Raw genomic sequence first — 96,317 nt, 5'->3', positions numbered from 1 at the left:
TGGGCCCCGGTGTGGAGGTGGGCTGCGGCGAAGGCGACTGCGCGGCAGGCGTTTCGGTGGCCGGTCGCGCGGAGGGTGCGGTCCCGGAGTCGCGTTGCGCACAACCGGCGAGGGTGGTGGCGGCGGTCGCGCCGAGCACCACCACCGCAGCCGTCCGATATCCGTATCTGCCGAATCTCACCTCGACTCCTTCCGACCGCACGCATGCGCGCTCAGTTCACCGCTACCTCCAGCACTACCCCCGCCGCCGGCGCGCCCTCCGCATCGGTCCAGCTCACCCGGACCCACCCGGGCGCGGAGACGGCCGACTGCGAGGGAACCCGATTGACGCGCACCGCGTTCGGCGTTTCCGGATCGGCGGCGGACACCTCGACGGTGCGGTGAGCAGTTCTAGTTTGCCGGGCGCGAGGGTGGTGCGGTGAACGACAACCATGTCCCGACCCTAATCCGCAGCCCGGACGGGGGTCTGCGCGCGCGGTCCGAGCAGACCGCGCACCCCCACCTGGTCGCCGCCGCGTTCGGGACGGCGGACGCGGACGGCCATGCGGATCTCCATCGCGCCGAGCAGGATCAGGCAGACGCCGACCAGAACCGACAGGGCCGCGACGGTGTCGATCGGCCACACCAGCACGAGGAGTCCGGCCAGCAGTGTGGCCAGGCCGTAGCCCTCGCGCCGGCCCGGCTTCGGCAGGTCCTCCGACCAGGCCGCGACGATCGCCTGCACGATGCCGCGGATCATCCATCCCATGCCGACCCACATCGCCAGCAACGCCACCCAGTCACCGCTGCGCATGCACCACAGCGCCAGCAGCACCGACAGGGCCCCGGTCCCGAATTCCAGCGCCTTGAGCCCGCCGCGGATGCGCGCGCGGAAGGCGACCGTGAACTGCCAGGCGGCGGTCAGCAGCAGGGTCGTTCCGAGCAATAGTTCCGCTACCGGAACGGACTTATCGGGCCAAACGAGCAGAATCACCCCGACGGTGATCGACGCACAGCCGATCGCGCACGCCAGGTGCCAGGCATCACCAGCGAAGACATCCCTGCGTCCGGCCGCTCGGAAGGTGGGCATGGCCCCGATGATATGGCCCCGGACGGTGCACCCTGCGCAATTTCCCGGGTTCGGCCCGGCCGATCCAGCTATCGGACAGCCGCCCACTGCTCATGGAACATGTGTGGTCCGGTAACGGTTACCGGGCTACCGTGGGGTGGATATCGGATCTCGCACCGCCGCGGACCGTCGGGAGGTAGCCCCATGACCACTGTGTTCCCGCCGGGTCCCCGGCTGCCGCGGGTGGCGCAGACGCTGTTGCACGCGAAGTGGCGGGGCTGGTTCGCCGGGGTGGCCTCGCGCCGCTACGGCGATGTCTACACGATGCGCATGATCGCACCGTATGCCGAGAATCTGGTGGTGTTCTCGCGTCCGGAACACATCCGCGAGATCTTCGCCGGCGCCCCGGCGGATCTGCATGCCGGCGAAGGCAATCGGGTGCTGGAGCCGGTGATGGGACAGCATTCGCTGTTGCTCACCGACGAGGACGAGCACGCGCGAGCCCGCCGGCTGCTGATGCCGGCGTTCACCGGCTCGGCGCTGCGCGGCTACCGCGACCTGGTCGAGGCTATCGCCAAACACCACATCGACCAGTGGCAGCCGGATACCACGCTGGTGACGCTGCCACGGATGAACGAACTGACACTCGATGTGATCATGCAGGTGGTGTTCGGCATCAGCGAGCAGCGCGGACGTGCCGAGCTCGCGCCGCGGCTGCGGTACCTGGTCGATGTCGGCCCGCTGATCTTCCTGGGCTGGAAATGGCATCGGCTGCAGCGTTTCGGCCCGTGGAAGCGTTTCGCCGACAACAAGAATGCGATCGACGCGCTGCTCTACGAGGAGATCGCGCGCCGGCGCGACGAGGCGGATCCCGGTGAGCGCGCCGACGTGCTGGCCCGGTTGCTCGCGGTGGGCGCGGAGGCCGGCGACGAGCCGCTCTCGGATGCCGAACTGCGCGATCAGTTGGTGACCCTGCTGCTGGCCGGGCACGAAACCACCGCGTCGGCGCTGTCGTGGGCGATGTTCGAATTGGCCGCCCATCCCGAGGTGCAGCAGCGGGCGCGCCGCGCGGCCGCCGAGGGCGACGACAAATATCTGGAAGCGGTGCTCAAGGAGGCGATGCGCCGCCATCCGGTCATCGGCGGCACACTGCGCCGGCTCACGCGCGAGACGACGATCGGCGGGTACACCCTGCCCCGCGGCACCGTCGTGCAGACCTCGATCGTGCTGGCGCATGCGAATCCGGACAATCATCCCGAACCCGAAAGTTTCCGTCCCGAGCGCTTTCTCGACGGCAGTGTGGCCGCCAACACCTGGCTGCCGTTCGGTGGTGGTGTGCGTCGCTGTATCGGCGCCGGATTCTCACTCATGGAGGGCGCGGCGGTGCTGTCGGAAGTGCTGGGCCGATTCGCCCTGGCGCCGGTGCGCACCCATGAACGCGGCCGCATCCGCAACATCACCAATGTGCCCGCCCACGGTGCGCCGGTGCTGCTGCGACCGCATCCGGGCACGCTCTGATCCCACAACCGATCCCGCAGCGCCGATTCCGTAGATCCCGCGGCACTCCGGCCCGCTACTGCACTCGTTCCCAGCCGCGCGGCGGCCGGTGCGCCCCGAGCGACACGTCCCGACTGCGATACACCAGATAGGGCCGCGTCAGATAGCCGACTGGCGCCGAGAACACGTGGACGAGCCGGCTGAACGGCCAGAACGCGAACAACGCACAGGCCGAGAGGGCGTGCAGCTGGAAGCCCAGCGGCGCCGCGGCCATCAGTTCGGGGTGCGGATCGAGGTAGAACAGCGACCGGAACCACGGCGAGACGTCGGTGCGGTAGTTGTGCGGATTGCCGGTCGCATTGCCGTAGACGGTGGCGGCGAGCCCGAGCACCAGAGTCACGCCCAGCAGTACGTACATGATCTTGTCGTTGCGGGTGGTCGCGGAGAACACCGAACCGACGGTGCGGCGACGGTAGATCAGGATGGCCAGCCCGGCCACGGTCGCGATGCCGGCGACGGAGCCGAGGCTGAACGACACGATGTGATAGGCGTTTTCGCCGATACCGACCGCCTCGGTCCACGACTGCGGGATCACCAGGCCAAGGACGTGACCGAGAAAGACGAACACGATGCCGTAGTGGAACAGCGGGCTGCCCAGCCGCAGCAGCCGGTTCTCGTACAGCTGTGAGGAGCGGGTGGTCCAGCCGAATTTGTCGTAGCGGTAGCGCCAGATCAGCCCCACCACGCAGATCGCCAGCGCCGCATACGGCACCGCCACCCACAGCAGCACATCGGTCGCGCTCACGGTCATCGGCGGCCTCCGATCGGCGTCGGCATGTAGGTGGGCGGTGCGAACGGTTCGGTGCCGACCTCCTCACCGGGCGGGCCGGCGGCGATGAGCCGGGCGACGACCTCGCTGTCGCTGCCACGCAGCGGCGGCAGGGTGGCCGAGACCGAATCCAGGACCCCGGCCCAGGGGGATCCGTACTCGCGCAGGGCTGCTCGCATCACCTCCACACCGGCGCGATGGTCGGTGAGTACCCGCAGGCCGGCTTCCGGTTCGGTGGCGGCGAATTCGAGTACGACCGCCAGATGGTCGGGAAGTTCCGCGTCGTCGAGTTGCCACCCGGCGCGGCGGTAGAGCTGCTTGAGGCGCAGCAACGCCATCCCCCGTTTACGGGTGTCGCCGTGGGAGAAATAGGTGAGATAGGGACTGAACCGTTTGCGGTGGTCGAAGGTGTCGACGTATTCGCCGCCCAGCAACATCGGCGGAGTACTCGCGAGGTGGGACAGCAGCGGACGCACGGGTGCGCCGACTGCCACCGGCAGCGCCGCCGTGGCCCGGGTGAGCAGCGGCAGCGAATCCAGCAGCGCCGCATCGGGATAGCCGAGCAGCAGCGATTGGATCTGCCACGCCGCGCAGCGTGTCGTCGTGCGGGTCATGTGCGGTGCCTCCCGCCTCGGCGCCGCGGTAACAGGCCTTCCGGCCGCCCGCGTCCGTCCCAGTTGAGCAGGTTGACCCGGGTCGGTTCGGAGGTGGGCGCGTCGGCGGTCTGGCGGTCCTGCAACATGCGGAAGTTCTCCACCGCAACGGGTGTCGGGCCGCCAGAGCTCTCGCCGAAGGGACCCCAGCCGCCCATTCCCGGGCCGCCGTCGCGGTCCAGATCGCATTCGGTGGCCAGTTCCTCGAGGCCGTGCGCCTGTTCGGCATGCGCCGTGGGAATGACGTAGCGCTGCTCGTATTTCGCGAGCGCCAGCAGCCGATACATGTCGTAGAGCTGTTCCTCGGACATGTCGACGGCGGCGGCGATCTCCGGGCGCGGCGGACGGCCGAGGTTGATATCGCGCATATAGCTGCGCATCGCGGCCATGCGCCGCAGGACCGCCTGGACCGGCGCGGTGTCGCCCGCGGTGAACAGCTGCGCCAGATAGTCGACCGGGATGCGCAAGGCCTCGATCGCCGCGAAGAGGTTGCCGTGGTCCTCAGCGTCGTGGCCGGTATCGCGCAGCGCGTCCACCACCGGCGACAGCGGCGGGATGTACCAGACCATCGGCACCGTGCGGTATTCCGGATGCAGCGGCAGCGCGACCCGATAGGCGCGGATCAGCGCATACACCGGGGAACGTTGCGCGGCCTGCACCCAGTCGCGCGGAATTCCGGCGCGTTCACATGCCGCGATCACCTGCGGATCGAACGGATCGAGAAAGGCGTCGCGTTGTGCGGCGTACAGGTCGCGTTCGTCGGGGGTGGCCGCGATATCGGTGACGGTATCGGCGTCGTAGAGCAGCACGCCGATATAGCGCAGCCGCCCCACACAGGTTTCCGCGCACACCGTCGGCAGGCCGACCTCGAGCCGCGGGAAACAGAAGGTGCACTTCTCCGCCTTGCCGGTGCGGTGGTTGAAATACACCTTCTTGTACGGGCATCCCGACACGCACATGCGCCAGCCGCGGCAGCGGTCCTGATCGACCAGCACGATGCCGTCCTCGGCGCGCTTGTAGATCGCCCCCGACGGACAGGCCGCCATACAAGCCGGGTTGAGGCAGTGTTCGCAGATGCGCGGCAGATAGAACATGAAGGTCTGCTCGAACTCGAATCTGACCTTGTCGCCGACCTTTTCCAGCAGCGGGTCGGCCGCCGCGAGTTCGGGGGCGCCGGCCAGATTGTCGTCCCAGTTGGCCGACCAGGTGATGGCGGTATCGCGGCCGGTGATCAGCGAACGCGGCCGCGCCACCGGCGGATGGCGTTGCAACGGAGCGGTGGTCAGCGTGTCGTAGTCGTAGGTCCACGGCTCGTAGTAGTCGGACAGTTCGGGCAGGGTCGGATTGTCGAAGATCGTGAACAGTGTCCGCATGCGGCCGCCGCGCCGCAGCCGCAACCGGCCCTTGCGGTCGAGAACCCAGCCTCCCTTCCAGCGGCTCTGATTCTCGTAGGTGCGCGGATACCCCTGTCCCGGGCGGGTTTCCACGTTGTTGAACCAGACGTATTCGACTCCGGCACGGTTGGTCCAGGTTTGTTTGCAGGTCACCGAGCAGGTGTGGCAGCCGATGCATTTGTCGAGATTCATCACCATCGCCAGTTGCGCCATGGGCCTCATCGGTAGGTCACCTCCTGGCCGCGGCGGCGGATCACGGTCACCTCGTCGCGTTGATTGCCGGTCGGGCCGAGATAGTTGAACGCGAAGGACAATTGCGCATAGCCGCCGATGAGATGGGTGGGCTTGATCAGCAGCCTGGTGAGCGAATTGTGGATGCCGCCACGCTTGCCGGAAGTTTCGGCCAGCGGTACATCGATCAATCGGTCCTGCGCGTGATGCATGTAGACCGTGCCTTCCGGCATGCGATGCGAGACGACGGCGCGGGCCACCACGACGCCGTTGCGGTTGACCGCCTCGATCCACTCGTTGTCGCGCACACCGAGTTTCGCCGCGTCGCGATCGGAGATCCAGATCGTCGGACCGCCGCGCGACAGGCTCAGCATCAACAGGTTGTCCTGATATTCGGAGTGAATGGACCACTTCGAATGGGGAGTCAGATAACGCAGCGACAATCCGCGCTCTCCCTGCTCCCCCAGTCCGGGTTCATCGAACAGGGCCGACATGTCCAGCGGCGGCCGGAAGACCGGCATTTGCTCGCCGACCTCGGCCATCCAGTCGTGATCGAGATAGAAATGCTGGCGTCCGGTGAGGGTGTGCCACGGTTTCGCGCGTTCGACATTGACGGTGAACGGCGAATATCGCCGCCCGCCGCTTTCGGATCCCGACCATTCCGGTGAGGTGATCACCGGCACCGGCGCGACCTGGGTGTCGGCGAAGGTGATGCGCTTGCCCGCGTGTTCGGCGGCCAGATCGGCCAGCGGGGTCCCGGTGCGCTGCTCGAGGGTGCGAAAGCCCTGCACCGCGAGCCGTCCGTTGGTGGTGCCGGACAACGCCAGGATCGCCTCGCAGGCGTCGATATCGCGTTCGAGGCTGGGGTGCCCGGCGGCCGGTCCGCCGCGCACGATGCCGTTGCGCGCCGCCAGGTCCGACACCTCCTGGCCCACGTCGAAGGTGACGCCTTTGGTGGCCGCGCCGAGCCGGTCGACCAGCGGCCCCAGCGCGCCCATTTTCGCGCGCACCGCCCCGTAGTCGCGTTCGACGACGGTCAGTCGCGGCATCGTCAGACCCGGAACGGGTTGGCACGCACCGGTTTTCCAGTCCCGCACCGCACCGTGCGGGGTGGCGAGTTCGTCGGGGGTGTCGTGCAGCAGGGGTGTCGCGACGATATCGGTGCGCACCCCGAGGTGACGCCGCGCCAGGCGGCTGAATTCGGCGCCGATGCTCAGGAAGGCGTCCCAGTCGGTGCGGGTCTGCCACGGCGGTGCGATCGCCGGGCTGAACGAATGCACGAACGGGTGCATATCGGTGGAGGACAGATCGTATTTCTCGTACCAGGTCGCGGCCGGCAGCACCACATCGGAGTACATGGTGGTGCTGGTCATCCGGAAATCCAGGGTCAGCAGCAGATCCAGTTTCCCGGCCGGTGCCTGCTCGTGCCACACCACGTCGCGCGGGCGCGCCTCCGGCGGGGCTTGCGCGGCGCGCAGCGAGGCGTCCGCACCGAGCAGATGACGCAGAAAATATTCGTTGCCCTTGGCGGAGGAGCCGAGCAGATTGGATCGCCAGATCGACAGCACGCGCGGGAAGTTCGCCGGAGCGTCGGGATCCTCGCAGGCGAATCGCAGTTTGCCCGAGGTCAATTGGTCGACGATATGGTCCGCGGGTGCGCGGCCCGCTCGTTCGGCCTCGTCGGCCAGATCGAGGGGGTTGCGGTCGAAGGTCGGATAGGACGGTGTCCAGCCCATGCGGGCCGCCTGCGCGATGAGGTCGGCGGTGCTACGCCCGGACAGATCGCCCGGACCGGTGGTCGTGGTGAGGGTGTCGGCGGCGAACGGGTCGTAGCGGAACTGATCGGTGTGCAGGTACCAGTAGACGGTCTGGTTCATGTGCCGCGGCGGGCGAGTCCAGTCGGTCGCGTTGGCCACGGTCGCCCAGCCCGTGACGGGCCGGCACTTCTCCTGGCCCACGTAGTGCGCCCAGCCGCCCCCGTTGCGCCCCTGGCAGCCGGTCAGTGTGGTGAGCGCCAGGAAGGTGCGATACATGGTGTCGGAGTGGAACCAGTGGTTGGTGCCGGCGCCGAGGATGATCATCGAACGGCCCTGGGTCTGTTCGGCATTCGCGGCGAATTCGCGGCCGATGCGAGCCGCGGCGTCGGCCGGCACCCCGGTGATCGTCTCCTGCCACGCCGGTGTTCCGGGATGGGCGGCGTCGTCGTAGCCGGTGGGCCACTCCCCGGGCAGGCCCTCGCGCCGCACGCCGTAGCGGGCCAGCATCAGATCGAACACCGTGGTGACGAGATGGCCGCCGACCGTGCGCACCGGAACGCCTCGTCGCACGACGGCGGCGGCGCCGTTGGCGGTGTCGAAGCGAGGCAGTTCCACCACCACCGCCCTGTCGCCGGCGGCCGACAGCGCCGGCTCCACACCGCCCAACTCCAGATTCCAGCGTCCGGTGCCTTCGGCGCCGTAGCGGAATCCGAGAGATCCGTTGGGCACCACCGGATTTCCCTGCCGGTCCAGCAGGACGGTCTTGAATTCGGCGTGTTCGGTGCGGGCGAAGTCGTCGAGATCGGCGGCGGTGAGGAATTTGCCGGGGCGGTGCACGCCGTCGCGTTCCTCCAGCCGCACCAGGAACGGCAGATCGGTGAACCGGCGCACGTAGTCCTCGAAATACGGCACCTGCCCGTCGACGAAGAACTCCCGCAGGATCACATGGCCCATCGCCATGGCCAGCGCGGCGTCGGTGCCCGGATGCGGGGCGAGCCATTCGTCGGCGAATTTGACGTTGTCGGCGTAGTCGGGCGCGATCGCGATCACCTTCTGGCCGCGATAGCGCGCCTCGGTCATCCAGTGCGCATCCGGGGTGCGGGTCACCGGGACGTTCGAACCCCACATCATGAGGTAGCCCGCGTCCCACCAGTCTCCGGACTCGGGCACATCGGTCTGGTCGCCGAAGACCTGCGGGGAGGCGACGGGCAGATCGGCGTAGAAGTCGTAGAACGACAGCATCGACCCGCCGATCAGCGAGATGAACCGCGAACCGGCCGCGAACGACACCATCGACATCGCGGGAATCGGCGAAAATCCCGCGACCCGGTCGGGTCCGAAGGTTTTGATGGTGTGCACATGGGCGGCGGCCACCAACTCGACCGCCTCCTCCCAGCCGGCGCGGACCAGTCCGCCGCGGCCGCGGGCGCTCTTGTAGCGCCGCGCCGCCTCCGGGTCGGAGACGATCGATTCCCAGGCGGTGACCGGATCGCCGGTGCGCGCCTTGGCTTCTCGATACATTTCGAGCAGCACACCGCGGATGTACGGGTAGCGGATGCGGGTGGGTGAATAGGTGTACCAGGAGAACGCCGCACCGCGCGGGCAGCCGCGGGGCTCGTACTCGGGGCGGTCGGGACCGACGGACGGATAGTCGGTGGCCTGCGTTTCCCAGGTGATGATGCCGTCCTTGACATACACCTTCCACGAACAGGATCCGGTGCAGTTGACGCCGTGCGTGGAGCGCACCACCTTGTCGTGGGCCCAGCGTTCGCGATAGAACTCGTCGGCCTGGCGGCCGCCGCGCACGTATTCGGTACGCAGATCCGCGGAGACGGTGGCGCGGGTGAAGAACCGCCTACTGCGAATCAGCGCCGCCGTCACTTCGGAATCCAGGGCCGCGCCGTCCCCGCGTGCGGTACGTGCCATCTGCCCGCCTCTCGCCCGGATCGCGGCGTCCCGCGCGATCGCCTCACCCCGTCACACGAACACTGGCACCGTAATCGCTAATCATTGGCAATCGTCGTATTTCGGCGACAACGGATACGGAGTCGAAATCGGTGACGAGCAGCGATCACCCAGCATGCCGCGCCATCGCGCACCCGGGCGCGGGACGTTTCGGCGCGGAGTCCACAATCGGCAGTGGACCGCACTCGCCGACAGAGAGGTGATCGCTCGTGAAGGTATTCCAGATCGGCGCGGCGGGCGGCGTGGGCCGCCGCCTCGCGCAACGGCTCGCGGACCGCGGTGACCAGGTCACCGGTATGCATCGCAATCCCGAACAGGCCGAGACCGTCGCGGCGACCGGGGCGACGCCGGTGACCGGCGATCTGATCCACGACACGGTGGAGGAATTGGCGGCCGAGATCGCCGGGCACGACGCGGTGGTGTTCTCCGCGGGCGCGCACGGCACCGGCCCCGACAAGACCACCGCCATCGACGGCGCCGGACTGGAGAAGGCCGCCGCGGCCGCCGCGCAGGCGGGCGTATCGCGCTTCGTGCTGGTGTCGGTATTCCCCGATGCCGGGCGCGACCGCGAAACCTCGGAAGGGTTCGAGCACTACATGCGGGTGAAGAAGTCCGCGGACGTCCATCTGACCCACACCGCGCTGGACTGGCTCATCGTGCGTCCGGGAACGCTGCTCGACGATCCGGGGTCCGGCACCGTCACCGCCGGCCTGGCCATCGAATACGGTTCGGTCTCCCGCGACGACGTCGCCGCGTTCATCGACGCGGCTCTGCACGAGCCGGCACTGAACCGGGTCATCGTCGAGCTCACCGGCGGCAGCACTCCTGTCGCCGACGCGGTGGCCGAATTGGTGGCCGCGACCACCCCGCGCAAAACCATGTGACAGCCGACGCCGCCCGGCCTAGCGTTCTCGGGCATGTCGAGGATCGCGCCCGAGGTCACCGCCGGGGACCGGCTGGGTTCGGGCACGGGGTGCGCGGTGGTGTCGGCGGTGTCGTTCGCACTCTCGGGCCCCTTGGCGCGCGGCCTGATGAACGCCGGCTGGAGTTCCGCGGCGGTGGTGATCGTGCGCGTCCTGGTCGGCGCCGTGGCGCTCGTACCGATCGCGGCCGTCGAACTGCGCAACAACTGGAAGTCGGTGCGCGGCAACGCGGCTCTGATCCTCGGCTACGGGCTGGTGGCGATCGCCGGAGTGCAGCTGGCGTATTTCACCGCCGTATCGCGTCTGGCGGTGGGGATGGCGTTGCTGATCCAGTACACCTCGCCGATCGCAGTGGTCGGTTGGTTGTGGCTGCGTCGCCGGCAACGTCCGGCCGGGCCGACGGTGGCCGGGGCTTTCCTCGGCCTCACCGGCTTGTTCTTCGTGATCGATCTGCGGTCGGGCGCGGCCACCGACTGGATCGGCATCTGCTGGGCGCTGCTGGCCATGGCCTGCGGGGTGGTGTACTTCCTGCTCTCGGCGCACGGCCACGGCACCTTGCCGGGAACCGTCCTGGCCACCGGTGGGCTGCTCGTCGGCGGACTCGGACTGCTCGCCGCCGGAGCAACGGGCGTCCTTCCGCTGCGAGCCACCGCGAATCCCGTTGTGTACCAGGGTGTCACGATGCCGTGGTGGCTGCCGATCGCGATCCTCGGCACCGTGACCGCTGCCCTCGCCTACGTCGCCGGCATCGCCGCCACCCGCCTGCTCGGCTCCCGGGCGGCGGCGTTCACGGGGCTGCTCGAAGTGGTGGCGGCCCTGATCGTCGCGTGGGCACTGCTCGGTGAGGCCCCGCACCCCGCCCAGTTGCTCGGCGGCGTGCTGGTCCTCACCGGCGTGCTCATCGTGCGCCGCGGCGAGGCGGCCGTATCTACGCCGATCAGTCGGTGAGCCGCTGCTCGGCGTAGACGGCCATGGCGTCGCGCTGGTATTCGGCCAATCCGGCCGCGATCCGCTCGTAGTTCGCCTTGAACCGTTCGTCGGCGACATACATCTGGCCGAGGCAGGTGTACGCGCTCCGGTTCGGGGTCCAGAAACGGCGGATCCCCTCGTACTGAGCGTGGATTTCGGCCTGTACCGCCGCATCCTCGACCGGTGTTCCGGCGGCCATGAATTCGGCCATCCGGATCATCGCGGCGGTCAGTTCCCGCTGCATGCGCTCGACGTCCTCGGCGGTCATATCGGCGGTCGCCTGCCGCGACTGCTCGAACTGTTCGGGCCAGCGCTCCCTGGCCTCGTCGTCGTACTGCGTGTGATCGAAGCCCGCGAACAGATTTTCCGGGCGGTTGATCTGCACTGACATCTCCTTGTTCCCTTCGAGTTCGGCGATGGTGCGCGCCACGGTCTCGGCCATCCGTCCCAGCCGGTCGCGTTCGGCGAGCAGCCGGGCGTACTGGCGTTTGAGCGCCGCCAGCGTGTCCGGTTCGGAGTCGACCGCCTCGGCGATCTCGGCGAGACCGAGCCCCAGCTCGCGCAGCACGAGGATTTGCTGCAGCCGCAACAGACTCTGCTCGTCGTAGTAGCGATAGCCGTTGCTGCCCACATGAGCCGGGGTGAGCAGACCGATGTCGTCGTAGTGGCGCAAGGTGCGGGCGGTGACTCCCGACATCTTCGCCACCTCCGCGATCGACCAGCTCATGGTGCTTCCCATCTGTCCTGAGGCCGGTCGCTCCGGCCTCGTCTTCGACGGTAGAAGTTGCCGTAACGTGAAGGTCAAGCCGAAAATTCGGCGGCCGGGCGCAGCCCGAGCAGGGTTTCGGCGATCTGCCGCATCTCGGCGAGATACCGGGCGCGCTCGGGCGCCGGATCGGCCCGGCGGGCGAGCATGCCGCTGGTCAGCGCATAGCCGACTGTTTCGGCGACCACGCGAACCGGCGCCGCGGGGGTGACGGTCCCGGCACGGTGTTCCCGGTCCAGGTAGCGGGCGAAGCGGCGGATCGGACGTTCGGAGATTTCGGCGGCCAGCTCGCCGATCTCGGGGTCGACGGCGCCGCGCTCTTCGATCAACCGCAGCAGCGGGCCGGCGTGCAGGACCGCCTCGGCGAACGATTCTATGGTGGCGCGCAACATCTCTCGCGGATCGGAATCGGCCAGTTCGGGTTCCTGGGCGGCGAGGAATTCGTCGCGAACCCGGGTGGCGAGCGCGTGGAAGATCTCGTCCTTCGAGGCGAAGTAGACATACAGCGTCGCGCGGGAGACACCGGCCCGGGCGGTGATCGCGGCCACCGTCGTCGCCGCGTAGCCGCGTTCGATGAAAACGTCGGCCGCGGCATCGAGCAGGGCCCGATGCCGGTCGGTATCCGAGCGCTCCCGGGCCGCTCGCACACTCCACGACGAGGTCATACCGTCCAGCATATTGACGTTGACGTCAATGTCAATCAGACTGGCGGCATGCAGGTGGTGGTGGCGAACCGAGGTGAAGTGGCGGTCCGTGTGTTGCGTACAGCGCGAGAGCGCGGCTACGGCACGTGGGCGTTGTCGACGGCGGACGAGCCGGACGCGATGCCGGTGCGGCTGGCCGACGAGGCGGTCCGGTTGCCGGGCTCGGGCGCCGCGGCCTACCTCGACATCGACGCCGTCGTCGCGGCCGCCGGCAGTGCGGGGCCGGGCGCGCTGGTACATCCGGGCTACGGATTCCTCAGCGAGAGCGCCGATTTCGCCGCCGCATGCGCGGCAGCGGGACTGGTATTCGCCGGGCCGGCTCCGGAGGTACTGCGGACCTTCGGCGACAAGGTGGCGGCCCGGCGTGCCGCGGAACAGGCCGGTGTCGCAGTGCTGCCCGCGACCGCCGGCGCCGCCGGACCCGAGCAGATCGAGGCCCTGCTCCTCGCCCACCCCGAGGGTGTGATGATCAAGGCGACGGCCGGTGGCGGCGGACGCGGGATGCGCGTGGTGCGCCGTCGCGAAGAACTGGCGCAGGCCTACGCACACTGCCGCGCCGAGGCTCGCGCGGGTTTCGGTGACGACACCGTCTACGCCGAGGCGTTGGTCGAACACGCCCGCCACATCGAGGTGCAGATCGTCGCCGACGGTTCGCGCGCGGTCGCGGTCGGCGATCGCGATTGCAGCGTGCAGCGGCGCCGCCAGAAGTTGATCGAGATCGCGCCCGCGCCCTCACTCGCGCCGGATATGCGCGAGCACCTGCATGCCGAGGCGGTACGGCTGGCCGAAACGGTCGGTTGTCGTGGCGTGATCACGGTCGAATTCCTGGTGCGCGGCGACACCGCGTGGTTCCTCGAGGTCAATCCGCGGCTGCAGGTCGAGCACACCGTCACCGAGGAGGTGACGGGCCTGGATCTGGTGGCCGTACAGTTCGACCTCGCTCAGGGCCACACACTGGACGATCTCGCGCTGTCGCACGCCGACCGCGGATATGCGGTGCAGGTGCGTGTCAATGCCGAAATTCTCAGCGCGACAGGCGATGTGCTGCCCAGCATCGGCGTGCTCACCCGGTTCACTCCCCCGACCGGATCCGGTGTGCGCGTCGACACCGCCGCCTACAGCGGGATGCGTCAGGGCGCCGGCTTCGATTCACTGCTGGCCAAGATCATCGCCCGCGGACCGACCTGTCCGGCGGCGCTGCGGCGCGCCGCCGACGCGCTGGCCGAAACCACGATCGACGGCGTCGACACTACGGTCGCCCTGCAGCGCGCCGTCCTCGACGCCTTGCCCGGCGACACCACGGTCGACACGCTGTGGTTCGAACGCCACAGCGCCGAATTGGCGCGCCGGGCCGAGGAATCGGCTCCCCCGCCGACACCGCCCGCGGCCGGTGCCCCGGCCCCGGCGGAGCAGTTCGACGATGACGAACAAGTCTTGCGCTCACCCCTGGGTGGCACGGTGATCAGCGTGGTCGAACCGGGCACGGTGGTGGCCGCGGGCGCAGAGGTCGCCGTCGTGGAGGCGATGAAGATGCATCACGTGGTCCGCGCCGGACAGTCGTTGCGAGTGGTGCGGGTGCTGGCCGAACCCGCGACGGTGGTGGATCCGCATGCGGCACTGCTGGTGTGGGACGACGCGGACCACGACGGCGAACACGCCGACCTCACCGCCGTGGACCTCGACGCCGAACGCGAGGATCTCGCGGAGGTGCGGGCCCGCCACCGTGCCGGACTCGACGACGCACGCCCGGAGGCGGTGGCCAAGCGACACCGGCTGGGGCGTCGCACCGCCCGCGAGAACATCGCCGATCTGGTCGACGACGACAGTTTCGTTGAATACGGGGCGTTGGCGGTGGCGGCGCAGCGTTCCCGGCGCAGTATCGAGGATCTCATCGCGAATACGCCGGCCGACGGGCTCGTCGCGGGCGTGGCGACCGTCAACGCCGGACGATTCGGTCACGACCGCGCCCGGGCGGTGGTGATGTCCTACGACTACACGGTGCTGGCCGGTACCCAGGGCATGCGCAATCACGCCAAGACCGACCGCATGCTGGAACTGGCACGCGAACAACGACTTCCGGTGGTGTTTTTCACCGAGGGCGGCGGCGGACGGCCCGGCGACACCGATCACTCGGGTATCTCGGGCCTGGACGTGACGACTTTCCGTGCGATGGCCGCCCTCTCGGGCACGGTCCCGCTGATCGGCATCGTGTCCGGGCGCTGCTTCGCCGGAAATGCCGCGCTGCTCGGCATGTGCGATGTCGTCATCGCCACGCCGGACGCCAATATCGGCATGGGCGGGCCCGCGATGATCGAAGGCGGTGGCCTGGGGGTCTACGCACCGGAAGAGATCGGGCCCGTGCGGGTGCAGCGCCGCAACGGTGTGGTGCACATCGTCGCGGGCGACGAGGCCGAGGCGGTGGCGATCGCGCGTGACTACCTCGGCTATTTCCAAGGGGCCCTCGACACGTGGGAGGAGCCGGACCCGCGGCTGGCCCGCCATGTGGTGCCGCAGGACCGGCTGCGCGCCTATGACATCCGCGCGGCCGTCGCCGCGGTCGCCGACACCGGTTCGGTCTTGGAATTACGCCGCGATTGGGGCGCGGGCGTGGTCACCGCGCTGATCCGCGTGGAGGGCAGGGCTTTCGGGCTCATCGCCAACGACTGCCATCACCTGGGCGGCGCCATCGACGCCCCGGCGGCCGACAAGCTCAGCGCCTTCCTGCGACTGTGCGACGCACACGGACTGCCCATCGTATCACTGTGTGACACACCGGGTTTCATGGTCGGGCCGGAGGCCGAAACCCATGCCACCGTCACGAAGTTCAGCCGCCTGTTCATCGACGCGGCCGCCATGTCGGTGCCGTGGGGCACCGTCATTCTGCGCAAGGGCTACGGATTGGGTGCGCAGGCGATGGCGGCCGGATCGTTTCGCGCCCCGCGGTTCGTCATCGCCTGGCCCACCGGGGAAATCGGCGGAATGGGTCTGGAGGGAGCCGTACGGCTGGGGTTCGCGAAGGAACTCGCGGCGATCGAGGATCCGGTGCAGCGGGCCACCGCATTCGACAATCTGGTCCGCGCCGCCTACGAGAGCGGGAAGGCGCTCACCGCCGCGACGGTGCTCGAACTCGACGACGTCATCGATCCGGCGCAGACGCGCCGCTGGATCGGCACCCTGCGCTGACGCGCGGGTGCCGATCCCGGTGCGGCTCAGGCGGATTTGCGGGCCAGTCCGGCGACGATCAGTTGCTCCCACACGCTGAGTTCGCGGCCACTGCCGGAATCCTCGGCGGCCGAGCGCGGCCACCAGCGCGCGCACGGCTGCAGGCCCGGATCGATCAGTTCCAGCTCGCCGAACAGCGCCTCGATCTCGTCGTCGTTGCGCCAGCGACCGCGCCCGAAGGCGTCGAGCACCTTCCGCTCGGTGGTGTTGGTCTCGCGGTTGTGCCCGGAGCGGAAATGGGAGATGTAGACCTGACTGCCGGCAGGAACACGGGCGGCCCAGTCGCCGACCACACCGGCGGGATTCTCGTTGTCCTCCACGAAAGCCAACACGACCCCGAACAGCAGGCCCACCGGTTCGTCGAAGTTGATCAGTCGCTGGACATCGGCATGGTCGGCAATGTCGGAGACCTGGCACAGGTCGCGACCCAGCACCGCGATCCGATCGTCGACCGACAGCAGCGCGCGGCCGTGGGCGACGACGAAGGGATCGTTGTCGACGTAGACGATCGGTGCGTCGGGATGCTGGCGGCGTACCACGTCGTGCACGTTCTCGGTGGTGGGCAGTCCGCATCCCAGATCGATGTATTGGCGAATTCCATTGGCGCACATGCTGCGTACGGCGCGCAGCGTGGCCGCGCGAGCGGTGATCGCGACCTGTTCGGAACCGGGCAGGAAGTCGATGAAGTAGTCCGCGAGGTTCTGGTCGACTCCGTAGTTGTCCCGTCCGCCGAGGATGTAGTCGTATACCCGTGCCACGCTCGGCCTTGCTTGCCGCGCTCGCATGGCGTCGTCGTTCACTTGTCACCTCTCGATTCCCACGACGCCCGTCGCAGCCGTGGCTGATTAGTTGTCGAGCATAGCGGTCGGCCCCCGCCGAAGCCGACGATCGACTCGGTCTCGGCGTGGTTTCCAAGCCTGTCGCCGGTTGATTGCGTGATTGATCACCACGTCAGCGGGGATCGGCCATTTCTGGTGCGCCAGTGCCTGATTCGCTCTCCCGCGCGGTGCGCGTGCCGGTCCGCCGCGACAGTTCGGCGTCGAGTTGCGCCTCGGCCCGTTCGGCCCGGGCCAGGGTCTGGCGGCGCGCGTCCTCGACCGCCGCGAGCCGGGCCGCAGTCTGCTGCGCGACGTGTTCTGCGGCCGCGGCGGCTTCGGCGCGCACGGCGGCGATATCGTCGGCGGCACGCTGTTGTGCCGCATTCGCCTCCGCCCGCATCCGGTCGATCTCGCCGCGGGCGCGGGCCAATTCCGCCTTGGTCTCCTCCAGGGTCCGGTTTCGTTCCGCGACGGCCGATTCGGCGCGTTCGATGGCGCGTTCGGCGTCGGCGGCGCGCTGGACGGCCAGGTCGCGTTCGGCGCCGGCGGCGGTGATGCGCTGGGCACTGTCGCGACGCACCTGTTCGAGTTCCGCGGTGAACGTGGTGCGCGCCAATTCGATTTGCTCGGCGGCCTGCCGCCGCGCCTCGTCGACGTCGTGCGCGCACTGCGCGCGAACCGCGCGTATCTCGGCGTCGGCCTCGGTGCGTGCGGCGAATACGTCGTCGGCCGCCTGTTTGCTGACGCGCTGCACTTCCCGCAGTGCGTCGTCGCGTGCGGTGAGTGCCTCCGCGATACGCGCTTCGGCCGTCTCGGCGGCCGCGGCGGCGTCTTCGGCCGCCGATTCCGCTGCGTCGCGGGCGTCTTCGGCCTCGCGCCGCGCCTTCTCCGCTGCCACGGTGGCGACCTCGGCCTCCGCGATGCGCCGCGCGGCATCGGCCTGCACGGCCTGGACCTGCGCCTCGGCCACCGAAGGGTCGGCCAGGGTCGACAATTCGGCCACGGCGACCGACAGCGTGTTGCTCAGCTGGTCGGCCAGAGTCCGGAACTGAGTGAGCATCTCGTCGGCTCGCAACCGGGCGGCGGTCACCGGACCTGGTTGCGTCACAGTGACGTTCGTCTCCGTCCCCTCACCCTCCTGCTGACGACGCTGTCGCTCCCGCCATGCCCGCCATCGCGTGTGTTCGGGATGGTCGCAATATTCCGACGGCCGTCCCGGAGTCCCGCCGCGGGTGATGGTGCGCGTACAGCCGGGGTAGTTACAGATGCTCGACACCTGGGAATCGTAGCGTTTGTTTCGTCATCACCAACGGAACGACACGAAACGAAAGCTGGGAAGCCCCAGCGGATTCCATATTTGGCTGACCTCCGATAAGTGAACCTTATCGGAGGTCAGCCCTGCACTTCGCTTCGAAATCTCCTCTGGCTATTACGTTTACGTTTGGTCGCATCCAACTAAACGTAACTACAACGCAACACACCAAAAACTGTGCTCGGTGGTACGGCCGTACCAATTGACCCAGAGCTTGCACTCGGCGCCTGAAACACGCGGGGTCCCGGTAGAACTCGCGAACAAACAGTTCACCGAACACCCTGACCACGATGTGATCTGACGGTTGGAATCCTGTCGTTATTCGCTATTTAGCTATAGTGCTAAAGTCAAAATATGACCGAGATCGGGCCTGAAGAGGAAGCCGGGGTGTTCCGCGCGCTGGCCGACCCCACTCGCCGACAGATCCTCGAGGACTTGCGCTCCGGCGAGTTGACCGCAGGGGAAATCGCCGCCAAGTTTCCGATCAGCGGTCCGTCGATCTCCCGGCATCTGGGCGTACTCAAGGCAGCCGGGCTCGTCCGAGAGCGACGAGCCGGCAATCGAATCTTCTACTCGCTTGTCGAGGAACGACTGGCTTTATGTGTCGGCAGGTTCCTGAGCGCGATCTGCCCGGAGCAGGTCATCGTCAGACAGCGCAGACCCCGAACCACCGAGAACAGGGGAACCTGATGAGACCACCGCAGATGTCCAGCGTCGTCGAGCGACGCCTTCTGGTGAACTACCGCGTCGCCCCTGAGGCTGCCGCGAGCTTGGTGCCGCCGCCGATGCGGCCTCAATTGGTCGGCGGCTGGGCGGTTGCCGGAATCTGCCTGATCCGCCTCGGGCAGTTGCGACCCAGTCGGCTACCCGGCTGGATCGGGCTGCGCAGCGAGAACGCGGCACATCGCGTCGCGGTTGAGTGGGATGGTCCGCAGGGACGATCGACCGGTGTGTACATCTCGCGTCGCGACAGCGGCTCGGTGATCAATGTCCTTGCCGGTGGCCGACTGTTTCCGGGTGAGCACAGTCTGGCGCGGTTCGACGTGCGGGAGACGACGCAGGACCTGCATGTGGCCTTCGCCAGTCATGACGAATCCCTGTCCGTCAGCGTGGATGTCCGGACCGCCGAGCGGTTCCAGGGAAGCGAACTGTTCGCCGATCTGGCGCAGGCATCGGACTTCTTTCGGCATGGCTCTGCCGGATTCTCGGCCACGCGTGGCGGTCGATGCCTCGATGGGCTCGAGCTCCAGACGAACTCGTGGCACGTCGAACCGGTCGAGGTCTCCTCGGTTCGGTCCACGGTCTTCGACGACCGGGACCGGTTCCCGCCCGGCACCGCAGTGCTCGACTGTGCCTTGCTCATGCGCCAGGTGCCGGTGTCCTGGCGCCCTCTTCCGCCCCTGCGGCCACGCCACGAATCTCTTCCGCCCGCGACAAGCGGACACAACCCGACCTAGTTCGCTGCGATCGTTGGTATCGGAATCGACAACGACCCGAAAGGACAACGATGACCACCGAGAACACCCCGGCGTCCGCACTCGACGGCGAACGCGCCGATCTGCTCGCCCAGCTCGCCGCCGCACGCAGCGCCCTGCGCGGCACCGTCGACGGGCTGACCGACGAGCAGGCCGGCGCGCATCCCACCGTCAGCGCCCTGTCGCTGGGCGGGCTGGTCAAACATGTCGCGGCGATGGAGGACAACTGGCTGCGGTTCGTCGTGGAGGGCCCCTCGGCCATGACCTACGAGCTGCCCGAGGGGGTCACCTGGGCGGACTTCGCCGCCGGCACCGCGCGGGAGTATCCGCAGTGGGCCATCGACCACCGCAACACCTTCGTGATGCTGCCCGGTGAAACGCTCGCCGGCATCCTGACCCGCTACGAGCAGATCGCCGCGCGCACGGAGGAGATCATCGCCGCCGTGCCCGATCTCGCGGCCACGCATCCGCTCCCCGACGCGCCGTGGCACGAGACGGGTGCGGCGCGCAGCGTGCGCCGGGTGCTGATGCATCTGATTCACGAGACCGCGCAGCACGCCGGGCACGCCGACATCATCCGCGAGTCACTGGACGGCCGGACCGCGGGCTGACGCCCGGACCCCACGCGGCGGGTGCATACCGGCCGCCGCGTGGGCCCGGGCGAAGGTGGCGCTTTCAGCGCCCGGCGGTGACGCGGTCGCGCAGCCCTTCGGCGAAGGTGCGTGCCGCGTGGAGGTCGGCGGCGTCGGGATGTCCCTTGCTGATTCCGCCGACGATTCGCATCGGCAGCCAGGTATCGAGGCCGCGGCAGGTGAAGGTGTCGAGCACCGTGAAGCCGCGCTGGGTGAGAAGCGTTGCGAGCGAACGGGTATAGCGGCGCAGGGGTGTTTCCGGCATACCGCTGGTGGCGTAGACGAACGCCTTGGTACCGGACTGTGCCGGCAGCGCGCGGATCAGCTCGCGCAAGCGGGGATGGAAGTTCATGGTGAAGATGCCGGACCCGAATCCCACGAGGTCGCAGGAGGCGAGTTCGGCGGTGTCGAGTTCCTCGGGCCCGACGACGCGGGCGCCGAGCACTTCGCCCATGGCCTCGGCGATCCGCCGGGTATTGCCGTGCGATACCGAGACACATACGATGACGGCCTTCATGCGGGCTCCCTTGCTCGTCCGGTTCGACTCGGATTCCCGGATCGTATCGACCGCGCCCTCCCTTACGATGACGCCATGGCGGAGATCACGGTGGAGCGGCGCGATGCGGTCGCGGTGGTGACGGTATCGGACCCGCAACGCCGAAATGCGTTGACACTCGGGCTGTCCGAGCAGCTGGCGGCGGCGATCGCGGAGGCGGAAGCCGATGCCGGGGTGCACGCGGTGGTGATCACCGGGGCTCCGCCGGCATTCTGCGCGGGCGCCGATCTCAGCGCACTCGGCGAGGCGGCGGAGGAAGGCTTGCGGGCCATCTACGCGGGATTCCTCGCTGTGGCCGAATGCTCGCTGCCCACGGTCGCGGCTGTCGGTGGGGCCGCGGTCGGCGCGGGGCTGAATCTGGCGCTAGCCGCCGATGTGCGCCTCGCCGGACCGCGCGCTCGGTTCGATGCGCGATTCCTGCGGCTGGGTATCCATCCGGGCGGCGGCATGACCTGGATGTTGCAGCGCGCCGTCGGGTCGCAGCAGGCCGCGGCCATGACGCTGCTCGGCGAGATCCTCGATGCCGACGCGGCCCACAGTGCGGGCCTGGTGCATCGTGTCGTCCTCGGCGACCATGACGACTTGCTCTCTGCCGCAGTCGAATTGGCGGCCGGTGCGGCCGAGGCGCCGCGCGATCTGCTGATCACCACCAAACGCACCATGCGCCACACACGCACTCTGGACGCGCATGCCGAGGCCGTCGACGCGGAGATCGTGCCCCAGGTGGCTTCGCTGGATTCCGAGGAGTTCGCCGCCCGGCTCGCCGCGATGAAGGCGCGCATCAGCGGCCCGCGATAGCCGACGAGAACGTGATTCTCGCTGAAGTAGAATCAAATCGCTCATGTGTGGCCCGGCCGGGACGCACCGGACCGGAGGAGATGCCGTGAGTGTCGAAAGCAGACTGTCCCCGCGCCGCCACGTGCTGCTCGAACTCGGCTTCGCTACCCGGCGCGCCGGTGACGAGGTGCACGGTTCCGCGACCATCGTGCCGGAACTGCACGCGCCGGGAACCGCGCATCTGCGCACCTCCATTCTCGCCACCTGGGCCGATACCGTGGCCGGGTTGCTGGCGTCGCTGGTGATGCATCCGCGGGTCCCGGTGACCCTGGAACTCGACGTCAACCTCTACCGGCCCGCGCCCGCGGCCGGGCAGCTCGAGGCGATCGGCCGCACCGTGAAGGTGGGCCGGTCGGTCTTCGTGGCCGAGATCGACTTCGCCGTCGACGGCGAACCGCTGGCCTTGGCCGGCGCCTCCTTCATGGTCGCCCCCGACCCGGACCTGCAACTTCCCCGCGCGCTCAGCATCGACATGCCGGCCGGCCGCGATCGGCTCACCACTCCCCTGGCCGAACGCCTGCGCTGCGAACGGGCGCGCCCCGGCGTGGCCGTTCTCCCGCGCACCGACGAGGTGCTCAACGCCGCCGGCAGCGTCAACGGCGGCCTCATCGCCGTCGCGGCCGAGGAAGCCGTGCTGTCCCTGGCTCCCGGTGACAGCCTCAGCTTCCTCGGCCTGCGTTATCTGCAACCGGCCAAGGTGGGCCCGGTGACGGCCACCGCGACGCTGCGGGGCGGTGTCGGACGGGTCGATCTGCGCGACACCGGCGCCGACGACCGCCTCGCCACCATCGCCACCGCCCGCACCCTCGGTGTCGTGGCGCGACCGTAGATCCGGCGGCCGATCAGGCCGCGCCGAACCAGGTCGGGAGATGGGCCAGCAGATCGTCCTGGTCGTCGCCGACCCACGCCACATGCCCGTCCGGCCGTAGAAGAACTGCGGGAACATCCAATTCGTCGCTGACATCGACGACGTGATCCACCCGGTCGGCCCACCCCGCCACCGACAGCCGGCCGGTCTGATCCAGCAGCAGTCCGCGGCCCGCGTGCATCAACCCGTAGAGGCGTCCGTCCTTCAACCGCACGTCCCGCAGGCGCCGGCCGAGCAGTTCGTGCCCGTCACCGAAGTCGTAGCGGATCGCGGTGCCGGTGATCTTCTCGGTCAGCCGCCGGTTGACCTCCTCGATATCGATGAGCTCGGTGAGCAGCCGCCGCACCGCACGGGGCCCCGGCTCGAGCAATATCAGCTCCATCTGCGCGCGCGTGTTGTCCAGCACGTCGGCGGCGACCGGGTGCCGCTCGGACTCGTAGCTGTCCAGCAGCCCGGCGGGCGCCCAGCCGGCGACTTCGCCGGCCAGCTTCCACCCCAGATTGAACGCGTCCTGGATGCCGAGGTTGAGACCCTGACCGCCGACCGGCGGATGGACGTGCGCGGCATCCCCGGCCAGCAGCACCTGTCCGGACCGATACCGCGCGGCCAGCCGGGTCGCGTCTCCGAAACGCGAGAGCCAGCGCGGTGAATGCACGCCGAAGTCGGTGCCGGCGGTGGCCACCAACTGTCGCTTCACCTCCTCCATCGTCGGTGGCACCGTACGGTCCTCGGACAACCCCTCGGCCGGCACCACGAAGCGGAACGTCCCGTTGCCCGACGGCCCGACCCCGAAACGCCGCTGGGTCTTGCGGACCTCGGTCACCACCGCGGTCACGGTCTCCAGCGGCGCGTCCAGCTCGACCTCCCCCAGCAGCGTCTCCACCCGCGTCGGTTCACCGGGGAAATCGATCCCCACGAGTTTGCGCACGGTGCTGCGTCCGCCGTCGCAGCCGACGAGATACCGTGCGCGCAGCCGGCTGCCGTCGGCCAAGTCGACGGTCACACCCTCCGCATCCTGGGTAGCGCCGACCACTTCGCAGCCGCGCCGGATGTCGACGCCCATCTCGGCCGCATGTTCGGCGAGCAGCCGATCGGTGACCGTCTGCGGAATGCCGAGCACATACGCGTGCGCCGAGTCCAGCTCCGGCTGCGGTGCCGTGATACCGGCGAAGAACCCGCCGACCGGATATTTCGTGCCCAGCTCGAGGAAACGCTCCAGCAGCCCCCGCTGATCCATCACCTCGATACTGCGCGCGTGCAGGCCCAGCGCGCGGACAACCTTCGTCGGCTCGATCTCCTTCTCCAGCACGACCGGGTTCAGGCCGTGCAACCGCAATTCGCACGCCAGCATCAGACCGGTAGGCCCGGCACCGGCAACGATCACGTCAATCATGAAACCCCATTCGACACGGTGGTGGCCGAGCCCGCGAAACCGCCGATTTTCGCAGGTCATGGCGTTGGCTCGACGATTGTGCAGCACACCCCCGGCCTTGCCGCAAGACCCTCTGTGCGATATATATTGATAGTGGAAGGGAGTTCGGGGGAACTCCGCGCAATCCGATTCCGGGCTACTTCTGTTCCCGCGCTTCCGCTTCGCCCGCAGCTCACACCGCGCGCGTCATGAAGACACTCGTCCCGTTGTCGAGGTAGTCGCCGAACGCGCCGCACCGCACGAACCCGCACCGTTCGTACAGCGTCCGCGCGGGCCGAAACGCTTCGCCCGCACCGGTTTCCAGACTCACGCGCGCCCAGCCGCGGGCGCGTGCCAGCTCGAGCAGATGCGTGACGATCGCGGCGCCGACGCCGTGCCCGCGCGCCGCGTCGAGGGTGTGCATCGATTTCAGTTCCCCGTGCCCGCCACCGAGATCACGCACCGCGCCCATACCCAGCAGCAGACCGTCGCGCCGAGCGGTGACCAGCGTGAGTAATGGATCGGCCCATCCGCCCTGGTCGAGCGCGAAGACGGCCTCGGCGGGGGTATGGGCCCGCGCGAAGGCGAGATGGCGGGCGGCCAGAGCCCGCACGTCGGCTCGGGCGGGATCGTCGGCGGCGACTGTCACGGACGGCACGGTCGATCATTCTTCCCGGCGCGGGCGGGCGCGGCGAACGTCGTTGCCCGGTAGCCTGTCTCGCGATGAGCGTCTCACCGGATCCCGTGGTCGTCGATATCGCCGTGCCGGAGGCGGTTCGCACCGAATTACGGCGGGGTGTGCGCAGCGTGCTCGTCGACACGGTCGCCCTGCGGATGGTGCGGGAGCGCTTCGACACCGAGCAAGCCGGGGCACTGAGCCGTTATCTGGAGGCTTCACAGTCGCCGAACACGGTGCGCGCCTACCGATCCGACTGGATCGGATGGTCGGCGTGGTGTGCGGCCGAGGCGCGGTGCGCACTTCCCGCGGACGCCCTGGACGTCGCGGTATATCTGGCCGCGGCCGCCGATGCGCGAAAACCGTCCGGTGAGTGGGCCTTCGGGCCGGCCACACTGGAACGCAAGAGCGCCGCCATCGCCGCGGTCCATGCCGCCAACGGCCTGCCCTCCCCGACCCGATCCGATGTGGTGCGGCTGACCCTGCGTGGCATTCGCCGCACCCGTCGCAGCGTGCCCAACCGTAAGCGTCCCGTGCTGCTGCACACGCTCGAACAACTGCTGGACGGATTGCCGGCCCCGGGCTGGCCCACCGAGCCGGCCCGCCGCCGAGACCGGCTGATGCTGCTCGTCGGCTTCGCCGGGGCACTGCGCCGTAGCGAACTCGCCGGACTACGCGTCGGCGATGTGGCGGTCACCGTCGATCACCGCACGGGCGAGCCCGTGCTGCTGGTGCGGCTGCCGGCGACAAAAACCGATCCGACCGGCGCGGGCGCCCAATCGGTGGCCCTGCCGCGTGGGGCACGACCCTCGACGTGTCCGGTGTGCGCCTTCGCGGAGTGGATCGACCTGCGCGACATCCATTCCGATGGCGGCGCCGACGATCTGCGGTCCTGGACTGAGCGCACTACCGCCGCCACCGACATCCACCGCTGCCACGGCTTCACCGGCGCCACCCGGGTCGATCCGCAGGCCCCGCTGTTCCCGCCGGTGTCGCGGCACGGCGGCATCGGCGCGCAGCCGATTTCCGGGCGGGCGGTGGCGGAACTGGTGAAACGCTATGCCGCACGGGCGGGACTCGATCCGGCCCTGTTCTCCGGACATTCGCTGCGCGCCGGATTCGCCACCCAGGCCGCATTGGGCGGCGCGAGCGACCGCGAAATCATGCGCCAGGGCCGCTGGTCCAATCCGCGCACCGTGCACGGCTACATCCGCACCGCGAACCCGTTGGAGGACAACGCGGTAACGAAACTCGGGTTGTGAGGCCGAGTCGAACGGTCTGCGGCAGAAGTGGAAATTCGGCAGCCATTGTGACATCTATCCCGTTGTCTGAAACGGCATTTCATGGCTTGCGCCGGCAAAGCCGGGGCGCTGTCTACGTCATGACCTGGGAATATGACAGAACGAATGCGTTGATTTGCCCTGCAAGTGGCCTCGTTCGAATTTCCTCTTTGCGCGAAGAGGTATTTTATGCCCCCTGCCGCGGACCAATACCTTCCGATTCATGGAGTGGAACTTTCAGTCGGCCGAAGAAATTGCGGCTGCCTTGCGTGCCGGTGTGGTGACCTCGGTCGAGCTGACCGACGCGGCGATCACCCGTATCGAGCGCGACGACAAGGCGATCAACGCGATCTGTGTGCCGGACTTCGACAATGCGCGGGCCGCCGCGCGCGCTGCCGACCGGGCGCGCGCCCGCGGCGAGGACCGCCCGCTGCTCGGTATTCCGGTGACGGTCAAGGAGTCCTACGATATGGCCGGGCTGCCCACGACCTGGGGTATACCGCAGCACGCCGACTATGTACCGACCGAGGACGCGGTACAGGTATCGCGGTTGAAGGCCGCCGGTGCGGTGATCCTCGGCAAAACCAATGTGCCGCTGATGCTGCGAGATATCCAGAGCTTCAACGAGATCTACGGCACCACCAACAATCCGTGGGATCACGGCCGCACGTCGGGTGGGTCGTCCGGCGGTTCGGCGGCGGCCCTGGCATGCGGATTCGGCGCGCTGTCCATCGGCTCCGACCTTGCCGGTTCGTTGCGCACCCCCGCGCATTTCTGCGGCATCTACGCGCACAAGCCGACACTCGGTCTGGCGCCGACCCGCGGGATGGTCGCGCCGCCCGCGCCGGCACTGCCGGTGGACCTCGACCTCGCCGTTGTCGGTCCGATGGCGCGCACCGCCCGCGACCTCACACTCCTGCTCGACGTGATGGCCGGACCGGACCCGCTGACCCACGGCGTCGCCTACGACGTCGTATTGCCGCCCGCGCGCCACGAACGGCTGGCCGACTTCCGTGTGCTGGTCGTCGAGGACCATCCGCTCATTCCGACCGGGGCGGCGGTGCGGGCGGGCGTGAACCGGGTCGCCGAGGCGCTCGTGGACGAGGGTGCCCGCGTGGAACGGCACAGCCCGCTGCTGCCCGACCCGACCGAAGCGGCGACACTGTATATGCAGCTGATGCTGTCGAACGCCGCAGCAGGTCTTCCCCTCGACGTGTACCGGCAGCTGCAGACCCGAGCCGCCGCCCTCAGCGCGGACGATCGGGGTCTCGACGCGGCGCGATTGCGCGGCATGGTGCTCAGTCACCGCGACTGGGTCGCGGCGAACAACGGTCGCGAACTCCACCGCCACGGTTGGCGGCGACTGTTCTCCGAATTCGATGCGGTGGTGTGCCCTATTACGCCCACTCCCGCCTACCCGCACGACCACAACGGAGATCTGGAGGACCGGCACATCGACATCGACGGCGTCGAGTACCCGTACTTCGACCAGCTGGTGTGGGCCGGCATGGCCACCATGCCCGGCCTGCCCGCCACCGCCATACCGGCGGGCCGCTCACCCGATGGCCTGCCGGTGGGAGTGCAGCTCATCGGCCCGATGTTCGAGGACCGCACCCCGCTGCGGCTGGCCGAACTGCTCGAGCAGAAGATCGGCGGCTTCCGGGCACCGTAGTGCGGGCGCTGAGTCGGACCAGTGCGTCGGCGCCGATGCCCCGGCCGGCGCTGCGCACTCGAGACTCTCCCATTGAGTGGGGCGGGAATCCGCACGATGTCGATACCGCTGCGCCACCGGTCGCGTTTGTGCGGTGCGCGGGTCTGAGTGGCTGCGCGGCCGGAAATTGATGTGCGCGTGGCCGTTCGCCCGCACTATCGTTGCCTCTCCGGTGATGGTGCCGGTGCGCTTCGGGGCGTGGCTTGGTCGCAGCGGGCGACAGGGCGTACGGACGGGGGTGGGCAGGTGGAGAATCTGCTGTTGGAGGGCGTCGTCGGGTCGCAGGCGTACGGCTTGGCAACGGCGATGAGCGATACCGACTATGCCGGGGTCTACGCGGAACCGACGAGTACGTTGCTGGGTTTGCATCCGCCGGCGCGAGCCAGCCGCACCGGCCGCGGTGGCGACGACGCCGTCTACCACGAAATCGGTAAGGCGATGGCCCTGATGCTGTCGTGCAATCCGACGGCCTACGAATTGCTGTGGCTCGACACCTACACGGTCACAACGGCTTTCGGGCGGGAACTCGTCTCGCTGCGCGGGTGTTTCGCGTCGGCGAGGCGGGTCCGGCGGGCGTATGTCGGGTATGCCGCCGCGCAGCTGCGTGATCTGGAACAGCGCCCGCATCCGTCGCCGGACCGGCGCGCCAAACAAGCCCGCCACACGTTGCGGCTGCTGTGGCAGGGACATCAGCTCTACACCACCGGCTTCCTGCCGATCCGAGTGCCGGATCCGGAGCGCTACCTCGAGTTCGGGCAGCGGGCCGCGGCCGAGGGGGCGACTCCGGTGCGGGCGGTGTTCGCCGAGTACGAGGCGGCATTCGCCGAGGCGACCTCGGCCCTGCGGGAGGAGCCCGACGAAGCGCCGATCGAGTCACTGCTGCAACGGATCCGGCGTGCCTATCTGAACGAGGAGTCTTAATGAGCGAGGTGTGGTTCCTCGCCGATCCGCACGTGGGGCATCGACTGGTGTCGGGCCTGCGCGGGTTCGACACACCCGAGGCGCACGATGCCGAGCTCGCCGAGCGGTGGGACGGCAGGGTCGGCGTCGAGGATCAGATCTGGGTGCTCGGCGACATCTCGGTCGGTGGCACGAAGGCCCAGATGACCGCACTCGAGTGGATGTCGCGGCGGCCGGGGGTGAAGCATCTGGTGGCCGGCAACCACGACGGCTGCCATCCGATGCGCAGCCGGGCGCATCACTGGCAGCGGATCTATCTGGAGGTGTTCGCCTCGGTGCAGCAGTCCGCGGTGCGCAAGATCGACGGTCACCGGGTGCTGTTGTCGCACTTTCCCTTTCACGGCGCCGCGGACGGGGACCATACCGCCGAGAACCGGTTCGAGGAGTGGCGGCTGCCCGCGACCGGTGACAATGCCGGGCGTTGGCTGCTGCACGGCCACACGCACAGTTCGGTGCGGATCCGCGGCCGGATGATTCACGTCGGTCTCGACGCCCATGAGCTGGCGCCGGTGCCGTTGGAGTGGGTGCGCCGAGTCATCGCGGGTACGGAGAAGGAGTCGGAAATCCGGTGGCCGGGCCGGTTCGCCGATCGTTAGGGTCGTCCTGTGGTGGCGCGTGATCATCTGCTCGAATTCGCCGGATTGGCCGCACTGCTCGTCGTCATTCCCGGGCCGAGCGTCCTGTTCGCGATCACCCGTGCGATCACGGTCGGGCGGCGGGAAGCACTGTTCACCGTGGCCGGCAACGCGGTCGGTGTGTACCTGCAGGTCGCCGCGGTCGCGTTCGGGCTCGGGACGGTGGTCGCGGCGTCGGCCACCGTGTTCACCGCCGTCAAAGTCCTGGGCGCGACCTACCTGATCTATCTGGGGCTCCAGGCGATTCGCCATCGAGCTCGGCTGGCTGACACCTTCACCGCTGAGGTGACCGCACTCCGGCGTGGTCCGCTCACCATGCTGCGCGACGGGCTGATCGTCGGATTCGCCAACCCGAAGTCCCTGGTCTTCCTCGCCGCGCTGCTGCCGCAATTCGTCACCCCGGAAAACGGCTGGGTTCCGGTGCAGATGCTGATACTCGGCATGTGTATCCCGATGTTCGGGTTGATCTTCGACTCCGCGTGGGCACTGACTGCCGGGACAGCGCGCGCCTGGTTCGCGCGCTCGCCCCGACGACTGGCCGCCGTCGGAGGTGCCGGTGGGCTCATGATGATCGGACTCGGTACCAGCTTGGCGTTGACCGGCCGAAAAGACTGAGGCCGGAGCCCGGCACATGGGCGTGCACCGCACCGGCCGGATGTCGTTGTCCGGCAGGCGATTTACGAGCGAACGTCCGATGAGGCCGAAACGATCCGCGGTGGGGTGAGTACCGTCAGGTTCGGGACCGCGCCGTGATAGGCCTCGATCTGCACGAGCGCCAGTTGTCCCGTACTGCCCTGGCTCAGCGTGGAGGAGGGGCGGTCCGCGGTGAGCACGTTCGGGTTGCCGTGCCGGCAGAACGACGGATCGGCGGGATCCGGGTCGTACCAGGCGCCGGTGGACAGTTGCGCGATACCCGGCGCGACCGCGTCGTCGACGACGAGTCCAGCCAGGCAGGAGCCGCGGTCGTTGTACAGGCGCACGATATCGCCGTCGGCCAGTCCGCGGGAGTGGGCCTCCGATGGATGTAGGCGCACCGGTTCGCGGTCGCGGATCTTCACCGATCGGCTGTGGGCGCCGACGTCGAGCTGGCTGTGCAGTTTGGTGCGCGGCTGGTTGGCGACCAGTTGAAGCGGAAAGCGTTGTGCCGCAGCGCTGCCCAGCCATTCATCCGGTTCGAGCCATATCGGGTGGCCGGGGCAGTCGGAGTAGCCGTACCCGGCGATGGTTTCGGAGAAGATCTCGATGCGACCGGAGGGGGTCGGTAGCGGATGCGTGCCGGGGTCGGCGCGGAAATCCGCGAACACCACCTGCGCTGGGTCGGCGAGGGGCAGGTCGAGACCGGAACCGGCCCAGAATCGGTCGAAGTCCGGGAAGCCGCGTCCGCGTTCGCCGAGGTCGGACAACCATTGCTCGTACAGGTGCCGCAGCCATTCGCCTGTTGTGCGTCCCTCGGTGAATTCCTTGCCGGTGCCGAGTCTTTCGGACAATTCGGCGAGGATGTCGTAGTCGTCGCGGGCCTGTCCGTATGGGCGGGTGAGGGCCGGCATCGGGAACAGGACGCCGTCGTTGTCGCCCGTGCCGTAGTCGTCGCGTTCGATGGTCATGGTGGCCGGCAGCACGATATCGGCGTGGCGGGCGGTGGCGGTCCAGAACGAGTCGTGGACGACGATGGTGTCGGGCCGATCGAACGCGCGGCGCAGGCGCGCCAGGTCCTGATGGTGATGGAAGGGGTTGCCACCGGCCCAATAGACCAGGCGGATATCGGGATAGCGCAGCTCACGTCCGTCGTATCGGAACGGGGTGCCGGGTGCGAGCAGCATATCGGCGATGCGCGCGACGGGGATGAATCGGTCGATCGGGTTGGCGCCCTGGGGAAGTCGCGGCAGCGGCAGAGTGCGGGTGGGTTCGCCGACGCTCGCCGAGGATCCGTAGCCGTGTCCGAAACCGCCGCCGGGCAATCCGATCTGGCCCAGCATGGCGGCCAGCACCACGCCCAGCCACGTCGGTTGCTCCCCGTACTGCGCCCGCTGCAGCGACCAGCTCACCGTGACGAGCGTGCGCGCCGCGGCCATCTCGTGTGCCAGCGCCCGGATGCGTTCGGCCGGCACCCCGGTGATCGCGGCCGCCCAGACGGGATCCTTCACCACCCCGTCGGCCGTGCCGCGTAGATAGTGCGCGAACTGTTCGTAGCCGACGGTGTGGGAGTTCAGGAATGCGGTGTCGGCCAGGCCGTCGGCGTCGAGAACCTGAGCCAGCGCGAGCATCAGCGCGGCGTCGGTGCCCGGGCGCGGGGCGATCCACTCCGCCTCCGCGACCTCGGCGGTGTCGTCGCGCAGCGGGGCGACGGTGACGAACCGGCAGCCACGCCGCCGGGCTCGCTCGATCCAGTCGCGGGTGTGGTGGCGCGAGACACCGCCCGGATTGACCGCGGCGTTCTTCGGCGAGATACCTCCGAACGCGACCACCAGTTCGGTGTTCTCGGCGATCACCGATTTGGCGGTGAAGCGTCCCAGCAGCGCGAACAGCGGACCCAGCACATAGGGCAGCAATACCGTGGAGGTGCCCAGGCTGTAACTGTTGACGTGACGGACGTAGCCACCCAGGCAGTTCAGGAACCGGTGCAACTGGCTCTGGGCGTGATGGAATCGTCCCGCGCTGGCCCAGCCGTAGGAACCGCCGTAGACGGCTTCGGGGCCGAATTCGCTGTAGACCCGGCGCAATTCGCCGCTGAGCAGATCCAGCGCGCGGTCCCAGCTCACCGGGACATAGGAATCGCTGCCGCGGCCGGAGGCTCCCGGTCCGTGTTCGAGCCATGATTTCCGGACGTAGGGCCGGTCTATGCGGGTTGGGTGATGCTGCGCCGAAGCCACATTGCCGATCAGCGGGGTGGGCTCGGGATCGCCGGGCCAGGGCCGTACGTCGGTCAGCCGTTCGCCGTCGCTGACGGCGTCGAACGCTCCCCAATGCGTCATGTGCGTGGCCATGGCCGCCACCCTAGCCGCGCGCACCGACAGTGTTCGACCGAATTACGCAACATCTGGACACTTGCCCAATTGCGGGTGAGAATGACTGCGCCGCAACCGGCCGTACGCGAGTGGTGACCGGGTTACCGTTGCCGGAGCGTGCCCCACCGGATACCGAGGAGTTCGATGCGCAACGTCAGTCGCCGCCAGGCTTTCGGTCTGCTCGCCGCCGGGACCGCCGCCGCCGTGGCCGGTCCCGCCGCCTTCGCCCGGGCCCGTCCCGCCGCGCCGGCCACCGTGCCGAATCTGGGCGGTGACTTCCTGTGGGGTGTGGCCAGCGCCGGATTCCAGTGCGAAGGCCATGCGCCCGACAGCAACTGGCTCCGGTACGTGGCCTCGCATCCCGACTTCGACCGTTACCACGATGCGGTCGATTTCTTCACCGGCTATCGCTCCGATATCGGACTGGCCGCCGGCCTCGGCGTCGGCGTCTACCGCATCAGCGTCGAATGGGCACGGGTGCAGCCGCGGCCCGGCGAATGGGACGCGGCCGGATTCGCCTTCTACGACAGCGTTCTCGACACGATGGCCGCACACGGCATCCGCCCGATGCTGACCCTGGACCACTGGGTGTATCCCGGCTGGGCCGCCGACCGCGGCGGCTGGGCGCATCCGGCGATGCTCGACGACTGGCTGGCCAACGCGCGAACGGTGGTGCAGCGCTATGCCTCTCGCAATCCGCTGTGGGTCACGTTCAACGAGCCGGCAATGTACATCGTCAACGAAACCCGCAACGGCGGATTGTCGCCGGCGGACGTCCCGGCGATGCAGCAGCGACTGATCCAGGCGCACAACACCATCTACGACGACATCCACCGGATGCAGCCGGACGCCATGGTGACCAGCAACCTCGCCTACATCGTCGGCACCGCGGAACCGGTGGTCAACGGTCCGATGATCGATGCCATCGCCGCGAAACTCGACTATGTCGGCATCGATTACTACTACGGGCACACCCCGCAGGACCTGGCCCGGCTGTCGCCGGGCGACCTCGAGCAGCTGTGGAAGATGCCACTGCAACCCGAGGGAATCTACTATGCGCTGGAATACTATTCGCGTCGATTCCCCGGTAAGCCGCTGTACGTGGTGGAGAACGGCATGCCGACCGAGAACGGCGCGCCCCGCCCCGACGGTTACACCCGCGGCGACGATCTGCGCGACACCGTGTACTGGCTCCAGCGCGCCAAAGCCGACGGCATCGACGTGATGGGCTACAACTACTGGTCGATCACCGACAACTACGAGTGGGGCAGCTACACACCACGCTTCGGCTTGTACACCGTCGACGTGCTGACCGACCCCGCTCTGACCCGCCGCCCCACCGACGCCGTGGACGCCTACCGCGCGATCACTCGGGCCGGGGGTGTTTCCGCGGACTACCGTCCCACGCGCGGGCCCGTGGCCTGTTCGCTGGTCGACATTCCGGGCAGCTGTGCCGATCCGGTGACCGTGCCGCACTGATCGCACCCACCCGGTATGCGGGCGCGCGGCACTGGGGCTAGTTTCAGAGGGGCAAATGTTGCGGTCCGGTCACGGACCGACGAAACACCCTGATGGAGGACAGCTCGTGCGCATCCTGTTGGTCGCCAGCGCATTCAACAGTCTCACCCAGCGAGTGCATGCCGAATTGCGGGAACGCGATCACGAGGTCGGCGTCGAGTTGGCTCTCGGCGACGATCTACTCCGTGCCCGGGTCGCCCGCTTCCGGCCGGATCTGATTCTGGCGCCGATGCTCACCACGGCGATTCCCGAGGATGTGTGGACCGAACATCCGGTGTTCATCGTGCATCCGGGACCGATGGGCGATCGGGGGCCGTCGTCGCTGGACTGGGCCATCACCGAGGGTGCGGCCCGCTGGGGTGTGGCGGTGCTGCAGGCGGTGGCGGAGATGGACGCCGGTCCGATCTGGGCGTCGGTGGGTTTCGATGTGGCGCCGTGCGGTAAGAGCGAGCTGTATCGCAACGAGGTGTCCGACGCGGCGGTCGAGGCGGTGCTGACGGCGGTGCGCCGCTTCGCATCCGGCGACTACGTGCCCGAACCACTGGATTACGACCGCCCCGACGTCACCGGCCGGCTGCGGCCGTTCCTCACCCAGCAGGTACGCCGCATCGATTGGGCCAGCGCCGATACCGCCACGGTGATCCGCACCCTGCGCGCGGCCGATTCCCAGCCGGGTGTGCTGGACGAACTGTTCGGCCGCGAATACTTCGTCCACGGTGGCCACTACGAGGACCGGCTGCGTGGCGAACCGGGCGCGGTGATCGCCACCCGCGACGGTGCGATCTGCCGGGCCACCGTCGACGGTGCGGTGTGGTTGCCGCAGCTGCGCCCGCGCCGCGTGCCGGGCGGACCGGTGACGTTCAAGATGCCGGCCACCGACGCGCTGGGCGCCGATCTGCCCGCCGGAGTCCCCGAGGTGCCGGTCTCCCCCGCCGAGGCGGCGGTGCGCGACACCTGGTCGGAGCTGCGCTACCACGAGGACGCCGGCGTGGGATATCTCGAATTCGCCTATCCCGGTGGGGCGATGGACACCCGGCAGTGCCGGCGGCTGCTGACCGCGTATCGCGAGGCCTGCGATCGACCGGTGGATGTGCTGGTGCTGGGGCCGCGGCGCGACTTCTTCTCCAACGGCATCCATCTCAACGTGATCGAGGCGGCCGCCGATCCGGCCGAGGAGTCGTGGCGCAACATCAACGCGATCGACGATGTGGTGGAGGCGATTCTCACCACCACCGACAAACTGGTGATCGCGGCGCTGTCGGGCAATGCCGCCGCCGGTGGGGTGATGCTGGCCCTGGCCGCCGACCACGTGTGGTGCCGGGAATCGGTGGTGCTCAATCCGCACTACCGGCTGATGGGCCTGCACGGTTCGGAGTATTGGACCTACACCTTGCCGCAACGGGTGGGCACGGAGATGGCGGAGCAGCTGACCAGCCGGACCCTGCCGGTCGGCGCGCGGGCCGCGGCGCGAGTGGGTTTGGTGGACAAGGTGTTCGAAGGCTCCACCGAGCAGTTCCGGGCACAGGTTCGGCGCGAGGCCGAAAACCTCGCGGCCGCACCGGAACTGCAGAATCTACTGCTGGCGAAGAAGCAGCGCCGCGCGGCCGACGAGGCGGTGCGGCCGTTGGCGCGGTATCGGGCCGAGGAGCTGGCGCATATGCATCGCAACTTCTTCGGCGACGGCGAGTCCTATCACCGGTTGCGGCGTGAATTCGTCGCCAACACCAAACCGCTGGCGACGCCCGCGCATCTGCTGGGCTGAGGTCCCGGGCCGTCCGGTCGTGGCCGTGCGCTGCCGCGACCGGACGGTGTTCCGCGCGAAGATGTTCAGGCGGAACGGGATTCGACGACCGGGCGAGCGGCCGCCGAACGGGTGCCGAAGCGCAGGATGCCGTCTTCGAGGTCGGCTTTGCGCAGCAGCGCGCGGTCGCGGTAGTAGTTGTTGATCACCTTCCACGGGCCGCGGCGGCCCTGGCGCGGCATGACCGCGTCGCCGCGGGCGATGTAGCCGGAGGTCAGCGCGCCGCCCATCATCGATTCCGGCGCCCGGTCGGCTTCCTCGGCTTCGGCGACGAACGTCGAATACCCCTCGGCCTTCATGTGATTGAGCAGGCGGCAGAAGTATTCGGCGGCGAGATCGGCCTTCAGCGTCCAGGAGGCGTTGGTGTAGCCGATGATCATCATGGCGTTGGGCAGCCCGCTCATCAGCGCACCCTTGTAGGCGACCAGATCGCGGGTGGCGATCGGGGTGCCGTCCACATCGATCGCCGCGCCGCCGAGCATCTGGATGTTGAGGCCGGTCGCGCTGATCACGATGTCGGCCGGCAGTTCCTCGCCGGATTCCAGGCGGATGCCGGTTTCGGTGAAGGTCGCGATCCGGTCGGTGACGATGGAGGCGCGTCCGTTGCGCAGCACCTTGAACAGATCCCCGTTGGGAACAATGCACAGCCGCTGATCCCACGGGTTGTAGCTGGGGCTGAAGTGGCGCATGTCCACGTTCGGCCCGACGGCGACCCGCACGGCCTGCAGGAGCAGTTTCCGCGACAGGGCGGGGTTGCTGCGGGAGAGGGCGAAACTGGCGCGCTGCAGGGCGATATTGCGGGCGCGGCCGGTCTTGTAGGCCAGCGCGGCGGGCAGTTTGGCCTTCTTCATGCCGACCGCGACGGGGTCCTCGGCCGGCAGCGGCGCGATGTAGGTGGGCGAACGCTGCAGCATGGTCACGTGCGCGGCGTCCTCGCTCATGGCCGGGACGAGCGTGATCGCAGTGGCGCCGGAGCCGATGACAACGACCCGCTTGCCGCGGTAGTCCAGGTCCTCGGGCCAGTGCTGGGGGTGCACGATCTGCCCGCCGAAGTTCTCCTCACCGGGGAACTGCGGGCGAAAGCCCTGGTCGTAGTCGTAGTAGCCGGTGCAGCCGACCAGGAAGTTGCTGGTGTAGGTCTCGGTGTCGCCGGTCTGTTCGTCGAGCGCCTCGGTGGTCCACAGCTGTTCGGTGCTGGACCAGCTCGACTTCACGACCTTGCGGCCGAAGCGGATGTGGCGGGTGACGCCGTATTCCTCGGCGGTGTCGGCGATGTACTGGCGGATGTGCGGTCCGTCGGCGAGCACCTTGGTGCCGATCCAGGGGCGGAAGCCGTAGCCGAAGGTGAGCATGTCGGAGTCCGAGCGGATGCCCGGGTAGCGGAACAGGTCCCAGGTGCCCCCGATCGCGCTGCGCCGTTCGAGGATCGCGTAGCTGCGTCCGGTGTTCTCCCGGCTGAGATGGCAGGCCATCCCGATGCCGGACAGGCCCGCACCGATGATCAACACGTCGACATGCCGCGTCATTGAGGTATCCGTTTCGTCCGAATGTCAGCCCGGACCTCGCCGTCCGGATACCCGAAGGTTACGTGTTATTTCTGGTTACGTCTAGTCGCGGCAGCGGCGGAGGGCCGATCAGTGCATGGCCGCGCCGAGGATCTCCCCCGCTCCCGCGGTGGTCAGCCCGATCGCGACGACGCCGACGGCCACCCGCGACACCGTGGCCCGCGCGACCCCGCGCCGACTCGCCAGATGGACCCAGCAACCGACCGCGATCGCCGTTGCCAGCAAATGCAGCCAGATGAGATTTCGAAGCAGTACCGTCGTCACCCCCGCGCCCGGTGGCGCCTGCGGCCCCACGTTGTCCAACTGAGCCGTAAAAATGTCTTGAACAGCGTTGACAGTCATCGCGGGCACGCCCTTCCCCTCGCCCGTCCGGTCGGGCGCACCGCTGCGGACGCACCCATCCGTGACCCTCAACGGTACCCCCGCGGCAAATTTCTGGCATCCCCATTTCGGGTCCTTCGTGAGCGGTCGGAGGCTACGCTGACCGAGGCGCACCACCGCCCCCGCGGCGGGGTCGGCCGGCCGATGACGGCGAGGTCGTCGGCGGTCGCCGGTGCCGCCAAGTTTCGTGTCCGGGGAAATGAGGGACCGACAGTGAGGAATCGACGACCGTGCGTACGCTCGATACCAATTTCAGCACCCGCAACGGCGGCTTCCGCGAGGTAGTCGTCACCGCGATGGAGATCACCACCTCCATCGGCGCCGATACCGAAAGTACTTGGCAGGCGCTACTTTCCGGCGCCAGCGGGATCAAGGTCCTCACCGACGAGGACATCATCCGCCAGGATCTGCCCAATGCGATCGGCGGCAAACTGATCCACGACCCCACCACCGACCTGGACCGGGTGCGCAAGCGCCGCATGTGCTACGTCCAGCAGATGTCGTACGCGATGGGTCAGCGGCTGTGGGAGTCCGCGGGGACACCCGAGGTCGACAAGGACCGCCTCGGCGTCTGCATCGGCACCGGCCTGGGCGGCGCCGACGTCATCGTCGAAGCCCACGACACCATGCGCGAACACGGCTACCGCAAGGTGTCCCCGTTCGCGGTGCCGATGAGCATGCCCAACGGCGTCTCGGGCGTGGTCGGCCTGGACATCGGGGCGCGCGCGAGCCTCGTGACGCCGGTGTCGGCGTGCGCCTCGGGCAACGAGGCGCTGGTGCACGCGTGGCGCTCGATCGTGCTGGGCGATGCCGACATGGTCGTCGCGGGCGGCGTGGAGGGCTACATCAACCCGATGGCGATCGCCGGATTCACCATGGCCCGCGCGCTCAGCTCCCGCGTCGACGAACCCGAACGAGCGTCGCGGCCCTTCGATCGCGACCGGGACGGTTTCGTCTTCGGTGAGGCCGCCGCGCTGCTGCTGCTCGAATCGGAGGAGCATGCGCTGGCGCGCGGGGCGACACCGCTGGCCCGGCTGCTCGGCGCCGGATTGACCGCGGACGGGTACCACATGGTCGCCCCCGATCCGGAGGGCCTCGGCTGTGCCCGGGCGATGCGCCGGGCCATCGAGACCGCGGGTGTGAGCGCCGCCGATGTCGATCACGTCAACGCTCACGCCACCGGCACCTCGATCGGCGATCTGGCCGAGGCCAAGGGCATCGCCGCCGCCATCGGCACCCATCCGGCGGTCTACGCGCCGAAGTCGGCACTCGGGCATTCGGTGGGCGCGGTCGGCGCGCTCGAGGCCGCGATCTCGGTGCTGACACTGCGTGATCAGGTCATCCCGCCGACGCTCAACCTCGACAATCAGGACCCGGAGATCGAGCTCGACATCGTGCACGACAAACCGCGGCACACCGACGTCGAGTTCGCGATGAACAACTCCTTCGGATTCGGCGGCCACAACGCGGCGGTACTGTTCGGCCGCTACTGACCGCGCAGATCCGGGTGCGTCTGCCCGGTTCGGCCGATCGCACCGGGATTCACGGCAACGCCCGAGGTTCGGACAGGAGGTCACCGGATCGGCTGAGATGCTCTCCCGGAGAAATTCCCACAGCAGGGAAGATGCGCCGAAACACCTACTATCGGCCCGTGGGCGACTTGGATTTGGGGAATGGCAGAAGCCTGCCGCTCTATCTCGCCCCCGACTCTTTCGATTCGGCTGTCCTCGGGGTGGTCTTGACCTACGACAGCCTGACGAGACTGCTGAACAACTTGGAGAACACCGTCATCGACGGCTCCGGTCTGGGTGACAGCGCGGTGGCGGCGGCGTGCGCGGACTTCCGAAGTGCATGGGAGACCGAAACCGAAATTACCGCCAAAGCCGTCGGCATCATCGTGGACTTGCTACCTCGGGTCAAGCGCAAGTACCAGGACGCCGACCAGGATGCCGGCATGAGCATCGGCGGCACCGATCCGACGCCGTCGCTGGTACCTTCGGTCACCCAACCTTCGGGCCGTCCACCGAGCGGATGACCGGCGACCGGCGCTTCGATACCGAACTGCGCACCCTGGATGTCGCGTCGGCGGTGGCCGGGGCGATGTCGAACACCAGTGACGATCGAGGCATCGCGCTCGCCGACACGGCGGTGGCCGCCGCGGTGCAACTGGGGGATGTCGGGGTGGGGCCTAATCCGGTGGCCTTCCTCGCCGGCTGCGTGCGTGCCATGGGGCTGTCCGATGCCCGGCGGCTGCCCGAACCACTGGTCGGCACCGAACCGACGGCGATGGTTCGTTCCTGGATGGCGGCGGCATGCCCCGACGCCGAACCCGATGTCGCTCGCGACGAGGCGTTCGCACGGTGGTTGGAGATGGTGGCCGCCGTGCTGCGATCGCGGCGCACCCTCGGCCGCGGCGCCTCCACGCCGTGGAGCCCCTTGTGATCAGCAAGACCTGGCAACGCGTCGGCGCCGGGTTGCTCGGCGGCGCTATCTCGCTGGCCCCCATTCCGGGCGCAGCACTCATCGGCGGAGCGGTCGGCGGCGTTCTCACCGGGATGATCGACGGCCAGTCCGGTACCGACCTCTTGGTCGATGCCGGCGTGGGTGCTCTGGTGGGGCAAGTCGGCAAGGTGGGCGGCCGGGCGCTACCCGGTGTGCTGGGCAAATTGCCCGGCGTCGGCAAACTTGTTTCGCCACTCGCTGCCCGACTGCCCGGGAGTATCGGCTCGGTGGCGAGCACGCTGGCCGAGGTCGGGGCGGTCGGTGGGCTCAGTACGGCATATGCCTATTCATATGACAAATTCTCGGAGATCCCATCGGACCTCACGCTGCCCGCGAAAAGTGAACGGCTGAAGGCGCTGGAGTTGGCGTTGGAGTCGATGCAGCTGGGCCTCAACAGAAGTCATCTGCGGGCCGCGATCGACATCGCGCTCAAGGTGCCGGCGTTGCCCGGAACCACGACAGCCGTCGATGCCCAGGCCCGTGCTTTTGCCGACGCCGCTTCGGCGTACAAGCTCATGCACAGCGATCTCGAGAGCGTCGCAAAAGACAAGCTGCCGGACTCGTGGCGTGGTCATGCCGGCGAGACGGCCGCGGACGCAGTGTCGACCTTCGCCGGTGCCGCGTGGCATGCACACGAGGCGTTCACCTGGGCCAACGACGCGCTTCGCATCTGGTCGGACGCACTCGTCGAGACACAACGGCAAGACACCACGGGAGTCGACGGACTCACGAAGGCACACACCCAGCTGAACAACAAACCTGACGAAGAGGTCCGCAGGCACGCCATCGACAGCTGCCGAGTCCGGATCACCGCGACGAAGGCATACGAAACCGCGGCAACAACGTGTGCGTCGTCGGTCGGCGCAGCAGCCCGGACGGCACGGGCCAGGACCGTCGAAGCGCCCGGTATGGACCCGGTCGATGCCGAAACCCTCGCCTACACCGGTCAAGCCGGCGGAGCGCCCAGCACCGCCGACGACATCCTCACTCCGACGGCATTGGCACGTGCCTCGCAGCGGCTCTCGGCGATGTCATCCGATGATCGGTCCTCGTTCGAGAAGCTGGTGAGCAACGCCAAGTCTCCGCAGGAGGCGGCTTACCTGTGGGAGGCACTGTCGGCGGGATACTCGCTGCCCGATATCACCGCGTTCGATGAACAGATCCACGAGCACGGGAACGACCGCTATTGGCTCTGGAAACATCTGCACGTCAACGACGTCGCGAACAGCCGAACCGTACGCGACGGACGGCAGGAGCTCAGTTACGCCCCCGACGACGTGGCCAAGGCCGCCACCTACGCCCAGGACAGGGGAAACTGCACCTCGGCGTCCACGGTGATCGCCCGGCTGGATGCCGATCCGGTGCTGATGCTGGGTGTCACCACAGGCACCGGCCCCGCGGCGGTCAGCGGCCCGGCCGCAGGCAACGACAGCCCGAAGGCCTTCCGGGACCGGCTCGTTCGAGTTTTCGACGACAACTTCGATTCCGACCTCACTCCCTATCCACGAGGCGACCAGAAGATGGTGAACAACCTGCTCAATCCCGTCACCGGCAGCACCTATCACATGGCCGCGTTGTCCACCGAGGAGGCGCGACAAGCTGCCCTGCCGCGGATCGAGGCCGCGGTGACTGCGGGCAAACCCGTCCCGATCGGGCTCGCTCCGAAGGGCGACGGTGACTATCACCAGGTGGTCGTGGTCGCCACCCGGCCGGGCGAACTGCAGATCTACAACCCGTGGGGCTTCACCCAATGGGTGACCACCGAGCAGTTCGTCAAGTCCGAGATGCCCGATATCGAGCGTCCGAACGACGTCATGCTCCCGGACTGAGAATCGCCTTCGGGCAACCACGGATTCGGCGCCCGATTCGCCCGGTCGCGCCTAACTCACAGCAATCTCCAAGGGTTCGGACAGGGTGGTCACCGGATGGGCTGAGACGCTCCCGCGGTGACAGTGACGACTGCCGACACCGCCGTGCCCGTATCGCCCGAATCGGCGCGTCCGCCGGATCCGTATCTGCCACCGCCGCGGCGCCGGGACCGGCTCGCGCTGGTAGCACTGCTGGCCGCCACCGCGGCCGCGTATCTGTGGAACATCACCGTCAATGGGATGGGCAACGGGTTCTACGCGGCGGCGGCGTGGTCGGGGTCGCGGGACTGGAAGGCGCTGCTGTTCGGGTCGCTGGATCCGGCCAACTTCATCACCGTCGACAAGCCGCCGGTCTCGCAGTGGGTGATGGGGTTGTCCGGGCAGTTGTTCGGTTTCTCCAGTGCCTCCATGCTGGTTCCGCAGGCGTTGATGGCGGTGGCGGCGGTCGCGCTGATGTACGGCGCGATCACCCGCGCCACCGGCAGCCGCGGCGCGGGTCTGCTGGCCGGTCTGCTGCTGGCGCTGACACCGGTGGTGGCGTTGATGTTCCGGTTCAACAATCCGGATGCGGTGATGGTGCTGCTGATGACAGCCGCCGCCTACTGCACCGTGCGCGCGTTGCGCCACGCGAGCCCGCGCTGGCTCGTATCGGCCGGTGTCGCATTGGGTTTCGCGTTCCTGGCGAAAATGCTCGAGGGCCTGATGGTGCTGCCCGCACTCGGTGTGGCGTACCTGGTGGCGGCGCCGGCGGGTTTCGGTAAACGGATCGCGCATCTGCTGGCCGCGGCGGTGGCGCTGGTGGTCTCGTCGGGGTGGTATGTGCTGCTGACGATTCTGTGGCCCGCCGATTCACGCCCCTATCTGGCCGGTTCCAAGGACAACACGTTCATGGATCTGGTGCTCGGTTACAACGGTTTCGCCCGCTACCTCGGACACAACCACATGGGGCGCAAACCCTTCGAAGTGCCGTCGGGATACGAGTTGCCACATATGGGTGGCGGCGGCTTCAACGGTTTCGGGTCCGGCCCGCAGCGGTTGTTCACCGGCGAGATCGGATTCGAGATCTCGTGGCTGCTGCCGGCGGCCGTGCTGGGGTTCGTCGTCGTGCTGATCACGCGCCGGAAGTATCCGCGCACCGACCTCGTGCGCGGGGCGGCATTGGTTTTCGGGCTGTGGCTGCTGATCGACGGGGTGGCGTTCTCGGCGATGAAGGGCGGCATGCACGCCTACTACACCCTGGCCATCGCGCCCGCGGTGGTCGGCAGTTTCGTCCTCGGCCTGGCCGAGGTGTGGCGTTGCCGGGATCGGATGTGGGGCCGGGCCGGGGCGGCGGGACTCGTTGTGGCCGGCGGCGTGTGGGGCTTCGTCCTGCTCGATCGCAATGCGGACTGGCAGCCGTGGCTGCGGTGGACGATTCTCGCGGTGACCGTCGTGTCCGCCGCCGCTCTCGTGCTGACGGCGCTGCCGGTGCTGTCGCGACGTGTGCCCGCCCGCGCGGTCGCGGTCGCCGTGGGCGCCGGTGTGCTGGCCGCGACGGCCGGGTCGAGCGCGTACGCGGTGGCGACGCTGCCGCAGTCGCATACCGGCGGCAGCCCGGTCGTCGGGCCGGCGCATCCGGACCTGCCGCAGGCGCTGAATCCGTTCCGCCGCCAGATCGGCATGCTGATGGGCGGCACCGACACCGATCCGAAGCTGGTGGAGATGTTGCGGGCAACGCAGACGACGTGGTCGGCGGCCATCGACCGCTCGGGACCGGCGGCCGGACTCGAACTGGCCAGCCGGACACCGGTGATCGCCATCGGCGGATTCACTTCCGAAGATCCGGTCCCCACCGTGGCGGGATTGCAGGACCTGGTCCGCGACCACCGGATCACCTACTATCTGGCGCCCGAGATGAAGCTGCCGGACTCGTGGCGAACGCATGACCAGCACCGATCCCCCGGCGGCGCGCACACTCCGGCGACCGCACCGAACCCGCCGGCCACCGACGCGGAGCCGGAGATGTGGCATCCGGTCGGCAACACCGACATCTACGCCTGGGTGTCGGCGCACTACACGCCGCAACACCTCGGCGGTCTCGAGGTCTTCGACCTCACCGCACCGCCGCACTGACCCCGGCGTCGAGCGGCCGATCGCCCGCTCGACACGCCCTTGCGCACACCGGAATTCAGCAATCTCACAGCTACGATTGCTGGATGCGAGAGCCGAACCGCCGCCAGGTGCTGGCCACCGGACTGGCCGCAGCCGCCGCGCTGCTGCTGCCGGTCCGCGCGGGCGCCGACCCCGTCCGCCGGGCGGCGTCGGCTCTCGCTCCCCTGGGCCCCGAATTCGTGTGGGGGGTGGCCACATCCGGGTTCCAGACCGAAGGCCACGCCCCCGACAGCAACTGGACCCGCTACATCGCGACCGGGGCGGCCGAACCGTATCGGGATTCGGTGCGCTTCCTCGACACCTACGCCGACGATATCGAGCGCGCCGCGCAGCTGGGCGCCAAGAGCTTCCGCATGAGTATCGAATGGGCCCGGGTGCAGCCCCATCCCGACGAATGGGACGAGCAGGCATTCGCCGGCTACGACCGGATCGTCGACGCCGTCTACACCGCGGGTATGACCCCGATGCTGACCCTGGACCACTGGGTGTATCCGGGCTGGGCCGCCGACCGCGGCGGCTGGCGCAACCAGGGCATGGTCGACGACTGGCTGGCCAATGCGCGGAAAGTGGTGCAGCGCTACGGTTCTCGCGATCCGATCTGGGTCACGATCAACGAACCGGCCGCCTATCTCGGCACCGAGATCCGCATCGGCGCCCTCTCGCACGAGGAGTGGCCGGCGGCGATGGACCGGCTGGCGCAGGCCCACAATCAAATCTACGACGACATTCACGCCGCCTATCCGAAGGCGATGGTCACCAGCAACATCGGCTATGTGCCCGGCGCCGACACCGAGGTGAATCAGCCGTATATCGACAAGGTGCGCGACAAACTCGACTTCGTCGGCGTCGACTACTACTTCGGCCCCACCCCGGCCGCGGACGGCTCGTCGGCGACCTCGGCCGGTGCGCCCGCTATGTGGGAGTTGCCGCTGCAGACCGAGGGCGTCTACTACGCGCTGCGCCGCTATGCCCGCCAGTTCCCCGGCAAACCGCTGTACGTGGTGGAGAACGGGATGCCGACCGAGAACGGTAAACCCCGCCCCGACGGCTACACTCGCGCCGACCAGTTGCGCGACACCGTGTACTGGATCCAGCGCGCCAAGGCCGACGGTATCGATGTGCGCGGCTACAACTATTGGAGCCTCACCGACAACTACGAATGGGGCAGCTACACACCCCGTTTCGGCCTCTTCACCGTCGATGTCATCTCCGATCCGGATCTGGTGCGCCGGCCCACCGACGCGGTGGAGGTGTTCGCCTCGCTCGTGCGCGCGGGCGGGGTGCCCGCCGATTACCGGCCCACCCGCGCCCCCGTCGCCTGTTCCCAGGTCGATCCGCCGGCCAGTTGCGACGAGCCGGTGATGTTGCCGGGCGCGGATCCGGCCGCCACAGCGAGCCCGTAACCACCCGCCTCGGGGATGCACCACACGATCGATTCCGCATACGGAGATACCGCGGCCAGGGCGGGCGGCTTACCGGTCTGCGGGACCCTGCCCTCTCACTCGAGGGAGACCGTGAATTTTTCGACGCCCAGCACCTTCAGCAAGGCGAGCTTCTGCTGGTCCTCGGTACCTGGGGTAGCGGTGAAAATGAGAAGCGCCTGTCCCTGATCCGGCTCGAGCAGAAGCTGGCAGTAAAGGTCCAGCCGCCCGATCTCGGGGTGGACGAATCGCTTGGTGTCGCTGGAACGCAGGCCCACCTCGTGACGGTCCCACAATCGGGCGAACTCGTTGTTGGTCTCACGCAGAAATTCGACGAGATCTGCCGCCGGCGAGCCGGGCCCGTCCCGGGTGAGCGCCGCGCGGAGCTGCGCCACATTGGCCCGGCTGGTCATGTCGTGATCGTCGGGGTGGTAGCGCGCACGCGCGGCCGGATCGGTGAACCAGCGGAACGCCGCGCTACGCGCGCGGCCGGTGTACCCCGTCTGTGTGCCCAGCAGGGCCACCGCGGACGGGGTCTGCAGCAACGTTTCCCCCAACGGGCCCATCACCTGCGCCGGCATGTCGCGGAGGCCGTCCATCACGCGCATCAATCCGGGACTCACATGCTGAACCTGCAGGTCGCGGCGAACTGTGCGGTACCCCGTGAGCAGGAACAGGTGATCGCGTTCGTCCGGGGTGAGCCGCAGACCGCGCGCGATGGCCGCGAGCATGCTCTGTGATGGTTGCGGCCCGTCGCCGCGTTCCAGCCGTGCGAAGTAGTCCGCGGACATGGCGCACAGCTCGGCCACCTCTTCGCGTCGCAGCCCGGGTGCGCGCCGCCGCGGCCCCCGGCGCAGCCCGACGTCTTCCGGTTGCAGAGACGCTCGCCGAGCCCGCAAGAACGCGCCCAGCGATGAACGGTCGAACCCACGATCCATGATGTGCATTCTGATCCGTCCGGCGCCGCTCAGCCGCGACCTCTCGTTCAGTGGTTGTGTGTGTCCTTCCGCGGCCGGACGGCGGCGCATTCACTGGTCACAGCGATCACCGGTCGCTTCCGACGAGCACGGCATTCGAACAGCGAACAACGGAGTGCGGACGTATGGCCACATGGAGCAGAAACGAACTTCCCGACATGACAGGACGGACGGTGGTGATCACCGGCGCCGGCCGCGGGCTGGGCCTGATCACCGCGCGGGAACTCGCCGGTGCCGGAGCACACGTCGTGCTGGGTGTGCGTGACCCGCAGCGGGCCCGCCGCGCCGTCGCGGACCTCCCCGGCATCTTCGACGTCCGACCGCTCGATGTCGCGGAACTCGGCTCGGTGCGCGCCTTCGCCGAGGCGTGGTCCGGCGACCTCGACATCCTGATCAACAATGCGGGTGTGATGGACATCCCCGCCGCACGTACCCGGGACGGCCTCGACCAGCAGACCGCCACCAACTACATCGGTCCCTTCCTGCTGACCACCATGTTGCTCGACCACATCACCGATCGTGTGGTGCATGTGACCAGTCAGCTGCACCGGCAGGGCAAGATCGACCTGGCCGATGTGGACTGGCGCACGCGCAAATACGACGCGATGGCGGCCTACCGGGCATCGAAGCTCGGTGTCGTGTTGTTCTCGCTGGAACTGCAACGCCGGCTGACCGCTGACGGCAGCCGGGTCCGCTCGGTGCTCGCCAGTCCGGGTATCGCTCGTACCGGTCTGGCCGCGCACTCCCGGGCGAACCTCGTCAACCGGTTCACATTCCTGACCAATTCGCCTGAGCGCGGTGCGCTCTCGGTGCTGTACGCCGCGACTCAGGACGTTCCCGGCAATGCGTACGTCGGGCCGGACGGGCCGGGAGGCCTGCGTGGCTATCCGGCGGTCGGCCGGCAAGGCAAGGCCGGTCTCGACGAGGAGCTGGCCGCACGGCTGTGGAACGCGACCGCCGAACTTCTCGCGGCAGTGGATCGATGAGCTGTCGGGCAGCCCCGAACCAGGCGTTCGCCGCTCAGGCGGGAAGTTGCAGCCCGGCCGCGAGGACCGGCCACGACTGGATCAGCGCGTCGTGCCAGTAACCCCAGGAATGGGTTCCGGTCGGAGTGAAGTCGTAGGTCGCCGGAATGCCGAGACCGTTGAGCTTGGCCTGCAGGTTGTGGCTGCAGTAGTTGACCGCGGCCTCGATCACGCCGCCGATGATCACTTGATTGGCCAGGCCGCCCGGCCCGGGCAGCGTGTAGGGCCCGTTGAGCGTGTCCCACTGCCCGGGCAGTCCGGATCCACTGGAGATGAACAGGTTGAGCCCGCGCAGCTGGTCGGCGTGCACGTAGGGATCGTTGGCGGCCCACATCGGATCGTTCTGCGGCCCGTACATGTTCACGGTGTTGCCGCCGCCCCACACGTTGACCGCGAGATTGACCGCGGTGTAGCCCACGGGGTCGCTGATCTGGGCGCAACCGCTGTAGGCGGCAACGGATTTGTACAGGCCGGGTTTGGCGATCGGCAACTGCAGCACCGAGGTGCCGGAGGTGGACAGCCCGGCGATGGCGTTGAGGCCGTTGGTGCCCAGGGCGCCGTCGATGATGGGCGGCAGTTCCTCGGTGAAGAACGTCCGCCACTTGTTGACGCCCAGCTTCGGATCCGGTGCGCGCCAATCGGTGTAGTAGCTCCAGGCGCCGCCGACGGGCTGGACGACGTTGACGTCCTTGTCGGCGAGGAACTTCAGCGCGTCGGGGGCCTTGTTGTCCCAGGTGGCGCTGTCCTCACCACCGCCGGCGCCGTTGAGCAGATACAGCACCGGGCGCGGTGTGGAGGCGTCGGCGGGCCGCTGCACGTTGATCGTGATCGGTTTGTCCATGGCCGCGGAGTACACCTTGAAGGTGACGTTGCGGCCGTCGACGACCGAGAAGTCGACGATCTTGGATCCGTCGGCGGATACCGGATGTGCCAGCGGGGCACCGGAATCGACGACCCGATCGCCCGCGGCGGCGGCAGGTCCCGCCGCCATGGTCGCCGATACCGCGGCCAGCACCGCCGCGGCCGCGACCGTCGCGATCCGAGTGCCCCCGCGTACCCGCTCTCGCACCGCCGATCTGCCTGCCCGAGTACTGCTCGCCACGTGCACCTCCGAATCCCGTTCGGTCTTGCGCGTTCCCCTGCTTGGGCAGACTAATTCAGCGGCAACCGTTTGGCGATCGGTTCGGCGGGCGCGTCGAGCAGGTCGTCACATTCGTCGCATCACGGACACGACTTTGCCGAGCACGACCGCACGGTCGCCGTCGATGACGTCGTAGGCGGGGTTGCGGGGTTCGAGGTAGACATGGCCGTTGCGCCGGCGATAGACCTTCACGGTGGCCTCGTCGTCGATCATCGCGGCCACGATGTCCCCGGAATGCGCTTCGTGCTGGCGGCGCACGACCACGATGTCGCCGTCGCAGATCGCGGCGTCGATCATCGAATCACCGCGCACTCGCAGCCCGAATACGGTTCCGCGCCCGACCAGTTGCCGCGACAGGGTGAGCTGGTCGTCGGCGTGTTCCTCGGCGAGGATCGGGGCGCCGGCGGCGATATCGCCGACCACCGGCACGATCACCGAATCCTGTTCGCCGCCACGGCTTTCGGCGGGGGCGAGGAACAGGCGCACGTCGATGGGCCGGGAGACACTGGCACTGCGGCGCAGGAATCCCTTGTCCTCGAGATCCTTCAGGTGTTTCGACACCGACGAGCCCGATTTCAGTCCGACGGCGGCCGCGATCTCCCGAGACGACGGCGCATACCCGTTGCGCTGCACCGCATCCCGGATCACGCCGAGGATGCGGCGCTGCCGCTCGGGCAGCCGGGAGGTGTCGAGATGGTCGTATGCGTCGTCGTATCCGGTCACCGTGGAATCGTAGACGGCCGCCGCCGCGGCGCCTCAGTTCACGCAGGGTATGTCGGATCCGATGCTGGTGGTGACCGGTTTACCGGAGTCGGGACGATCGTCGGTGGTGGCGGTGGTCGACGCCGAACTGCCGCCGCTGGTGGTCGTGGTGAGCCCGGTGGTGGGGTCGGTGGTCGTCACTGAGGACGCCGAGGACGAGGTGAGGCTGTCGGGCATGCTGAAGTCGCTGCCGATCACGATCTTCACCGTCCCCGGATCGAGGGATTTCGATGCGGCCGTGGGCAATCCGCCCAGCATGTCGGCGGCCTGGGTGGCGTCGGTGTCGGCGCCGGAGCCGAAGTACACGACCGAACTGGATCCGTCGCTGTAGGTGGCGTTCCCGACATTGCCCTTGCGGAAGCCCTTGTCCACCAGCGCGGTGGACACCTTGGCCGCCATGCCGCTCGCGCCGCCGGCGTTGACGACGTCGATGGTGCTGGTGGGGGTGGTGGTCGGGGCGCTCGATTGTGTTTCGGCCACGCCGAAGGCGGTGCGCACGGTCTTCTTGATCGCGGCCGGGTCGACGATGTTGACGTCCTGGCCGTCGACGGTGTCGTACGCCTTCACCGGCAGGGTCTGGAATTCGATCGGGATGGATCCGGCGCGGCCGAGGGTCTGGGCGAAGTCGAGCAGGTTCCAGCCCTGCGACAGCACGATGTCGTTCTGCGCCGCGCTGATCAGGTCCTGCAGTTTGCCGATATTGGTGAGCGTGCCCGAATCCTTGAGCTGTTTGGCGACCGAGGTCAGAAATGCCTGCTGGCGGTGGGTGCGGTCGAGGTCGCCGTTGTCGAGGCCGTGCCGCTGACGCACGAACGACAGCGCGTTGGCGGCGTCGAGATGCTGGCGGCCCGCGGGAAACACCGCGCCCGAGTAGTACTCGTCGTCGACAGCGTGGTTGAGACATACGTCGACGCCGCCGAGGATATTGGCCAGATCGTAGAAGCCGACCAGCGAGATCTCGGCGAACCGGTTGATCGGCACTCCGGTGAGCTGTTTGACCGTCTGCACGATCGATTCGCGCCCGGCCTCGCGGCCCTGGCGTTCGAGTTCGACCTTGTCCTTGACGCCCTGATTCTCCAGCTTCTGTTCCACCGAGGCCTTTTTCAGCCCGTAGGCCTCCTTGATCTTGGCGTGGTCGTAGCCGGGGATGCCCGAGACCGCGACGTAGTCGTCGCGCGGGATGGAGAAGGCGGTGACCTTCTTCAGATCCTTCGGAATGTGCACCAGGATCAGCGAATTCGCGTTGTAGCCGCCTTCGCTGCCGTCACCGGCGTGCAATTGGTCGAGGATGTTCTTGGGCAGGTCGTTGCCGTTCTGGTCCTTGCGGGTGTCCAGGCCGATCAACAGGATGTTCAGATCGCCGTCGAGGGCGGCGGCATCGGCCTCGCTGATCGCATTGGACCGGGTGAAACCCTGATCGACGCTGCGTTCGGTGTAGTAGGCCAGGCCGGTGCCGCTGACCACGACCACGGCCGTGACCGCGGCCAGCACACGACCGCCGACCCGCACGGCCTTACCCCCGCGATTCGGGCGCGGCGGCGGTGCGGTGCGGGCGCGGCGGGCCCGCCGATTCGGCGGCGGCGCGGCGCCTTCGGCGGCGGCCACGGTCTCTGTCGCGGCGCCGGCAGCGGTCGGTGCGGCGCGGGTGGCTCGGCGCCGCGGTTCGGTGTCGCCGCGTTCGGGTGCGAGGGCCTGCGCGGGTGCGGGACGACGCCGGGGGCTCGGTTCGGCGGCGGCGTCGGGTTGTTCCCGTCGTCCCGGACGATGTGGCGGCGGGGCTGCTCGGCGGGTGCGTTCGCTGTCGCGCTGGTCGGCGGGTGCGGCCATGCCGCGACTCCAGGGCGGGGTGGCCGCCCGGACCGTGCGGGGGCTATGTCGACCGGACCGATCTTGCGGCGACTCGTCGTCGGGTCGCGCGTGCCGCGATCGGCCGCTGCCGCCGCGGGGATCCACCACCGGGATCGGTTCGGTTTCGTCGTTCATTTCGCCGTTCAGTCTTTCATTCCCGGATATGGGAAAGCTGAGAATGAGCTTTATCGGGTTGTGACATCCTGCACGATGGCAGTCACGAATGCATACCCGCCGCGCAGGCTAGTCCGCTGGGGCAGCGCGGAATCCGAGGATCGCGCACAGATTGTCCAGGTGGACGTCGAAAACCTGGGTGCGGTCGGTGAAGGTCTGCGCGCCGTACATGTCGAACACGTCGAAGCTCACCGCGCCGAACAGGCCGGTCCACACCGTCAGCGTGCGCACCATCGCCCAGTCCGGCAGCTCCAGCCCGAATTCGGCCCGGATGCGCTCGATGTCGGCGGCCAGTTCGGCCGGGGTCGCCGGGAGGGGGTCCGGCGTCGTGAGCTCTCCTGCGCGACAGGCGTTTTCGACGATGGTGAGCAGTGATCCGATCACCCGGGTGCCGGGGGCGGTCGTCTCCTGGGCGGGTGCGTCGTAGCCGGGGACGGGGGTCCCGAACAGCAGGCCGTAGCGGGCCGGTTCGGCCAGCGCCCAGTCGCGCACGGCGTGGGCCAGCACCCGCAGCCGGGCGGCGCCGTCGGCGGGTGCGCCGGCCAGGGCGGCGTCGACGGCGTCGGCCAGTTCGGTGTAGCCGTCGACGACGAGCATGGTCAGCAGTTCGTCACGGCTGCGCACGTAGCGGTACACCGCCGAGGAGACCACGCCGAGGTCGCGGGCGACAGCGCGCAGCGACAGCGCCGCGGCGCCGTGTACCGCCAGATGGTCACGGCCGATGCGCACGATCTCGTCCATCGTGCGGGCGCGGGCGCGGGATCGGGGAGTGCTCATACCCCCACCCTGCCATACAGAGAGCGGTGCTTACCAGAGTGATCGGCGATCTGGCGATGCGAGTCGTACTTGTCACAAATCGTGACGCAGATTACTGTTACCCGCCGGTAATGAGCATGCCCGGCCACCGACCGGCGAACAAAAGCGAGGAGATCGACACCTGATCGATTCGAGATCGCCGCTCGCCCCGCCGTCGCCGCCGACCCGCACCGCAACTCGGCCCGACCTGCCGCGCCGGCCCTGCGGTCACGCGCAATTTTCCCTTGATCCGCGCCATGAGCAGGCGCGACATTGTTTAGGGATACCGAGGGACACACCTAAACTACTCGGTAGTAGCGTTGATATTCGTCACCGGCGACACACACTCACGGAGGCCCGATGAGACACCATGCGCAGCCCGTTCACGGGGCCGACCGGTTGCGGGTTGCCCGCACCCGGCAGGAGCGGCCATGACCGCGCGCGACACCGATTTCGACGTCCTGATCGTCGGCTCCGGATTCGGCGGCAGCGTCACCGCGCTGCGGCTGGTCGAGAAGGGTTACCGGGTCGGCATTCTCGAGGCCGGTCGCCGCTTCGCCGACGACGAACTGCCCGAAACCAGCTGGGACCTCCGCAAATTCCTGTGGGCTCCCGCCCTGGGCTGCTACGGCATCCAGCGCATCCACCTGCTGCGCGATGTGCTGATCCTCGGCGGCGCGGGCGTCGGTGGCGGCTCGCTCAACTACGCCAACACCCTCTACGTGCCGCCGGAACCGTTCTTCCAGGACAACCAGTGGCGCGACATCACCGATTGGCGCGCCGAACTGACGCCCTACTACGAGCAGGCCACCAAGATGCTGGGCGTGGTGCGCAATCCGCACATCACCCCCGCCGACGAGGTGTTCAAGCAGGTCGCCGACGACATGGGCGTCGGTGACACCTTCGTGCAGACCCCGGTGGGCGTGTTCTTCGGCGAGCCCGGAAGAACCGTGGACGACCCGTATTTCGGCGGTGTCGGCCCGCAGCGCACCGGCTGCCTGGAATGCGGCGAATGTATGACCGGCTGCCGCCACGGCGCCAAGAACACGCTGGTGAAGAACTACCTGTATCTGGCCGAGCAGGCCGGTGCGCAGGTGCTGCCGCTGACCACGGTCACCGCGGTGCGGCCGCTGCCCGACGGCAGCTGGCAGGTGGACACCCGCCGCACCGGCGCGAAGATCCGCAGATCACCGGCCTCCTACACGGCCGGACACGTCGTCCTGGCCGCCGGCACCCGCGGCACCCAGAAGCTGCTGTTCGACATGCGCGACAAGGGAATTCTGCCGCAGCTGTCGCCGCGGCTGGGCGAGCTGACCCGCACCAACTCCGAATCCATTCTGGGCGCGGCGACCCCGACGGTGGACCCCGAGCGCGACTTCACCCGCGGTGTGGCCATCACCTCCTCCATCCACCCCACCCCCGACACCCACATCGAACCGGTCCGCTACGGCAAGGGATCCAATTCGATGGGGCTGCTGCAGACGCTGATGGTCGACGGCGGCGGCCGGATCCCGCGCTGGCTGCGGTTCCTGCTGGAAGTGCTGCGCCATCCGCTGACCCTGCTGCGGATGCTCAGCGTGCGCAACTGGAGCGAGCGCACGGTCATCTCGCTGGTGATGCAGCATCTGGACAACTCCATCACCACCTACACCAAGCGCGGCGTGTTCGGCCGCAAGCTGACCTCCAAACAGGGCCACGGCGAACCGAATCCGACCTGGATCCCGGCCGGCAACGATGTGACCCGCCGCGTGGCGGAGAAGATCGGCGGCACCGCGGGCGGCACCTGGGGCGAGGTGTTCAACATCCCGCTGACCGCCCACTTCCTGGGCGGCGCGGTGATCGGCGCCGACGCCGACCACGGTGTCATCGACCCCTACCACCGCGTCTACGGCTATCCGACGCTGAGTGTGGTCGACGGCGCGGCGGTGTCGGCGAACCTCGGTGTGAACCCGTCGCTGACGATCACCGCGCAGGCCGAACGGGCGGCCGCACTGTGGCCGAACAAGGGCGAACAGGACACCCGCCCGCCGCAGGACAGCCCCTACCAGCGCATTTCCCCGGTCGCGCCGCGGCAGCCGGTGGTTCCGGCCTCGGCGCCGGCGGCGCTGGTGCTGCCGATCGTCGAAATCAAGCGCGACAGCGCCTGATTCACCCGCACCCGCGATCCGGCCGCCGTGGCGATCTGTCGCCGCGGCGGCCGGTTCAGTTCGCGGAGATGTGGGCGAAGCCCATCGGCGAGGTCGGCGGCGGCGCCGAGGTCAGCGGCGCCCGGAATTCCTGCAGCGCGGTGAGCACATCGACGTGACGTCCGGCATAGCAGCGCACCTGCGGTAGCGCGTGGGCGACCTCGCTGCGTTCCATGGCCTCGGCGTCGATGTAGCCGATCGCGTCGAGTTCGATCCGCAACTGTGCCGCGATCCGCGTGATCGCCGCCGATTTACGACCCCACCCGACCTCGACGGCGGCGAACAGCCCGTGCAGGCCGTGACGTTCCAATTTGTCGGTCGTCCAGGACCATTCGCCGCGGCTGGCCACGGCGTGCATCACGCCCCGGCCGGTCAGCGTATGCAGCGCCCGCACCGCGTCCGGGCGCAGTGCACCACTGGTCGAATCGCAGACCACACCGTCCCACATGGTGTTGTCCAGTTCCCAGACAAGACATTTCACTGCCGGTGCTGTCATCTCGCCCCTACGGTCCACTCTCCTCAACACCCACATCGGCCACACCCGCGGGGCACAGCCGATGGGTACCGCCACCATCCAGGTACCGATTGTGCCGGACAAGCCCCATCTTTCCTGGGCCGGTCCCGCGAGAGGTCATAGTAGGGATGCGGGGCCGCGCACACCAGCCCTGGCAAATCACTGGCTCGCGGCACGGCTCACAGCGTCGGTGTCACCAGCGGGACGGCCTCCACCGGATGCCCGGCCTGGATGGGGGCGCCGATCGAGGCCACCCGCCACACGCCGCCGTCGCGATACACCTTCGCCACCACCATGCCGGTGTGCGGCCCACCGCCGCGCAGATTGCCCCGCGCCAGCTCGGCGGTCGAGGAACCGTCGATCATGCGCCAGTAGCCGTTTCGGATGCGTTCGAAGGTATGCCCCGCATAGGAGGTGACCACGAAGACCACCGACGTCACCTGCGCCGGCAGCCGGGCCAGGTCCACGGTGATGACCTCGTCGTCGCCCTTACCGTCGCCGGTCAGGTTGTCCCCGGAGTGGCGCACCGCACCGTCACGGGAGGAAAGCTGCTGGTAGAACGCCACATCCACGAGTGTCTGCCCGACGAACAGCAGCGCCGAGGCGTCCAGGTCGATCTCGAGGGCGCGCAGCCCGCGCGGGCCGTGCACCTTCATCGGATCCCATCCGACACCCATCTTCACCATCGACAGCTCACCCTTGCGGATCTGGCTGAGCGCCACCTCCTGACCGGGCGCCAGCACCGCCGGTCCGCGATAAGGCAACTCGTCGGCCCCGCCGCCCACCGCGACACCGTGCGCGGTCACCAGCGCCGCGAACCCGGCCGGGAATCCGTGCCCGAGCGGGCGCACCTGCCAGGTGCTGCCGACACGGTCCAGATCGGCGACGATCACCGCCGGTTCCTCACCCAGGCCGTCGACGGTGTACTCGTACACCGCATTTCCGCTCGTATCGGCCACGATCAGCTGCGGCGGCGCGTAATCGCCGAAGCGATCCTGCTGATCCTCGAGCGACGCCACGATGCGCACATGCTCGATTTCCGGTGGGAGCGAACGCAATCCGATCGACAACTCCGGGCGGCCGGAGGCCAGGCGCACCCCGTGCGCTGCGGGCTGGTTGTAGAAGATCAGATCGGTTTCGTCACGGACCCTGCCGGCCGAATTCAGCAGCAGCGCCGAGACATCGACGGGTTCGCTGTGCCGGACGGATACGACGACCTCGTCGTGGGTCAGACGATCCACCTGTCCCTTGGTCAACTGAGCGGCCACCCTCCCACTCTACGTCGACTCCCGGCGGTATTCGGGCAACACGGGCGCGCGGCCCCGCCGGTTCCGGTGCGCCCGGGCGTGGCGAGTAGCGTGAGCGGCGACGGTGGATCGCGACGTCGAAAGGGACGCGGATGAGGTCGGGGGCACGACGAGCACCCGGTCGCGGGCCGCGAGGGGCCGCGGCGGCAGCGTTGGTGGTGTCGGCCGTGTTCGCGGTCGCCGGATGCGGTGACGACTCGGCGAGCACCGAATCCCCCGCGCCCGCAACCACGACCACTGCCGTGCGCACCTCCGAGGCACCGACGAGCGCGCCGCCCGCCGAACCCACCACCGATCCGTTCGCCGGCAGCCCGCTGATCGATCACACCGAATGGACCGACGACCCCGACGGCCGCCGCCTGCACGTCTATCCGACCGCCGCCGGTCGCGCCGACCAATTCCCCACCGCCCTGGACCGCGCCTGGTCGGAGGTGCTCGCCGACTCCCCCGACGCCGATTCGCCCGGCATGTACGACCAGTTCCAATGCCATTGGGTGTGGGCGCGAATGGTCGTACCGAACAAGCCGAGCTGGAATCTGGAACCGTGGCGCCCGGCCGTCGGCTACCAGGCCACCGTCCAGGCGATGTGCAATCCCGGCGGTCCCGACCCGGCCGGCAACTGATCGCGAAACCGGCCTGCTCCGGCCACGATTCGCGGTTCTGGACGATCGACCGGTGAAAAGCGTTGTCCGCGACCGGCTTCGAAGGAGACCGCGGCGATAGGTATCGTGGATGTGGTCGCCAGCGTACGAGCCGAAGGGAGCGTCACGTTGCGGTCGCCGATCCCTCGGCCCGCGCACGCCCACCCGGCGAGCGCCCCGGCCTCCGCACCCACTCCCGCGCACTCCATCGTCCGGATCCCCTCACCCCCTGCGTGTTCGCCTTGCCGCCCGGTCGGCGAGGCCACCGCCCCGGCGGCCGTCCGCGATCTCTTCCCCGCGCTCACCGGCGACGGACCGGTCTATCTGGACAGCGCCGCGACCACGCAGAAACCGCTGCCGGTGATCGAGGCGATCGAGGGCTATCACCGCCGCCACACCGCCAATTCCGGCCGTGGCACCTACCCGTGGGCGACGACGCTGACGCGCGCGATCGAACAGGTCCGCGCCGATACCGCCCGCTTCCTGCACGCCGAGCCGGACGAGGTGGTGTTCACCGCGGGCGCCACGGCCGGCCTCAACGCGGTCGCCCTCGCCTGGGGGCTGACCACCCTCGCCGACGGCGACGAAATCCTCTACAGCCCACGCGATCACGCCTCCAACGTGTATCCGTGGCTGCAGCTGCGGGCCACACTCGCCCACTTCGGCCGCCGGGTGCGGCTGGTCCCCTATCGGACCACCGCACTGGGCGAGGCCGATATCGACGACATCGCCGCCAAACTCGGGCCGCGCACCCGGCTGGTGACCCTCAGCCATCTGCACCACGTCTACGGCGCGCGCACCACTCTCGAGGAGCTGCGCGGCCGCATCGACCCACGGGTGGCCGTGTGTTTCGACTGCAGCCAGAGCGCCGGGCACATCCCGATCGATGTGCGTGAGCTGGGCGCGGATTTCGCGGTGCTGTCGGCGCACAAGATGTTCGCCGCGCCCGGCACGGGGGTGCTGTTCTGCCACCGCCGCATCCACGACCAGCTGAGCCCGTTCCTGCCGGGCGGCAACTCCGGTGTCAGCGTGCGCGATTCGGCGCTGCTGCCGGCTCGGATGCCGCATCGACTCGAAGGCGGAACCCACAACATCCCGGGCATCCTCGCTCTCGGCGCCGCCCTGCGGGTACTCGACTCGATCGGCATCGACACCGTCGAACGGCACAACCGGATGCTGACCCGCCGCCTCCTCGACGGCATGCGCGCACTACCCGGGCTGCGCCTGCTGCCCGGCCCCGGCCACGCCCCCTGCGACACCGGGTACGGCATCGTGTCGTTCACCCTCGACGGGATCACCGCCACCGATCTCGGCTTCGTGCTCGCGGAACTGGGTTTCCTGGTGCGCACCGGCGCGCACTGCGTCCCCACCGGCACCGCGAGCGACGACGCCGAAATGGTTGCGGCCGAGGCTGATTCGGTGCGTGTGAGTACTCACGTCTACACCACGGCCGAGGAGATCGACCGTTTCCTCGGTTGCCTCACCACCATCGCCACGGAGGTCCGATGACCACACACCGCGAAACCGCCGCAGCCGTCTCCACCGCCGCCCCCGAACCGGAGTCCGGGTCCGACGCCGGCAGCGCACCCGAAAGCAACGCAGCGGATTACGACCGCCGCAGCGCGTCCCGGATTCTCGCCGAACTGGCCCGTCCCGGCCTGTTCACCACCGCCGCACCCACGGCGGCGCGCACCATCGCGGTGACCCGCACGCCGGTGCGACCCGAGCCGGGCAGCCACCTGACGCTGTCGCAGCGGATGTATCTGGAATCGTTCATGCGCCCGTGCCGTGCCGATCAGGTCACCAGCGCCACCCATCGGGTGGTGTGGACCGACAGCGACGGCATACCCAATACCGGCCACGTTCGCGCCGGTGGTCTCGGGCCGATCGTGCCGGTCGCGGTCCGCGAAACCGTGCTGGCCCTGTGGCACAGCCTCGAGGCCGATACCGCACTGGCCGAACGGATCGCCGCGCTCACCCCGCACGATCGCGCGGTGCTGGGCGCGACCACCACCGATCAGGATCCGATCGACATCTTCCGCGTCGGTATCGAAGCCACCGGCCGGGCACTGGCACAGCACGCGCTGCTCGCCGCCGCGACTCCGTACCGGACCGCTACCGAATTCGCCCGCGGGCTGCGCGATTCCGGCATTTTCGCCGCGGTCGCCACCCGCTGGTACTGGGAGCAGCAGGCCTCCAGCTATCGGCGCGGCATGATCGCGGCCGCCTTCGACACCCAGCCCGACGGCACCGTCCGCTACACCGCCGACACCATCGCCACCCTGCGCGCGATGAAGGACGCCACCATCCACGACGCGCACACCGTGATGCGGCGCGCCACGACCGAGGAAAACCTGTCGGTGGAGGCGGCCATCGGCAAGTATCACGACGAACTCGACCTCATCTCACGCCAATACGCACTGCTGCCGGCGGGCGTGCGCCCGTCGTGCCTGGCGGCGATGCCGCATCGCATCGACGGCGAACACTACAGTCTGCTGCCCGAGGTGGTCGATCGGTTCGTGGACCTGTTCACCCACACCGTGGCCGGACTCGACATCGTCGAAACAGCCGATGCCACAGGCGATCTCGCGGGAACGGCAGAGCATCTGTTCTATGTGCCGGATATGAACTGCAAACATTGTGTGCGCACCATCGGCGGCGTGCTGGAATCGATGCAGATCGCGGTGCGCGAGATCGATCTGATCAGCAAGCGGGTGCGCGCCGAATTCCGCAGCGCCCGCAACCGGCACCGAGCCTTCGAAGCGTTGCGCGACAGCGGTTACAATCCGACCCTCGCGGCCCCGGACCCGGCGGGATGAGCGCACCGCCCGCGTTACCGGCGCTGCTGCATCCCCTGGTCCGCGCCTACCTCGACTGCCCGCACGCCCTCACCGCGGCCGTCGCCCGGTTCGGCACACCCGCGCATCTGCTGTTCCCGCAGGTCTATCTCGACAATCTGCGACGACTGCGGGCCGTACCGGTGCGGCATCGGCTACGGCATCGGATCTGCTACGCGCACAAGGTGAATCATTCGAGAGCGTTACTGGCGACCGCGCACCGAGCCGGTATCGGCGTCGACGTGGCCTCGGCGCAGGAACTCGCCGCGGCCCGCGAGGTGGGTTTCGCGCCCGACGATATCGAGGTGACCGGACCGAAGGGCAGGCGATTGCTCACCGCACTCGCCGGTTCCGGTGCGACGGTGAACGTGGACAATCCGTGGGAATTGCGCGAGCTGGCCGGCCTGGCCACCTCGTCCGCGCCGATCCCGGTGCTGTTGCGGCTGAGCGGCTTCCCCGTCCCCGGCGGACAGCCGGCGGTGAGCCGATTCGGCATCGGCCCCGACGAGGTGGCCGAACAACTGGCGTTACTGGCCGCGAGCCGAGACCGGATCATATTGCGCGGCTTCGCCTTTCACCTCGATTCCGGAGATATCGGTGAACGGGTGCGGGCGGTGGAGGCGTGCCTGGACTGGATCGAACGCGCCTATGCCCACGGCCTGGCCCCCACGGTGCTCGATATCGGCGGCGGGTTCCGGCAGGTGTTCACCGCCGACGCCGACCGGTTCGACCGCTACGCGCTGGCGCTGCGGGATTCGCTCGTCGGGCGCGGGGAGCCGATGAGCTGGGCCGGCAACACCTTCGGATACACGATCGACGACACCGGCGCGCACGGCATCCCGATCTTCCACAAATACGCCAACACGATGCCGGGGCCACGGATGCTCGACGACCTGCTCGGCGCGCCACTGGCCGCCCACGGCGGGCAACCGCTGGCCCGGGTACTCGCCGACAACCTGCTGGAACTGTGGTGCGAACCGGGGAAGGCGCTGGCCGATCATGCCGGGATCACGGTGGCGGGAGTGGAATTCGTCAAGCGCACGGCCGACGGCAGCACGGTGGTGACCGTCGATATCGGGCGTGACACGATCACGCCCGCCGACCAGGAGGTGATGGTGGATCCGCTGCTGCTGCCCGGACCCGAATCCGGCGACCGCCCTGTCAAGGATCCCGGCGGGCCGGTCGGGGTGTACATCGGCGGGCACCTGTGCCTGGAACGCGATCTGATCAGCAATCACAAGGTGTGGTTGCCGCGGCTGCCGCAGCCCGGTGATCTGCTGGTCTTCCCGAATACCGGCGCCTATCACATGGATTTGTCGGCAGCGCGCGCATCGATGCATCCCCTGCCGCCGAAATTGGCCGTCGACTACCGCGACGACGGCTTCCACGTGGTGCCCGACGCCGAATACCGCCCCGGGAGGCCGTGATGCGCTACGACGACATCACCGATCTGATCGGTGACACGCCCCTGCTGCGCCTGGACCCGGCCGTGCACCGGCTGCCCGGGGTGCAACTGTATGCCAAACTCGAGTTCTACAACCCGTTCGGTTCGGTGAAGGACCGCGTCGCCTGGGGCATGATCCGCGACGAGCTCGACGAGATCACCGCACGCGGGCAGACACTCATCGAGGCCTCCAGCGGCAACACCGCCAAGGCGTTGCGGCTGCTGGGTGCCCGCCACGGTGTGGGCCTGCACGCGGTGACCAACCGGATCAAGGTCGACGAGGTGCGCGATCTGCTGCAGCTGTTCGGCACGCGGATCGAGGAGCTGCCGGGACTGTCGGAATGCCCGGATCCGACCACACCCAACGACGTGTATTCGGTGATCGAGACGATGATGGCGAAAAGTCCCGGCGCCTACCATCATCCGTCGCAGTACACCAACGAGAAGAACATCGACGCCCACTATCACGGCACCGGGCGCGAGATCCACGAGGATCTGGCCTCCGCCGGACTGGGCGCCGACTATCTCATCGGCGGACTCGGCACCACCGGTTCCACCCGCGGCACCGCCACCTATCTGCGCAAACACCATCCGGACCTGCGCACGATCGCGGTCGTGTCGCAGCGCGGTGACTTCATTCCCGGCATCCGGTCGGAAACCGAGATGTGGGATGTGGGGCTGTTCCAGCCGGAGTTCTACGACCGGATCGTGACGATCGACGCAACCCGGGCGATCGAGGCCACCCTCGAATTGGCCACCGGCTACGGCATTCTCGCCGGCCCCACCAGCGGCGCCGGATACGCCGCCGCGCTGGAGGTGTTGCGCGAGCTGCCGCCGCGGCCGACGCCGATCGTGGCGGTGCTGATCGTGTGTGACCGCATCGAACCGTATCTGTCCTACATCAAGAAACGCCGCCCGGACCTGTTCGGCCGCACGGGTTCGGCTGTGGCGGCGCCCACCGACGCGGAACTGCACACCGTCCGCGAACTGTCGGCGGACCAGTTGCGCGAACTCGACGCCACCAGCCGCCCGACGATCGTCGACACCCGCGGCGCGATGGCCTACCGGATCGGGCACATCCCGGGCGCGATCAATATTCGCGACGACCAGCTGGACGACATGTTCGCCCACGGGGTGCCGTTCTCCCGTTCGCGCCCGGTGGTTTTCGTCTGCCCGGTGGGTGATCTGTCCCGCCGCTTCGCCGCCACGGCCGCTCGTGCGGGCTACGAGGCGGCAAGCCTCGCGGGCGGCATCGTCGCCTGGCGCGATGCCGGGTTCGAGCTGGAAAGGGCAGCGCCACCGGCGATCTGAGCGCCGACGGCTGGGCGGGCGCAATGCCCGAAGGGGTGCTGCTGTCGTATGCGCGCGGCGCGCACGACGCCGGGGTGGCCGAATGGGTTCTGGGAGCGTTGATCACGCTGTGCCGCGACTTCCCGGTCTTCGCCCGTGCCCGGCAGGAACACCGCTGGGCCACCCGCCCCACTGACACCCTGTACGGGAAGAAGGTGCTCATCGTCGGCGCCGGCGATCTCGCCGATGCCCTGGCTCGCGCGCTGGCGCCCTTCCGGACTCCCGTGACGGTGGTGGCGAGTACCGCGCGGGCGCGCGTGTATCCGGTCGACGAGCTACCCGCACTGCTCCCTCACCACGACATCGTGGTGCTCGCGGTGGCGTCGACCGCCCGCACCCGCAGACTGGCCGACGCCTCGATGCTGGCCCGCATGCCCGACTGCGCGATTCTGGTGAACGTCTCGCACGGGCGGGTGGTCGACACCGAAGCCCTTGTCGCCGAGCTGTATTCGCATCGGTTGAGCGCCGCGCTCGATGTCACCGATCCCGAACCGCTGCCGCCGGATCATCCGCTGTGGGTGCGCCGGGGCTGTTTCTCACCCCGCATGTCGCCGGCACCGGCAGCACGATCCGCGCCTACGCGGTGGCCGCCACCCAGATCGAGCGGTTCCTCACCGGCCGGCTTCCGGACAACCTCGTCCGCCGAGCACGGTGAGCGTGCGCCGCGAGTCGTTGCGGCGCAACGGTTGTCAGCGTGAGCGCGGTCGGCGGATGTGTTCGGTCATGGCCTCGGCGATCGGCGCCGGTGGGGGCGCGGCCGGTGCGGCCTGGGTGCGCCCGTCGTGGGAGATGCGGATCAGCAGTGCCACGATCACATAATTGGCCAGCAGCGACGATCCGCCGTAGGACATGAACGGCGTGGTCAGTCCGGTCAGTGGAATCAGCTTCGTCACACCGCCCACGACGACGAACAACTGCCAGCCCACCGAGAACGCGAGCCCGCCGCCCAGCAGTTTCCCGAACGCGTCCCGCGTGGCCAGAGCCGCCGCGAAGCCGCGCACGGTGATCACCCCGAACAGCAGAATCACCGCCGTCAGCCCGAACAACCCCAACTCCTCACCGATGGTGGAGATGATGAAGTCGGTTTTGGCGAACGGCACCTCCTGCGGCCGGCCCGCCCCGAGCCCGGTCCCCCACAGCCCGCCGGTTCCCAGCCCGAACAACCCCTGCGCGATCTGATAGCCGTTGGTGTAATAGGTGGCCATCGGATCCTCCCAGACCCGCACCCGCACCCGCACGTGCGCGAACAGGTGATAGGCGACCACCGCGCCGACGGCGAACATCGCCACCCCGATCAGCAGCCACGACGCCCGCCCGGTCGCGATGTACACCATCGCCAGCACCGTGCCGAACACCAGCAGCGAGAACCCCAGGTTCTTCTCGTACACCAGCACCAGCACCGACACGAACGTCACCACCAGCAGCGGCCCCAGATCACGCAGTCGCGGCACCGTGAAACCCAGCACCCGCCGCCCGGCCGCGCCGAACAGATCGCGGTTGGCCACCAGGAACGCCGCCACGAAGATCAGCAGCAGCACCTTGGCGAATTCGCCGGGCTGAATCGAGAACCCGGAGAACAGGATCCAGCTCTTACCGCCGTTGACCTCGCTGAAGCGAGCGGGCAGCACCGCCGGAATCAGCAATGCCACCACACCCGCCAGCCCGCACGTGTAGGCGTAGCGCGCAGGCTGCGTGTGATTGCGCACCACCACCAGCACGAGCGCGAACAACGCGATACCGGCTGCGGTCCAGATCAATTGGTGCGCGGCGTCCGAAGAGGGCGCGGCCGTCCCCTTGGCGGCGGCGCTCGCGGCCTCGGCCCGGTCGAGCCGGTCGATCAACACCAGCCCGAGCCCGTTGAGCAACACCACGCACGGCAGGATCACCGGGTCGGCGTTGCCGGCGAACTGCCGGACCGCCAGGTGCGCCAGCAGCGTCAACGCCGCGAACACCAGCAACGACCACTGCAGCGATCGGCCGTCGTCACCCCCCGCGGCCGCGGACATGATCCACGCCGCGATCCCCACCACGACCACCGCCGCGGCACACAACGTCAATTCCGTACGCCGCGGCCGACCGCGCACGATCGGTCCCGACGACATCCCGGTCCGCAGCGCATTCATCGTGTCCAGTATGCGGATCCCCGCCGCCGCGCGCCGACCGGCCGCACCCGCCCGGATCGTCCCCGGTGCCCGGATGCGCGTGCGACCAGGCGTAACTGGCACGATGGGCGGGTGCATATCGCGTTCGGGGTTGTGGCCGTGCTCGCCGTGGCGGTCGCGCTGGCGGCGCTGGCCCGCCGGATCGGCATGGCCGAACCGCTGCTGCTCACCGTCGCCGGGGTCGTCGCCTCCTACCTGCCGTTCGTCCCGCAGATCGATATCGATCCGGAGTGGGTGCTGCTGGGCCTGCTTCCACCGCTGCTGTACACGGCCTCGATCAGCACCTCGCTGCTGGAATTCAAACCGAAGAAGGTCTCGATCACCCTGCTCTCGGTCGGGCTGGTACTGGCCACCACCTTCGCGGTCGCGGCGGTGGTGTGGCGACTGCTGCCGGTGCCGTTCGCGGCCGCGGTCGCCCTCGGCGCGATCGTCGCGCCGCCGGACGCGGTGGCCGCCATCGCGGTGGCCCGCCGGGTCGGGATGCCGCGGCGCATCGTCACCCTGCTCGAGGGCGAATCGCTGTTCAACGACGCCACCGCGCTGGTGGCGTTGCGCACCGCGATCGCGGCGATGGCGGGCAGTTTCAGCGTGTGGCAGGCCGGCGGCGACTTCGTCTACGCGGCCGCCGGCGGCGCGGTGATCGGCATCGCCGCGGCCGCGGTGCTGGTGTTGGTGCGACGCCGCATCACCGATCCGGTGCTGGACACGGGTGTGTCGCTGCTGGCGCCGTTCGCGGCCTATCTGCCCGCCGAGGCCGCGCACGCCTCCGGGGTGATCGCGGTGGTGGTGTGCGGTCTGATCCTGGGCCAGGGTGCCCCGGTGTGGCAGTCGGCGGCCTCGCGCGTCGCCGAGCGCACCAACTGGCGCACGATCCAATTCCTGTTGGAGAGCGCGGTATTCCTGCTGATCGGCCTGCAGGTGCGCCATATCGTCGACGACGCCTGGAACAGCGGGCTCGACCACGCCACCATCGTGTTCACCGCCCTCGCGGTGCTGGTCACCGTCATCGTGGTGCGCCCGATCTGGGTTTTCCCCGCCACCTACTTCTCGTGGTTCGTCGAAAGCCGCCCCCGCGGCAATCCCAAACCGGCGTGGACCGGTCCCGCGGTGGTGGCGTGGGCCGGGATGCGCGGCGTGGTCACCCTCGCCGCGGCCACCCTGCTGCCCGACGACACCCCGCAGCTGGCGACACTGAAACTGCTCGCCCTCGTCGTGGTCGGCGGAACGCTACTGCTGCAAGGTATTTCGCTGCCCGCGCTGGTGCGGCTGCTGCAACTGCGCGGTCCCAGCCGCGCCGAGGACGCCCTGCAGGAGGCCGCGCTGCTGCAGCAGGCCACCGCCGCCGGACTCGAGGCCCTCGACGACGCGGTCGCCCCCGAAACCCCACCCGAGGTGGTGGCGAGCCTGCGCGACCGGGTCGCGCGGCGCACCCACGCGGCGTGGGAGCAACTCGGGCGCGCGGAATCGGTGCGCGTCACCCCGAGCGGCGAATACCGGCGGCTGCGCCTGGTGATGCTGCACGCCGAACGCGAGGCGGTGCTGCGCGCCCGCGACGGCGGCGGTATCGATCACGAAGTCCTCGAGCAGGTGATGACCACGATCGATCTGGAAGAGTCCACGATCGACCGGATCAGCGAGGCCGACGATGACGAGGCCGCCGGTCCGCTCGCGGCCCCGGTCTCCGGCGGCTGCGAACATCTCGTCGCCGCCCCGCACACCCACACCCCCGACCACCCGGACTACTGTTCCGAATGCGTCGCCGAGGGGCTGACGTGGGTGCATCTGCGCATGTGCCTGACCTGCGGGCATATCGCCTGCTGCGATTCCTCGGTCGGCAATCACGCCACCAAGCACTTCCACGCCACGACGCATCCGGTGATGCGCAGCGTGGAGCCCGGCGAGAAATGGCGCTGGTGTTATGTCGACGAAATCCTGGGCTGAACCCACCCGTTAGGCTCGGGAACGTGCGAACAGGTCAGGACTCCGCCGACAACGACACCCGCATCTGGGGTGGTACCACGCTCACCGAACGCCGCGAGGCGCGCCGGACCGCGTTGCTGGAGGCCGCGTTGGACCTGATCGGCGAGGCCGGCGCGGGCGCGGTCACCATGCGCGCGGTGTGCCGGCGCGCGGGCCTGACCGACCGCTACTTCTACGAAAGCTTCACCGGCCGCGACGATCTGCTCGACGTGCTCTACCGGCAGGTCGCCGACGACTTCCGCGAACCGATGACCTCCTTCGCCGCGGCCGCCGACCCCGACCGCGACCGCGAACTGGCGACGGTGCTGGTCGACAAGGTCCTGGCCGATCCCCGCAAATCGCGGCTGTTTCTGGTCGAACCGTATTCGAGCACCGGATTGGGCCAGACCACCATCGCGGTGATGCCGACGTTCACCCGGCTCATCCAGGATCACCTGTTCACCGATATCGGCGATCCGATGCGGCGGCGGATGGCGGCGGTCACCATGGCCTCGGGCAATGCCGGACTGTTCGCGGCCTGGCTCAACGGCTCCCTGCGCGCCGACCGCGAGCAGGTGGTGAACCATCTGGTCGCGGTGATCGGGGCCTACCGGTCGATGTATCGCGACTGACTCCCGCCCCGGCGCCGATGATTTCCGGGCGCGGCTGCCGTCTGTCTCGGTGAGAGCCGGGTCCGGCGCGAGAGCCGAAGGAGCGAACAGATGGCGACAGTGGTGTGCGGGGCGAGCATGTCCCTCGACGGATATATCGCCGGGCCGGACGAGTCCGGATTCGAGCATCTGTTCGCGTGGTACGAGGCCGGCGACCGAACCTACCCCAGTACCCATCCGGAGGTGCGGTTCTCGCTGACCGACGTCGACTACGACCATGTCAGCGCCTACCTCGACGCGGTCGGCGTGTTCGTGGTCGGGCGCCGGCTGTTCGACCTCACCGACGGCTGGGGCGGCGTGCATCCGTTCGACCGGCCGATAGTCGTTGTCACCCACCACATTCCGCAGGAATGGATCGACTCCCATCCCGGGGCGCCGTTCACCTTCGTCACCGACGGTATCGAGGCCGCCGTCGAGCGCGCCGCCCTCCTCGCCGGCGGCCGGGCGGTGGGCGTCAACGGCGGCACGATGGCGCGCCAGGCGCTCGAGGCCGGACTGCTCGACGAGATCTGGATCGATCTGGTGCCGGTGCTGCTGGGCGGCGGCACACCGATGTTCGATCATCTCGGCGCCGCACCGCAGCTGCTGGAGGATCCGGTCGTCGTGGCGGGCAGCCGGGTCACCCACCTGCGTTATCGGGTGCGCCGCTGAGTGCCGGGGTGCGGCTGCTCGGTATCCGGTGCCGGGCCGGGGCGGCCCAGATCGGCCGTGGGTGCCTCACCCAGGCGCGCGGCCATCCCGTCCAGGACACAGACCAGCCCGAAGTCGAATGCGAGCGCTCGCGCGACTTCCGGATCCTGCGGTAGCGCGTCGCGGTAGTCGGCTCGCAGTTGCGGGTAGTCCGCGGCCAGCTGGTCCATCGAGGCGAGCACCGATTGGTGGTCGACCTCACCGCCGACGGCCTTGCGGTACGTCAACTCCGGAATCACCTGTCCCAGAATGAAACTCATCACCAGGGCGCTGGCCAGATAGACGTCGGTGCCGTCGAATCCGGCCCGCAGGCAGGTGCGGCGCAGCCGGTCGGTGAGCGCGAAGGCGTTGGGGCCGACACTGGGCAGCTGCCCGAGCAGACTCGCCGCCCACGGATGGGAGCGGATCGTGGCGCGCAGGCTGTAGGCGAAGGTGGTGAACACCTCCCGCCAGCTCGTGCGGTCGGGATCGGGGATCTTGACCAGGCCCCAGACCTCGTCGAGCGCCAATTCCAGCAGTTCGTCCTTGTTGGCCACATACCAGTAGAGACTGGTCGCGCCGGCATTGAGGCGGGCGCCGAGTTTGCGCATGCTCAGCGCCTCGAGGCCGTCGGCATCGAGCAGTTCCACAGTAGCCGCGACGATCTGTTCGCGGGTCAGCCCCGACCTCCTGGGCGGGCGGGCCTGCCGCGTCCACACCGAGCTGAACGGTTTGGTCACGGCACCACTGTAATTGCCTCGCACACTGTTCGAGTTTATCGTACGCTGCTCGAGTGGAATCGAACACTGTACGAGAACCCGCGGAGACGACCCCGCGCGATCCCCGCCGCTGGTGGATCCTGGGCGTGCTCTGCCTGTCCCTGCTGGTGCTGATGATCGACGGCACCGTCCTCAACCTGGCCATTCCGTCACTGATCCGGGAACTGGGCGCGAGCCCCTCCGACATCCAGTGGATCCTCGACGCCTACGTCCTCGTCTTCGCCGGACTCCTGCTCACCGCCGGCAGCCTGTCCGACCGGTTCGGCCGCCGCCGCATGCTCATCACCGGACTCGCGGTATTCGGCGCGGCGTCACTGCTGGCCGTCCTGGCCGACGAACCGTGGCAGGTGATCGCCGCCCGCGCCGCCATGGGCGTCGGCGGATCGCTGCTCATGCCCTCGACACTGTCGATCCTGATGACGACCTTCGAGGAGGACGAACGCCGCAAGGCGATGGCCGGCTGGTCCACGGTGTCCATGGTCGGCATCGTGCTCGGCCCCACCATGGGCGGCTTTCTGCTGCAGCACTTCTGGTGGGGGTCGGTCTTCCTGCTCAACATCCCCGTCGCGATCGTCGCGATCATCGCCGCGGTGGTACTGATGCCCGAAACCTACGGGCAGCAACGCCCCGTCGACCTGGTCGGGGTGCTGCTGTCGATCGCGGCGCTCACCGCGACCGTCTACGTGATCATCGAACGCGAATGGAACATCCCCGTCATCGCACTCGCGGTGGTGGCCGCGGCCGGATTCACCTACTGGGAATACCGCTCCCCGCATCCGATGCTGCCGCTGGCGGTGTTCCGCAATCGCGACTTCACCGGCACCTGCCTGACGCTGCTGCTGATGGTGTTCGGCATGGGCGCGGTGATGCTGATGCTCACCCAGTACCTGCAGTTCGTCCTCGGATACGGCCCGATGAAAGCCGGGCTGGCACTGCTGCCGTACGCCGTGGCCGCGACGGTGTGCAACGGACTGGGCGCCACGCTCGGCAAGACGCTGAGCAACAAGACCCTGATCGTCGTGGGCTTGGCGGTGATGGCGGGGGCTTTCGTCATCCTCGCCAACGCCGACAGCTACGCGTGGGTGCTGGCCTCCATGCTGGTGATGGGTATCGGCGGCGGTCTGGCCGGTCCCGCGGCCTATGCCGCGATCATGAGCGCGATCCCGCTCGAACACGCCGGTGTCGGCTCGGCGATGAACGACACCATCCAGCAGGTCGGAATGGCGGTCAGCATCGCGGTGCTCGGCAGTGTGCTGGCGGGCGTGTTCACCTCGCACATGCCCGCCGATGCCCCCGACGCGGCGCGCGAGAACATCGGCAACGCCTTCGCCCTCGGCTTCGGCGAACCAGCCAAGTCGGCGTTCACCACCGCCATGTCCTACGGAGCATGGATCAGCGCCGGTTTCAGTCTCGCGGCCGCCCTGCTGGGCCTGATCCTGCTGCGACACCGCGCGGCGCAACCGGCTGCGCAACCCGAACCGGCCCAGGCGAGCTGAGGGCGGTCACGCCACGGCACGCGGATCGGTCCCCACGGCACGCGCGGGGACCGATACCGTTGGGCGCAAGGCATTGTCGGGCAGCCACCGGGAGAACCGTTCCACCACTTCCAGCGCGCCCAGCCCCACGTATCCGGCCAGCACGCTTTCGGCCAGCGTCATATCGTCCTCGGGCAAACCGTAGACCGAGACGAGCAGACCTAGCCGCGGCCCCGACGCGAGCACCGCGCGGCCCGAGCCCGGCAGAGCCGTCTCCTCGACCAGCGCCGGACATCCCGAATGCAGTACGAGTGCGGCCTGCACTCCCAGCGACAAATCACGAATACGCGGACGATGGCCCGCCGCCGCGGCGCAGATCAGCGAGCCGGGCAGCAACTCGGCGCCGTCCAGATACCCCGGCTCGACGGCGCGCCAGCGCTGCACAGGCGGGAAATGATCGCAGTCCGGGCGACCCGACCAGCGGCGATACGCCCGTTCCAGCAGCACCTCGGTCGCGTCCCGGCAACCGGACTCGTTCACGACCACGGCCCGCATCCGCAGTTGCCGGCACCGCAGCCGATCGGGCCGGGCCCGTTCGATATCGGCGATACTCATAGCCCACCGCCACTGTCGAATTCGGAACGCAGGGATTTCGTCCGCACCGCGGCGACGCTGCGCACCCGCCCCGGGGCCGGAGTGTGGGCCCGCCGCCACGCCGAGACGAACAGGGCGAATCCGCCCGCCACAGCGATGATCACGGCGAGCATCGCCAGGACCAGCGGTGTCGTCGCCGCCGCGTCGGTGCGGCCCGCCCCGCTCGCGCGGATCAGCATCGCCGCGAGCAACGGACCGAGCAGGGCGAGTCCGGCGCCGGTGAGCAGCAGGCCGCCGGTGGTCAACGCTTCCGGGGTCAGTGAGGCGCGAACGGGCGTGGCGGTTTTCGTACTCACCGATTCGGTTCGCGATCCCAGCAAACTCTTGCGCAACGGCATGACCGCCCCTTTCGTTCACCCGCTCGTCAGTGCATTTGAACTGGGAATTCAAACGTACAACTCGAAACGCCACGGGTTCATCCAAAGTGATCCAACTGTCACCGGAACGTTGGCAGCAATTCAGCAGCGACCAGTGTCGAGACGCCTCGGGCTACAGCGCGGAAACGACGCATGCCGCCCGGGCGGACCCGAAGGTCACGCCCGGACGGCATGCGGTGCGTTCGTGCATCCGGTGCACCAACGCGGTGGGCGAACGAGGGCTCGGCGGCCCTCGCCGGTCAGTGCCCCATCAGCACCGGTGCGTCGGCATCTTCCTGGGGCAGTTTCGGTTTGGAGCGCGGCAGGAACGCCGCCGGGATCAGCGTCACCAGAACCAGCACCAGGGCGACGATGTAGGTGTGCGCGTAGGCGGTCGCCGCTTGGTCGAAGCCGGTGTCGAGTTGCTCGGGCGGCACCTTCTGCGCGATGGTCGGATCGAACTGCGATCCGATCGCCGCCTGCGCCAGCGGTTTGTTCTCCAGCATGTTGGTCAGCAGCACCGACATGGTCGCCGTGCCGATCGAACCGGCCGCCTGGTTGACGATGTTCATCAGCGTCGAACCCCGGGCCACCTGTGCGTGGGTCAGCGTCTGGATCGCGGCGGTCATGGTCGGCATCATCGTGCAGCCCATGCCCAGCCCCATCACGAACAACGCCACACACATCAGCGGCAGCGAGGTGTCGGCCGAGAGCTGGGTGAAGAACAGCATGCTCACCGCGATGACGGCCAGACCGCTCATCACCACCTTGCCGGGGCCGATCTTGTCGACCAGCTTGCCGCCGATAGGCATCGTGACCATCGCGCCCAGACCCTGTGGTGCGATGAGCAATCCGGTCACCAGTGTCGACTTACCCTGCACCTGCTGCAGATAGCTGGGCAGCAGCAGGCCGGAGCCGAAGAACGCCACCGCGAAGAACACCGCGGTCAGTACGGCGAAGGTCAGCTGGCGATTGCGGAACAGATGCAGATCGATCAGCGGATGTTCGGTGCGCAGCGCGTGGAAGACGAAACCGACCATCAGCACCAGGCCGATCGCGGCCGGCACCAGCACCCGCGCCGAGGCCACCGTGTGCTGTTCGGGAATCGAGGACACACCGAACAGGAACAGCGCCAACCCCGGTGACGCGAGCAGCATCCCGAGGAAGTCGAACGATTCCGAGGGTTCGGGCCGGTCCGACGGCAGCACCACGACCGCCAGGATCAACGCCACCACACCCACGGGCAGGTTGATCAGGAAGATCCAGTGCCAGCTGAAACTGCCGATCAGCCAGCCACCGAGAATGGGCCCGAGAATCGGCCCCAGCAGCATCGGCACACCGAGGACCGCCATCACGCGGCCGATCCGCTGCGGTCCGGCCGCGTGGGTCATGATCGTCATACCCAGTGGCATCAGCATGCCGCCGCCGAGGCCCTGCACCACGCGGAAGGCGATGAGCGACTCGATGTTCCAGGCCGTGGAACACAGCACCGAGCCGAGAATGAAGAACGTCAGCGCCAGGATGTAGAGACGTTTGGTGCCGAATCGGTCGGCAGCCCAGCCCGTCAGCGGGATCACGCTGGCCAGGGCCAGGGTGTAGCCGGTCATCGTCCAGGCCGCGATGGCGTAGCTGGTGTCGAATTCGTGCTGGAACGTCGGCAGTGCGACGGTTACGACGGTCACGTCCAGGATCGACATGATCGCGCCGAGCACGACCACACCGGCTACCTTGAACACCGCGGCATCGAGTGTGTCGGAAGCGGGATCCGACGTCGCCGCAGGAATATCCGGAGGAGAGGTCACCGCTTCAGCCTGCCAGGTGACCGATCGCTTGACCAGCCCCCGTTCCCAGGGGAGGCCATATCGAAACCTCCGACTTTTCGCGTCCGATTCGCCCGTTCCCACCGTTATCTTGCCGCCCGCGGCGCGGTCCCGGCGCGCGCACTACATTGGTCTCCATCCGTTCATTCGTTGTCCGGCAAGGAGTTCCCCGCGATAGAAGACCCGGTACTCGGTTCGACCGGTAGGCTCACATCGCCGATCCGGCGCGCAGGCATGCTCGGGGAGGTCCTGGTCGCGATCAGAGGGGGCACCGAGCTGTACATCGCGCGATCCACCGAACCCTTGGATGCCGGCACCACCGTACTCGTGGTCGAGGTGCATCCCGGCCGGATCGTCGATGTCGTCGAGTGGATCCCGCTGGATGTCGGACCGGGTGGGGATACAACGAAATAACAAGGGAGACACCAGTGCTGGGCTATCACGTGCCCGATCCCGACGAGGCCATGCTGATCAGCGGCGGCCGCGCCAAGGACAACGCCCCCTTCCGCGTCATCACCGGCCACGGCGCCTGGGTGATGCCGTTCTTCCGCAAGGTCAGCTACCTATCGCTGGCGATGTTCGAATCCGAGATCCAGGAACGCTGCGTCACCCGTCAGGCCATCCAGCTCGACGTGCGCGCGGTCATCGCCTTCAAGGTCGCCAACGACACCCAGTCCGTGGTCAACGCCGCACAACGATTCCTGTCCGAACAGGAACGCGAGATGTCGGTGCTGACCGGGCGCATCTTCTCCGGCCATCTGCGCTCCATCGTCGGTTCCATGACCGTCGAGGAGATCATCCGCGAACGCCAGAAACTCGCCGACGAGGTCCTGGTCGCCTCCAAGGTGGAGATGAGCAATATCGGACTGTGGGTCGACTCGTTCCAGATCCAGTCCATCGACGACGGCGGACTCGGCTACATCGCCGCCCTCGCCGCACCGCACAACGCCGCCGTTCAGCGCGACGCCCAGATCGCTCAGGCCGCCGCCGCCCAGCTCGCCGCCCAAGCCGAACAGGAATCGCTGCGCAAACAGGCGGAATATCAACGCCAGACCGCGATTCTGCAGGCCGAATACCAGCGCGATATCGACAAGGCCAAAGCCGAGGCCAGTCAGGCCGGCCCCCTCGCCGAAGCCATCGCCCTGCAGGAAGTGCTCACCGCCCAGGCCGAACGCGCCCGCAAGGAAGCACAGCTGCGCGAACAGCAACTGCAGGCCGAGGTCGTCAAACCCGCCCAAGCCGAAGCCGAACGCGTGCGCGTACTCGCCCAGGCCGAGGCCGACCGCACCCGCATCCAGGCCGAGGCCGCGGCCTCCAACAACCGGATCGCGTTGGACCAGTTGCTGATCGAGCAGCTGCCCGAAATCGTCAAACAGGCCGCGCTCGGCCTGTCCAACGCCAATCTGACCGTCCTCAACGGACCCGACGGCGTCGGCGAATTGGTCAACGGAATGGTCGGGCAGGGACTGACGGTATTCAACTCGCTGCAAAAGGCTCTTTCCACCGACAACCACTCCGGGGCACCGATAGAGTGACCGCACACGGACGGCAATGAGGAGCAGGTGTAGGTGTCGATCGGGAAATTGGTGTCCTTCGACAGTTCTCGGGGGTTCGGATTCATCCGTCCCGAAGACGGCGGGCCGGACGTATTCGTTCACGTGAACGACATCGGATTGGACGAGGACGAACTGCGGCAGGGGCGAGTATTCGAATTCGAGGTCACCGAGGGTGATCGAGGACCCAAGGCGGTCAACCTGACCGCGGTCGGCGGCACACCGGCACCGCCGCGGCATCGCGGCCGCGGCACCGGCCAGCTCACCGCCGCCGAACACAAACGGCTGATCACCGAATTGCTGCTCGACGCCAGTCCCGCCCTCACCGCCGGCGAGATCATCACCATCCGCGACCGGCTCGCCGAATTCGCCGACCAGCACGGCTGGCTGGAGAACTGACCGGACCGGGCGAATGTCCCGCGACCGCGGATGCGGCTCTCGGCCTACGATCATGACGACGGTGCCGGGCGATGAATTTCTCCCGCCCGCACCGTCGGCATGGGTGAGACCGACCCGAGGAGGATCGCGTGGACCTGCCCGTCATGCCGCCGGTGAAACCGATGCTGGCCAAATCCGCCGGCGCCCTGCCCCGCGAGGACACCCTCCTCTACGAGCCCAAATGGGACGGCTTCCGGTGCATCGTCTTTCGTGACGGCACCGATATCGAACTCGGTTCCCGCAACGACCGGCCACTCACCCGCTATTTCCCGGAAGTGGTGCGGCTGCTGGACACGGCGCTACCACCGCGATGCGTCCTCGACGGCGAAATCGTCGTCGTCACCGAACACGGCCTCGATTTCGATGTCCTGCAGAACCGCCTGCACCCCGCGGCCTCACGAGTGAACAAACTCAGCGTCGAAACACCCGCGAGCTTCGTCGCCTTCGACCTGCTCGCCCTCGGCGACGAGGATCTGACCACCAGGCCCTTCCACGAACGCCGGCAGCTGCTGGAATCCATCCTCGACACCCCGCACGAGGGCATCCACCTCACACCCGTCACCTCCGACCCCGACACCGCCCAGGACTGGTTCACCCGATTCGAGGGCGCCGGCTTCGACGGCGTGATGGTCAAATCCCGCGATCTGCCCTATATGCAGGACAAACGCGTCATGGTCAAGGTCAAACACGAACGCACCGCCGACTGCGTCGTCGCCGGATTCCGCTGGCACAAGGACGGCCAGGGCGTCGGCTCACTGCTGCTGGGCCTCTACGACGAGGACGGCCATCTGCACCACGTCGGCGTCGCCAGCAGCTTCACCGCCGCCCGCCGCAAACAACTCGTCGACGAACTCGCACCGCTGCGCGAAGGCGCACTCGACAACCATCCCTGGCGCAACTGGGCCGACGCCGCCGCACAAGCCAAGGCCGAAGGCAAGATGCCCGGCGGCATCAGCCGCTGGACCGGCGGCAAGGACTTGTCCTGGGAACCACTGCGACCCGAACTCGTCGCCGAGGTCCGCTACGAACACCTCATGGCCGGGCGATTACGCCACGGCGGGCGCCTGGTCCGCTTCCGCGACGACCGCACCCCGCAATCGTGCACCTACGCCCAACTCGAAGAGGTCGCGCCCGCCGAACTCGCCGACGTCTTCACCGCCGCGAAAGCGCAGGCCCAGCCGTGAGCGAAGCCATCGACATCGACGCCGACGGCGTGACCGTCCGCATCAGCAACCCGGACAAGATCTATTTCAGCAAACGCGGCGAAACCAAACTCGACCTCGTGCGCTACTACCAGGTCGTCGCCGAACCACTGCTGCGCACCATCGGCAACCGGCCCGTGCTGCTCGAACGCTATCCCGACGGCGCCGGCGGCAAATCCTGGTTCCAGAAACGCGTCCCGAAATCGGTCCCCGACTGGCTGCAGACCGTGCAGGTCTCCACACCCAACGGCACCGCCAGCGACGCCCTGGTCGCCGCCGACCTCGCCCACATCCTCTGGGCGGTCAACCTCGGCTGCCTCGGCTTCCACGTCTGGCCCAATCACGTTCCCGCAGGCGGCGTTCCGGCCCGCACCGAAGGCGAGATCGGCGACCTCGACATCAGCGACGAACTGCGCATCGACCTCGATCCCTCCCCCGGCATCGGCTTCGACGAGTTGCGCCACGTCGCCGTGCTCACCCGCGAACTGCTCGCCGAACTCGGCATCGACGCCCGCGTCAAAACCTCCGGATCCCGCGGCCTGCACATCTACGCCGTCCTCGAACCCGTCTGGGACGGCTACCAGGTCCGCGCCGCCGCGGTCGCCATGGCCCGCGAACTCGAACGCCGCCACCCCGACCTGATCACCGCCAACTGGTGGAAAGAGGACCGCGGACAACGCGTCTTCATCGACTACAACCAGAACGCGCCACACAAGACCGTCTTCGGCGCCTGGTGCGTGCGCCCCAAGGTCGGCGCCCAGGTCTCCACCCCCATCGCCTGGGACGCACTCGACGCGATCGTCCCCGACGAACTGACCATCGCCACAGTCCCCGAGCGGCTCGCCGCATCCGGCGACCCCTGGGCCGACCGCACCCCGCAATCGATCCAGCCACTACTCGAAATGTCGCGCCGCGACTTCGATTCCGGCCTGCTCGACGCCCCCTGGCCACCGAACTACCCGAAGATGCCCAACGAACCACCGCGCGTCCAACCCAGCCGCGCCCGCACCCCCGGCTGAGAACCACGCCGCGCCGGGTGCGCCGTCAGCGGGCCTGTTCGATCCGCGGAAACGTGGTCTGCACCAACGCCATCAACACATCCGCGAGCAGATGATGCACCTGCTCACGATTCAAGCTGCGGCGCGTAATCCATTCGCGCCCAGCGGTTTTCACCATACCGCTGTAGGCGCGGACCAGGGCCCGCAACTCGTCGTCACGCGCCGATCCGGACAGGCCCACCATCTCCAGCAGCCGGTCCGCCGCGGCGTCGTCGGCCTCGTCCAGGATGCGCTGCACCTCCGGATCGTCCCCGATACCCTCGTGCCCGGTCACCTTCACCCAGGTACTGCCCAACCCGCTGATCGTGTCCAGCAGCCACGACACACTCGCATCCACCCGCTCCCGCGGCGTACCGGTCGGCATCACCATGTAATCGGCGCGCGGCAACGTCACCATCCGCCGCACCACCGCCAGATACAGATCGCGCTTGTTGCCGAAATAGTGATTGATCAGCCCGCGCGCCACCCCGGCGCGCTGCGCGAGTTCAGCGGTCGACACCGCCGCATACGGACGTTCGCCGAACATCTCGATGGCGCAGGCCAGAATCTGCGCGCGCCGTTCGTCCGGCTCCAGCCGGCGCCGCCGAGCCGAATCGGCATCGGCCGGCACCGGCTGGGTCGTGGTCTCAGAGTGAGCGGGCAATGAGATCCTTCATCACCTCGTTGGAACCGGCGAGGATACGCAGCACGCGCGCACCGGTGTACAGCTGGGAAATCGGGTACTCCGTCATGTATCCATAGCCACCGAACAGTTGCAGACAGCGGTCCACCACAATACCCAACTGGTCGGTAAGCCAGTACTTCGACATCGCAGCGGTGGGAATATCCAGCTCACCCCGCAGATGCTTCCCGATCGCATCATCCAGGAACGTCCGGCTCACCCGCGCGATCGTCGCGCACTCGGCCAGCTCGAACTTCGTGTTCTGCATCGCGAACAGCGGCTTGCCGAAAGCCTCACGGCCCTTGGTGTATTCGACGGTCAACTCCACCGCCCGCTCCATCATCGACACCGCCATGATCGCGGTCACCAGCCGCTCCTGCGCCAGCAGCTGCATCATCTGATAGAAGCCCTGCCCCTCGGCCTCACCCAGCAGATTCGACGCCGGCACCCGCAGGCCGTCGAAGAACAGCTCCGCGGTGTCCTGCGCCTTGCCGCCGATCTTGTTCAGGATCCGGCCGCGCCGGAAGCCGGGCGTCTCATCGCTCACCTCGGCGAAGATCAGCGACACACCCGCCGCACCCTTCGTCGGATCGGTCTTGGCCGCGATGATGATGCCGTCGCACAGCCAGCCGTTGGAGATGAAGATCTTCGACCCGGTGATCACGTACTCGTCACCCTCGCGCACCGCGCGGGTCTTGATGTTCTGCAGGTCCGAACCCGTCCCCGGCTCGGTCATACCGATCGACAGCACCATCTCACCGCCGGCCGCCTTCGGCAGCACCCGCCGCTTGAGGTCCTCGGTCCCGAAATGATGGATGTAGGGCGCGATGATCGACGAATGCACCGGCATACCCAGTGAACCGTCCCCGGCATAGGACTGCGCCTCGATCAACGCCGCCTCGTGCGCGAAAGTGCCACCGCCACCGCCGTATTCGGACGGAATCGCGGCACACAGCAGACCCAGCTCACCCGCCCGGTTGTACAGCTCGCGGTCCGGATGGCCCTGCGCGACGAACTTCTCCTCGTTCGGCAGGACTTCCTTCTCGAAAAAGGTCTTCGCCAGATCCCGGACGGCCTCGACCTCATCGTCGCTCCACGCGGCGCGCGCCATCGTTACTTCCTTCGTCTCGTACCCGGAACCGGACCGCACCGGCCCCGCGCACCAGCCTGGCGCACTATTGGCGGCATGTCAACAACGCGGGTTCAGTGCGCCTCCCGCGCGATATTCGCCTCCGCCAGCGTGCTGAAAATCGGAACCTCCGGATCCGCCACGATCCGCTGCCGCCGCAGAAACCCGTCGATCAGTGACCAGACCAACTCGGTCAGCTCCGCGACGAAATCCGCACTGCTCCGCCGCGGCGACTCCGCCCCCTCGAGCCACAGATCCGTCGTCGCCACCACCACGCCGACGACCGCCCGCGCCAGATAGTCCAGGCCCGCCGTCTCGATCGGCACCGCCTCCGCGATCGATTGCGCGAGCTTCGCGAACCGCCGCGCCGCATCGCGCCCCAGATCGAACTGCAGCACCGCCCCCACCGCCCCTCCCCCCGACCTGCTCGCCTGCGCCGTCTGCACCACGGGCGCCTGCATCAGAAACCGAAAGACATTGGGATGCTGAAGAATTCCGGCCGCATACGCGGTGAACACCCGCCGCAACGCGGGCCGCGGCGGCTGCAGCAGCAACGTCATATCCTGCCCGGCGGCCGCGAACGCGTCGCGCGACATCCGATCGGCGATCTCGGTGTACAGATCCGCCTTGTCCGCGAACTGCCGATACAACCGCGGCTTCGTCATCCCCGCCGCACGCGCGATGTCGTCCATACTCGGCTGCGGGCCGTCCCGGTCGATCACCCGGATCGCCGCATCGACGATCTCCTCCCGCGTGACCCGAGGCGCGGCAGCTCGCCGGCCGACCCGAGACACCATGGGTACCTCCCCAGCCGAGCGAACAGTCGCACCCACGTTACACGTACCGCCGGTACGAAATCGATGACCGCCCCGTGCACCAGCCGAAACGGGGGCTGAATAAGGAGATACCCCACCGAGGTCCGCGGACCGACAGCCGATCGCGTACTGTCGCTACCGTTGACCGTACCGGCAGTACGAGCGGCTCCGACCCCGCGCTCACGAGGTAGACCGATGAACCCAGCCCGCACCCCCTCCCGCCACCGCACCGTCACCGCCCCCGGCGGCGACCTCGCCGTCTACGAATACGGCCACCCCCAGGCCGACACCATCGTGCTCATCCCCGGCATCACCGACACCCATCGCATCTGGAACCGCGTCGCCACCGGACTCGCCGACAGCTTCCACGTGGTCACCTACGACGTCCGCGGCCACGGCCGCTCCAGCGCACCCACCCGCACCCACCGCTACCGCCTGCCCCACCTCGCCGACGACCTCTTCGCCGTCCTCGACGCCGTCAGCCCCCGCACACCGGTCCACCTCGCCGGCCACGGCTGGGGCGCGATCCAACTCTGGTACGCCCTCGGCGACCCGCGCGCCAACACCCGCATCGCCTCCGCCACCGCGCTGTCGGCGCCCCACCTCGACCACCTCGCCCTCGCGCTGCGCGATCTCCGCTGCCCCCGCAGCCCTTGGTGGCGGCTCCCGCGCCTGAGCTGGCTGGTTCTCGGCCGCCGCCTCCTGCACTGGCCCCGCCTGCGCGCCCGGGTCCTCCCGCAGGCCACCACCTGGCCCGCCGACCTGCTGGCCGGCGCCCGCATCGTCGCCGCCAACCTCGCCCACCACCTGCGCCATCCGCGCCCGCAACATACCGCCGTGCCGGTCCAACTCATCCTCGACCGCGCCGACACCGCCGCCCTGCCCAGCCTGCGTGCCCATATCCGCCGCGACGTCGACCGCCTCTGGCTGCGCGAGCTGCCCGCCGATCCCTGGCTGCCGCTGACCGAACCCCTGCTGGTCGTCGAAGCCATCGCCAACTTCATCGACGATCAGCACACCGACCACCGGCCCATCCACTACACCCCGCGCTGAGGAGCCCCGGCAGCCTCCAACAGCCGCGATGCGACAATAGGCGTCGCACATTCCCGCACACGAAGGATCATCCGGCAGCACGATGGCTGAGCACACCACGACGAACGCGCCCACCACTCCCCTGCCGGACACCATCGATCCCGAGGACCTCGCGATCTGCCTGCGCGTCCTCGACCAGGCCGCACTGCTCGACGACGACAACCCCGATTCCATCGCGGTGCAGCGTGCGGTCGGGCACATGTTCAAGAGACTGAAGCGGCGCCGCCGCACTCAGGCCCGCGACGCCGTCGCCGCCGCCGACCGGGCGGTGGTCGCCGCCACCGCGACCGGCTCCCCGAACCGCATCGACGACGAGACCGCCGGCATCCCGCTCTCCACGTCCGTCGACGGCGACGCCGCCGGCACCCTGCTGCGCCCGCGGCCCTGCTACATCTGCAAACAGCGCTACACCCGCGTCGACCGGTTCTACCACCAGCTCTGCCCGGACTGCGCCGCCCGCAACCATGCCAAACGCGATGCCCGCACCGACCTGTCCGGCCGCCGCGCGCTGCTCACCGGCGGCCGCGCCAAGATCGGCATGTACATCGCCCTGCGACTGCTGCGCGACGGCGCCCACACCACGGTCACCACCCGCTTCCCCAACGACGCGATCCGCCGCTTCACCGCCCAGCCCGACAGCGCCGAATGGCTGCACCGGCTGCGGATCGTCGGCATCGATCTGCGCGATCCGGCCCAGGTCGTCGCCTTGGCCGACGATGTCGCCGCGCAGGGGCCGCTGGACATCATCATCAACAACGCCGCCCAGACCGTCCGGCGCTCGGCCGGCGCCTACGCCGCACTGGTCGAGGCCGAATCCGCCCCGCTCCCCGCCGGCGAACTGCCCGACACCATCACCTTCGGCCACACCACCCAGGCCCATCCGAACGCACTCACCGCGTCCCTGCACTCCGTGCCGGCACCGACCACCCTGTCCGCCGCCGAGGTCACCGATCTCGCACTGGTCGCGGGATCGGCCACGCCCGAACGCATTTCGCGCGGTGTGGCGATCGACGCCGGTGGCTTGGTACCCGATCTGGCCCACTCCAACAGCTGGGTGCAGACCGTCGCCGAGGTCGACGCCACCGAACTGCTCGAAGTGCAGCTGTGCAACTCGACCGCACCGTTCCTGCTGATCTCCCGGCTGCGGCCCGCCCTCGCCGCATCACCGGCCCGCCGCAAGTACATCGTCAACGTCTCGGCCATGGAAGGTGTGTTCAGCCGCGGCTACAAGGGCCCCGGCCACCCGCACACCAATATGGCCAAGGCCGCGCTCAACATGCTCACCCGCACCAGCGCCCGCGAGATGTTCGAAACCGACCGCATCCTCATGACCGCCGTCGACACCGGCTGGATCACCGACGAGCGCCCGCACTACACCAAGCTCCGCCTCGCCGAGGAGGGCTTCCACGCTCCCCTCGACCTCGTGGACGGCGCCGCCCGCGTCTACGACCCGATCGTGCGCGGGGAAGACGGCGACGACCTCTTCGGCTGCTTCCTCAAGGACTACGAACCGTCCAACTGGTGACCACCCGGCCCTGTCGTGGCTGCTCTGTAGGGGTGAGTTTGTGGTGTGTTCGAGTGGCACGCGTCAGGGCTACATATGTTTAGATGCGCATATCGACGTATCAATATTGAATGCGGCTTCCAGGTGCCTGAGGACATTCCTGCAGCTCCGACACGACTCGAATCACCTCGTGGTGAACGCACTGCAGGCGCTTCCCCTCCCAGCCGGCCGGCCCGTACTCCCCGGCGGAAGGCCACGGCGCTTTTTCCCATGTCGTTGGCCTTGTCCGAGATGGACCGCTCCCCCATGTGTCGGCCGAGAGCCATGCCGGGCGATTAATCGTTTAATGCGCATATGTGCGTACCGCTATCCTTTAACGCTCCGAGTCGCCGACCGCGGCCGGAAGGCCGTGGGAGACACGGTCGTTCACCCGGCAGGCGCCGACGCCCGAATCCCCGCGCACGCCGGCGACAAGCGCCCTAATCTGGATTACGTGATGTACCGGCTGCTGGCAGATGCCACCGCGGGTGTGCATTTTCTGTTCATCGCCTACCTCGTCGTCGGCGGATTCGTCGCGTGGCGGTGGCGCTGGACGATCTGGACCCATATCGCCGCGGTGGCCTGGGGTTTCAGCACGGTACTCATCGGGGTCGACTGCCCCCTGACCTACCTGGAGACGTGGGCCCGGGAACGCGGCGGCGAAGCCGGCCTACCGTCGACCGGCTTCATCGACTACTACATCACCGGGGTGCTCTACCCCCGCAGCGCTCTGGATCTCGTACGCATACTGGTCGTCGTGCTGGTGGCGGTGTCGTGGATCGGCTTCGTCCGGCTCGGTAGGCGGCGACGGTACCGCTCTCACCACGCAGTCGCCGAATAGCGCACCCGCGCGAGCTATCCCCGGCTCATCGCTCGCACCGCACGGACGACGTCGTCGCCGGTCAGCTGATCACCCGCGGGCGCGATCAGCCACTGCAGCGCCATACCTTGGAACAGCGCGAAATAGAGCTTGGCGACGGCGCGGGCATCGCCGGCCGACAGCTCCGGATGAACTTCGCGCAGGGGCTCGACGAGTGCGGCATAGACCTCCTCGGTCGCACCCGAGAAGTACTCCTGGGATTCCGGCGACCGGGCCACTCGCACCCCGTTCTCGAAGCTGAGAATCAGCTCGTCCGGATGGTTCTGGATGACGTCCAGCATGCCGTTCCACGTGGCCTCCAGCGACTGCGCCAGGGTCCGCCCCTCCCCCGCGTCCCGGATGGCCGCCTCCATACCGCGGCCGATCTCGTCACCGGTCGCCTCGGCGATGGCCTCGGCGACCAACCGATCCTTGGTACCGAAGTGGTAGCCGATGGCCGCCAGGCTGACCCCGGCCGCGCCGGCGATGTCGCGCGCGGTCACCTTGGCGAGACCTCGCTCCAGAATCGCCTTCCTCGCCCCTGCCAACAGATCCTCTCGATTACCCATAAGCCCAGGTTACAACGTCTTAGACATTTGTACTAGACAAGCGTGCCAACCATATGGCACATTTGTCTAAGACGTTCGGACCAACCGATAGGAATCACCCCCATGAACACCATCTCCCGCCCCCTGCACATCCTCGTCTCCGGCGGCGGCATCGCCGGCAATGCCGTTGCGCTGCAATTGCTTCGAGCCGGTATCGCGGTCACCGTCATCGAGCGCGCCACCGCTCCCCGGCCGGGCGGACAGGCTGTCGATCTGCGCGGACCCAGTCGCGAGGTGGCCGAGCGCATGGGCCTGATGCCGGGCATCGCCGAATACCAGCTCGAAGAACTCGGCATTTCCTACATCGACCACAAGGGCCGCACCTACGCGAACATGGCGATGGAATATTTCGAGGGCAAGGGCCCGGTGGCCGACATCGAGATCACCCGCGGTGACCTCAATCAGGTACTGCTCGACGCCGTCGCCGCGGCCGGCGGTGAGCTGGATTACCGCTACGGCGAGTGGATCGAATCGCTGACCCAGGACGACACCGGCGTGACGGTCGAGTTCGCCTCGGGACGCAGCGGCCACTTCGACCTCGTCGTCGGCGCCGACGGCGTGCATTCGGCGACCCGCCGGCTGGCCTTCGGTCCGGAGGAGCAGTTCAGCACCTTCCTCGGCGGCTACGCCTCGTTCTTCACGATGCCGACCCCGGCGGGGATCACGCCCGGCTGGTTCGCCATGCAGCTGGTTCCTTCCGCCGCGGTCGGCTTGCGGCCCGACCGCGATCCCGCGACCGCCAAGGCGATTCTCACTCTGCTCGGCGACCCCGATCCGGCGCTGCGCCGCGATACCGCCGCACAGCAACGGCTGATCTGCGAGAAGGTCGGTTCGCAGCCGCACTGGCACGCGCCGACCATTCTGGCGGCCATGACCGAGGCCGACGACTTCTACTTCGACGAACTCGCGCGCATCGATATGCCCACCCTGGCGGCCGGGCGCGTGACGTTGGTCGGCGACGCCGGCTACTGCGGCTCACCGATGACCGGGATGGGCACGGCGATGGCGCTCGTCGGCGCATACATCCTCGCGGGTGAGCTGGCGGCCGATCCGGCCGATGTCGCGGCGGCGCTGCGCCGCTACGAGGAGAAGGTCACCCCGTTTCTCGACAAGGCCAAGGAACTCCCCGGCGGCGGAATCGATATGATGCTGTCCCCCAGCGCATTCGGCACATCCATGCGGCGAACCGCCAACCGGATCATGATGTCGAAGCCGATGCGGCCGGTCATGATGAAGCTGTTCTTCGGCAAGACCGACGACTACGAACTGCCCACGTACGAGACTTCCGCCGCCACGACCGGTCGGTAGGCACGGTCACAGCTGGGCCGTCGTGCCCGGCGCCAACCCCTCCGCGAGCCGCAGCTTGGCGGCCAGATCCGACAGCAATTCGATCGAGGAGCCGGACAGTCCGGCCGCTGTGCTCAGCAGACGCCGCAGCGCCGGATCGTCCACCGCCGCCGACACCACGTCGTCACCGGGCACCGGATCACCCGATCCGCCGTCGTTGAATCGCGTCAATTCCACCGCCAGCACCCTGGCCACGGTTTCGACCAGAGCTCGGGACGGATTGTCGCGATTGCCCGACCGCAGCTGGGACAGATAGGTCGCCGAGACGGGATGCCCGGCCTGGGTCACGCGAAAAGCCAAGGCGCGATTGGTCATCCGGATACCGTGCGCCTGCTCCCACTGCGAGACGACCTCGTTGAAACGGTCCGCGAATCTCACCGGCGAAACACCCCCAGGCCGCTGCGAGGAACGCGCACGGTCCACAACACGAGAATTGACATGTCGAAACTACCCTCGTCCGCATCGTTTCGCCCGCCGACAGGCCGGACGGGGCGGCCCGGCGGCGGGCCGCTAGTCTCGCACCGTGCGGCAGACGATCATGGTGGACGTAGACACCGGAATCGACGATGCGTTGGCACTGCTGTATCTGCTGGCGGATCCGCAGCTGGAGATCGCCGGAATAGCCTCGACCGGAGGTAATGTCCCCACCGCGCAGGTCGCGGCGAACAATCTGGCCCTGCTGGATCTGTGCCGGGCGCCGGCCATCGAGGTGGCACTCGGCGCGGCGCAGCCGCTGGCGATCCCGCTGCGGACCACCGAGGACACCCACGGTCCGCACGGGATCGGCTATGCCGAACTGCCGCCCTCGCCGCGCCCGCTCTCGGATCGTTCGGCGGCGCAGTTGTGGGTCGACACGGTGCGGGCACGTCCGGGTGCGGTACTGGGCCTGTGCACCGGGCCCTTGACCAACCTGGCCCTGGCGCTGGAACTGGAACCCCGGCTGCCGCAACTGCTTCGGCGACTGGTGATCATGGGCGGCGCGTTCCGGCATCCGGGTAACACCACCCCGACCAACGAGTGGAACGTGCATGTCGACCCCGAGGCCGCCAAAGTGGTCTTCGACGCGTTCTCCGCCGCCCCGCAGGATCATCGGCCGATCGTCTGCGCGCTCGACATCACCGAATCGATCGAGATGTTCCCGGACCATCTGCGGCGGATCGCCGAGCGAGCGCACTGCGGCGGCGCCGCGATGCCGGCTCCCGGGGATCCGTCCGGCCTCCGGTCCGAGGCGGCCAATCCGATTGTGCGGTTCCTGATCGACGCGGTGCGGTTCTACTTCGAGTTCCACCAGCATTACAACCAGGGGTATTTGGCACATATGCACGATCCGTTCGCCGCGGCGGTAGCGCTCGAACCGACCCTGGCGGTGCTGCGCCCGGCAACGGTGGACGTCGAGCTGGCCGGGACGATCACCCGCGGCACCACGGTCGCCGATTGGGCCGGCATGTGGGGTCGCGCACCCAATGCCGATATCGCGGTCGGCACCGACCCGGCGGCCTTCTTCGACCGCATGATCGAGCGGATCGGTGATTTCGCGGCGGCGCTGTATCCGCCGGTGGCACAGGAGGTTCGGTGACGGTCGACGAGAGTGACCAGGCGGCGGTCGCGCAATTCCGGAGCCGGATGGAGCTGCCCGGAATCATCGATGTGCACACCCACTTCATGCCCGATCGGGTGCTGCACAAGGTGTGGGCGTATTTCGATTCCGCGGGCCCGCTGATCGGACGGCCGTGGCCGATCACCTATCGCGACGACGAGCAGCAGCGCCTGGATACGCTGCGCGGCTTCGGAGTGCGGGCGTTCACCTCCCTGGTGTATCCGCACAAACCCGATATGGCGGCGTGGCTGAACGAATGGGCGGCCGACTTCGCCGCGCGCACCCCGGACTGCTTGCACACCGCGACCTTCTACCCCGAGCACGGCGCTGGAAGTTATGTGAGCGCGGCGGTCGAATCCGGAGCGCGCATCTTCAAAGCGCATATCCAGGTCGGCGATTATCATCCGGGCGACCCGCTGCTGACCGAAGTGTGGGGGCTGCTGTCCGAGGCCGGGATTCCGGTGCTGATCCACTGTGGCTCGGGGCCGGCGCCGGGTGAATTCACCGGTCCGGAACCGATAGCGGCACTGCTGCAGCGGTTTCCGCGGCTGACGCTGATCATCGCTCATATGGGCGTGCCGGAATACTCGCAGTTCCTCGACCTCGCCGAGCGCTACGACAACGTGCACCTCGACACCACGATGTCGTTCACCGATTTCATCGAAGAGCGAAACCCGTTCCCGCGCAACGAATATTCGCGCCTGTCCGAGCTGGGCGAGCGCATCCTGTTCGGCAGTGACTTCCCGAACATCCCGTACTCCTACGCCCACGCGCTGGAAGCGCTCGAACGACTCGACTTGGGCGCGGACTGGGTGCGCGCGGTCTGCTACGACAATGCGGCGCGGCTGTTCCGGATGCGATGAGGTGTCCGGGCGCGAATTCTCGTCGCCCGGACAGCCCTGCTACTTCTCGTCGAAGGCGCGCAGCAGTTCCTCGGCTGCGAGGGCCGGGGTCAGCGATCCGTCGCGGATCTGCTTTTCCACCTGTGCGCGAATCGCTTTCACGCCGGGACTGTCGGCCAGCCGGCGCAGCAACTGGTCGTGCACCATCGTCCAGGTCCAGTCGACCTGCTGACGGCGGCGCTTCTCGGCGAACTCGCCCGCCTCGGTGAGAACGCGCCGGTGTTCGAGGACCGTATCCCAGAAGGTGTCCAGACCGGTGCCGTTGAGCCCGCTCATGGTGAGAACCGGTGGGCGCCAGAGGGATTCGCGCGGATGGATGAGTCGCATCGCACCCTGCAATTCGCGTGCGGCGGCCCGCGCCTCCACCTCGTGGCGGCCGTCGGCTTTGTTGACCGCGACCAGATCGGCCAGCTCCAGCACACCCTTCTTGATGCCCTGCAACTGATCTCCGGTGCGGGCCAGCGTGAGGAAGCAGAACACGTCGACCATATTCGCGACGGTCACCTCGGACTGGCCGACGCCCACCGTCTCCACCAGGATCACGTCGTAACCGGCGGCCTCGAGCAGCACAATGGTCTCGCGGGTCGCCTTGGCGACACCGCCCAGCGTGCCCGCGGTCGGCGACGGGCGGATGAACGCGTCACGTTCCACCGACAAACGCGCCATGCGGGTTTTGTCGCCGAGAATCGATCCGCCGGTGCGAGTCGAGGACGGATCCACCGCCAGCACCGCGACCCGATGCCCCTGGCCGATCAGATACATCCCGAGCGCGTCGATGAACGTCGACTTGCCCACGCCCGGAACGCCGGTGATACCGACGCGATTGGACGCGGCGGCGCCGGCTTCGGCCGTCAGCTCGAGCAGCAGCCGCTGTGCCGCCTCGCGGTGATCGGCGCGGGTGGATTCGACCAGCGTGATCGCGCGGGCGAGCGCGGCGCGCTGATTGTCGCGGATCGCACCCGCCAGCTCCGCCACATCGATGGTCCGGCGTTGGCCGCCGCCCGGCGACTGCGGTCCGTCCACGCGCAGCGCGGGAGGCAGGCCGCGGGCGGTGGACAGAGCCTGGCTTCCGGGCAACTCCGCCTTGGTGGGCACCTCAGCCCCGGCGGGCGATGCGCCCCCCGGGGTCCGGTCGGCGTCGCTCATTCCGCCTCGGCTTGTCCGCCGATCTCGTGGCCGAGTTCGGCCGCCAGCTTCTGCAGCAGACCGATCGCGGCATCGGCGATCACGGTGCCCGGCGGGAAGATCGCCGCGGCGCCGGCGGCATACAGCTCGTCGAAGTCACCGGGCGGAATGACGCCGCCGACGATGACCATGATGTCGGGGCGCCCGACATCGGCCAGTGCCTGCCGCAGGGCGGGCACCAGCGTGAGGTGACCGGCCGCCAGCGAGGAGACACCGACGATGTGCACGTCGTTGTCGGCCGCCTGCTGGGCCACCTCTTCCGGAGTCTGGAACAGCGGGCCCACATCGACGTCCATGCCGAGGTCGGCGAAGGCGGTCGCGATCACCTTCTGGCCGCGGTCGTGGCCGTCCTGGCCCATCTTGGCGACGAGGATGCGGGGGCGGCGGCCCTCGGCCTCGGCGAATTCCTCGACCAGCTCGATGGCCCTGCTGATGTTGGTCACCTTGCCGGCCTCCTCTCGGTAGACGCCCGACAGTGTGCGGATCTCGGCCTGATGGCGACCGTACACCTTCTCCAGCGCGTCGGAGATCTCGCCGACCGTGGCCTTGGCGCGGGCCGCGTCGATGGCCAGCGCGAGCAGGTTGTTGGCCATCCCGCCCTCGGAAGACGCTGCGGCCCTTGTCAATTCGGCCAGCGCCCGCTCGACCTCGGCGCTGTCGCGTTCGGCGCGCAGGCGGCGCAGCTTCTCGTTCTGCTCCGCGCGCACGCGCGAGTTCTCGACCTTGAGGACCTCGATCTCCTGGTCCTCGGTCACCTGGTACTTGTTGACGCCGATCACCGGCTGCGCGCCGGTGTCGATGCGCGCCTGGGTGCGGGCCGCGGCCTCCTCGATGCGCAGCTTCGGGATGCCCTCCGAAATCGCCTGCGCCATACCCCCGTGCGCCTCGACCTCGGCGATGTGGGCCCGGGCCCGCTCGGCGAGCTGGTGGGTCAGCCACTCCACGTAGTAGGAGCCGCCCCACGGGTCGATCGGCCGGGTGGTCCCCGACTCCTGCTGCAGCAGCAGCTGGGTGTTGCGGGCGATGCGCGCGGAGAAGTCGGTGGGCAGCGCCAGCGCCTCGTCGAGGGCGTTGGTGTGCAGCGACTGCGTGTGGCCCTGGGTCGCGGCCATCGCCTCGACACAGGTGCGCGCGACGTTGTTGAACACGTCCTGCGCGGTCAGCGACCAGCCCGAGGTCTGCGAGTGGGTGCGCAGCGAGAGCGACTTCTGGCTCTTGGGCTCGAACTTCGACACCAGCTCGCTCCACAGCAGGCGGCCCGCGCGCAGCTTGGCGACCTCCATGAAGAAGTTCATGCCGATGGCCCAGAAGAACGACAGCCGCGGCGCGAACTGATCGATCTCCATGCCCGCGTCCAGGCCGGCGCGAATGTATTCGACACCGTCGGCCAGGGTGTAGGCCAGCTCCAGGTCGGCGGTGGCTCCGGCTTCCTGGATGTGGTAGCCGGAGATGGAGATCGAGTTGAACTTCGGCATCTTCGCCGAGGTGTAGGCGAAGATGTCGGAGATGATCCGCATCGAGGGCTTGGGCGGATAGATGTAGGTGTTGCGGACCATGAACTCCTTCAGAATGTCGTTCTGAATGGTTCCGGCCAGCTGTTCGGGCTTGACGCCCTGTTCCTCGGCGGCGACGACGTAGAGCGCCAGGATCGGCAGCACCGCGCCGTTCATGGTCATAGACACCGACACCTGATCCAGCGGGATCTGGTCGAACAGTTCCCGCATATCCAGGATCGAGTCGATGGCGACGCCGGCCATACCGACGTCACCGGTGACGCGCGGGTGATCGGAGTCGTAGCCGCGGTGGGTCGCCAGGTCGAAGGCGACCGACAGGCCCTTCTGGCCCGCGGCCAGGTTGCGCCGGTAGAAGGCGTTGGAATCGGCGGCGGTGGAGAATCCCGCGTACTGGCGGATGGTCCACGGCTGATTCACGTACATGGTCGGGTACGGGCCGCGCACGAACGGCGCCACACCGGGCACGCTGTCGAGCGGATAGCCTTCGGCCACAACGGCATCGCGGTCGGCCTTGGTGTACACCGGCGCGACGTCGATACCTTCGGGGGTGGCCCAGACCAGTTGTTCGGGCGCGTAGCCGTTGGCGGCCGCCGATTCGGCGACGAACGCCTCGACGTCGCCGCCACCGGTCCGCCCGACCGCCGGTTCACCCAGCGGTACCTCGGCGAAGCTGCCGATCACGTGGTTCACATCTCGAGTAGTCATTACGCTCCCAGCTTCTCCAGCAGGCCGGACAGGGTCGCCACTGCGTCCATGCGGGCCGTGAGGAATCCGTCCGGCCGCTGTGTGCCGCTCACCTCGGCCACCGCCTTCTCGGGCCCGGCCAGCAGGACCGTCGTCACGCCGGCGTCGCGCAGCTGCTGCACGGCGGGCGCGGCCTCGGTGCCGTAGCGGGCGTCGCTGCCGCACAGCACCGCCATGGTCGCTCCGGATTCGGTTGCGGCAGAGCCGATCCCGGACGTCTCCAGCGCTCCCGGGTTCACCGTTTCGATGCCCCCGGAGGCCAGTACGTTCGCGGTGAAGGTCACGCGCACGTTGTGCTCGGCGACCGGGCCCAGCGGTACCAGCAGCGCCCGGGGCCGGCGGCCGTGGGCGGCCAGGTAGGCGTCCGAACGGTTGCGCAGCGCCTCGAAGGCCGCGCCGTAGCGGGCCACCCCGTTCGTGTCGCGCGCGGCCTCCGACAGCGGCTCCTCGGCGAGGTTCGGGAATTCGTTGACGCCGGTGACCGCGGTGCGGCGGTGGGCGATATCGGATTCGCGGCGGGTCCGGGTGTCGGCGATGCGCTCGGCCAGCAGGCCGGACTCCAGCGCGGCGCGGTATCCGCCGGCGCGCTCGAGCTCCTGCATGAACGCCCACGCCGCACCGGCCACCTCCGCGGTGAGGCTTTCCACGTGCCAGGAACCCGCGCCCGGGTCCTGCACATGTCCGAGATGCGACTCCTCGAGCAGCAGCAGCTGCGTGTTGCGTGCCATGCGTTCCGAGAATGCTTGCGACACACCGAGTTCCCCGGCCGGGAGGGCCGCGTCGAAGGGCAGCACGGTGACCAGGTCCGCGCCGCCCACACCGGCGCCGAAAGCGGCCAGGGTGGTGCGCAGCATGTTGACCCACGGATCACGCTGGCTCAGCATCGCTTCCGAGGTGACGGCGTGCTGCGGCGCGTTGCCGAAGTCCGGCGCGCCGGCCTCGTGCGCCACCCGGGCCCACAGCCGGCGGGCGGCGCGGAATTTCGCGATCGTCTCGAACTGATCGTCGGTCGCCGCCAGCTGGAAACTCACCTGGTCCAGCGCATCGGCGACATCGAGGCCGGCGTCGGTGAGTGCGCGCAGGTAGTCGAGGCCCGCGGCCACGGCCGCGCCGATCTCCTGAGCATCGGACGCACCCGCGTTGTGGAAGACGGTGCCGGACACCGTGATCGCCCGGACGGTCTCGGTGCGGCCGGCGGCGGTGCGCGCCAGCTCGACCGCGGCGTCGAGGTCGGTGTCGGCCACTCCGGCGAAGCGGCTGGTCAGCGGCGCCGCGCCGAGGAAGACGTGGATATCGGAGCGGTCGGCCACCTCGTAGCCGTCCAGCAGGGTCAGCACCTGCGCGGCGGCGGCGGGGGTGTCCGCGCCCGCCCGCAGGCTCAGGGGAGCCAGTTCGAACAGCAGTCCGCGCAGCGTGTCCGCCAGCCCGGCCACCGGGACGCCGTTCTCGCCGACCCCGAGCCACACGGAGCTGACGCCGTTCTCCAGAGCGGCGAGGATCTCCTGGTTGACGGCGGCCGGATCCGTTCCGGCGAAGCGGGCGCTGACATGCCAGCCCCGATGCACGTCGCGGGTGGCCTCGTTGCCGCGCACGAACGGGAACCGTCCGGGCAGAGGCTGTTCGGGCAGTTCGTCGCGACGGGTGTACAGCGGCGCGACGGTCACTCCGTCGTAATTGGTGACATCGAGCAGGCGCTCCGGCTCGTCACCGAGTTCGGATGCCTCGACCTTGCGGGACTTGGCCAGCACTCCGGCCACACCCTTGCGCCATGCGGCGTATCCGGGCACGGTGTCCGCACCCGGATCTGAACCAATCGGCATCGCTGCTGTACCTCTTCCACTCGACTCCGATACTTCACTCGTACCGGATACCTACGCTGGGACCCAACTCTTCGCAGCGCCTTCGCAACCGCCTGTGTGACCCATTCACAGTGCGACGGGCATGCGAAATCGGCAGGTCGACGACCAGTTCGGTTAACGATCATTCATCAACCTTCATTCGATGCTAGCCCGGTGTTCGCATACTCTTCGCACAGCCTGGCCATACCGACCGGTAACCTGTCGCGGTGCCGAGGACGACGAATGTGGCCTTGCGACTACTGCGCAATCGACGGGTCGTGATGCTGGCCATCCTCGCGGCCGCGCTGGTCGCGGTCGCCGTACTGGCACCGCATCCGGCCCCACAGCAGATCCGGGAGTGGGCCGATTCGGTCGGCCCGATGTTTCCGCTGCTGTTCTTCCTCGTCCATGCGCTCGTGACGGTGGCGCCGTTTCCGCGCACCGTCTTCACGCTCAGCGCCGGCCTGTTGTTCGGGCCGATTCTCGGCATCACCCTCGCGGTCGCCGCGACGACGGTCAGCGCGGTGCTGGCGCTGCTGCTCGTGCGAGCCCTGGATCGGGAGCAGGTCGCCGCGCGGTTGACTCATCCCGCGGTACAGGCGGTGGATCGGCGACTGGCCCGGCGCGGCTGGCTCGCCGTCGGCTCGCTGCGGCTGATCGCACCGGTGCCGTTCTCGGTGATCAACTACTGCGCCGGACTGTCCTCGGTGCGGATGATGCCGTACCTGCTGGCCACCTTCGTGGGCATCATCCCCGGCACCATCGGCGTCGTCGTCCTCGGAGACGCGTTGACCGGGCGGACGAACCCCTGTCTGCTGGTGCTGTCGGGCGTCTGCATCACCATCGGCGTGATCGGCCTGGTAGTCGACGCACGGTGGGGCGCGGACCAATTCGCGGCGCTGGCCACCGAGGCGGCCGAGGAACCGGCACCGCGCTGAGGCCGCGCGGCCTCAGCGGGTCCGCAGCTCCAAACTCGCCGGCACCGCCGCGAAGGCCTCCCGCACTCTCTCCGTCAGCGCGGCGCGGCCGCCCCGGCCGTCGGCCCGGACCCATTCCCGTCCGGCCACACTCCACGCCGAGGTCACCAGTTCGGCCAGGACCTGCAGTCGCAGATCGTCCGCGGGCAGTCCCAGGCGATCGGCGAGGATCGTGACCGCGTCCGCCTCCACCCCGTGGCGGTGGTACTCGACGTAGGCGAGCAGTGCCGGGGTGGTGCGGATGAGCCGGCGAGTGGCGACATACCGGTGATCCCATTCCGGCTCCAGATCGGCGACGGCCGCGGTCAGCGTCTCCCGTATCGCGTCCAGCACGACTCCGGTCAGCGGTCGATCCGTCAGCGCCGCGAGATATGCGGACCACAATTGCGCCTCCGCCTCGATCGCGACCGCTTCCTTGGCCGGATAGGTGCGAAAGAAGGTGCTGCGAGATACCTCGGCCTCGTCGACGAGTTCGTCGAGTGTCGTCGCGTCGAATCCGCGCTCGGTGAACAGCCGCAGGGCGGTGTCGGCCAGTACGCGCCGAGTACGCAGTCGTTTGCGCTCTCGCAGCGGGAGTGTGCGGTCGGATGCGGGATCGGGCATGCCGAGATGCTATCCGAACCGATCCCGAGGCACGTAAGAAACTGGAACACGAACGACACTTGCGCTCGTATGGCACTGAGTGCCAGAATTGTGGCCACAGTCCAGCAGTCAGGAGTTCGTCATGTCCCCCGCCATCACGCTCGATCCGTCGATCATCGGCCAGGCCGAAAAGCACCACAACGCGCTTTTGCACCGCATCCTCGCCGGTACCGGCATCGACGAGGCGCAGTGGATCACGCTCAGCCAGGCCGCCGCCGCCGGCGGCACCGTCGATCGGGAGCGGCATATCGCCACTCTCGCCGCGAAGACGACCTGGGCACCCACCGTCGTCGCGACCGCCGCGACGCGGCTCACCGACCGTGGTCTGCTGCTCGCGGCGCCGGGCGGTGAACTCGTGGTCACCGAGGCGGGCGGCCGCCTCGTCGCGGACCTCCGCTCCCGCACGAGCACCGTCCTCGGCCGCGTCTACGGTGTGGTTCCGGCGGCCGACCTCGCGATCGCGGGGCGGGTCCTCGCCGCGATCACCGCGGGGTTGTCCCGCGAACTGAAAGACTGATCGTCGTCACGCCCGCCGGAATTCCCGGCGGGCGGCGAAGCGGGATGATCGGCTCGCGCTGCGCACAATCATTGCCCCACGTCCTTTGTCGGACCACAGTGCCTATATCACTTTGGGTCCGGCAGGAGGATGGATGGCCGCCACCGATGAATCGCGTTCGGGCGCACGCGTTGTCGAGCAGGCGAATGCGCCGCCGACAGCCGGACCCGGCGGACGGGCACGCGGCGTGCTGACGCGACGGCGCACGGTCGATCTCATGCGCGTCCCGCACGGGATCTGTCGCGCCTGAACCCGGGCGCCATCGTCGTCGCCGAAAGCCGTTGCCAGGCAATTCGTTTCGCCGATCTACCGGTCACCGCACCCGGATGTGCGCGGGACCGCAGACGCATTCAGTGAAAGAACCGATCATGTTGTCGTTCAGACGACCCCGGGTCGTGCGCGTGTTCGCCGCCGCCCTCGCCCTGCCCGTGCTGGCCGCGCTCGCCGCCGGCTGCTCGAGTTCCGGCGCCGGAACCACCGCCGACGGTAGGACCATCCTCCGCTACCAGGGTCAGGCCGGCACGGTCACGCCCTACGAACTGGCCGCCGACCTCGGCTACTTCTCCACCATCGAGCTGAAGTGGGAGGGCGACACCACCAGCGGTCCGGCCAATATCCAGGCCGCCACCACCAAGCAGATCGAATTCGGCAGCGCGTTCAACGGCGCGGTCGTCAAGCTCATCGCCGGCGGCGCACCGGTGACCTCGGTGCTCAGCTCCTACGGCGCCGACCGGCAGAGTTTCACCGGCTACTACGTCCGTGACGATTCGAGCATCAAGACGGCCAAGGACCTGATCGGGAAGAAGGTCGGCGTCAACACCCTCGGCGCCCACCACGAATTCATCACCCGGCAATGGCTGCACGATCAAGGGCTCACCGACGACGAGATCAGACAGGTGCAGCTCGTGGTGCTGCCGCCGGTCAATACCGAGGACGCGCTGCGAAAGGGCCAGATCGACGCGGCGGCACTGGGCGGCCCGCTGCAGGACATCGCGCTGGCTCACGGCGGCATCCACGCGCTCTACACCGACAAGGGCCTGTTCGGCGAATTCGACTACGGCACATACGTCTTCCGCAACGACTACATCGCCGGCCATCGGGACGCGGTGGCCGACTTCGTCCAGGGCACGGCCCGCGCGACGCGCTGGCTGCAGATCACGCCACATGATC

85 protein-coding genes and 1 pseudogene are annotated in these 96,317 nt (G+C 68.4%); 49 read left to right on the top strand and 37 right to left on the bottom strand.

Going from position 1 to position 96,317, the window contains the following annotated elements:
* Together A5780_RS40335 and A5780_RS27020 are read right to left on the bottom strand one after the other, a co-directional pair.
* Positions 1-181: pseudogene (locus A5780_RS40335) on the bottom strand (hypothetical protein); the annotation flags it as partial.
* Between the two features lie 261 nt (positions 182-442).
* Positions 443-1,069: a DUF308 domain-containing protein gene (locus tag A5780_RS27020; protein ID WP_063019012.1), complete on the bottom strand. Its 627-nt coding sequence runs from the start codon at positions 1,067-1,069 to the stop codon at positions 443-445.
* Between the two features lie 183 nt (positions 1,070-1,252).
* Here A5780_RS27020 and A5780_RS27015 point away from each other — a divergent pair, with 183 nt between their 5' ends.
* Entirely contained in the window at positions 1,253-2,566 is a 1,314-nt protein-coding gene (locus tag A5780_RS27015) for a cytochrome P450 (RefSeq protein WP_064907037.1), read from the top strand.
* A gap of 55 nt (positions 2,567-2,621) precedes the next feature.
* On the opposite strand, the gene narI is transcribed toward A5780_RS27015, so the two are convergent.
* Genes narI through A5780_RS26995 form a run of 4 tightly spaced genes read right to left on the bottom strand, consistent with a single transcriptional unit; the run spans position 2,622 to position 9,335 of the window.
* On the bottom strand, positions 2,622-3,356 hold the full coding sequence (narI, locus tag A5780_RS27010; protein ID WP_064910066.1) for a respiratory nitrate reductase subunit gamma: 735 nt from the start codon (positions 3,354-3,356) through the stop codon (positions 2,622-2,624).
* Complete coding sequence (gene narJ, locus A5780_RS27005) at positions 3,353-3,988, bottom strand: nitrate reductase molybdenum cofactor assembly chaperone (RefSeq protein ID WP_064907035.1); 636 nt, start codon at positions 3,986-3,988, stop codon at positions 3,353-3,355. Before narJ ends, narI begins: the two co-directional genes overlap by 4 nt.
* Positions 3,985-5,643: a nitrate reductase subunit beta gene (gene narH / locus A5780_RS27000; RefSeq protein WP_064910064.1), complete on the bottom strand. Its 1,659-nt coding sequence runs from the start codon at positions 5,641-5,643 to the stop codon at positions 3,985-3,987. The genes narJ and narH overlap by 4 nt, the downstream gene beginning before the upstream one ends.
* Positions 5,640-9,335, bottom strand: a complete 3,696-nt coding sequence (locus tag A5780_RS26995; RefSeq protein ID WP_197521882.1) for a nitrate reductase subunit alpha — start codon at positions 9,333-9,335, stop codon at positions 5,640-5,642. Before A5780_RS26995 ends, narH begins: the two co-directional genes overlap by 4 nt.
* Before the next feature lie 248 nt (positions 9,336-9,583).
* Between A5780_RS26995 and A5780_RS26990 the strand changes: the two genes are divergently transcribed.
* Both A5780_RS26990 and A5780_RS26985 read left to right on the top strand, forming a co-directional pair.
* Positions 9,584-10,258: an SDR family oxidoreductase gene (locus tag A5780_RS26990; protein WP_063019004.1), complete on the top strand. Its 675-nt coding sequence runs from the start codon at positions 9,584-9,586 to the stop codon at positions 10,256-10,258.
* Between the two features lie 33 nt (positions 10,259-10,291).
* Positions 10,292-11,245 (top strand): DMT family transporter, encoded by a 954-nt coding sequence (locus tag A5780_RS26985; RefSeq protein WP_064910062.1) that lies wholly within the window; start codon positions 10,292-10,294, stop codon positions 11,243-11,245.
* On the opposite strand, the gene A5780_RS26980 is transcribed toward A5780_RS26985, so the two are convergent.
* Both A5780_RS26980 and A5780_RS26975 read right to left on the bottom strand, forming a co-directional pair.
* On the bottom strand, positions 11,235-11,993 hold the full coding sequence (locus A5780_RS26980) for a MerR family transcriptional regulator (protein WP_064910086.1): 759 nt from the start codon (positions 11,991-11,993) through the stop codon (positions 11,235-11,237). The genes A5780_RS26985 and A5780_RS26980 overlap by 11 nt on opposite strands.
* A 74-nt stretch (positions 11,994-12,067) precedes the next feature.
* Positions 12,068-12,697, bottom strand: coding sequence for a TetR/AcrR family transcriptional regulator (locus A5780_RS26975; RefSeq protein ID WP_063910942.1), 630 nt, complete (start codon positions 12,695-12,697; stop codon positions 12,068-12,070).
* A 48-nt stretch (positions 12,698-12,745) separates the two neighbouring features.
* Between A5780_RS26975 and A5780_RS26970 the strand changes: the two genes are divergently transcribed.
* Positions 12,746-15,919, top strand: a complete 3,174-nt coding sequence (locus A5780_RS26970) for a carboxyl transferase domain-containing protein (RefSeq protein ID WP_064910061.1) — start codon at positions 12,746-12,748, stop codon at positions 15,917-15,919.
* 26 nt (positions 15,920-15,945) lie between these two features.
* On the opposite strand, the gene A5780_RS26965 is transcribed toward A5780_RS26970, so the two are convergent.
* Together A5780_RS26965 and A5780_RS26960 are read right to left on the bottom strand one after the other, a co-directional pair.
* Positions 15,946-16,758 (bottom strand): SAM-dependent methyltransferase, encoded by an 813-nt coding sequence (locus A5780_RS26965; protein ID WP_197516615.1) that lies wholly within the window; start codon positions 16,756-16,758, stop codon positions 15,946-15,948.
* A gap of 151 nt (positions 16,759-16,909) precedes the next feature.
* The gene (locus A5780_RS26960) at positions 16,910-18,052 is read right to left on the bottom strand and encodes a hypothetical protein (protein ID WP_156769681.1); all 1,143 of its coding nucleotides are present in this window, start codon (positions 18,050-18,052) and stop codon (positions 16,910-16,912) included.
* Between the two features lie 390 nt (positions 18,053-18,442).
* Between A5780_RS26960 and A5780_RS26955 the strand changes: the two genes are divergently transcribed.
* From A5780_RS26955 to A5780_RS26945, 3 genes are read left to right on the top strand one after another with little or no spacing between them, the layout of a single operon-like run.
* The gene (locus tag A5780_RS26955) at positions 18,443-18,778 is read left to right on the top strand and encodes a metalloregulator ArsR/SmtB family transcription factor (protein WP_064907031.1); all 336 of its coding nucleotides are present in this window, start codon (positions 18,443-18,445) and stop codon (positions 18,776-18,778) included.
* Positions 18,778-19,545: a DUF2071 domain-containing protein gene (locus A5780_RS26950; protein ID WP_082976749.1), complete on the top strand. Its 768-nt coding sequence runs from the start codon at positions 18,778-18,780 to the stop codon at positions 19,543-19,545. The genes A5780_RS26955 and A5780_RS26950 overlap by 1 nt, the downstream gene beginning before the upstream one ends.
* Positions 19,546-19,595: 50 nt before the next feature.
* Entirely contained in the window at positions 19,596-20,174 is a 579-nt protein-coding gene (locus A5780_RS26945) for a DinB family protein (RefSeq protein WP_063018152.1), read from the top strand.
* Between the two features lie 64 nt (positions 20,175-20,238).
* Here A5780_RS26945 and A5780_RS26940 read toward each other — a convergent pair whose 3' ends face one another.
* Positions 20,239-20,712, bottom strand: a complete 474-nt coding sequence (locus A5780_RS26940; RefSeq protein ID WP_064910057.1) for a flavodoxin family protein — start codon at positions 20,710-20,712, stop codon at positions 20,239-20,241.
* A 75-nt stretch (positions 20,713-20,787) separates the two neighbouring features.
* Here A5780_RS26940 and A5780_RS26935 point away from each other — a divergent pair, with 75 nt between their 5' ends.
* Positions 20,788-21,549, top strand: a complete 762-nt coding sequence (locus A5780_RS26935) for an enoyl-CoA hydratase (protein ID WP_064910055.1) — start codon at positions 20,788-20,790, stop codon at positions 21,547-21,549.
* Positions 21,550-21,634: 85 nt separating this feature from the next.
* On the top strand, positions 21,635-22,417 hold the full coding sequence (locus A5780_RS26930) for a PaaI family thioesterase (RefSeq protein WP_064910053.1): 783 nt from the start codon (positions 21,635-21,637) through the stop codon (positions 22,415-22,417).
* 13 nt (positions 22,418-22,430) lie between these two features.
* Here A5780_RS26930 and rox read toward each other — a convergent pair whose 3' ends face one another.
* Together rox and A5780_RS26920 are read right to left on the bottom strand one after the other, a co-directional pair.
* Entirely contained in the window at positions 22,431-23,849 is a 1,419-nt protein-coding gene (gene rox / locus A5780_RS26925) for a rifampin monooxygenase (RefSeq protein ID WP_064910084.1), read from the bottom strand.
* A 211-nt stretch (positions 23,850-24,060) separates the two neighbouring features.
* Positions 24,061-24,525, bottom strand: coding sequence for a GNAT family N-acetyltransferase (locus A5780_RS26920; RefSeq protein ID WP_197521881.1), 465 nt, complete (start codon positions 24,523-24,525; stop codon positions 24,061-24,063).
* Positions 24,526-24,590: 65 nt separating this feature from the next.
* Here A5780_RS26920 and A5780_RS26915 point away from each other — a divergent pair, with 65 nt between their 5' ends.
* The 5 genes from A5780_RS26915 to A5780_RS26895 all read left to right on the top strand — a co-directional run bounded on the left by A5780_RS26915 (position 24,591) and on the right by A5780_RS26895 (position 29,744).
* Entirely contained in the window at positions 24,591-25,805 is a 1,215-nt protein-coding gene (locus tag A5780_RS26915) for a site-specific integrase (protein ID WP_064910051.1), read from the top strand.
* 241 nt (positions 25,806-26,046) lie between these two features.
* Entirely contained in the window at positions 26,047-27,495 is a 1,449-nt protein-coding gene (locus A5780_RS26910; protein WP_064910049.1) for an amidase, read from the top strand.
* Positions 27,496-27,780: 285 nt separating this feature from the next.
* Positions 27,781-28,455 (top strand): DNA polymerase beta superfamily protein, encoded by a 675-nt coding sequence (locus A5780_RS26905; RefSeq protein WP_197521880.1) that lies wholly within the window; start codon positions 27,781-27,783, stop codon positions 28,453-28,455.
* Positions 28,455-29,090 (top strand): metallophosphoesterase, encoded by a 636-nt coding sequence (locus A5780_RS26900; RefSeq protein ID WP_064910045.1) that lies wholly within the window; start codon positions 28,455-28,457, stop codon positions 29,088-29,090. Before A5780_RS26905 ends, A5780_RS26900 begins: the two co-directional genes overlap by 1 nt.
* 9 nt (positions 29,091-29,099) lie before the next feature.
* Positions 29,100-29,744, top strand: a complete 645-nt coding sequence (locus A5780_RS26895; protein ID WP_064910043.1) for a LysE family translocator — start codon at positions 29,100-29,102, stop codon at positions 29,742-29,744.
* 62 nt (positions 29,745-29,806) lie between these two features.
* Here A5780_RS26895 and A5780_RS26890 read toward each other — a convergent pair whose 3' ends face one another.
* Positions 29,807-32,113 carry a molybdopterin-dependent oxidoreductase gene (locus tag A5780_RS26890; protein WP_063018135.1) on the bottom strand — a complete coding sequence of 769 codons (2,307 nt, stop codon included), beginning with the start codon at positions 32,111-32,113 and terminating at the stop codon, positions 29,807-29,809.
* 165 nt (positions 32,114-32,278) lie between these two features.
* Here A5780_RS26890 and A5780_RS26885 point away from each other — a divergent pair, with 165 nt between their 5' ends.
* Positions 32,279-33,613: a glycoside hydrolase family 1 protein gene (locus tag A5780_RS26885; protein WP_064910041.1), complete on the top strand. Its 1,335-nt coding sequence runs from the start codon at positions 32,279-32,281 to the stop codon at positions 33,611-33,613.
* 106 nt (positions 33,614-33,719) lie between these two features.
* Complete coding sequence (locus A5780_RS26880) at positions 33,720-35,414, top strand: hydrogenase maturation protein (protein WP_064910039.1); 1,695 nt, start codon at positions 33,720-33,722, stop codon at positions 35,412-35,414.
* Positions 35,415-35,479: 65 nt separating this feature from the next.
* On the opposite strand, the gene A5780_RS26875 is transcribed toward A5780_RS26880, so the two are convergent.
* Positions 35,480-36,979, bottom strand: coding sequence for an NAD(P)/FAD-dependent oxidoreductase (locus A5780_RS26875; RefSeq protein WP_063018129.1), 1,500 nt, complete (start codon positions 36,977-36,979; stop codon positions 35,480-35,482).
* 108 nt (positions 36,980-37,087) lie between these two features.
* Positions 37,088-37,369, bottom strand: a complete 282-nt coding sequence (locus A5780_RS26870) for a hypothetical protein (RefSeq protein WP_156769680.1) — start codon at positions 37,367-37,369, stop codon at positions 37,088-37,090.
* Positions 37,370-37,629: 260 nt separating this feature from the next.
* Here A5780_RS26870 and A5780_RS26865 point away from each other — a divergent pair, with 260 nt between their 5' ends.
* From A5780_RS26865 to A5780_RS26840, 6 genes are all read left to right on the top strand, one after another.
* A complete protein-coding gene (locus A5780_RS26865) occupies positions 37,630-38,892 on the top strand; it encodes a KasA/KasB family beta-ketoacyl-ACP synthase (RefSeq protein ID WP_063018125.1) in 1,263 nt (420 codons plus the stop codon).
* A gap of 158 nt (positions 38,893-39,050) precedes the next feature.
* Positions 39,051-39,434: a hypothetical protein gene (locus tag A5780_RS26860; RefSeq protein ID WP_146100894.1), complete on the top strand. Its 384-nt coding sequence runs from the start codon at positions 39,051-39,053 to the stop codon at positions 39,432-39,434.
* Positions 39,431-39,841, top strand: coding sequence for a hypothetical protein (locus A5780_RS26855; protein ID WP_064910031.1), 411 nt, complete (start codon positions 39,431-39,433; stop codon positions 39,839-39,841). Before A5780_RS26860 ends, A5780_RS26855 begins: the two co-directional genes overlap by 4 nt.
* A complete protein-coding gene (locus tag A5780_RS26850) occupies positions 39,838-41,730 on the top strand; it encodes a hypothetical protein (RefSeq protein ID WP_064910029.1) in 1,893 nt (630 codons plus the stop codon). The genes A5780_RS26855 and A5780_RS26850 overlap by 4 nt, the downstream gene beginning before the upstream one ends.
* A 117-nt stretch (positions 41,731-41,847) precedes the next feature.
* Positions 41,848-43,881, top strand: a complete 2,034-nt coding sequence (locus A5780_RS26845; protein ID WP_064910027.1) for a glycosyltransferase family 39 protein — start codon at positions 41,848-41,850, stop codon at positions 43,879-43,881.
* 83 nt (positions 43,882-43,964) lie between these two features.
* Positions 43,965-45,323: a family 1 glycosylhydrolase gene (locus A5780_RS26840; RefSeq protein ID WP_064910025.1), complete on the top strand. Its 1,359-nt coding sequence runs from the start codon at positions 43,965-43,967 to the stop codon at positions 45,321-45,323.
* A gap of 95 nt (positions 45,324-45,418) precedes the next feature.
* On the opposite strand, the gene A5780_RS26835 is transcribed toward A5780_RS26840, so the two are convergent.
* Positions 45,419-46,279, bottom strand: a complete 861-nt coding sequence (locus A5780_RS26835; RefSeq protein ID WP_063018158.1) for a helix-turn-helix transcriptional regulator — start codon at positions 46,277-46,279, stop codon at positions 45,419-45,421.
* 197 nt (positions 46,280-46,476) lie between these two features.
* Here A5780_RS26835 and A5780_RS26830 point away from each other — a divergent pair, with 197 nt between their 5' ends.
* Complete coding sequence (locus tag A5780_RS26830) at positions 46,477-47,304, top strand: SDR family NAD(P)-dependent oxidoreductase (RefSeq protein WP_231983103.1); 828 nt, start codon at positions 46,477-46,479, stop codon at positions 47,302-47,304.
* Positions 47,305-47,338: 34 nt separating this feature from the next.
* Here the strand turns inward: A5780_RS26830 and A5780_RS26825 are convergent, their stop codons facing one another.
* The 4 genes from A5780_RS26825 to A5780_RS26810 form a co-directional block, all read right to left on the bottom strand.
* Positions 47,339-48,334 (bottom strand): alpha/beta hydrolase family protein, encoded by a 996-nt coding sequence (locus A5780_RS26825; RefSeq protein WP_064910080.1) that lies wholly within the window; start codon positions 48,332-48,334, stop codon positions 47,339-47,341.
* Between the two features lie 216 nt (positions 48,335-48,550).
* A complete protein-coding gene (lexA, locus tag A5780_RS26820; protein ID WP_064907018.1) occupies positions 48,551-49,207 on the bottom strand; it encodes a transcriptional repressor LexA in 657 nt (218 codons plus the stop codon).
* A gap of 33 nt (positions 49,208-49,240) precedes the next feature.
* Positions 49,241-51,073, bottom strand: a complete 1,833-nt coding sequence (locus A5780_RS26815) for an LCP family protein (RefSeq protein WP_082976752.1) — start codon at positions 51,071-51,073, stop codon at positions 49,241-49,243.
* Positions 51,074-51,337: 264 nt separating this feature from the next.
* The gene (locus tag A5780_RS26810) at positions 51,338-52,045 is read right to left on the bottom strand and encodes a TetR/AcrR family transcriptional regulator (RefSeq protein WP_064910022.1); all 708 of its coding nucleotides are present in this window, start codon (positions 52,043-52,045) and stop codon (positions 51,338-51,340) included.
* Positions 52,046-52,494: 449 nt separating this feature from the next.
* Between A5780_RS26810 and A5780_RS26805 the strand changes: the two genes are divergently transcribed.
* Positions 52,495-54,210, top strand: a complete 1,716-nt coding sequence (locus A5780_RS26805) for a GMC oxidoreductase (protein WP_064910020.1) — start codon at positions 52,495-52,497, stop codon at positions 54,208-54,210.
* Between the two features lie 55 nt (positions 54,211-54,265).
* On the opposite strand, the gene A5780_RS26800 is transcribed toward A5780_RS26805, so the two are convergent.
* A complete protein-coding gene (locus A5780_RS26800; RefSeq protein WP_030514463.1) occupies positions 54,266-54,745 on the bottom strand; it encodes an HAD-IIIC family phosphatase in 480 nt (159 codons plus the stop codon).
* 197 nt (positions 54,746-54,942) lie between these two features.
* On the bottom strand, positions 54,943-56,031 hold the full coding sequence (locus A5780_RS26795) for a TerD family protein (RefSeq protein ID WP_082976748.1): 1,089 nt from the start codon (positions 56,029-56,031) through the stop codon (positions 54,943-54,945).
* Positions 56,032-56,237: 206 nt separating this feature from the next.
* Here A5780_RS26795 and A5780_RS26790 point away from each other — a divergent pair, with 206 nt between their 5' ends.
* From A5780_RS26790 to A5780_RS26765, 6 genes are all read left to right on the top strand, one after another.
* Positions 56,238-56,693 carry a DUF2599 domain-containing protein gene (locus A5780_RS26790; protein ID WP_231983102.1) on the top strand — a complete coding sequence of 152 codons (456 nt, stop codon included), beginning with the start codon at positions 56,238-56,240 and terminating at the stop codon, positions 56,691-56,693.
* Positions 56,694-56,840: 147 nt separating this feature from the next.
* The gene (locus tag A5780_RS26785) at positions 56,841-58,220 is read left to right on the top strand and encodes an aminotransferase class V-fold PLP-dependent enzyme (RefSeq protein WP_231983101.1); all 1,380 of its coding nucleotides are present in this window, start codon (positions 56,841-56,843) and stop codon (positions 58,218-58,220) included.
* Positions 58,217-59,530 (top strand): heavy metal-associated domain-containing protein, encoded by a 1,314-nt coding sequence (locus tag A5780_RS26780; protein WP_231983100.1) that lies wholly within the window; start codon positions 58,217-58,219, stop codon positions 59,528-59,530. Before A5780_RS26785 ends, A5780_RS26780 begins: the two co-directional genes overlap by 4 nt.
* A complete protein-coding gene (locus A5780_RS26775) occupies positions 59,527-60,975 on the top strand; it encodes a decarboxylase (protein ID WP_064910017.1) in 1,449 nt (482 codons plus the stop codon). The genes A5780_RS26780 and A5780_RS26775 overlap by 4 nt, the downstream gene beginning before the upstream one ends.
* Positions 60,975-62,303, top strand: coding sequence for a pyridoxal-phosphate dependent enzyme (locus A5780_RS26770; protein WP_064910015.1), 1,329 nt, complete (start codon positions 60,975-60,977; stop codon positions 62,301-62,303). Before A5780_RS26775 ends, A5780_RS26770 begins: the two co-directional genes overlap by 1 nt.
* A gap of 23 nt (positions 62,304-62,326) precedes the next feature.
* Positions 62,327-63,040, top strand: coding sequence for an NAD(P)-dependent oxidoreductase (locus tag A5780_RS26765; RefSeq protein WP_064910013.1), 714 nt, complete (start codon positions 62,327-62,329; stop codon positions 63,038-63,040).
* Here the strand turns inward: A5780_RS26765 and A5780_RS26760 are convergent.
* Positions 63,032-64,465: an FtsW/RodA/SpoVE family cell cycle protein gene (locus A5780_RS26760; RefSeq protein ID WP_063015090.1), complete on the bottom strand. Its 1,434-nt coding sequence runs from the start codon at positions 64,463-64,465 to the stop codon at positions 63,032-63,034. The genes A5780_RS26765 and A5780_RS26760 overlap by 9 nt on opposite strands.
* 111 nt (positions 64,466-64,576) lie before the next feature.
* Here A5780_RS26760 and A5780_RS26755 point away from each other — a divergent pair, with 111 nt between their 5' ends.
* The 3 genes from A5780_RS26755 to A5780_RS26745 all read left to right on the top strand — a co-directional run bounded on the left by A5780_RS26755 (position 64,577) and on the right by A5780_RS26745 (position 67,785).
* Positions 64,577-66,445: a Na+/H+ antiporter gene (locus tag A5780_RS26755; protein WP_064910011.1), complete on the top strand. Its 1,869-nt coding sequence runs from the start codon at positions 64,577-64,579 to the stop codon at positions 66,443-66,445.
* Between the two features lie 23 nt (positions 66,446-66,468).
* The gene (locus tag A5780_RS26750; RefSeq protein WP_030514473.1) at positions 66,469-67,095 is read left to right on the top strand and encodes a TetR/AcrR family transcriptional regulator; all 627 of its coding nucleotides are present in this window, start codon (positions 66,469-66,471) and stop codon (positions 67,093-67,095) included.
* A 90-nt stretch (positions 67,096-67,185) separates the two neighbouring features.
* Positions 67,186-67,785, top strand: a complete 600-nt coding sequence (locus tag A5780_RS26745; protein WP_064910008.1) for a dihydrofolate reductase family protein — start codon at positions 67,186-67,188, stop codon at positions 67,783-67,785.
* On the opposite strand, the gene A5780_RS26740 is transcribed toward A5780_RS26745, so the two are convergent.
* Positions 67,767-68,543, bottom strand: a complete 777-nt coding sequence (locus A5780_RS26740; RefSeq protein WP_051755675.1) for a TetR/AcrR family transcriptional regulator — start codon at positions 68,541-68,543, stop codon at positions 67,767-67,769. The genes A5780_RS26745 and A5780_RS26740 overlap by 19 nt on opposite strands.
* A 53-nt stretch (positions 68,544-68,596) precedes the next feature.
* Between A5780_RS26740 and A5780_RS26735 the strand changes: the two genes are divergently transcribed.
* Positions 68,597-70,078, top strand: coding sequence for an MFS transporter (locus A5780_RS26735; RefSeq protein WP_064910006.1), 1,482 nt, complete (start codon positions 68,597-68,599; stop codon positions 70,076-70,078).
* A gap of 6 nt (positions 70,079-70,084) precedes the next feature.
* Here A5780_RS26735 and A5780_RS26730 read toward each other — a convergent pair whose 3' ends face one another.
* The 3 genes from A5780_RS26730 to A5780_RS26720 all read right to left on the bottom strand — a co-directional run bounded on the left by A5780_RS26730 (position 70,085) and on the right by A5780_RS26720 (position 72,869).
* Entirely contained in the window at positions 70,085-70,672 is a 588-nt protein-coding gene (locus A5780_RS26730; protein ID WP_064907010.1) for a hypothetical protein, read from the bottom strand.
* A complete protein-coding gene (locus tag A5780_RS26725) occupies positions 70,669-71,049 on the bottom strand; it encodes a hypothetical protein (RefSeq protein WP_063015080.1) in 381 nt (126 codons plus the stop codon). The genes A5780_RS26730 and A5780_RS26725 overlap by 4 nt, the downstream gene beginning before the upstream one ends.
* A gap of 278 nt (positions 71,050-71,327) precedes the next feature.
* The gene (locus A5780_RS26720) at positions 71,328-72,869 is read right to left on the bottom strand and encodes a DHA2 family efflux MFS transporter permease subunit (RefSeq protein ID WP_064910004.1); all 1,542 of its coding nucleotides are present in this window, start codon (positions 72,867-72,869) and stop codon (positions 71,328-71,330) included.
* A gap of 252 nt (positions 72,870-73,121) precedes the next feature.
* Between A5780_RS26720 and A5780_RS26715 the strand changes: the two genes are divergently transcribed.
* The 5 genes from A5780_RS26715 (at position 73,122) to A5780_RS26695 (ending at position 77,099) form a co-directional block, all read left to right on the top strand.
* Positions 73,122-73,301, top strand: a complete 180-nt coding sequence (locus tag A5780_RS26715) for a hypothetical protein (protein WP_104362599.1) — start codon at positions 73,122-73,124, stop codon at positions 73,299-73,301.
* A gap of 14 nt (positions 73,302-73,315) precedes the next feature.
* On the top strand, positions 73,316-74,422 hold the full coding sequence (locus tag A5780_RS26710; RefSeq protein WP_082941099.1) for a flotillin family protein: 1,107 nt from the start codon (positions 73,316-73,318) through the stop codon (positions 74,420-74,422).
* Positions 74,423-74,455: 33 nt separating this feature from the next.
* Positions 74,456-74,839, top strand: a complete 384-nt coding sequence (locus tag A5780_RS26705; RefSeq protein WP_063910793.1) for a cold-shock protein — start codon at positions 74,456-74,458, stop codon at positions 74,837-74,839.
* A gap of 128 nt (positions 74,840-74,967) precedes the next feature.
* Entirely contained in the window at positions 74,968-76,062 is a 1,095-nt protein-coding gene (locus tag A5780_RS26700; RefSeq protein WP_197521878.1) for an ATP-dependent DNA ligase, read from the top strand.
* Positions 76,059-77,099 carry a DNA polymerase domain-containing protein gene (locus tag A5780_RS26695; protein WP_064910002.1) on the top strand — a complete coding sequence of 347 codons (1,041 nt, stop codon included), beginning with the start codon at positions 76,059-76,061 and terminating at the stop codon, positions 77,097-77,099. The genes A5780_RS26700 and A5780_RS26695 overlap by 4 nt, the downstream gene beginning before the upstream one ends.
* A 25-nt stretch (positions 77,100-77,124) precedes the next feature.
* On the opposite strand, the gene A5780_RS26690 is transcribed toward A5780_RS26695, so the two are convergent.
* From A5780_RS26690 to A5780_RS26680, 3 genes are all read right to left on the bottom strand, one after another.
* Positions 77,125-77,781 carry a TetR/AcrR family transcriptional regulator gene (locus tag A5780_RS26690; RefSeq protein WP_051755639.1) on the bottom strand — a complete coding sequence of 219 codons (657 nt, stop codon included), beginning with the start codon at positions 77,779-77,781 and terminating at the stop codon, positions 77,125-77,127.
* Positions 77,765-78,910, bottom strand: a complete 1,146-nt coding sequence (locus tag A5780_RS26685; RefSeq protein WP_063015076.1) for an acyl-CoA dehydrogenase family protein — start codon at positions 78,908-78,910, stop codon at positions 77,765-77,767. The genes A5780_RS26690 and A5780_RS26685 overlap by 17 nt, the downstream gene beginning before the upstream one ends.
* A gap of 92 nt (positions 78,911-79,002) precedes the next feature.
* Entirely contained in the window at positions 79,003-79,725 is a 723-nt protein-coding gene (locus A5780_RS26680; protein WP_064907006.1) for a TetR/AcrR family transcriptional regulator, read from the bottom strand.
* A gap of 213 nt (positions 79,726-79,938) precedes the next feature.
* On the opposite strand from A5780_RS26680, the gene A5780_RS26675 reads away from it, so the two are divergent.
* The 3 genes from A5780_RS26675 (at position 79,939) to A5780_RS26665 (ending at position 83,219) form a co-directional block, all read left to right on the top strand.
* Complete coding sequence (locus tag A5780_RS26675; RefSeq protein WP_063015072.1) at positions 79,939-80,796, top strand: alpha/beta fold hydrolase; 858 nt, start codon at positions 79,939-79,941, stop codon at positions 80,794-80,796.
* An 82-nt stretch (positions 80,797-80,878) separates the two neighbouring features.
* Positions 80,879-82,360: an SDR family NAD(P)-dependent oxidoreductase gene (locus A5780_RS26670; protein ID WP_064910000.1), complete on the top strand. Its 1,482-nt coding sequence runs from the start codon at positions 80,879-80,881 to the stop codon at positions 82,358-82,360.
* A gap of 475 nt (positions 82,361-82,835) precedes the next feature.
* Positions 82,836-83,219 carry a DUF2784 domain-containing protein gene (locus A5780_RS26665; protein WP_228793512.1) on the top strand — a complete coding sequence of 128 codons (384 nt, stop codon included), beginning with the start codon at positions 82,836-82,838 and terminating at the stop codon, positions 83,217-83,219.
* A 14-nt stretch (positions 83,220-83,233) separates the two neighbouring features.
* On the opposite strand, the gene A5780_RS26660 is transcribed toward A5780_RS26665, so the two are convergent.
* Positions 83,234-83,806, bottom strand: coding sequence for a TetR/AcrR family transcriptional regulator (locus tag A5780_RS26660; protein ID WP_064904713.1), 573 nt, complete (start codon positions 83,804-83,806; stop codon positions 83,234-83,236).
* A 102-nt stretch (positions 83,807-83,908) separates the two neighbouring features.
* On the opposite strand from A5780_RS26660, the gene A5780_RS26655 reads away from it, so the two are divergent.
* Positions 83,909-85,153: an FAD-dependent monooxygenase gene (locus A5780_RS26655; RefSeq protein ID WP_064909998.1), complete on the top strand. Its 1,245-nt coding sequence runs from the start codon at positions 83,909-83,911 to the stop codon at positions 85,151-85,153.
* Positions 85,154-85,159: 6 nt separating this feature from the next.
* Here A5780_RS26655 and A5780_RS26650 read toward each other — a convergent pair whose 3' ends face one another.
* Positions 85,160-85,570 (bottom strand): hypothetical protein, encoded by a 411-nt coding sequence (locus A5780_RS26650; RefSeq protein WP_064909996.1) that lies wholly within the window; start codon positions 85,568-85,570, stop codon positions 85,160-85,162.
* 160 nt (positions 85,571-85,730) lie between these two features.
* On the opposite strand from A5780_RS26650, the gene A5780_RS26645 reads away from it, so the two are divergent.
* The gene (locus A5780_RS26645; protein ID WP_063015123.1) at positions 85,731-86,768 is read left to right on the top strand and encodes a nucleoside hydrolase; all 1,038 of its coding nucleotides are present in this window, start codon (positions 85,731-85,733) and stop codon (positions 86,766-86,768) included.
* 47 nt (positions 86,769-86,815) lie between these two features.
* A complete protein-coding gene (locus A5780_RS26640; RefSeq protein WP_064910074.1) occupies positions 86,816-87,652 on the top strand; it encodes an amidohydrolase family protein in 837 nt (278 codons plus the stop codon).
* A 39-nt stretch (positions 87,653-87,691) separates the two neighbouring features.
* Here A5780_RS26640 and meaB read toward each other — a convergent pair whose 3' ends face one another.
* The 3 genes from meaB to A5780_RS26625 are packed head-to-tail and all read right to left on the bottom strand — an operon-like array spanning position 87,692 to position 92,954.
* A complete protein-coding gene (gene meaB / locus A5780_RS26635; RefSeq protein ID WP_082976747.1) occupies positions 87,692-88,837 on the bottom strand; it encodes a methylmalonyl Co-A mutase-associated GTPase MeaB in 1,146 nt (381 codons plus the stop codon).
* Entirely contained in the window at positions 88,834-91,095 is a 2,262-nt protein-coding gene (gene scpA / locus A5780_RS26630; protein ID WP_063015064.1) for a methylmalonyl-CoA mutase, read from the bottom strand. Before scpA ends, meaB begins: the two co-directional genes overlap by 4 nt.
* On the bottom strand, positions 91,095-92,954 hold the full coding sequence (locus tag A5780_RS26625) for a methylmalonyl-CoA mutase family protein (protein ID WP_082976746.1): 1,860 nt from the start codon (positions 92,952-92,954) through the stop codon (positions 91,095-91,097). Before A5780_RS26625 ends, scpA begins: the two co-directional genes overlap by 1 nt.
* Before the next feature lie 299 nt (positions 92,955-93,253).
* Here A5780_RS26625 and A5780_RS26620 point away from each other — a divergent pair, with 299 nt between their 5' ends.
* Positions 93,254-93,910 carry a TVP38/TMEM64 family protein gene (locus A5780_RS26620; protein WP_064910070.1) on the top strand — a complete coding sequence of 219 codons (657 nt, stop codon included), beginning with the start codon at positions 93,254-93,256 and terminating at the stop codon, positions 93,908-93,910.
* A gap of 12 nt (positions 93,911-93,922) precedes the next feature.
* Here the strand turns inward: A5780_RS26620 and A5780_RS26615 are convergent, their stop codons facing one another.
* Positions 93,923-94,552 carry a TetR family transcriptional regulator gene (locus A5780_RS26615; protein ID WP_063015060.1) on the bottom strand — a complete coding sequence of 210 codons (630 nt, stop codon included), beginning with the start codon at positions 94,550-94,552 and terminating at the stop codon, positions 93,923-93,925.
* A 121-nt stretch (positions 94,553-94,673) separates the two neighbouring features.
* Between A5780_RS26615 and A5780_RS26610 the strand changes: the two genes are divergently transcribed.
* The 3 genes from A5780_RS26610 to A5780_RS26605 all read left to right on the top strand — a co-directional run.
* Positions 94,674-95,108: a hypothetical protein gene (locus A5780_RS26610; RefSeq protein WP_064909994.1), complete on the top strand. Its 435-nt coding sequence runs from the start codon at positions 94,674-94,676 to the stop codon at positions 95,106-95,108.
* 133 nt (positions 95,109-95,241) lie between these two features.
* Positions 95,242-95,397, top strand: a complete 156-nt coding sequence (locus tag A5780_RS40325) for a hypothetical protein (RefSeq protein ID WP_156769679.1) — start codon at positions 95,242-95,244, stop codon at positions 95,395-95,397.
* 118 nt (positions 95,398-95,515) lie between these two features.
* A partial coding sequence (locus A5780_RS26605; RefSeq protein ID WP_064910068.1) for an ABC transporter substrate-binding protein occupies positions 95,516-96,317 on the top strand: 802 nt, incomplete at its 3' end.

This window comes from Nocardia sp. 852002-20019_SCH5090214 (assembly GCF_001665865.1).
Classification (GTDB): domain Bacteria; phylum Actinomycetota; class Actinomycetes; order Mycobacteriales; family Mycobacteriaceae; genus Nocardia; species Nocardia nova.
This window is presented reverse-complemented; position numbering and strand designations above follow the sequence as displayed.

Excerpts from the sequence above, each read along its gene's own strand:
- A5780_RS26995 (WP_197521882.1), bottom strand. The coding sequence starts at position 9,335 with ATGGCACGTACCGCACGCGGGGACGGCGCGGCCCTGGATTCCGAAGTG.
- rox (WP_064910084.1), bottom strand. The coding sequence starts at position 23,849 with ATGATTGACGTGATCGTTGCCGGTGCCGGGCCTACCGGTCTGATGCTG.
- A5780_RS26610 (WP_064909994.1), top strand. The coding sequence starts at position 94,674 with ATGTCCCCCGCCATCACGCTCGATCCGTCGATCATCGGCCAGGCCGAA.
- A5780_RS26805 (WP_064910020.1), top strand. The coding sequence starts at position 52,495 with ATGACCGCGCGCGACACCGATTTCGACGTCCTGATCGTCGGCTCCGGA.
- narJ (WP_064907035.1), bottom strand. The coding sequence starts at position 3,988 with ATGACCCGCACGACGACACGCTGCGCGGCGTGGCAGATCCAATCGCTG.
- A5780_RS26745 (WP_064910008.1), top strand. The coding sequence starts at position 67,186 with ATGGCGACAGTGGTGTGCGGGGCGAGCATGTCCCTCGACGGATATATC.
- A5780_RS40325 (WP_156769679.1), top strand. The coding sequence starts at position 95,242 with ATGGCCGCCACCGATGAATCGCGTTCGGGCGCACGCGTTGTCGAGCAG.
- A5780_RS26765 (WP_064910013.1), top strand. The coding sequence starts at position 62,327 with ATGCCCGAAGGGGTGCTGCTGTCGTATGCGCGCGGCGCGCACGACGCC.
- A5780_RS26625 (WP_082976746.1), bottom strand. The coding sequence starts at position 92,954 with ATGCCGATTGGTTCAGATCCGGGTGCGGACACCGTGCCCGGATACGCC.
- A5780_RS26810 (WP_064910022.1), bottom strand. The coding sequence starts at position 52,045 with ATGAGCACTCCCCGATCCCGCGCCCGCGCCCGCACGATGGACGAGATC.
- A5780_RS26685 (WP_063015076.1), bottom strand. The coding sequence starts at position 78,910 with ATGGCGCGCGCCGCGTGGAGCGACGATGAGGTCGAGGCCGTCCGGGAT.
- A5780_RS26980 (WP_064910086.1), bottom strand. The coding sequence starts at position 11,993 with ATGAGCTGGTCGATCGCGGAGGTGGCGAAGATGTCGGGAGTCACCGCC.
- A5780_RS26955 (WP_064907031.1), top strand. The coding sequence starts at position 18,443 with ATGACCGAGATCGGGCCTGAAGAGGAAGCCGGGGTGTTCCGCGCGCTG.
- A5780_RS26760 (WP_063015090.1), bottom strand. The coding sequence starts at position 64,465 with ATGAATGCGCTGCGGACCGGGATGTCGTCGGGACCGATCGTGCGCGGT.
- A5780_RS26825 (WP_064910080.1), bottom strand. The coding sequence starts at position 48,334 with ATGGCGGCGGGACCTGCCGCCGCCGCGGGCGATCGGGTCGTCGATTCC.
- scpA (WP_063015064.1), bottom strand. The coding sequence starts at position 91,095 with ATGACTACTCGAGATGTGAACCACGTGATCGGCAGCTTCGCCGAGGTA.
- A5780_RS26875 (WP_063018129.1), bottom strand. The coding sequence starts at position 36,979 with ATGACGCGGCATGTCGACGTGTTGATCATCGGTGCGGGCCTGTCCGGC.
- A5780_RS26640 (WP_064910074.1), top strand. The coding sequence starts at position 86,816 with ATGGAGCTGCCCGGAATCATCGATGTGCACACCCACTTCATGCCCGAT.
- A5780_RS26940 (WP_064910057.1), bottom strand. The coding sequence starts at position 20,712 with ATGAAGGCCGTCATCGTATGTGTCTCGGTATCGCACGGCAATACCCGG.
- A5780_RS26835 (WP_063018158.1), bottom strand. The coding sequence starts at position 46,279 with ATGGATCGTGGGTTCGACCGTTCATCGCTGGGCGCGTTCTTGCGGGCT.
- A5780_RS26885 (WP_064910041.1), top strand. The coding sequence starts at position 32,279 with ATGCGCAACGTCAGTCGCCGCCAGGCTTTCGGTCTGCTCGCCGCCGGG.
- A5780_RS27020 (WP_063019012.1), bottom strand. The coding sequence starts at position 1,069 with ATGCCCACCTTCCGAGCGGCCGGACGCAGGGATGTCTTCGCTGGTGAT.
- A5780_RS26680 (WP_064907006.1), bottom strand. The coding sequence starts at position 79,725 with ATGGTGTCTCGGGTCGGCCGGCGAGCTGCCGCGCCTCGGGTCACGCGG.
- A5780_RS26645 (WP_063015123.1), top strand. The coding sequence starts at position 85,731 with ATGGTGGACGTAGACACCGGAATCGACGATGCGTTGGCACTGCTGTAT.
- A5780_RS26780 (WP_231983100.1), top strand. The coding sequence starts at position 58,217 with ATGACCACACACCGCGAAACCGCCGCAGCCGTCTCCACCGCCGCCCCC.
- A5780_RS26815 (WP_082976752.1), bottom strand. The coding sequence starts at position 51,073 with ATGGCCGCACCCGCCGACCAGCGCGACAGCGAACGCACCCGCCGAGCA.
- A5780_RS26970 (WP_064910061.1), top strand. The coding sequence starts at position 12,746 with ATGCAGGTGGTGGTGGCGAACCGAGGTGAAGTGGCGGTCCGTGTGTTG.
- A5780_RS26950 (WP_082976749.1), top strand. The coding sequence starts at position 18,778 with ATGAGACCACCGCAGATGTCCAGCGTCGTCGAGCGACGCCTTCTGGTG.
- meaB (WP_082976747.1), bottom strand. The coding sequence starts at position 88,837 with ATGAGCGACGCCGACCGGACCCCGGGGGGCGCATCGCCCGCCGGGGCT.
- A5780_RS26665 (WP_228793512.1), top strand. The coding sequence starts at position 82,836 with ATGTACCGGCTGCTGGCAGATGCCACCGCGGGTGTGCATTTTCTGTTC.
- A5780_RS26830 (WP_231983103.1), top strand. The coding sequence starts at position 46,477 with ATGACAGGACGGACGGTGGTGATCACCGGCGCCGGCCGCGGGCTGGGC.
- A5780_RS26975 (WP_063910942.1), bottom strand. The coding sequence starts at position 12,697 with ATGACCTCGTCGTGGAGTGTGCGAGCGGCCCGGGAGCGCTCGGATACC.
- A5780_RS26730 (WP_064907010.1), bottom strand. The coding sequence starts at position 70,672 with ATGAGTATCGCCGATATCGAACGGGCCCGGCCCGATCGGCTGCGGTGC.
- A5780_RS26915 (WP_064910051.1), top strand. The coding sequence starts at position 24,591 with ATGAGCGTCTCACCGGATCCCGTGGTCGTCGATATCGCCGTGCCGGAG.
- A5780_RS26855 (WP_064910031.1), top strand. The coding sequence starts at position 39,431 with ATGACCGGCGACCGGCGCTTCGATACCGAACTGCGCACCCTGGATGTC.
- A5780_RS26935 (WP_064910055.1), top strand. The coding sequence starts at position 20,788 with ATGGCGGAGATCACGGTGGAGCGGCGCGATGCGGTCGCGGTGGTGACG.
- A5780_RS27015 (WP_064907037.1), top strand. The coding sequence starts at position 1,253 with ATGACCACTGTGTTCCCGCCGGGTCCCCGGCTGCCGCGGGTGGCGCAG.
- A5780_RS26620 (WP_064910070.1), top strand. The coding sequence starts at position 93,254 with ATGCTGGCCATCCTCGCGGCCGCGCTGGTCGCGGTCGCCGTACTGGCA.
- A5780_RS26800 (WP_030514463.1), bottom strand. The coding sequence starts at position 54,745 with ATGACAGCACCGGCAGTGAAATGTCTTGTCTGGGAACTGGACAACACC.
- A5780_RS26890 (WP_063018135.1), bottom strand. The coding sequence starts at position 32,113 with ATGGCCACGCACATGACGCATTGGGGAGCGTTCGACGCCGTCAGCGAC.
- A5780_RS26910 (WP_064910049.1), top strand. The coding sequence starts at position 26,047 with ATGGAGTGGAACTTTCAGTCGGCCGAAGAAATTGCGGCTGCCTTGCGT.
- A5780_RS26945 (WP_063018152.1), top strand. The coding sequence starts at position 19,596 with ATGACCACCGAGAACACCCCGGCGTCCGCACTCGACGGCGAACGCGCC.
- A5780_RS26655 (WP_064909998.1), top strand. The coding sequence starts at position 83,909 with ATGAACACCATCTCCCGCCCCCTGCACATCCTCGTCTCCGGCGGCGGC.
- A5780_RS26675 (WP_063015072.1), top strand. The coding sequence starts at position 79,939 with ATGAACCCAGCCCGCACCCCCTCCCGCCACCGCACCGTCACCGCCCCC.
- narH (WP_064910064.1), bottom strand. The coding sequence starts at position 5,643 with ATGAGGCCCATGGCGCAACTGGCGATGGTGATGAATCTCGACAAATGC.
- A5780_RS26615 (WP_063015060.1), bottom strand. The coding sequence starts at position 94,552 with ATGCCCGATCCCGCATCCGACCGCACACTCCCGCTGCGAGAGCGCAAA.
- A5780_RS26900 (WP_064910045.1), top strand. The coding sequence starts at position 28,455 with ATGAGCGAGGTGTGGTTCCTCGCCGATCCGCACGTGGGGCATCGACTG.
- A5780_RS26840 (WP_064910025.1), top strand. The coding sequence starts at position 43,965 with ATGCGAGAGCCGAACCGCCGCCAGGTGCTGGCCACCGGACTGGCCGCA.
- narI (WP_064910066.1), bottom strand. The coding sequence starts at position 3,356 with ATGACCGTGAGCGCGACCGATGTGCTGCTGTGGGTGGCGGTGCCGTAT.
- A5780_RS26770 (WP_064910015.1), top strand. The coding sequence starts at position 60,975 with ATGCGCTACGACGACATCACCGATCTGATCGGTGACACGCCCCTGCTG.
- A5780_RS26715 (WP_104362599.1), top strand. The coding sequence starts at position 73,122 with ATGCTCGGGGAGGTCCTGGTCGCGATCAGAGGGGGCACCGAGCTGTAC.
- A5780_RS26670 (WP_064910000.1), top strand. The coding sequence starts at position 80,879 with ATGGCTGAGCACACCACGACGAACGCGCCCACCACTCCCCTGCCGGAC.
- A5780_RS26725 (WP_063015080.1), bottom strand. The coding sequence starts at position 71,049 with ATGCCGTTGCGCAAGAGTTTGCTGGGATCGCGAACCGAATCGGTGAGT.
- A5780_RS26660 (WP_064904713.1), bottom strand. The coding sequence starts at position 83,806 with ATGGGTAATCGAGAGGATCTGTTGGCAGGGGCGAGGAAGGCGATTCTG.
- A5780_RS26775 (WP_064910017.1), top strand. The coding sequence starts at position 59,527 with ATGAGCGCACCGCCCGCGTTACCGGCGCTGCTGCATCCCCTGGTCCGC.
- A5780_RS26985 (WP_064910062.1), top strand. The coding sequence starts at position 10,292 with ATGTCGAGGATCGCGCCCGAGGTCACCGCCGGGGACCGGCTGGGTTCG.